This window comes from Candidatus Planktophila limnetica, from assembly GCF_002288365.1.
GTDB classification, from domain to species: domain Bacteria; phylum Actinomycetota; class Actinomycetes; order Nanopelagicales; family Nanopelagicaceae; genus Planktophila; species Planktophila limnetica.
The window spans coordinates 396,255-511,597 of record NZ_CP016782.1; the positions used below are offsets into that span (position 1 = coordinate 396,255).

115 protein-coding genes and 2 pseudogenes (2 of these 117 cut by a window edge) are annotated in these 115,343 nt (G+C 45.1%); 102 read left to right on the forward strand and 15 right to left on the reverse strand.

Annotated elements, in window-relative coordinates; translation table 11 throughout:
• The 13 genes from PHILAsVB114_RS02190 to proB form a co-directional block, all read left to right on the forward strand.
• Nucleotides 1-1,221: the 3' portion of a bifunctional folylpolyglutamate synthase/dihydrofolate synthase gene (locus tag PHILAsVB114_RS02190; RefSeq protein ID WP_095697765.1), read on the forward strand. Its footprint begins 126 nt before the window's first position; 1,221 of the gene's 1,347 nt are visible here — the last part of the coding sequence; its start codon lies beyond the left edge, outside the window; the stop codon is at nt 1,219-1,221.
• Nucleotides 1,222-1,230: 9 nt separating this feature from the next.
• Complete coding sequence (locus PHILAsVB114_RS02195; RefSeq protein ID WP_095697766.1) at nt 1,231-1,566, forward strand: DUF4233 domain-containing protein; 336 nt, start codon at nt 1,231-1,233, stop codon at nt 1,564-1,566.
• A gap of 12 nt (nt 1,567-1,578) precedes the next feature.
• Entirely contained in the window at nt 1,579-2,001 is a 423-nt protein-coding gene (ndk, locus tag PHILAsVB114_RS02200) for a nucleoside-diphosphate kinase (RefSeq protein ID WP_095697767.1), read from the forward strand.
• Complete coding sequence (locus tag PHILAsVB114_RS02205) at nt 2,002-3,033, forward strand: rod shape-determining protein (RefSeq protein ID WP_095697768.1); 1,032 nt, start codon at nt 2,002-2,004, stop codon at nt 3,031-3,033.
• A 12-nt stretch (nt 3,034-3,045) separates the two neighbouring features.
• The gene (mreC, locus tag PHILAsVB114_RS02210; RefSeq protein ID WP_095697769.1) at nt 3,046-3,972 is read left to right on the forward strand and encodes a rod shape-determining protein MreC; all 927 of its coding nucleotides are present in this window, start codon (nt 3,046-3,048) and stop codon (nt 3,970-3,972) included.
• Between the two features lie 7 nt (nt 3,973-3,979).
• A complete protein-coding gene (mreD, locus tag PHILAsVB114_RS02215; RefSeq protein WP_095697770.1) occupies nt 3,980-4,501 on the forward strand; it encodes a rod shape-determining protein MreD in 522 nt (173 codons plus the stop codon).
• Nucleotides 4,498-6,588 (forward strand): penicillin-binding protein 2, encoded by a 2,091-nt coding sequence (gene mrdA, locus PHILAsVB114_RS02220; protein ID WP_095697771.1) that lies wholly within the window; start codon nt 4,498-4,500, stop codon nt 6,586-6,588. Before mreD ends, mrdA begins: the two co-directional genes overlap by 4 nt.
• Nucleotides 6,585-7,742: a rod shape-determining protein RodA gene (gene rodA, locus PHILAsVB114_RS02225; RefSeq protein ID WP_095697772.1), complete on the forward strand. Its 1,158-nt coding sequence runs from the start codon at nt 6,585-6,587 to the stop codon at nt 7,740-7,742. The genes mrdA and rodA overlap by 4 nt, the downstream gene beginning before the upstream one ends.
• Before the next feature lie 213 nt (nt 7,743-7,955).
• Complete coding sequence (locus tag PHILAsVB114_RS02230; RefSeq protein ID WP_095697773.1) at nt 7,956-10,022, forward strand: Rne/Rng family ribonuclease; 2,067 nt, start codon at nt 7,956-7,958, stop codon at nt 10,020-10,022.
• A gap of 107 nt (nt 10,023-10,129) precedes the next feature.
• Nucleotides 10,130-10,438: a 50S ribosomal protein L21 gene (rplU, locus tag PHILAsVB114_RS02235; protein ID WP_095697774.1), complete on the forward strand. Its 309-nt coding sequence runs from the start codon at nt 10,130-10,132 to the stop codon at nt 10,436-10,438.
• 25 nt (nt 10,439-10,463) lie between these two features.
• On the forward strand, nt 10,464-10,718 hold the full coding sequence (gene rpmA / locus PHILAsVB114_RS02240) for a 50S ribosomal protein L27 (protein ID WP_095697775.1): 255 nt from the start codon (nt 10,464-10,466) through the stop codon (nt 10,716-10,718).
• A gap of 97 nt (nt 10,719-10,815) precedes the next feature.
• A complete protein-coding gene (gene obgE, locus PHILAsVB114_RS02245) occupies nt 10,816-12,303 on the forward strand; it encodes a GTPase ObgE (RefSeq protein WP_095697776.1) in 1,488 nt (495 codons plus the stop codon).
• Complete coding sequence (gene proB, locus PHILAsVB114_RS02250) at nt 12,300-13,415, forward strand: glutamate 5-kinase (protein ID WP_095697777.1); 1,116 nt, start codon at nt 12,300-12,302, stop codon at nt 13,413-13,415. The genes obgE and proB overlap by 4 nt, the downstream gene beginning before the upstream one ends.
• Here the strand turns inward: proB and PHILAsVB114_RS02255 are convergent.
• The gene (locus PHILAsVB114_RS02255; protein WP_095697778.1) at nt 13,401-14,570 is read right to left on the reverse strand and encodes a serine hydrolase domain-containing protein; all 1,170 of its coding nucleotides are present in this window, start codon (nt 14,568-14,570) and stop codon (nt 13,401-13,403) included. The genes proB and PHILAsVB114_RS02255 overlap by 15 nt on opposite strands.
• Nucleotides 14,571-14,603: 33 nt before the next feature.
• Here PHILAsVB114_RS02255 and PHILAsVB114_RS02260 point away from each other — a divergent pair, with 33 nt between their 5' ends.
• The 4 genes from PHILAsVB114_RS02260 to gatB are packed head-to-tail and all read left to right on the forward strand — an operon-like array spanning nt 14,604 to nt 19,192.
• Nucleotides 14,604-15,872 (forward strand): glutamate-5-semialdehyde dehydrogenase, encoded by a 1,269-nt coding sequence (locus tag PHILAsVB114_RS02260; protein WP_095697779.1) that lies wholly within the window; start codon nt 14,604-14,606, stop codon nt 15,870-15,872.
• Nucleotides 15,873-15,897: 25 nt separating this feature from the next.
• Entirely contained in the window at nt 15,898-16,197 is a 300-nt protein-coding gene (gene gatC / locus PHILAsVB114_RS02265; RefSeq protein ID WP_095697780.1) for an Asp-tRNA(Asn)/Glu-tRNA(Gln) amidotransferase subunit GatC, read from the forward strand.
• Nucleotides 16,194-17,690, forward strand: coding sequence for an Asp-tRNA(Asn)/Glu-tRNA(Gln) amidotransferase subunit GatA (gene gatA / locus PHILAsVB114_RS02270; RefSeq protein WP_095697781.1), 1,497 nt, complete (start codon nt 16,194-16,196; stop codon nt 17,688-17,690). The genes gatC and gatA overlap by 4 nt, the downstream gene beginning before the upstream one ends.
• Nucleotides 17,639-19,192, forward strand: a complete 1,554-nt coding sequence (gatB, locus tag PHILAsVB114_RS02275) for an Asp-tRNA(Asn)/Glu-tRNA(Gln) amidotransferase subunit GatB (RefSeq protein WP_420021981.1) — start codon at nt 17,639-17,641, stop codon at nt 19,190-19,192. The genes gatA and gatB overlap by 52 nt, the downstream gene beginning before the upstream one ends.
• 3 nt (nt 19,193-19,195) lie before the next feature.
• On the opposite strand, the gene PHILAsVB114_RS02280 is transcribed toward gatB, so the two are convergent.
• Nucleotides 19,196-20,650, reverse strand: a complete 1,455-nt coding sequence (locus tag PHILAsVB114_RS02280) for an MFS transporter (protein WP_095697783.1) — start codon at nt 20,648-20,650, stop codon at nt 19,196-19,198.
• Nucleotides 20,651-20,705: 55 nt separating this feature from the next.
• Here PHILAsVB114_RS02280 and ilvD point away from each other — a divergent pair, with 55 nt between their 5' ends.
• The 15 genes and pseudogenes from ilvD to rlmN all read left to right on the forward strand — a co-directional run bounded on the left by ilvD (nt 20,706) and on the right by rlmN (nt 36,430).
• Nucleotides 20,706-22,379 (forward strand): dihydroxy-acid dehydratase, encoded by a 1,674-nt coding sequence (ilvD, locus tag PHILAsVB114_RS02285; RefSeq protein ID WP_095697784.1) that lies wholly within the window; start codon nt 20,706-20,708, stop codon nt 22,377-22,379.
• Between the two features lie 226 nt (nt 22,380-22,605).
• Nucleotides 22,606-24,333 (forward strand): acetolactate synthase large subunit, encoded by a 1,728-nt coding sequence (locus PHILAsVB114_RS02290; RefSeq protein WP_095698654.1) that lies wholly within the window; start codon nt 22,606-22,608, stop codon nt 24,331-24,333.
• Nucleotides 24,333-24,569: pseudogene (gene ilvN / locus PHILAsVB114_RS02295) on the forward strand (acetolactate synthase small subunit); the annotation flags it as partial. The gene PHILAsVB114_RS02290 and the pseudogene ilvN, both read left to right, overlap by 1 nt.
• 86 nt (nt 24,570-24,655) lie before the next feature.
• Nucleotides 24,656-25,681, forward strand: coding sequence for a ketol-acid reductoisomerase (ilvC, locus tag PHILAsVB114_RS02300; protein ID WP_204246856.1), 1,026 nt, complete (start codon nt 24,656-24,658; stop codon nt 25,679-25,681).
• Nucleotides 25,647-26,615 (forward strand): annotated as a pseudogene (locus tag PHILAsVB114_RS02305) (hydroxyacid dehydrogenase); the annotation flags it as partial. The gene ilvC and the pseudogene PHILAsVB114_RS02305, both read left to right, overlap by 35 nt.
• Nucleotides 26,616-26,630: 15 nt before the next feature.
• Nucleotides 26,631-27,668 (forward strand): 3-isopropylmalate dehydrogenase, encoded by a 1,038-nt coding sequence (locus tag PHILAsVB114_RS02310; RefSeq protein ID WP_095697787.1) that lies wholly within the window; start codon nt 26,631-26,633, stop codon nt 27,666-27,668.
• Nucleotides 27,669-27,672: 4 nt separating this feature from the next.
• Nucleotides 27,673-28,752 carry a branched-chain amino acid aminotransferase gene (locus PHILAsVB114_RS02315; RefSeq protein ID WP_095697788.1) on the forward strand — a complete coding sequence of 360 codons (1,080 nt, stop codon included), beginning with the start codon at nt 27,673-27,675 and terminating at the stop codon, nt 28,750-28,752.
• Complete coding sequence (gene cimA / locus PHILAsVB114_RS02320) at nt 28,752-30,341, forward strand: citramalate synthase (protein ID WP_095697789.1); 1,590 nt, start codon at nt 28,752-28,754, stop codon at nt 30,339-30,341. The genes PHILAsVB114_RS02315 and cimA overlap by 1 nt, the downstream gene beginning before the upstream one ends.
• A gap of 9 nt (nt 30,342-30,350) precedes the next feature.
• Nucleotides 30,351-31,268 carry a tyrosine recombinase XerC gene (locus PHILAsVB114_RS02325; RefSeq protein ID WP_095697790.1) on the forward strand — a complete coding sequence of 306 codons (918 nt, stop codon included), beginning with the start codon at nt 30,351-30,353 and terminating at the stop codon, nt 31,266-31,268.
• Between the two features lie 213 nt (nt 31,269-31,481).
• Entirely contained in the window at nt 31,482-32,282 is an 801-nt protein-coding gene (gene rpsB / locus PHILAsVB114_RS02330) for a 30S ribosomal protein S2 (RefSeq protein ID WP_095697791.1), read from the forward strand.
• Between the two features lie 3 nt (nt 32,283-32,285).
• Nucleotides 32,286-33,110, forward strand: a complete 825-nt coding sequence (gene tsf, locus PHILAsVB114_RS02335; protein ID WP_095697792.1) for a translation elongation factor Ts — start codon at nt 32,286-32,288, stop codon at nt 33,108-33,110.
• Nucleotides 33,111-33,150: 40 nt separating this feature from the next.
• A complete protein-coding gene (gene pyrH / locus PHILAsVB114_RS02340) occupies nt 33,151-33,873 on the forward strand; it encodes a UMP kinase (RefSeq protein ID WP_095697793.1) in 723 nt (240 codons plus the stop codon).
• A gap of 25 nt (nt 33,874-33,898) precedes the next feature.
• Nucleotides 33,899-34,462: a ribosome recycling factor gene (gene frr, locus PHILAsVB114_RS02345; RefSeq protein ID WP_095697794.1), complete on the forward strand. Its 564-nt coding sequence runs from the start codon at nt 33,899-33,901 to the stop codon at nt 34,460-34,462.
• A 16-nt stretch (nt 34,463-34,478) separates the two neighbouring features.
• Nucleotides 34,479-35,324, forward strand: a complete 846-nt coding sequence (locus PHILAsVB114_RS02350) for a phosphatidate cytidylyltransferase (protein ID WP_095697795.1) — start codon at nt 34,479-34,481, stop codon at nt 35,322-35,324.
• Nucleotides 35,321-36,430, forward strand: a complete 1,110-nt coding sequence (gene rlmN, locus PHILAsVB114_RS02355) for a dual-specificity RNA methyltransferase RlmN (protein ID WP_095697796.1) — start codon at nt 35,321-35,323, stop codon at nt 36,428-36,430. The genes PHILAsVB114_RS02350 and rlmN overlap by 4 nt, the downstream gene beginning before the upstream one ends.
• Here the strand turns inward: rlmN and PHILAsVB114_RS02360 are convergent.
• Nucleotides 36,422-37,741, reverse strand: a complete 1,320-nt coding sequence (locus PHILAsVB114_RS02360; protein ID WP_095697797.1) for an NAD(P)/FAD-dependent oxidoreductase — start codon at nt 37,739-37,741, stop codon at nt 36,422-36,424. The two genes, rlmN and PHILAsVB114_RS02360, sit on opposite strands and share 9 nt — an antisense overlap.
• A 66-nt stretch (nt 37,742-37,807) precedes the next feature.
• Between PHILAsVB114_RS02360 and PHILAsVB114_RS02365 the strand changes: the two genes are divergently transcribed.
• The 7 genes from PHILAsVB114_RS02365 to speB all read left to right on the forward strand — a co-directional run bounded on the left by PHILAsVB114_RS02365 (nt 37,808) and on the right by speB (nt 45,830).
• Entirely contained in the window at nt 37,808-39,235 is a 1,428-nt protein-coding gene (locus PHILAsVB114_RS02365) for a gamma-aminobutyraldehyde dehydrogenase (RefSeq protein WP_095697798.1), read from the forward strand.
• Nucleotides 39,236-39,273: 38 nt separating this feature from the next.
• Nucleotides 39,274-40,446, forward strand: coding sequence for an ABC transporter substrate-binding protein (locus tag PHILAsVB114_RS02370; RefSeq protein WP_095697799.1), 1,173 nt, complete (start codon nt 39,274-39,276; stop codon nt 40,444-40,446).
• Nucleotides 40,446-41,585 carry an ABC transporter ATP-binding protein gene (locus PHILAsVB114_RS02375; RefSeq protein ID WP_095697800.1) on the forward strand — a complete coding sequence of 380 codons (1,140 nt, stop codon included), beginning with the start codon at nt 40,446-40,448 and terminating at the stop codon, nt 41,583-41,585. Before PHILAsVB114_RS02370 ends, PHILAsVB114_RS02375 begins: the two co-directional genes overlap by 1 nt.
• On the forward strand, nt 41,585-42,478 hold the full coding sequence (locus tag PHILAsVB114_RS02380) for an ABC transporter permease (protein WP_095697801.1): 894 nt from the start codon (nt 41,585-41,587) through the stop codon (nt 42,476-42,478). Before PHILAsVB114_RS02375 ends, PHILAsVB114_RS02380 begins: the two co-directional genes overlap by 1 nt.
• Entirely contained in the window at nt 42,475-43,263 is a 789-nt protein-coding gene (locus tag PHILAsVB114_RS02385; RefSeq protein ID WP_095697802.1) for an ABC transporter permease, read from the forward strand. Before PHILAsVB114_RS02380 ends, PHILAsVB114_RS02385 begins: the two co-directional genes overlap by 4 nt.
• A 132-nt stretch (nt 43,264-43,395) precedes the next feature.
• A complete protein-coding gene (locus PHILAsVB114_RS02390) occupies nt 43,396-44,808 on the forward strand; it encodes an NAD(P)/FAD-dependent oxidoreductase (protein WP_095697803.1) in 1,413 nt (470 codons plus the stop codon).
• Nucleotides 44,809-44,831: 23 nt separating this feature from the next.
• On the forward strand, nt 44,832-45,830 hold the full coding sequence (gene speB / locus PHILAsVB114_RS02395) for an agmatinase (protein ID WP_095697804.1): 999 nt from the start codon (nt 44,832-44,834) through the stop codon (nt 45,828-45,830).
• Nucleotides 45,831-45,834: 4 nt separating this feature from the next.
• Here the strand turns inward: speB and gabT are convergent, their stop codons facing one another.
• The gene (gene gabT / locus PHILAsVB114_RS02400) at nt 45,835-47,202 is read right to left on the reverse strand and encodes a 4-aminobutyrate--2-oxoglutarate transaminase (RefSeq protein WP_095697805.1); all 1,368 of its coding nucleotides are present in this window, start codon (nt 47,200-47,202) and stop codon (nt 45,835-45,837) included.
• Nucleotides 47,203-47,238: 36 nt separating this feature from the next.
• Here gabT and dxr point away from each other — a divergent pair, with 36 nt between their 5' ends.
• The 17 genes from dxr to PHILAsVB114_RS02485 all read left to right on the forward strand — a co-directional run bounded on the left by dxr (nt 47,239) and on the right by PHILAsVB114_RS02485 (nt 65,222).
• The gene (dxr, locus tag PHILAsVB114_RS02405) at nt 47,239-48,387 is read left to right on the forward strand and encodes a 1-deoxy-D-xylulose-5-phosphate reductoisomerase (protein WP_095697806.1); all 1,149 of its coding nucleotides are present in this window, start codon (nt 47,239-47,241) and stop codon (nt 48,385-48,387) included.
• Entirely contained in the window at nt 48,384-49,571 is a 1,188-nt protein-coding gene (locus PHILAsVB114_RS02410; RefSeq protein ID WP_095697807.1) for a M50 family metallopeptidase, read from the forward strand. Before dxr ends, PHILAsVB114_RS02410 begins: the two co-directional genes overlap by 4 nt.
• A gap of 43 nt (nt 49,572-49,614) precedes the next feature.
• Nucleotides 49,615-50,766 carry a flavodoxin-dependent (E)-4-hydroxy-3-methylbut-2-enyl-diphosphate synthase gene (gene ispG, locus PHILAsVB114_RS02415; protein WP_095697808.1) on the forward strand — a complete coding sequence of 384 codons (1,152 nt, stop codon included), beginning with the start codon at nt 49,615-49,617 and terminating at the stop codon, nt 50,764-50,766.
• Nucleotides 50,767-50,806: 40 nt separating this feature from the next.
• Nucleotides 50,807-52,540, forward strand: a complete 1,734-nt coding sequence (locus tag PHILAsVB114_RS02420; protein ID WP_095697809.1) for a proline--tRNA ligase — start codon at nt 50,807-50,809, stop codon at nt 52,538-52,540.
• 3 nt (nt 52,541-52,543) lie between these two features.
• On the forward strand, nt 52,544-53,323 hold the full coding sequence (locus tag PHILAsVB114_RS02425; RefSeq protein WP_095697810.1) for a sulfite exporter TauE/SafE family protein: 780 nt from the start codon (nt 52,544-52,546) through the stop codon (nt 53,321-53,323).
• Nucleotides 53,324-53,377: 54 nt separating this feature from the next.
• Nucleotides 53,378-53,851 carry a ribosome maturation factor RimP gene (gene rimP / locus PHILAsVB114_RS02430; RefSeq protein ID WP_095697811.1) on the forward strand — a complete coding sequence of 158 codons (474 nt, stop codon included), beginning with the start codon at nt 53,378-53,380 and terminating at the stop codon, nt 53,849-53,851.
• Nucleotides 53,851-54,825, forward strand: coding sequence for a transcription termination factor NusA (nusA, locus tag PHILAsVB114_RS02435; RefSeq protein WP_095697812.1), 975 nt, complete (start codon nt 53,851-53,853; stop codon nt 54,823-54,825). Before rimP ends, nusA begins: the two co-directional genes overlap by 1 nt.
• Before the next feature lie 67 nt (nt 54,826-54,892).
• On the forward strand, nt 54,893-55,138 hold the full coding sequence (locus PHILAsVB114_RS07050; RefSeq protein WP_204246825.1) for a YlxR family protein: 246 nt from the start codon (nt 54,893-54,895) through the stop codon (nt 55,136-55,138).
• Nucleotides 55,139-55,229: 91 nt separating this feature from the next.
• Complete coding sequence (gene infB / locus PHILAsVB114_RS02445) at nt 55,230-57,908, forward strand: translation initiation factor IF-2 (RefSeq protein ID WP_095697814.1); 2,679 nt, start codon at nt 55,230-55,232, stop codon at nt 57,906-57,908.
• Nucleotides 57,909-57,911: 3 nt separating this feature from the next.
• Nucleotides 57,912-58,391 (forward strand): 30S ribosome-binding factor RbfA, encoded by a 480-nt coding sequence (rbfA, locus tag PHILAsVB114_RS02450; RefSeq protein ID WP_095697815.1) that lies wholly within the window; start codon nt 57,912-57,914, stop codon nt 58,389-58,391.
• Between the two features lie 5 nt (nt 58,392-58,396).
• On the forward strand, nt 58,397-59,287 hold the full coding sequence (truB, locus tag PHILAsVB114_RS02455) for a tRNA pseudouridine(55) synthase TruB (protein ID WP_095697816.1): 891 nt from the start codon (nt 58,397-58,399) through the stop codon (nt 59,285-59,287).
• 17 nt (nt 59,288-59,304) lie between these two features.
• Nucleotides 59,305-60,192, forward strand: a complete 888-nt coding sequence (locus PHILAsVB114_RS02460; protein ID WP_095697817.1) for a bifunctional riboflavin kinase/FAD synthetase — start codon at nt 59,305-59,307, stop codon at nt 60,190-60,192.
• A 116-nt stretch (nt 60,193-60,308) separates the two neighbouring features.
• Nucleotides 60,309-60,578 (forward strand): 30S ribosomal protein S15, encoded by a 270-nt coding sequence (rpsO, locus tag PHILAsVB114_RS02465; RefSeq protein WP_095697818.1) that lies wholly within the window; start codon nt 60,309-60,311, stop codon nt 60,576-60,578.
• A gap of 143 nt (nt 60,579-60,721) precedes the next feature.
• Nucleotides 60,722-62,920 carry a polyribonucleotide nucleotidyltransferase gene (locus tag PHILAsVB114_RS02470; protein ID WP_095697819.1) on the forward strand — a complete coding sequence of 733 codons (2,199 nt, stop codon included), beginning with the start codon at nt 60,722-60,724 and terminating at the stop codon, nt 62,918-62,920.
• Complete coding sequence (locus tag PHILAsVB114_RS02475) at nt 62,921-64,210, forward strand: M16 family metallopeptidase (RefSeq protein ID WP_095697820.1); 1,290 nt, start codon at nt 62,921-62,923, stop codon at nt 64,208-64,210.
• The gene (dapB, locus tag PHILAsVB114_RS02480; RefSeq protein ID WP_095697821.1) at nt 64,207-64,953 is read left to right on the forward strand and encodes a 4-hydroxy-tetrahydrodipicolinate reductase; all 747 of its coding nucleotides are present in this window, start codon (nt 64,207-64,209) and stop codon (nt 64,951-64,953) included. Before PHILAsVB114_RS02475 ends, dapB begins: the two co-directional genes overlap by 4 nt.
• A gap of 11 nt (nt 64,954-64,964) precedes the next feature.
• On the forward strand, nt 64,965-65,222 hold the full coding sequence (locus tag PHILAsVB114_RS02485) for a mycoredoxin (protein ID WP_095697822.1): 258 nt from the start codon (nt 64,965-64,967) through the stop codon (nt 65,220-65,222).
• Here the strand turns inward: PHILAsVB114_RS02485 and PHILAsVB114_RS02490 are convergent.
• The gene (locus PHILAsVB114_RS02490; protein ID WP_095697823.1) at nt 65,219-65,527 is read right to left on the reverse strand and encodes an AzlD domain-containing protein; all 309 of its coding nucleotides are present in this window, start codon (nt 65,525-65,527) and stop codon (nt 65,219-65,221) included. The two genes, PHILAsVB114_RS02485 and PHILAsVB114_RS02490, sit on opposite strands and share 4 nt — an antisense overlap.
• Complete coding sequence (locus PHILAsVB114_RS02495; RefSeq protein WP_095697824.1) at nt 65,527-66,201, reverse strand: AzlC family ABC transporter permease; 675 nt, start codon at nt 66,199-66,201, stop codon at nt 65,527-65,529. Before PHILAsVB114_RS02495 ends, PHILAsVB114_RS02490 begins: the two co-directional genes overlap by 1 nt.
• Nucleotides 66,202-66,254: 53 nt before the next feature.
• Between PHILAsVB114_RS02495 and thyX the strand changes: the two genes are divergently transcribed.
• From thyX to PHILAsVB114_RS02560, 13 genes are all read left to right on the forward strand, one after another.
• A complete protein-coding gene (thyX, locus tag PHILAsVB114_RS02500) occupies nt 66,255-66,977 on the forward strand; it encodes an FAD-dependent thymidylate synthase (protein ID WP_095697825.1) in 723 nt (240 codons plus the stop codon).
• A 20-nt stretch (nt 66,978-66,997) separates the two neighbouring features.
• Nucleotides 66,998-67,891: a 4-hydroxy-tetrahydrodipicolinate synthase gene (gene dapA, locus PHILAsVB114_RS02505; RefSeq protein ID WP_095697826.1), complete on the forward strand. Its 894-nt coding sequence runs from the start codon at nt 66,998-67,000 to the stop codon at nt 67,889-67,891.
• Entirely contained in the window at nt 67,888-69,570 is a 1,683-nt protein-coding gene (locus tag PHILAsVB114_RS02510; protein WP_095697827.1) for a ribonuclease J, read from the forward strand. Before dapA ends, PHILAsVB114_RS02510 begins: the two co-directional genes overlap by 4 nt.
• A gap of 69 nt (nt 69,571-69,639) precedes the next feature.
• Entirely contained in the window at nt 69,640-71,958 is a 2,319-nt protein-coding gene (locus tag PHILAsVB114_RS02515) for an FtsK/SpoIIIE family DNA translocase (RefSeq protein ID WP_095697828.1), read from the forward strand.
• Nucleotides 71,959-72,089: 131 nt separating this feature from the next.
• A complete protein-coding gene (locus tag PHILAsVB114_RS02520; protein WP_095697829.1) occupies nt 72,090-72,854 on the forward strand; it encodes a helix-turn-helix domain-containing protein in 765 nt (254 codons plus the stop codon).
• 30 nt (nt 72,855-72,884) lie between these two features.
• Nucleotides 72,885-74,267 carry a 30S ribosomal protein S12 methylthiotransferase RimO gene (gene rimO, locus PHILAsVB114_RS02525; protein ID WP_095697830.1) on the forward strand — a complete coding sequence of 461 codons (1,383 nt, stop codon included), beginning with the start codon at nt 72,885-72,887 and terminating at the stop codon, nt 74,265-74,267.
• Between the two features lie 26 nt (nt 74,268-74,293).
• Nucleotides 74,294-74,809 (forward strand): CDP-diacylglycerol--glycerol-3-phosphate 3-phosphatidyltransferase, encoded by a 516-nt coding sequence (gene pgsA, locus PHILAsVB114_RS02530; protein ID WP_204246827.1) that lies wholly within the window; start codon nt 74,294-74,296, stop codon nt 74,807-74,809.
• 15 nt (nt 74,810-74,824) lie between these two features.
• The gene (locus PHILAsVB114_RS02535) at nt 74,825-75,316 is read left to right on the forward strand and encodes a CinA family protein (protein WP_095697832.1); all 492 of its coding nucleotides are present in this window, start codon (nt 74,825-74,827) and stop codon (nt 75,314-75,316) included.
• A 15-nt stretch (nt 75,317-75,331) separates the two neighbouring features.
• Nucleotides 75,332-75,601 (forward strand): helix-turn-helix domain-containing protein, encoded by a 270-nt coding sequence (locus tag PHILAsVB114_RS02540; RefSeq protein WP_204246828.1) that lies wholly within the window; start codon nt 75,332-75,334, stop codon nt 75,599-75,601.
• Between the two features lie 32 nt (nt 75,602-75,633).
• Nucleotides 75,634-76,116 carry a TetR/AcrR family transcriptional regulator gene (locus tag PHILAsVB114_RS02545; RefSeq protein WP_157906141.1) on the forward strand — a complete coding sequence of 161 codons (483 nt, stop codon included), beginning with the start codon at nt 75,634-75,636 and terminating at the stop codon, nt 76,114-76,116.
• Nucleotides 76,103-76,300, forward strand: a complete 198-nt coding sequence (locus PHILAsVB114_RS02550) for a DUF3046 domain-containing protein (protein ID WP_095697835.1) — start codon at nt 76,103-76,105, stop codon at nt 76,298-76,300. Before PHILAsVB114_RS02545 ends, PHILAsVB114_RS02550 begins: the two co-directional genes overlap by 14 nt.
• Before the next feature lie 181 nt (nt 76,301-76,481).
• Nucleotides 76,482-77,570: a recombinase RecA gene (gene recA / locus PHILAsVB114_RS02555; RefSeq protein ID WP_095697836.1), complete on the forward strand. Its 1,089-nt coding sequence runs from the start codon at nt 76,482-76,484 to the stop codon at nt 77,568-77,570.
• 65 nt (nt 77,571-77,635) lie between these two features.
• The gene (locus tag PHILAsVB114_RS02560) at nt 77,636-78,073 is read left to right on the forward strand and encodes a regulatory protein RecX (RefSeq protein ID WP_420021987.1); all 438 of its coding nucleotides are present in this window, start codon (nt 77,636-77,638) and stop codon (nt 78,071-78,073) included.
• Here PHILAsVB114_RS02560 and PHILAsVB114_RS02565 read toward each other — a convergent pair.
• Nucleotides 78,070-78,789 (reverse strand): IclR family transcriptional regulator, encoded by a 720-nt coding sequence (locus tag PHILAsVB114_RS02565; protein WP_095697838.1) that lies wholly within the window; start codon nt 78,787-78,789, stop codon nt 78,070-78,072. The two genes, PHILAsVB114_RS02560 and PHILAsVB114_RS02565, sit on opposite strands and share 4 nt — an antisense overlap.
• Nucleotides 78,790-78,838: 49 nt before the next feature.
• Between PHILAsVB114_RS02565 and leuC the strand changes: the two genes are divergently transcribed.
• The 5 genes from leuC (at nt 78,839) to PHILAsVB114_RS02590 (ending at nt 83,429) form a co-directional block, all read left to right on the forward strand.
• Nucleotides 78,839-80,230: a 3-isopropylmalate dehydratase large subunit gene (leuC, locus tag PHILAsVB114_RS02570; protein WP_095697839.1), complete on the forward strand. Its 1,392-nt coding sequence runs from the start codon at nt 78,839-78,841 to the stop codon at nt 80,228-80,230.
• A 12-nt stretch (nt 80,231-80,242) separates the two neighbouring features.
• On the forward strand, nt 80,243-80,842 hold the full coding sequence (leuD, locus tag PHILAsVB114_RS02575; protein ID WP_095697840.1) for a 3-isopropylmalate dehydratase small subunit: 600 nt from the start codon (nt 80,243-80,245) through the stop codon (nt 80,840-80,842).
• 238 nt (nt 80,843-81,080) lie between these two features.
• Nucleotides 81,081-81,515, forward strand: a complete 435-nt coding sequence (locus PHILAsVB114_RS07025; RefSeq protein WP_095697841.1) for an HU family DNA-binding protein — start codon at nt 81,081-81,083, stop codon at nt 81,513-81,515.
• A gap of 70 nt (nt 81,516-81,585) precedes the next feature.
• Nucleotides 81,586-82,365 (forward strand): lysophospholipid acyltransferase family protein, encoded by a 780-nt coding sequence (locus PHILAsVB114_RS02585; protein ID WP_095697842.1) that lies wholly within the window; start codon nt 81,586-81,588, stop codon nt 82,363-82,365.
• Nucleotides 82,362-83,429: a D-alanine--D-alanine ligase family protein gene (locus PHILAsVB114_RS02590; protein WP_095697843.1), complete on the forward strand. Its 1,068-nt coding sequence runs from the start codon at nt 82,362-82,364 to the stop codon at nt 83,427-83,429. Before PHILAsVB114_RS02585 ends, PHILAsVB114_RS02590 begins: the two co-directional genes overlap by 4 nt.
• On the opposite strand, the gene PHILAsVB114_RS02595 is transcribed toward PHILAsVB114_RS02590, so the two are convergent.
• A complete protein-coding gene (locus PHILAsVB114_RS02595) occupies nt 83,426-83,659 on the reverse strand; it encodes an Lrp/AsnC family transcriptional regulator (protein ID WP_095697844.1) in 234 nt (77 codons plus the stop codon). The genes PHILAsVB114_RS02590 and PHILAsVB114_RS02595 overlap by 4 nt on opposite strands.
• A gap of 74 nt (nt 83,660-83,733) precedes the next feature.
• Here PHILAsVB114_RS02595 and thiL point away from each other — a divergent pair, with 74 nt between their 5' ends.
• The gene (thiL, locus tag PHILAsVB114_RS02600) at nt 83,734-84,660 is read left to right on the forward strand and encodes a thiamine-phosphate kinase (RefSeq protein WP_095697845.1); all 927 of its coding nucleotides are present in this window, start codon (nt 83,734-83,736) and stop codon (nt 84,658-84,660) included.
• A gap of 8 nt (nt 84,661-84,668) precedes the next feature.
• Here the strand turns inward: thiL and rpmB are convergent, their stop codons facing one another.
• Nucleotides 84,669-84,854 carry a 50S ribosomal protein L28 gene (gene rpmB, locus PHILAsVB114_RS02605; protein ID WP_095697846.1) on the reverse strand — a complete coding sequence of 62 codons (186 nt, stop codon included), beginning with the start codon at nt 84,852-84,854 and terminating at the stop codon, nt 84,669-84,671.
• A gap of 115 nt (nt 84,855-84,969) precedes the next feature.
• On the opposite strand from rpmB, the gene recG reads away from it, so the two are divergent.
• From recG to PHILAsVB114_RS02695, 18 genes are all read left to right on the forward strand, one after another.
• On the forward strand, nt 84,970-87,141 hold the full coding sequence (gene recG, locus PHILAsVB114_RS02610) for an ATP-dependent DNA helicase RecG (RefSeq protein WP_095697847.1): 2,172 nt from the start codon (nt 84,970-84,972) through the stop codon (nt 87,139-87,141).
• Nucleotides 87,142-87,145: 4 nt separating this feature from the next.
• Nucleotides 87,146-87,721 carry a 16S rRNA (guanine(966)-N(2))-methyltransferase RsmD gene (rsmD, locus tag PHILAsVB114_RS02615; RefSeq protein ID WP_095697848.1) on the forward strand — a complete coding sequence of 192 codons (576 nt, stop codon included), beginning with the start codon at nt 87,146-87,148 and terminating at the stop codon, nt 87,719-87,721.
• 29 nt (nt 87,722-87,750) lie between these two features.
• Nucleotides 87,751-88,230, forward strand: coding sequence for a pantetheine-phosphate adenylyltransferase (gene coaD / locus PHILAsVB114_RS02620; protein ID WP_095697849.1), 480 nt, complete (start codon nt 87,751-87,753; stop codon nt 88,228-88,230).
• Nucleotides 88,231-88,233: 3 nt separating this feature from the next.
• On the forward strand, nt 88,234-88,716 hold the full coding sequence (locus PHILAsVB114_RS02625) for an ATP synthase subunit B family protein (RefSeq protein ID WP_095697850.1): 483 nt from the start codon (nt 88,234-88,236) through the stop codon (nt 88,714-88,716).
• A gap of 12 nt (nt 88,717-88,728) precedes the next feature.
• Entirely contained in the window at nt 88,729-89,319 is a 591-nt protein-coding gene (locus tag PHILAsVB114_RS02630; protein ID WP_095697851.1) for a YceD family protein, read from the forward strand.
• Between the two features lie 140 nt (nt 89,320-89,459).
• A complete protein-coding gene (rpmF, locus tag PHILAsVB114_RS02635) occupies nt 89,460-89,612 on the forward strand; it encodes a 50S ribosomal protein L32 (protein ID WP_420021988.1) in 153 nt (50 codons plus the stop codon).
• A 1-nt stretch (nt 89,613) separates the two neighbouring features.
• Nucleotides 89,614-90,306, forward strand: coding sequence for a ribonuclease III (gene rnc, locus PHILAsVB114_RS02640; protein ID WP_236850924.1), 693 nt, complete (start codon nt 89,614-89,616; stop codon nt 90,304-90,306).
• 57 nt (nt 90,307-90,363) lie between these two features.
• Nucleotides 90,364-93,900 carry a chromosome segregation protein SMC gene (gene smc / locus PHILAsVB114_RS02645; protein WP_204246829.1) on the forward strand — a complete coding sequence of 1,179 codons (3,537 nt, stop codon included), beginning with the start codon at nt 90,364-90,366 and terminating at the stop codon, nt 93,898-93,900.
• Between the two features lie 18 nt (nt 93,901-93,918).
• Nucleotides 93,919-94,752, forward strand: a complete 834-nt coding sequence (ftsY, locus tag PHILAsVB114_RS02650) for a signal recognition particle-docking protein FtsY (RefSeq protein ID WP_095697854.1) — start codon at nt 93,919-93,921, stop codon at nt 94,750-94,752.
• A gap of 156 nt (nt 94,753-94,908) precedes the next feature.
• Nucleotides 94,909-96,213 (forward strand): ammonium transporter, encoded by a 1,305-nt coding sequence (locus PHILAsVB114_RS02655; RefSeq protein WP_095697855.1) that lies wholly within the window; start codon nt 94,909-94,911, stop codon nt 96,211-96,213.
• A complete protein-coding gene (locus PHILAsVB114_RS02660) occupies nt 96,210-96,548 on the forward strand; it encodes a P-II family nitrogen regulator (protein ID WP_095697856.1) in 339 nt (112 codons plus the stop codon). Before PHILAsVB114_RS02655 ends, PHILAsVB114_RS02660 begins: the two co-directional genes overlap by 4 nt.
• Before the next feature lie 32 nt (nt 96,549-96,580).
• Entirely contained in the window at nt 96,581-98,011 is a 1,431-nt protein-coding gene (ffh, locus tag PHILAsVB114_RS02665) for a signal recognition particle protein (protein WP_095697857.1), read from the forward strand.
• A gap of 158 nt (nt 98,012-98,169) precedes the next feature.
• Entirely contained in the window at nt 98,170-98,748 is a 579-nt protein-coding gene (rpsP, locus tag PHILAsVB114_RS02670; RefSeq protein ID WP_095697858.1) for a 30S ribosomal protein S16, read from the forward strand.
• Between the two features lie 2 nt (nt 98,749-98,750).
• A complete protein-coding gene (locus PHILAsVB114_RS02675; protein WP_095697859.1) occupies nt 98,751-98,990 on the forward strand; it encodes an RNA-binding protein in 240 nt (79 codons plus the stop codon).
• Nucleotides 98,991-99,003: 13 nt separating this feature from the next.
• On the forward strand, nt 99,004-99,507 hold the full coding sequence (rimM, locus tag PHILAsVB114_RS02680; protein WP_095697860.1) for a ribosome maturation factor RimM: 504 nt from the start codon (nt 99,004-99,006) through the stop codon (nt 99,505-99,507).
• Nucleotides 99,504-100,187 carry a tRNA (guanosine(37)-N1)-methyltransferase TrmD gene (gene trmD / locus PHILAsVB114_RS02685; protein ID WP_095697861.1) on the forward strand — a complete coding sequence of 228 codons (684 nt, stop codon included), beginning with the start codon at nt 99,504-99,506 and terminating at the stop codon, nt 100,185-100,187. Before rimM ends, trmD begins: the two co-directional genes overlap by 4 nt.
• Nucleotides 100,188-100,225: 38 nt before the next feature.
• Nucleotides 100,226-101,194: an acyl-ACP desaturase gene (locus PHILAsVB114_RS02690; protein WP_095697862.1), complete on the forward strand. Its 969-nt coding sequence runs from the start codon at nt 100,226-100,228 to the stop codon at nt 101,192-101,194.
• Nucleotides 101,191-101,919, forward strand: coding sequence for a type 1 glutamine amidotransferase (locus PHILAsVB114_RS02695; protein ID WP_095697863.1), 729 nt, complete (start codon nt 101,191-101,193; stop codon nt 101,917-101,919). Before PHILAsVB114_RS02690 ends, PHILAsVB114_RS02695 begins: the two co-directional genes overlap by 4 nt.
• A gap of 9 nt (nt 101,920-101,928) precedes the next feature.
• Here the strand turns inward: PHILAsVB114_RS02695 and PHILAsVB114_RS02700 are convergent, their stop codons facing one another.
• From PHILAsVB114_RS02700 to PHILAsVB114_RS02715, 4 genes are all read right to left on the reverse strand, one after another.
• Nucleotides 101,929-102,702: a 3-oxoacyl-ACP reductase gene (locus PHILAsVB114_RS02700; RefSeq protein WP_095697864.1), complete on the reverse strand. Its 774-nt coding sequence runs from the start codon at nt 102,700-102,702 to the stop codon at nt 101,929-101,931.
• A gap of 26 nt (nt 102,703-102,728) precedes the next feature.
• Complete coding sequence (locus tag PHILAsVB114_RS02705) at nt 102,729-104,087, reverse strand: aldehyde dehydrogenase family protein (RefSeq protein ID WP_095697865.1); 1,359 nt, start codon at nt 104,085-104,087, stop codon at nt 102,729-102,731.
• A 3-nt stretch (nt 104,088-104,090) separates the two neighbouring features.
• Complete coding sequence (locus tag PHILAsVB114_RS02710; RefSeq protein WP_095697866.1) at nt 104,091-105,449, reverse strand: glutamine synthetase family protein; 1,359 nt, start codon at nt 105,447-105,449, stop codon at nt 104,091-104,093.
• A 79-nt stretch (nt 105,450-105,528) separates the two neighbouring features.
• Entirely contained in the window at nt 105,529-107,070 is a 1,542-nt protein-coding gene (locus PHILAsVB114_RS02715) for an amino acid permease (RefSeq protein ID WP_095697867.1), read from the reverse strand.
• Between the two features lie 132 nt (nt 107,071-107,202).
• On the opposite strand from PHILAsVB114_RS02715, the gene PHILAsVB114_RS02720 reads away from it, so the two are divergent.
• From PHILAsVB114_RS02720 to PHILAsVB114_RS02745, 6 genes are all read left to right on the forward strand, one after another.
• Complete coding sequence (locus tag PHILAsVB114_RS02720; protein ID WP_095697868.1) at nt 107,203-107,943, forward strand: class II glutamine amidotransferase; 741 nt, start codon at nt 107,203-107,205, stop codon at nt 107,941-107,943.
• Nucleotides 107,944-107,965: 22 nt separating this feature from the next.
• A complete protein-coding gene (gene miaB / locus PHILAsVB114_RS02725; protein WP_095697869.1) occupies nt 107,966-109,387 on the forward strand; it encodes a tRNA (N6-isopentenyl adenosine(37)-C2)-methylthiotransferase MiaB in 1,422 nt (473 codons plus the stop codon).
• Entirely contained in the window at nt 109,384-110,277 is an 894-nt protein-coding gene (miaA, locus tag PHILAsVB114_RS02730; protein ID WP_095697870.1) for a tRNA (adenosine(37)-N6)-dimethylallyltransferase MiaA, read from the forward strand. The genes miaB and miaA overlap by 4 nt, the downstream gene beginning before the upstream one ends.
• A 29-nt stretch (nt 110,278-110,306) precedes the next feature.
• Complete coding sequence (dapF, locus tag PHILAsVB114_RS02735; RefSeq protein WP_095697871.1) at nt 110,307-111,119, forward strand: diaminopimelate epimerase; 813 nt, start codon at nt 110,307-110,309, stop codon at nt 111,117-111,119.
• Nucleotides 111,116-112,588 (forward strand): GTPase HflX, encoded by a 1,473-nt coding sequence (hflX, locus tag PHILAsVB114_RS02740; protein ID WP_095697872.1) that lies wholly within the window; start codon nt 111,116-111,118, stop codon nt 112,586-112,588. The genes dapF and hflX overlap by 4 nt, the downstream gene beginning before the upstream one ends.
• Before the next feature lie 107 nt (nt 112,589-112,695).
• A complete protein-coding gene (locus PHILAsVB114_RS02745) occupies nt 112,696-112,992 on the forward strand; it encodes a DUF4193 domain-containing protein (RefSeq protein ID WP_095697873.1) in 297 nt (98 codons plus the stop codon).
• Here the strand turns inward: PHILAsVB114_RS02745 and PHILAsVB114_RS02750 are convergent.
• Nucleotides 112,989-113,417, reverse strand: a complete 429-nt coding sequence (locus tag PHILAsVB114_RS02750; protein WP_095697874.1) for a DUF3093 domain-containing protein — start codon at nt 113,415-113,417, stop codon at nt 112,989-112,991. The genes PHILAsVB114_RS02745 and PHILAsVB114_RS02750 overlap by 4 nt on opposite strands.
• A gap of 54 nt (nt 113,418-113,471) precedes the next feature.
• Between PHILAsVB114_RS02750 and PHILAsVB114_RS02755 the strand changes: the two genes are divergently transcribed.
• Genes PHILAsVB114_RS02755 through PHILAsVB114_RS02765 form a run of 3 tightly spaced genes read left to right on the forward strand, consistent with a single transcriptional unit; the run spans nt 113,472 to nt 115,113 of the window.
• The gene (locus PHILAsVB114_RS02755) at nt 113,472-114,056 is read left to right on the forward strand and encodes a PaaI family thioesterase (RefSeq protein WP_095697875.1); all 585 of its coding nucleotides are present in this window, start codon (nt 113,472-113,474) and stop codon (nt 114,054-114,056) included.
• On the forward strand, nt 114,053-114,493 hold the full coding sequence (dut, locus tag PHILAsVB114_RS02760) for a dUTP diphosphatase (RefSeq protein ID WP_095697876.1): 441 nt from the start codon (nt 114,053-114,055) through the stop codon (nt 114,491-114,493). Before PHILAsVB114_RS02755 ends, dut begins: the two co-directional genes overlap by 4 nt.
• Entirely contained in the window at nt 114,490-115,113 is a 624-nt protein-coding gene (locus PHILAsVB114_RS02765) for a DUF3159 domain-containing protein (RefSeq protein WP_095697877.1), read from the forward strand. The genes dut and PHILAsVB114_RS02765 overlap by 4 nt, the downstream gene beginning before the upstream one ends.
• Here the strand turns inward: PHILAsVB114_RS02765 and PHILAsVB114_RS02770 are convergent.
• A protein-coding gene (locus tag PHILAsVB114_RS02770) for a potassium channel family protein (protein WP_095697878.1) crosses the window boundary here: on the reverse strand, nt 115,110-115,343 show its 3' portion. The gene runs 426 nt beyond the window's last position; 234 of the gene's 660 nt are visible here — the last part of the coding sequence; its start codon lies off the right edge, out of view; its stop codon occupies nt 115,110-115,112. The genes PHILAsVB114_RS02765 and PHILAsVB114_RS02770 overlap by 4 nt on opposite strands.

Genomic DNA, 115,343 nt, shown 5'->3' on the forward strand with positions numbered 1-115,343 from the left:
CAACTCACATATCCAACGATTCATGTGGGCGGAACAAATGGAAAAACAACGACATCTCGCATGATTGATTCGCTCTTATTTGAAATGGGACTACGAACCGGGCGTTTTACTAGTCCACATCTCGAAAGTTATTTGGAGAGAATTTCTATTAACGGTGCACCTATTGATCCCAAGGCCGCGATTTTTGCCTACAACGATCTCTCTGCATATTTGGATTTAATGGATACAAAGTTTGAAAATCCAATCTCATTTTTTGAAGCCATCACTGCAATGGCTTTTGTGGCCTTTGCAGAACACCCAGTTGATATTGCAATTATTGAAGTGGGTATGGGCGGTCAATGGGATGCAACCAATGTGGTTGACGCCGATGTTTCAGTATTGATGCCTATTGGTTTAGATCATATGGAATATCTTGGAAATACTCTGGGCGAGATTGCGCAAACTAAAGCTGGAATAATTAAAGCTGGTGGTTTTATTGTGATGGCAGAACAAAAGCCAGAGGCTGCTAAAGAGTTATTGCGAAGAGCTGCTGAAGTTGAAGCAGATATTGCGCGAGAAGGAATCGAATACTCGCTGGACTCTCGCGCTATCGCTGTTGGCGGGCAAATGATTTCAATTAATGGCTTAAATGAAAAATATGATGAAATTTTCTTACCCCTTCATGGTCGCCACCAAGCAACGAACGCCGCATCAGCCTTAGTTGCTGTTGAAGCGTTCTTCGGCGAACAAGCACTTGATCCTGATGCTGTGAGAGCTGGTTTTGCTAATGTGAAATCTCCAGGGCGATGCGAAGTTATTCATCGGGACCCAACAATCATTTTAGATGCTGCACACAATCCCCATGGCGCGCAGGCGCTTTCACAAACACTCGCATCAGAATTTACCTTTGATGACACCATTGGAGTTGTTGGAATTTTTGGAGATAAAGATGCACAGGGAATCCTTCAATCCCTTGAGCCAGTTCTAAATTCAATAATCGTGACTTCAAGTTCATCGCCTCGAGCGATGCCCGTGAAAGAACTTGAATCCCTTGCCATCAAAATCTTCGGAGCAGACAGAGTCTTTAGTAACGATCATTTAGAGGGCGCCCTTAAGCGAGCTATTGATGATGCCAAACGTCCGCTCAGTGATGACAGTGTTGGAATCGTTGTGACCGGTTCTGTTGTCACCGTGGGCGAAGCTCGTTCGATTCTGCGTAGATTTTTTGCCAAAGAAGATTAGGATTTAACTATGCGCATGCTGGCTTCTTCAGTTCTGGTTATGGAATCTTTTGTGATGGGTTTTGCATTATTGCTCGCAATGAAAGATCACTCATCACCCGCGCTAATACTCGGTGGAGTAATTGCAATTCTGTGTTTACTTGCTCCAGGTTTATTGAAGAAAAAAGCGGGCTGGATTCTTGGTTGGATTTTGCAAGTAGCTCTACTTGCCTATGGCTTCGTGGTGACATCAATGTTTCTAGTGGGGGCTATTTTCTTGGGGTTATGGATTGCCGCTATTTTCGTGGGTAAAAAGGGCGAAGCAGCCCGCGCAGCCCTGCTGGCTGCAGGTCCTCCAAATGCCTAATAGACTGCGCGTGTGAGTTCCGAGAAAACCCTTATCCTGATCAAGCCAGATGGCGTGCGCCGTGGTCTTGTTGGAGAAGTTATTTCTAGAGTTGAAGAAAAAGGTTATTCAATTACTGCCCTTCGCATGTTACATGCAGATCGCGCACTACTTGAAAAACATTATGCAGAGCACAATGGAAAACCTTTTTACGAGCCGCTTCTAGAGTTCATGACTTCAGGTCCAATCGTTGCGATGATTGCCGAAGGAAATCGCGTGATCGAAGGATTTCGTTCACTTGCTGGTGCAACTGATCCAACAGTTGCCGCGCCAGGAACCATTCGTGGAGATCTTGCACGGGATCAAGGAACTAAAGTTGTACAGAACATTGTTCACGGATCTGATTCACCTGAATCAGCAGCTCGTGAAATAGCTATTTTCTTTGAAGGGAAATAAATGGGTAACAAAATGTCATTCATCGGCCGCGATATGGCCGTGGATCTAGGAACTGCTAACACGTTGGTATATGTGCGCGGTCGTGGCATTGTTCTCAACGAGCCAAGCGTTGTTGCCGTCAATCAAGACACTGGTGGAATTTTAGCCGTTGGTCTTGAAGCAAAGAAAATGATTGGCCGCACCCCTGGCAACATCGTTGCAATTCGTCCACTTAAAGATGGTGTGATTGCAGATTTTGATACAACAGAGCGCATGTTGCGTTACTTCATTCAAAAGGTTCACCGTCGTCGCTATTTAGCAAAGCCTCGTATTGTTGTGTGTGTTCCATCAGGTATTACAGGTGTTGAACAACGCGCAGTTAAAGATGCTGGATATGCAGCAGGTGCTCGCAAGGTTTACATCATTGAAGAGCCAATGGCTGCTGCAATCGGTGCGGGTCTTCCAATTCACGAACCAACAGGCAACATGGTCGTGGACATTGGTGGCGGCACTACAGAAGTAGCCGTTATCTCACTCGGTGGAATTGTTACATCTCTTTCCATTCGTGTGGGTGGTGATGAACTCGATCAATCAATTATTAACTGGGTAAAACGCGAATTCTCATTACTTCTCGGTGAGCGCACAGCAGAAGAAATTAAGATGGCAATCGGTTCTGCATACCCTCTTCCAGGTGAAAATGACGCTGAAATTCGCGGCCGCGACCTTGCAACTGGTCTTCCAAAGACGATTGTTGTATCTGCTGCCGAAATTCGTAAAGCGCTAGAAGAACCAGTAAATGCAATTATTAACGCTGTAAAGAGCACCCTAGATAAGTGCCCACCAGAGCTTGCAAGTGATCTTATGGATCGCGGAATTGTGCTCACTGGCGGCGGCGCACTTCTTAAGGGACTTGATGAACGACTACGCAAAGAAACTGGAATGCCAATTCACGTTGCAGAGCGTCCGCTCGATGCAGTCGTAGAAGGTTCCGGAAAATGTATTGAAGAGTTTGAAGCCCTTGAAAAGGTTTTGATCTCTGAGCCTCGACGATAGGTAATTAGCTCCATGCGTAATGGCGGCGAAGGACGCGCTCGCCTCCTACTCATCATACTTATCGTTACATCTTTATTTTTAATCACTCTAGATCTTCGTGGTGTAAAAGTATTAGATGGTGTGCGAAGCGGTACACAAAATGTATTGGCACCATTTCAAAAAGCAGGCTCAACAGCGATCTCACCTTTTCGCAATTTCATTGGCGATATAACTAATCTAGGGCGAACTAGCGATCAAATCGAAAAGCTAAAACAGAGTAATGCAAAATTGCGAGCACGCTTGGCGCAGCGCAAGAATGCAGATGCAGAACTTGCCCAACTCAAATCCGTTCTCGATCTTGCCGGCCAAGCTGGTTACAAGGTTGTTGCAGCCCGTGTCATTTCCCAAGGGTCGAGCACGAATTTTTCTCAAACGGTCACGATAGATATTGGTACTTCATCTGGGGTTCGCCAAAACATGACAGTGCTCTCAGGTGAAGGCTTGGTTGGCGTGGTTAAAGAGTCATATGCAAATTCAGCACTAGTTATGTTGGCTACAGATCCAGATTTCAAAGTGGGCGTGCGAATTGCAGGATCTCAGCAAATTGGAATTCTCTCAGGTGGCGGATCAAAACGTGCTTCCTTACAACTGCTAGATAATCAAAATGTTGTGAATGTAGGAGATGTTTTGTTAGCTCGTGGAAGCACTAACAATCGCCCATTTGTTCCCGGCATTCCTGTTGGTGTGATCAGTGCAGTAGATAGCAGCGCTGGTTCGATTGCACAGAGTGCAACAGTGATGCTTTATCCAAACTTTTCAGGACTCGGTGTTCTCAGTGTTGTATTAAGTGCGGGCAAGAATAACCCAGGCGATGCACTTGTACCGGCTGGACCACAGCCAACTCCTGTTCCAACTGTCACAATTTATGCAACACCGTCGCCCACCGCGAGTGCGAAGTAGTCTTTAAATGCTTTTGCGACAATTCTCTATTTCATCTTTAATTTTTGTACTTGTATTTATCATTCAAGAAGCCGTTATTAATCAACTTCGATTGCCAGCAGGGGGATTCTCACTTCTTCTCTTGATTGCGCTGACCTGGGCTGCATTAAGTAATCCAACAGCAGGAGCACTCACTGGATTCATTTCAGGAGTCTTGATGGATCTTTCACAAAGTTCAAGCGGACCTATGGGCCACTGGACTTTAATAATGATTCTGGCGTGTTACGCAGTTGCATTTTTAGGCTCTGGCAACGATAACGTTCGAGGAAATCCAATAACAAATATTTTCCTTGTTTCTTTCGCCTGCGTTATAACCCTGATTGCATTTGTCATCATTGGTTTATTACTTGGAATGTCAGCCGGTAGCTTTTCTAGAATTCTAATAACTATTTTCAGCAATGGAATTTGGGCGCTCTTGGCGACCCCACTTATTTTGCCAGTGATTACCAGATTACATGCTGTGGTGCTCGGAGATCAGGCACGCCTATGAATCAACGGGTTCGCTTAAGTTTGCTAGTTGTTCAGATATTTGTTTTGACCTTGATGGTTGCTTTGCTAGGAAGACTCTTTTATTTACAAGTGGCAGCTGCTCCTAAGTACAAGGATGCAGCGCTGAGCATTCAGAGCAGAGATGTAATAAATCCTGCGATACGTGGACTTATCGTTGATTCATCCGGTGTTCCACTGGCACTTAATCGCGTGGGCCTTGCAATCACAGTTGATCGCATCGCATTAGATAAGCAGAGTGATAAAGGCGCGATAGTCCTTGCCAGTGTTTCAAATCTACTTGGGTTGGCTTATGCCGATGTGTATCGTGCTACTCGTTTGTGTGGAGAGCTACCAAAGAATGACAAAGCAGGCTGTTGGACCGGATCTAGATACCAGCCAATTCCGATTACAAAAGAGGCTGATCCAGAGATTGCACTTCAAATTGTGGAAAGAACAAATCAATTTCCAGGAATAGGCGCAACTCCTGTAGCAATTCGAAATTATCCAAGCTATGCCGGTGTCAATGCTGCTCATGAATTAGGTTATATCGGACCAGTTACAGAGGCTGACTTATCAGGAATAAATGGTCGTACGTATTACCGCAGTGAAACGATTGGTAAGACTGGTCTTGAATATCAATACGATTCATTTTTGCGAGGAACACCAGGGATTCGAACCGTAATCGTAGATCGTAAAGAATCCATCACTCGCGAAAGTCAGAACACCGCGCCAATTGGTGGAAATCATTTAGTAACGAGTTTGGATGTTCGTTTACAAGCAAGTGTAGAAAGTGCCCTTTCAGATGCAGTAGGTCGCGCGCGGGCAAGTGGATATCCAGGTGATTCAGGTGCTGCAATTGTGATGGATGTTCGCAATGGACAAATTTTGGCCATGGCCTCATATCCAACGTATGACCCAAATGCTTGGGAAAAAGGTTTGTCAGTTAAAGATGCCAGAGCACTTTTTAGCGAGAAAAATAATGTGCCGGCTCTTTCTAGACCATTGCAGGGATTATTTGCACCAGCGTCAACGTTTAAATCAGTCTCAGTTGTTGCCGCAGCAAATGCTGGCTATAACCTCAATGCAATCTATAACTGTCCTTCAGAGACTCAAATTGGTAATCGTGCTTTCCAAAACTTTGATAGCAAAGCACTCGGACGTATCAGTTTGAAAAAAGGTATTGCAGTTTCTTGTGACACGCTGTGGTATCAAATTGCATATGACGAGTGGGTTCGAGATGGCGGGTTAAGGCCAAAATCTGATCCGAATGATTATTTCTTCAAAGCCGCTGAAGGATTTCAAGTCAACAAAAAAACTGGGATTGATATGCCCTCCGAACTTTCTGGTCGCCTAGCCAATCGTCAATGGCGTAATGCTTGGTATGCCGAAAATAAGGATTTCTACTGCAATTACAAGGATCGTGCCGCAAAGAATCAACTCACTCCATTTCTAATCGAATTAGCTCGCGAAAATTGCTTAGATGGTGACAAAATTCGAGCAGGAGATGCGGTTAACTTTTCTATTGGACAAGGTGACACAGTAATTACTCCACTGAAGTTAACGCAGATGTATGCCGCTATCGCAAATGGTGGAAAAATTCTGCGTCCAAGTGTCGCAAAGGCAGTTGTTTCAACTGATGGAAGAGTAATTAAAAAAATTAGTGCTAAACAACTCGGTACGTTACCTGCAACCCAGACAACTCTAAATTTCTTACAGGATGCACTTCGCGAAGCCGTTACGGCAGGAACTGCAACCGGAGCATTTGCAGGATTTCCTGTAGCAATCAGTGGGAAAACTGGCACAGCCCAAGTTTTTGGTAGAAACGCAAATGGAACATTAAAGGCAGACACATCATGGTTTGCATCTTATGGACCGACACAAAATCCACGTTATGCAGTTGTGATGATGGTGAGCCAAGGTGGTTTCGGTGCATCTGTCAGTGGTGTTGGAGTTCGCAAAATTTATGAAACGTTATTTGGTGTCACTGGATCAAAAGTAGATCCAGCAAAGGCTATATTTCCTGATGGGAAACCACCGATTAAGATTCCAAAGATTTCACCATCTACGAAAGTGAAGGAGTCTAAATGAGCTCACTTTCATCTCGCAGTATTTATCGACGAAGATCTCGTGGTTCGGTTGTGGCAGGTTTCGATCCAATACTTACAGCAGCAGTGGCAGCACTTTTAATCATCGGAACGCTATTGGTATATGCGGCAACACGTGATTGGTATGCAGCAAATAATTTAGATCCTGAGTATTACCTCAAGCGCCATGTTCTCAATATATTAATTGGGGTTTTGCTGGCATGGGGAACAACAATTATTGATTATCGATTATTGCGTGCCTACACACCAATTGTGTGGGGATTAGGTGTGCTGGGATTAATCATCGTGTTAATTCCCGGTCTTGGTGCTGAAGTAAATGGCGCAAAAGCGTGGATTGCTCTTCCTGGTGGATTTCAAATTCAACCTGCAGAGTTAGTAAAGATTTCCATCATTGTTGGAATGTCCATGATTTTGTCTGAACGCTCTCATGACAGTGATGTGCCCACAACCCAAGATGTTTTACAAGCGTTGGTTGTGGCTGGTCTTCCAGTGCTTTTGATTTTGTTTCAGCCTGACATGGGTACTGTTTTTATCATCAGTGCATCTGTTGTCACGATTATTGCAATTTCTGGTGCGCCATCTCGTTGGGTAGTTGCGCTACTTCTTATTGCGGTTCTGGGCGCCTTTGGGGCGACGAAAGCTGGAGTGATAAATTCATATCAGGTCAAGCGCTTGCAATCATTTGTAAATCCAACGGCTGACACCCAAGGAAGTGGCTATCAATTACGTCAGGCGCGCATCACCGTGGGTTCCGGTGGACTCCTAGGAACTGGTTTATTTAATGGGCCTCAAACAAATGGTCGCTTTGTTCCTGAACAGCAGACAGACTTTATTTTCACGGTAGCCGGTGAAGAACTCGGTTTTCTAGGAAGCGCCGGAATAGTACTTCTGTATTTGATTATTTTGATGAGAGCCTTTGCCATTGCACGAAGAGCGAGTGATCCCTATGGGCGACTTGTTGCAACCGGTGTCACGGCGTGGTTTGCATTTCAAATATTTGAAAATATAGGAATGACACTTGGATTAATGCCTATGACTGGTGTTCCTTTGCCATTTCTTTCATACGGTGGCTCAAGCATGTTTGCAACCCTGATCGGGTTTGGTTTATTGCAAAATGTGCATGCGCGTCATCGTTAATAGACATCTAATCACGCTCAATTTGCGCCTTACTTGGGATTAAACCCAACATCTGCCATACTTACATCACAGTTCAGCGCGGCTCGCGAGCACTTCGCGGTAAACGCCAAGCGCGAACTCACAGAAGATTTGCTTGACGAGTTAGTTCTTTTCGAAGTTCGAAACAATTCAAGCCAGAGCGCGTTTTATTAAACGCATAGAGGATTTGGTGCCATGGCTATTGAGCCAAAAACGCCGCGCAAACGTGCGGCTAAGAAAGCTAGTTCCAAGAAATCTGATGCAGTCGAAAACACTGACGCACCAGAGGCCAAGAGTGCAACGAAGAAAAAGTCTGCCTCCATTCCAGTTCCGATGTTTCAAGCTGCGCCGGTTGCGGAAAAAACTGCACGCCAGGTAAAGAAAGCGGCTCCTGAACCCGTCTCAGAAGAATCAGGTGATGATGATTCAGGTGCAGGTAGAAATCGCCGTCGCCGTCGTGGGGGACGTGGTCGCAGAAAAGGCGGCGCCGATACTGCAAATGCACAAAATGAGAGTTCAACAACACAAGAAGATCAAGATTCAGAAGAATCCACTACACATCGCCGTCGTCGCCGTCGTCGCGCCACAGGAGATGGTGTCGTTGCCGGTGAAACCGTTGAAGAAGATGGTGTAAAAACTGTTGTTAAGGTGCGAGAAGTTCGTGAGCGCACTCCACGAGTTGATGCTCGTCGTGGTCGTCGCGATCGCGCAGAACGTCCAGAACGACGTGAGTATCGCGAACCGTATCGTCGTCGCGGCACAGTCATCACAGATTCCGAATTTCTAGCACGTCGAGAAAATGTTGATCGCGAAATGGTTGTTCGCCAGATAGATGATCGTATTCAAATTGCAGTTATCGAAGACAAAGTCATGGTCGAGCACTATGTAAATAGAAATAGCAATGTTTCATACGTCGGAAACGTCTATCTCGGACGCGTGCAAAACGTCTTGCCTTCGATGGAAGCTGCCTTCGTAGATATTGGTAAGGGCAGAAATGCTGTGTTGTACGCGGGTGAAGTCAATTGGGATGCAGCAGGCATTTCTGAATCCGAACCACGCAAGATTGAAATGGTTTTAAAAACTGGTCAGCCAGTACTTGTTCAAGTAACCAAAGATCCAATCGGACAAAAGGGTGCTCGTCTTACTAGCCAAATTTCTCTTCCTGGTCGCTATGTTGTTTATGTTCCTGGCGGTGGAATGAGTGGAATTAGTCGCAGCCTTCCTGAACAAGAACGCACACGTCTGAAAGCAATTCTCAAAGACTTAATTCCTGAAGGCGCTGGCGTCATTGTTCGCACAGCAGCAGAGGGTGCTTCAGAAGAAGAGATTACAAATGACGTTGCTCGCTTAAAATCTCTGTGGGATGACATCTACCAAAAATCTGAGAATCCAAACTTCCACGCACCTACTGCTCTGTACTCAGAGCCAGATCTTGCTATTCGAGTTATTCGAGACATCTTTAATGAAGATTTCCGCAAGCTCATAGTTCAGGGATCTCAGGCGTATGAGGAGATCAATAATTACCTCGGATTTATTGCACCTGAATTGGTTTCTAAGCTAGAAAAATACACAGGAACCGGTGACTTGTTTGCCGAATATCGCGTGGAAGAACAACTAGCTAAGGCATTTGATCGCAAGGTGTATCTACCTTCAGGTGGTTCCCTCGTTATCGATCGAACCGAAGCGATGATTGTTATTGACGTGAACACCGGTAAATTTATCGGTAAGGGTGGAAACCTAGAAGAAACTGTTACGAAAAATAACATAGAAGCAGCAGAGGAAATCGCTCGCCAGCTTCGCCTTCGTGACTTAGGTGGAATTGTTGTCATCGACTTCATCGACATGATTCTTGAATCAAACCGTGAAGCAGTTCTACGTAGATTAGTTGAGTGCTTAGGTCGCGATAGAACCAAGCACCAGGTCGCAGAAGTAACATCACTTGGTCTCGTTCAGATGACTCGCAAGCGCGTTGGGCAAGGACTTATCGAAGCGTTTTCAACAACATGTGATTCTTGCTCTGGTCGAGGAATTCACATTCATACAGAACCTGTGAAGATGAAGGCTCCTATGCCACAAGTTAATTCACAATCTGCAATTCATGAAGATGTTGAAGAAGAAGGCGCAACCGGACATGAATTCATAGAAGTTCAAAATGATGATTCATCGAATGTGCCAGAAGTGAAGAAGGGCTTAAAAGTGGGTGGCCGTAAACGCCGTCGTGCTGTGAGTACTGGAGTAGTCACTCCTGGCTCAGGAGAATGAGCATAAATCCCGACTCAGTTTGACCCATGGGCACGGTTCTCCGTACCCTTAGCGTCTGCCGGAATTACACACTGTGTGAATCGGGCCTTACGAAGTGGAGTAGTTACGTGTACGCAATCGTGAAAGCTGGCGGACGCCAGGAGAAAGTCACTGTTGGAGAGACCATTGTTATCGATCACCTCGATAGCAAAAGTGGTGCATCAGTTTCATTTCCTGCTGTTCTAGTTGTCGATGGCGCAACTGTTACTTCAGATCCAAAGGCGCTCTCATCTGTCAAAGTAACTGGAGAAGTTATTGATGACATCAAGGGTCCAAAGATTGATATTTTGCGTTACAAGAACAAGACCGGTTACCGCCGTCGTCAAGGTTTTCGTACGCAACATACTCGCGTAAAAATTACGGCAATTAGTATCTAACCGAATCGTCTATAGGAGTTGAGCAATGGCAAGTAAAAAGGGTGTCTCCTCGACACGAAACGGTCGCGATTCAAATGCGCAGTACCTCGGTATTAAGCGCTTCGGTGGTCAGGTTGTTAACAGCGGCGAAATTCTTGTCCGCCAACGCGGAACGAAGTTTCACCCAGGTGCAAACGTGGGCCGTGGCAAAGATGACACACTCTTCGCTCTAGCAGCAGGAGCAGTTGAATTCGGTCGCGCTCGCGGTCGCAACGTAGTAAATGTGGTTCCAGTAGCGTAATTTTCGGTTCTTACGAAAGAGCGAGCCGCGTTCAAGTGCGGCTCGCTTTTTTATTTCACAAGGAAACAAACAACGAATAGCAGAGAGGTAAACGCAGATGGCAACTTTTGTTGATCGCGTGACTCTCTATGCCACAGCAGGAAAAGGTGGCGATGGATGCGTCTCTGTTAAACGTGAAAAATTCAAACCACTAGGTGGCCCAGATGGTGGCAATGGTGGACGCGGTGGAGATGTAATTTTAGTTGTAGATCCAAACGTCACAACACTGTTGGATTTTCACCATTCACCACATCGCAAAGCAACATCTGGTCATCAAGGTTACGGTGATCGCAAAGATGGAGTATTTGGTGAAGATTTAATTCTTGGTGTTCCAAATGGCACCGTTATCTATGACACTCAAGGAGTACTTCTTGCTGACCTTGTTGGCATTGGTACAACTTTTATTGCAGCCCAAGGTGGCCATGGTGGTTTAGGAAATTTAGCTCTTTCATCATCAAAGCGCCGCGCACCTGGTTTTGCTTTGCTCGGCGAACCAGGTGAAGAGCGCACGTTACAGCTCGAACTTAAATCTGTTGCAGACATTGCATTAGTTGGTTTTCCAAGTGCTGGAAAATCTTCGCTCATTGCATCAATCTCAGCTGCACGTCCAAAGATTGCTGATTATCCATTTACAACGCTCGTTCCAAATCTTGGCGTAGTCCAAGCAGGTGATACACGCTTTACTGTTGCAGATGTTCCAGGACTTATTCCTGGTGCGAGCCAAGGAAAAGGATTGGGCTTGGAATTTCTGCGTCACGTTGAACGATGCGTTGCACTAGTTCACGTATTGGATTGTGGAACTCTTGAAACTGATCGAAACCCAATTATTGATCTAGAAGTTATTGAAAATGAATTAGCAATTTATGGCGGGCTAGAAGATAGAACGCGCATTGTTGCCCTCAATAAAATTGATTTACCTGATGGCAAAGCTATGTCAGATATGGTTGCACAAACACTTCGCGATAAAGGTTATGACGTTTATCCAGTCTCGGCTGCTTCTCGCGAAGGACTTACAGAGCTGACCTATGCAATGGCTCGTCTGATTCAAAAAGCTCGACTCGAAGCTAAAACTGAGGAGCGCACAAGAATTATTCTGCGACCAACTCCAGTAGATGATTCAGGATTTACCGTTAAAGCTAATGCTGATGGTTCCTTTACTGTGCGCGGCAACAAAGTTCTTCGCTGGGTTCGCCAAACCAACTTTAAGAACGCCGAAGCTATTGGATATCTCGCAGATCGCCTTGCACAGTTAGGAGTTGAAAAAGAGTTATACAAGCAAGGCGCAGTAGCAGGAAGTGAAGTTCGAATTGGTTCGGGAGAAAACGAAGTTGTCTTTGATTGGGAACCAACGATTGAAGCAGGAGCTGAGCAATTGGCTGGACATTTGCATCGACGCGGAGAAGATTCACGCCTTGATTCAACCTGGAAACCAGAGCGCGAAATCAATGTGCTCAGCGATGATGAAATTGCGAGTCAATGGGAATACAACGTGAGTGACCCACATTCGCCTAAACTTGTCGAAGTGGACGAAGAGGGTGAGCAATGAGTCGCGATGCAGTAACAAAGGCTAAACGCGTTGTCATAAAAATTGGCTCTTCATCCCTTACAGGGGCTGCAGGTTCTGCTCTAGATGATTCATCTGTTGAAAAAATTGTTAGCGTCGTAGCGGATTTAAAATCTCGAGGCGCCGAAGTTCTAGTTGTTTCATCTGGTGCAATTGCTGCCGGTTTAGCACCCCTTGGATTAACAACTCGTCCAAAAGATCTTGCAACACAACAAGCGGCAGCATCAGTGGGGCAGGGCTTATTGATAGCAAGATACACAGAGCATTTAGCTCGCCATAAAATTACAGCTTCTCAAGTTCTTCTTACAACCGAAGACATTATTCGTCGCTCGCATTATCAGAATGCTCAAAGAACTCTAACGAAATTGATCTCACTCGGAGTTGTTCCAATCATTAATGAAAATGACTCAGTTGGAACACAGGAAATTCGCTTTGGCGATAATGATCGACTTGCAGCACTTGTGGCGCTACTCGTCAACGCTGATCTTCTTGTGTTGGTTTCAGATATTGATGCGCTCTATGACGCTCCGCCAACTCAAGCTGGAGCAAAAGCAATCCACGAAGTGATGAAAATCTCTGACATAGATTCATTAACTTTGGGGGGCGCAGGATCTGCCGGTGTTGGAAGTGGCGGAATGGTGACCAAAGTTGAAGCAGCCCGAATTTCAACGAGTGCTGGAATTGCAATGCTTCTGACATCTCTTAAGGAATCTGCTCAAACCCTGTCGGGAAGTTCACTTGGAACTCTATTTCATGCCCAAGCGAATAAATCTAATTCGCGTATGTTGTGGCTGGCTCATGCATCAACACCACGAGGTCGACTTATTCTCGATGCCGGAGCAGTGACTGCAATTTTAGAACGTGGAGTTTCTTTATTGCCTGCCGGAGTTACAGCAGTTCAGGGAGAGTTTATTTCTGGCGATGCAGTTGAATTGGCAAGTGCTGATGGCAAAGTTATTGCGCGAGGGCTAGTTGCATTCGATAGCGAAGAAATCCCTGCAATGTTAGGTCGATCAACAAAGGAACTTGCTCAAAGCCTTGGACCAGAATACGAACGCGAGCTTGTGCATCGCGATGATTTAGTTCTGCTCTGAAATTTCCTTTAATACTGCAGCAGTTAGCTCTTCGAAGTCGCCATTATCAGTTGGTTCATCACTAAGTTTAACAATGACAACTTGATAATTTGGATCTGTATAAACGTACTGACCATGTAAACCGAGCAACATTGTTGTGCCTGGGAATGGGTGCCAGACCTGTGCGCTATATCCCCAGTTGTGATCCAGTGTTGTCACCGGATTAGTAAGTCTTTTCATCCACATGGGCGAAATAATCTCTTTGTTATCTATTTTTATACCCGCTGGGTTAAGCAGCATCTGCCCAACGCGCGCATAATCTCTTGCCGCAGCATTGAAACAGCAGAAGGTTTTTTCTTGTCCACCAACGTGGTCGACATTCCAATACGCGTCATATTCTGCACCAATTGGTTTCCAGACATTTTCTGAGAAATAATCTGCGACCTTCATGCCCGTGAGCTTGTGAATAACTAATCCCAATAATTGAGTATCAACGCTTCGATACTCAGGGTGGGTCCCCGGTTCTTGTGCCATTTTGCGATTGTTTTTTAAGAACCAATTTAAATCAGTTGACGCATACATCTGCGCAATTGCTACACCCCAGCCCGATGGGCCAGTTGGATAGTTATCGCTGACGCCAATTCCACTTTGCATATCTAGCAAATGTTGAATTGTTACAGCATCAAAACTTGTGCCATTTTTAAACTCAGGCAAGATACTTACAAAAGTATCACTCTCTTTTAACTTACCTTGGGTGATAAGTTGTCCGATCATTATTGAAGTCATAGTTTTTGCTGCAGAATAAGAAGGAAGCCTAGATTCTTTGGATTTTCCGTTTAAGTATTTTTCGAAGGTTATTTCACCATTTCTGATAATGATGAAGGCATTTGTTTTTGTTTTAGATAAGAATTCATCAAATGAAATCTTTTCACCATCCCACGTGACAACAGTGGGATTTTCTGAATTTGCAACACTCCAAGCCATTGATGGATTAGCTTGTGATTTAATCCAATGCCCGGGCATTAAGTCAGGAGTTTTTGAGGCAGGAGCTAAGCCCAATTTGATTGCTGCTATCGGCTCTGGATATCTAATGGCTTTGGTTAAGCCAAAGAGCGCAAGATAGAAAACGACTAGACCGATGACGATGTTTCGCAGAACTCGAATTAATTTGGACACGGGCTAAGGGTAACTCCCGTTAGGCTTAGCACTATGGACGCCACCGCAATAGTTACAGAGTTAGCACTGAAAGCACGTGCTGCTTCGCGTTCGCTGTCGACTGCGACAGGTGAGCAGCGATCAAAGGCGCTCTTGGGCATTGCAGATGAAATTGATAAATCCTCAGATTTCATTCTTGCAGCTAATGCGCAAGATATGGCACGAGCCCAGTCAGAAAAGATGCATCCACAAACTCAGGATCGATTATTACTAACGGCTGAGCGCATTAAGGGAATTTCCTCTGGCGTGCGCCAAGTGGCAGAACTTGAAAATCCGTTGGGCAAAATTATTCGTGAAAAAGATCTACCAAATGGTTTACATCTCGAACAACGCACTGTTCCTTTTGGTGTTGTCGGGATGGTCTATGAAGCACGTCCCAACGTCAGTGTGGACGCTGCAGTAATTCTTCTCGCATCGGGCAATGCTGCACTCTTGCGTGGCTCATCTTCGGCAGCCGCTAGCAACGCTGCACTTTTGAAAGTAATGCGTGATGCTCTTGCCAAGACATCTATTTCCCCAGAAGTTATTCAATTAGTACCTTCAGATGATCGGGCAACTGTGAAAGCGTTACTACATGCACGCGGTCTTGTTGATTTAGTTATTCCGCGCGGTAGTGCTTCGTTGATCAGAATGGTTGTTGATGAAGCCACAGTTCCAACGATTGAAACTGGCGCCGGCGTGTGTCATGTCTATGTTGATGAATTCGCAGATCTTTCAATCGCGCTGCCAATTCTTATCAATTCAAAGACTCACAGACCAAGTGTGTGTAATGCCGCTGAGACTCTTTTAGTCCATAGCAAAGTCGCAGAAGAATTCATGCCTGTGGCATTGAAGGCTCTCAAAGATGCAGGCGTGATAATTCATTGTGATGAAACAACACTAGCTATCGCTAAGAAAAATAACGTAGAAGCAACTCTGGCCACTGATGAAAATTGGTGCACTGAATACGGAGTGCTCGAAATGAATGTGGGAGTTGTTGGTAGCGTTGATGAAGCAATCGATCACATCGCAAAATTTGGAACAAAACACACTGAAGCGATCGTGACGCAATCGCGTGAAGTTTCTGACAGATTTATTGCACATTCAGATTGTGCGGCTGTAATGGTAAATACATCCACGCGATTCACAGATGGTGAGCAGATGGGCTTCGGAGCAGAAATTGGTATCTCTAATCAAAAATTGCACGCCCGTGGCCCAATGGGCTTGGAAGCAATGACCACAACTACCTGGGTCGTAACCGGCACTGGGCAAATTCGCAGTTAAGCCTGCCTCTAATTAGACTGCACACATGAGTTCACTTTCCCGTGATGACGTAGCCAACTTAGCTCGTTTGGCTCGAATCGAGATGACGGATCAAGAACTCGAAAATCTCACAACAGAGTTTGGTGTAATTCTTAACGCCGTAGCGCGTGTACAAGAAGTTGCTACAACAGATGTGGCTGCGACATCTCATCCACTGCCGCTTAAAAACATATTTAGAAGCGATGTAGTAATTCCAAGCTTGACTCCAGAGGAAGCACTCTCTGGAGCGCCTGCAAGTGAAGAACAACGTTTCCGTGTTCCGCAAATTCTTGGTGAAGAAGCATGATTAAGAATTCAGCGGCAGAAATGTCTGCAGCGCTTTCAAGTGGGGCCACAACTTCTGTGGCTCTCACGCAAGCACACCTCGATCGTATTTCAGAAGTTGATGGCAAAGTCCATGCTTTTTTATATGTTGATACTCAAGGCGCACTTGAACAAGCAAAAAAAGTTGATGATGCGCGAGCTCGTGGTGAAAAGTTAGGCCCACTCGCAGGGGTTCCACTTGCACTTAAAGATGTTCTTGTACAAAAAGGTGTACCAACTACGTGTGGATCGAAAATTCTCGAAGGATGGCGCCCGCCCTATGACTCCACGGTTGTCACGAATTTAAAAAACGCTGGTGTTGTAATTCTCGGCAAAACTAATATGGATGAATTCGCAATGGGTTCTTCAACTGAAAATTCTGCATATGGCCCAACTCATAATCCTTGGGATCTCACTCGTATCCCTGGTGGTTCAGGCGGTGGATCTTCCGCAGCTCTTGCAGCATTTGAAGCACCTCTTGCAATCGGAACTGACACTGGTGGTTCAATTCGCCAACCTGCTGCAGTAACCGGAACAGTTGGAGTTAAACCAACATACGGTGGAGTTTCTCGCTACGGACTCGTTGCTTTTTCTTCTTCCCTTGACCAAGCAGGTCCATGTGCGCGAACAGTTTTAGATACTGCGTTATTGCACGAAGTAATTGCAGGCCATGATCCAAGAGATTCAACGAGTATTAATGCACCAGTTCCACAAGTCGTAGCCGCAGCGAAAAGCGGTGATGTGAAGGGAATGAAGATAGGTGTTGTTAAAGAACTCAATGGTGATGGCTATCAAGCTGGAGTTCGCCAACGCTTTGAAGAGTCACTTGAATTACTAGCACAAGCTGGCGCAGAAATTGTTGAAGTATCAGCACCAAATTTTGAATACGCATTAGCTGCTTATTACTTAATTGCTCCTTCAGAGTGTTCATCTAACTTGGCACGCTTTGATGCGATGCGTTATGGATTGCGTGTGGGCGATACTGATGGTGCATCTGCTGAATCAGTTATGAATATGACTCGCGAAGTGGGTTTTGGTCGCGAAGTCAAGCGCCGTATTTTGCTCGGAACGTATGCGCTTTCTTCAGGTTATTACGATGCCTATTACGGAAGCGCTCAGAAAGTGCGAACACTGATTACTCAAGATTTCAACAAGGCTTTTGAAAAGTGTGATGTGATGGTCTCGCCAACATGTCCAACAACTGCATTTAAAATTGGCGAGAAAGCAAATGATCCACTTGCGATGTATCTCAATGACATTGCAACTATTCCCGTAAACATGGCTGGTATCGGTGGCATGAGTGTGCCAAGTGGTGTTGCACCAGAAGATGGCTTGCCAGTTGGATTTCAAATCATGTCACCTGTGATGCAAGACCAAAGAATGTATTCAGTTGGCGCCGCCCTTGAAGCCGCACTTCTGAGCAAATGGGGAGCACCATTGCTTTCACAAGCTCCTGCATTAGGTGGTGTTGCATGAGCGCGTTGACTTATGAAGATGTCATCTCAAAGTACGAACCAGTATTAGGACTAGAAGTTCACGTTGAGTTAAATACCAACTCCAAAATGTTTTGTGGTTGCAGCACAATTTTCGGTGCCGAACCAAACACGCAAACCTGTCCCGTCTGTTTAGCAATGCCAGGGGCGCTTCCGGTTGTTAATGAGAAAGCAATCGAATCCACAATATTGATCGGCTTGGCCCTGAATTGCTCGATTGCTCCATTTAGTCGATTTGCTCGAAAGAATTATTTCTATCCAGATATGCCTAAGAATTTTCAGATTTCACAGTACGACGAACCGATTTGTGTCAACGGATATGTCGATGTTGAAATCGATACTGATGAAGGCCCACAGAGTTTTAGAATTGAAATCGAACGTGTGCACATGGAAGAAGACACAGGAAAATCACTGCACGTCGGTGGCGCAACTGGTCGAATTCATGGGGCTGATTACTCACTACTTGATTACAACCGCGCCGGTATTCCACTGGTTGAAATTGTTACCAAAATTGTTCCTGGAACAGGAAAATATGCACCAGAAGTTGCAAAGGCTTACGTTGCAGAACTACGCGATATTTTGCGCTCACTCGGTGTCAGCGATGTAAAAATGGAGCAGGGCTCACTTAGATGTGACGCTAACGTCTCACTTCGATTAATCGGTTCCGAAGTTCTAGGAACACGAAGTGAAACTAAAAACGTTAACTCATTGCGCTCTGTTGAACGCGCCATTCGCGGCGAAATGATTCGCCATGCAGAACGACTTAACAATGGTGAAAAGGTTGTCCAGGAAACGCGTCACTTCCAAGAAGACACTGGACTTACGCGTTCAGGTCGTTCAAAAGAACAGGCTGAGGATTATCGCTACTTCCCAGAACCAGATTTAGTACCAGTTGCACCCGATGCGCAGTGGATTGAAAAACTGCGTGCAGGATTGCCTGAGCGACCATCACTACGACGTAAACGTCTGCAAGAACAATGGTCTGTGCCAGATAAAGAGATGGCAGCAATGATTAATGCTGACGTTCTCAATATTGTGGAAGAAACTGTGCTTTTAGGTGCTGATCCAACAAAAGCGCGTTCATGGTGGCTCGGTGAAATTTCTCGCTTAGCAAATGAAAAAGAAGTGGCAATTACTGAATTAGCGATAACTGCCAAAGATGTTGCAGAAATTGTCTCTCTAGTTGCACAGGGTGAGCTGACAGATAAGTTAGCCAGACAAGTTGTTGAAGGAGTAATTGCTGGAGAAGGAAGTCCGGCACAAGTAATAAGTACTCGTGGAATCAAAGTTGTTAATGACGATGGCGCGCTCATGGCTGCGATTGAAAAAGTTTGCTCAGAACAATCCGAAACTGCCGAGAAGGTTCGCAATGGCCACTTGCCTGCAGCCGGTGCACTCATCGGTGCAGTCATGAAAGAGACAAAGGGCCAAGCAGATGCCGCTCGGGTTCGAGAGCTTCTACTTGGCCACCTTGGTCAAGCCTAGAAATTAGTGAGCGATAGCGCCTTCAGTTTCAACAACTGCTTCTTTTCCAATATTAATAAAGAAGAAAAGAACAACTGCGCCAACTAGCAGCAACACGGAGCTAACTGTAAATGCCACAGTAAAGCCATGTGTAATTCCAAATGCTGGAGTTCTATCTGGATTACTTGCCATATAAGAAGTAGCTGCCGTTGCAGCAACAGTGTTAAGAAGTGCGGTTCCGAGTGATCCGCCGACTTGCTGGCTTGTATTTAACAACGCACTTGCAACACCAGCATCACGATTGCCGACTCCGTGAAGAGAAGTTGTAGAAAGTGGAATAAACACAAGTGCCATACCGCTGGACATAATCAGAAGTGAAGGCAATACGTGAGTTACATATGAAGTTTCAGGTGTAATGCGAGTGAGCATTAGTAATCCAACTGATGCAGCAACTAATCCAGGAACCATCAGTGGCTTAGGTCCAACTTTTGGAAGTAATTGTGAGGCAATTCCTGCAAAGACAATGATGCCTGCTGTAAATGGCAAGAATGCAAAGCCTGAACGAAGTGGCGTATATCCAAGAACTGTTTGTAAATACAGACCTAGAAACAAGAACATTGAGAAAAGTCCTGCACCAACAACGAGTGAACCGAGGTATGAACCACCACGGTTGCGTTCAGTCACCACGCGCATTGGCATCAATGGATTTGCAACCTTTGTCTCGATCAAGACAAATGCAGCTAGGAGAACTACAGAGACACCTAGGAATGTAAGAGTCGTATTATCTGACCAACCCTTTGTGGCTGCTTCATTAAATCCATAGACGAGTGCGAATAATCCAGCAGATGCGGTAAAGACACCTGGCAAGTCATAGCTGTGATCACCCCCTGCTTTAGATTCATGCACATACTTAATTGCAAGTAGAGCTGCCGCAATTGCGATTGGAGTGTTGACTCCAAGACACCAACGCCATGAGAAGTATTCAGTTAACGCTCCACCCAGAATTAATCCGATTGCAGCACCGCCACCTGAAATTGCGCCATAGACGCCAAATGCGCGCGCACGCTCTTTTGGATCTGTAAATGTAACGCTGACAATTGAAAGTGCAGCAGGTGCCAGAAGCGCACCGAAGACACCTTGCAATGCACGCGATGCGAATAGCAGTTCTTGAGTAGATGCAATACCGCCCAATGCTGATGCAGCGGCAAAACCGAGGAGGCCGATCATGAATATTTTCTTGCGACCGACAAAGTCAGCGATGCGTCCGCCCAAAAGTAAGAGTGAACCAAATGCGAGGGTGTATGCCGTAATAACCCATTGTTGATTTGCATCGGAAATACCAAGTTCAGCCTTAGCACTTGGTATTGCAATATTTACGATTGAACTATCAAGAACAACCATGAGTTGAGCAACTGCTATGACGAGAAGTGTGCGCCAGCGATCTGGTGCCTGGCCTGCTGGATAGTTTGGGTTGGTCATGCAAAAGCTCCAATTCAGATTCAAATTATTGTTATTTAGAGGATAGAATCATCTCATGTCTGACATGAAGCCGCGTTCCGGAGTAGTTACCGACGGACTTGAGCGAGCACCTGCACGTGGAATGTTACGTGCTGTTGGTATGGGAGATGAAGATTGGGTCAAACCTCAAATAGGTATTGCATCATCGTGGAATGAAATTACTCCTTGCAATATGTCACTTGATCGTTTAGCAAAAGCTTCGAAAGAGGGAGTATTTGCAGCAGGTGGTTTTCCTATGCAGTTTGGAACTATTTCAGTTTCTGATGGAATATCAATGGGCCATGAAGGAATGCACTTCTCATTAGTATCTCGAGAAATAATTGCAGATTCCGTTGAAACGGTTATGCAAGCAGAACGATTTGATGGAATGGTTACCTTCGCCGGTTGCGACAAATCACTGCCTGGAATGATGATGGCAGCAGCGCGTTTAGATGTTGCCAGTGTTTTTGTTTATGCAGGTTCTACATTGCCTGGTCAGGTGGATGGTCAAGATGTCACGATCATTGATGCGTTTGAAGCTGTTGGTGCATGTGCGCGAGGATTGATTACACAAGAGCGAGTAGATCAAATTGAACGTGCAATTTGTCCAGGTGAAGGTGCCTGCGGAGGCATGTACACCGCGAACACAATGGCAGCAATCGGCGAAGCGCTAGGTCTGTCATTGCCTGGCTCTGCAGCTCCTCCTGCAGTTGATCGCCGTAGAGATGCATACGCCATCAAATCAGGTGAAGCAGTTGTAAATTTAATTCGTCTAGGTATTACTACTCGACAAATTCTGACCAAAAAAGCCTTTGAAAATGCGATCACTATTTTAATGGCACTTGGTGGATCAACTAATGCGGTACTTCATTTGTTGGCAATTGCAAACGAGGCTGAAGTCGATTTAACACTCGAAGATTTCAATCGTATTGGTGCGAAAGTTCCATTATTAGGTGACTTAAAGCCTTTTGGTAAATTTGTTATGACAGATCTTGATCGCGTAGGTGGAATTCCAGTTGTTCTAAAGATCTTGTTAGATGCCGGATATCTACATGGTGATACGTTGACGGTTACTGGAAAAACAATGGCTGAAAATCTAGCCGACATTAATCCACCATTTCCTGACGGCGTAGTTGTGCACCCTGCCAACAGCCCACTGTCTAAAGATGTTGGAATCACAATTCTTGGTGGTTCGCTAGCGCCAGAAGGAGCGGTCTGTAAAACCGCTGGAATTGGAATTGATTCCTTTGAAGGTCCTGCACGTGTTTTTAATCGTGAGCAAGCCGCAATGGATGCAGTAGAAGATGGAACAATTAAATCTGGCGATGTCATTGTTATTCGTTACGAAGGTCCTAAAGGTGGACCTGGAATGCGCGAAATGTTAATGGTTACTGGTGCAATAAAAGGTGCCGGTTTAGGTAAATCAGTTTTGCTATTAACTGATGGACGATTCTCTGGTGGTTCAACTGGTTTGTGTGTTGGTCACGTTGCACCAGAGGCTGTCGATGGTGGACCGATTGCATTTATCAAAGATGGCGATCGTATTAAAATTGACACGGTAAAGCGCACGTTGGATTTATTAGTTGATGGCGCCGAACTTGAAAAACGAAAAGTTGGTTGGAAGCCATTGCCACACAAATTCACCCGTGGCGTGTTAGCTAAGTACTGCAAAGTTGTCGGATCTGCCTCAAAAGGCGCCGTCTGCGGCTAACTTCGCTCAAATTCTGAGATGTTTCAATCTGGGGTTGACGCTTTGAGCCTATCTATTGGACAATAAAGCCATGTCAACAAAGCCAAGCCGCCTCGTGGTGGTGATTTAAAAGCGCGTGATCTAGCAAAACGATCGCGCGCTACCCTCAGTTGATCTGAGGGTTTTTTACTTTAACCAAGCATTAGAAAGGAGAAAAGCAAAAGTGAGTACACCTAATGGCACAGCAATGAATGGTGCAACAAGTTTGGTCAAATCACTTGAAGCCGCAGGAGTCGACGTAATGTTCGGTATTCCTGGTGGCGCGATTCTTCCTGCCTATGATCCAATTTTTGATTCAAAGATCAGACACATCCTTGTTCGCCACGAACAAGGAGCGGGCCACGCTGCAACTGGATATGCGCAAGTATCTGGTCGCGCTGGAGTGTGTATTGCAACCTCTGGTCCAGGGGCTACAAATTTAGTTACACCACTTGCAGATGCAGCAATGGATTCAGTTCCACTTGTTGCAATCACTGGTCAAGTTCCTAGCGCTGCAATCGGCACAGATGCATTTCAAGAAGCTGACATCCGTGGCATCACGATGCCTTTTACAAAGCACAATTATTTAATAACTGATCCTGCCGAAATCCCACGCGCAATTGCCGAAGCTTTTCACATTGCAACAACTGGACGTCCAGGGCCTGTGTTAGTCGATATTGCTAAAGATGCCCTGCAAAAACAGACAGTCTTTAATTGGCCGGCATCTGTTTCACTTAAGGGTTATCAACCAACCGTGCAAGCAAATGCACAATCCATATCTGATGCAGCAGCGCTGATTACGCAATCACATCGCCCAGTGTTTTACGTGGGCGGCGGAATCATGAAAGCGAACGCCTCTAAAGAATTACGCGAAATCGCAGAATTACTTGGTGCACCTGTTGTAACAACATTGATGGCACTTGGATCTTTTCCTCACAGTCATCCATTGCATATGGGTATGCCTGGAATGCATGGTTCAGTTGCCGCTGTTACGACGCTTCAAAAGTCAGATCTTCTTATTACTTTAGGTGCACGTTTCGATGATCGTGTAACCGGAAAGCTTTCTACTTTTGCAGTTAATGCAAAGGTTATTCACTGTGATATAGATCCCGCAGAAATTGGAAAGAATCGTTTTGCAGATGTTCCAGTAATCGGGGATTTAAAGCACACACTCATTGCACTTATTCCTGCTCTTAAAGCAGCGCTAGCTAAAGACCGCCCTGATTTATCTACATGGTTGCGCCAAGTAAATAACTTAAAGAGCACATACCCATTGGGTTATGACAAACCATCAGATGGTTCGGTTTCCCCTCAATACGTCATTGAACGTCTTGGAAAACTATCCGCACCCGACAGTATTTATGTTGCAGGTGTTGGCCAACATCAAATGTGGGCTGCGCAATTTGTTCCTTACGAACTTCCACGCACGTGGTTAAATTCTGGTGGACTTGGCACGATGGGTTATTCCGTTCCCGCTGCGATGGGTGCAAAAGTTGCAGCGCCAGATACAACTGTGTGGTCAATCGACGGTGATGGTTGCTTCCAGATGACAAACCAAGAATTAGTTACGTGCGCACTTAATAACATTCCAATCAAGGTTGCAATTATCAATAACGAAAGCCTTGGCATGGTTCGGCAGTGGCAAACCTTGTTCTATGAAGGCCGTTATTCAAATACAAACCTTGAATCAAAGCGCGTGCCAGATTTTCCTAAATTAGCCGATGCAATGGGTTGCATAGGTTTAAGTTGTGATCGCCCAGAAGATGTTGATAAGACAATTGAAAAAGCACTGTCAATTAATGATCAACCAGTAGTAGTTGATTTTAGAGTTCATCGTGATGCAATGGTGTGGCCAATGGTCGCAGCCGGAACTTCAAATGATGACATCATGATCGCGCGCGAAATGGCGCCTGACTGGGATTCACAGGAGCTCTAATGAGTAAACACACACTCGAAGTTCTCGTTGAAAACTCACCTGGCGTACTTGCACGTGTAGCTGGGCTGTTCTCGCGCCGTGCATACAACATTGATGCGCTAACAGTTGGTCCTACCAAAGATCCTGCAATATCAAAGATGCAAATTGATGTCGATGTTGAAGGCCATGCCCTTGAACAAGTTATTTCGCAATTAGACAAGTTGATCAATGTAATTTCGATCAAGGAAATCTTGCCTACTAATGTAAAGACAGCTCCAACCGATACTCAACCTGATTATCAAAACTAACACCAACAAAAATAAGGAGAAATACCGTGGCAACGATGTATCACGAAGAGGATGCCGATCTTTCAATTATCCAAGGACGCAAAGTTGCGATCATTGGCTACGGATCTCAGGGTCATGCTCACGCACTTAACCTGCGTGACAGTGGTGTTGATGTTCGCGTTGGTCTAAAAGATGGTTCACCATCGCGCGCAAAAGCAGAGGCTGAAGGTCTTAAGGTAACCAGCGTTGCCGAAGCAGTTAAAGAAGCAACGGTTATCATGATTTTGGCGCCAGATCATTTGCAGCGCCACATTTATACAGAATCGATTCTGCCAAACCTTAAAGATGGCGATGCACTGTTCTTTGGTCACGGTTTTAATATTCGCTTTGGTTACATCAAACCAAGCACATCAGTTGATGTTGCAATGGTTGCACCTAAGGGACCTGGTCACCTTGTCCGTCGTGAATATGAAGCTGGTCGTGGTGTTCCAGTGATTGTTGCCGTTGAACAAGATTCAACAGGTTCTGCATGGCCATTGACACTTTCATATGCCAAAGCAATTGGTGGATTACGCGCGGGCGGAATCCTTACAACATTTACTGAAGAGACTGAGACAGATCTATTCGGTGAGCAATCAGTTCTATGCGGTGGAGCTTCACAACTAGTTATGTATGGTTTTGAGACTCTTGTCGAAGCAGGCTACCAACCAGAAGTTGCCTACTTTGAATGTCTTCACGAACTTAAGTTAATTGTTGACTTGATGTACGAAGGTGGAATCGCAAAGCAGCGCTGGTCAGTTTCAGATACAGCTGAATTTGGTGATTATGTTTCTGGTCCACGTGTTATCGATCCACACGTTAAAGAGAACATGAAAGCTGTACTTGCTGACATCCAAAGTGGAGCCTTTGCTAAGCGCTTCATTGACGATCAAGAAAACGGTGCTAAAGAATTTACGACATTACGCGCAAAGGGTGAATCACATCCGATTGAATCTGTTGGTCGTGAACTTCGCAAGATGATGTCGTGGGTTAAGGCATCTAATAAAGATGATTACAAAGAGGGAACGGCAGCGCGTGGCTAAACCTGTCGTACTCATCGCTGAAGAACTAAGCCCAGCAACCCTTGAGGTACTTGGTTCAGATTTCGACATTCGTCATTGTGACGGAGCAAATCGAGACGAACTTCTCGCTGCACTGAAATCAGGCGTTGATGCTGTACTTATTCGCTCTGCAACCAAGATGGATGCAGAAGCAATAAGTGCTGCGACAGGATTAAGAGTAATTGCACGTGCAGGCGTTGGACTAGATAACGTTGATATTGATGCAGCAACTGCTGCAAAAGTTATGGTTATCAATGCGCCAACTTCTAACATTGTGAGCGCAGCTGAATTGGCAATTGCATTAATAATGGCTTCTGCACGAAATATTTCTGCAGCCCACGCATCACTTCGTGCAGGCAAATGGGCCCGCTCAAAATTTAGCGGAACCGAAATCTTTGAGAAAACACTGGGAATCGTTGGGTTTGGAAAGATTGGTCAGTTAGTCGCGCATCGCATGAAGGCCTTTGGCATGAATGTGATTGCCTATGATCCGTATTTAACTGCAGAAAAAGTTTCAGCACTTGGAGTCAAGCTCGTAGATTTAGATGAGCTGTTGAAGAATTCAGATTTCATCACTATCCATCTACCAAAAACTAAAGAGACCCTTAATTTAATCGGCGAAGATGCTTTGTCAAAGGTCAAACCAACTGTGCATATTGTTAATGCTGCACGTGGGGGAGTTCTAGATGAGGCCGCTCTATATAAAGCCATCACAGAAGGTCGTGTTGCTGGTGCAGGTATAGATGTTTATGCAACCGAGCCATGCACTGATTCACCTTTATTTTCACTTGATCAAGTTGTAGCAACGCCTCACCTCGGTGCTTCAACGGAGGAAGCTCAAGAGCGTGCTGGCATAGATGTTGCACACTCTGTTCGCAAAGCACTTGCTGGCGAATCAGTCCCAAATGCTGTGAATGCGTGAGGATAAATAATGTCTAAGAATTTTAATTTAGCAGTCATCGCTGGCGATGGCATCGGTCCAGAAGTTGTTGCAGAAGGAATTAAGGTTCTCGATGTTGTCGCAAAGAAATACGGCGCAACCTTTACTAAGACTTCTTATGATTTAGGTGCTGGGTATTGGCACAAAACTGGTGAAGTTTTGCCAGATGCAATCCTTAAAGATATTGCAAAGGCAGATGTGATTCTTCTTGGTGCTGTTGGAGACCCAACAGTTCCCAGCGGTGTATTAGAGCGCGGTTTACTCCTTAAATTGCGATTCGCATTCGATCACTACATCAACTTACGTCCAGCTCGTTTGATGCCAGGAGTAATCTCACCACTTGCCACAAAGCAGCCAATAGATTTTATTGTTGTTCGCGAAGGTACTGAAGGACCATACGTTGGTGCTGGTGGAGTACTTGCTGAAGGAACAGATGCTGAAATAGCAACGGAGGAGAGTTTAAATACTCGCCGCGGCGCCGAACGTGTAATTCGTGATGCATTTAATCGTGCGATGGCTCGTGAGCGCAAGAAACTTACATTGGTTCACAAAAACAATGTATTGACCCGCGCCGGTGGATTGTGGACTCGTACATTTAACGAAGTTGCAAAAGAGTTTCCGCAGGTGACAACGGATTATTTACATGTGGACGCTGCTTCAATGTTCTTTGTGACAAATCCAGAACGATTCGATGTCGTGGTTACAGATAATTTATTCGGAGATATTTTGACTGATATTGCCGCTGCAATTTGTGGTGGCATCGGCCTTGCAGCTTCAGGAAATATCAACCCAACAGGAAAATTTCCCTCAATGTTTGAACCCGTTCACGGATCGGCTCCAGATATTGCAGGAAAAAACATTGCAGACCCAACTGCAACTGTGATGTCAGTTGCCATGATGCTTGATCACTTAGGTTTAACTGATGCAGCGCGCGATGTCGAACGCGCAGTCGCAGCAGATTTAGTTTCACGTGGAGACAAAAAGCGCAGCACAAGTGAAGTTGGAGATGCGCTCGTCGCAGCGTTATAAAGCCATGAAAATTTCATTAAACCCACAAGCAAAGGATGCAGCCACTCGCGATGCACTCGTTGCCGAAGGTGGTTTTGGTAAGTACTACACAGACCACATGGTTGTGTGTGAATGGAATGAAAAAGATGGATGGTCTGAACCTGAATTAAAAGCATACGGTCCGATTTCACTTGATCCTGCAACAGCAGTTTTTCATTACGGACAAGAAATTTTCGAGGGCATGAAGGCATATCGCCAACCAGATGGTGGCATTGGTTTATTTCGCCCGGAGGCAAACGCACGGCGCTTTGCTAAGTCCGCCAATCGTTTAGCACTACCTGAAATGCCAGAAGAGTTGTTTATCCAAACAGTTGAGGCACTTGTTAAACAAGATGCCGGTTGGGTACCAAATAAAGTTGGCGAATCCCTTTATATTCGCCCATTCATGTTTGCCACCGAAGTTGGCTTAGGCGTTCGACCATCGAATAAAGCTTTGTATATGTTAATTGCAACGCCAGCAGGTGCTTATTTTGATCCATCAAAAGCTGTCAATGTTTGGATCTCAACTGAATATGTACGCGCGGCACAAGGTGGAACAGGTGAAGCCAAGTGCGGTGGAAATTATGCAGCTTCCCTTGTTGCGCAAAAGGCTGCAGCTAAAGAAGGTTGCGATCAAGTTGTGTGGATCGATGCGAAAGAACGTAAATGGGTTGAAGAGATGGGCGGAATGAATCTTTATTTTGTTAAAGGCTCTGGCGCCGATGCAACTGTTATTACTCCAAAGTTAACAGGAACTCTTTTGCCTGGAATCACGCGAGATTCCATTCTCTCTGTTGCCAAAGATCTTGGATACAAAACAGAAGAGGTCATGCTCAGTATTGATAATTGGCGAGATGGTGTTGCATCCGGTGAAATAACTGAAATCTTTGCGTGCGGAACTGCGGCAGTTGTGTCCCCGGTTGGAACTGCTAAGAGTGCAATGGGCACATGGGTAACAGGGGGCGGGCAACCTGGAAAAATTACGATGCAAATACGTAATCACCTTTTGGGCATACAACATGGTTCAATCAATGACACACATAAGTGGATGCGCAAGGTCATCTAATGCCGGTTAATGACTCCTTTCATATATATGACACCACTTTGCGCGATGGCGCGCAGCAAGAAGGTTTGAATTTATCAGTTCAAGATAAGTTGGCTATTGCGCGACACTTAGATGATCTGGGCGTTGGATTTATCGAAGGTGGATGGCCTGGTGCAAATCCAAAAGATACAGAGTTTTTTGAACGTGCAAAGAAAGAGTTAAAACTTAAGAATTCAATCTTTGTCGCATTTGGTGCAACACGACGCCCGAATGTAAAGGCTGTAGATGATGCATTATTGGGAGCACTGCGCGATAGCGGAGCACCGGCGGTAACTCTGGTTGCAAAGGCTTTTGATCGCCATGTGGATTTAGCTCTGAAAACTACTCTGGATGAAAACCTTGCGATGATTAAAGATTCTGTTACACATTTAAGAAGTGAAGGACAAAGAGTATTTCTTGATGCTGAGCACTTCTTCGATGGCTATCGGTCAAATCGCGCATACGCTCTTGAAGTAGTTCGAACAGCAGCAGAAGCTGGAGCAGATGTAATCGCATTGTGTGACACAAATGGCGGAATGCTTCCAGATGAACTCTCACAAGTTGTTCACGATGTTTTACAAGCAAGTAAGGCACGACTTGGAATCCACTGTCACAACGACACAGGGTGCGCAGTTGCAAACTCGATGGCTGCAATTGCGGCCGGAGTAACTCACGTACAGGGAACTTTAAATGGCTATGGCGAACGAACAGGTAATGCTGATCTTGTCACAATCATTGCAAATCTAGAATTAAAGAAAAAACAACTTGTGCTTCCTAAAGATGCGTTGCGTGAAGCCTTTAGAATTTCACATGCTGTCGCAGAAGTAACAAATGTTTCTTCTAGTGCGCGTCAGCCATATGTTGGTATCTCAGCTTTTGCACATAAAGCTGGACTACATGCCAGTGCAATCAAAGTTGACCCATCTCTCTATCAACATGAGGACCCTGAATCAGTTGGTAACGACATGCGAATGCTTGTCTCTGAAATGGCTGGACGTGCATCAATCGAATTGAAATCTGTAGAACTCGGTGTTGACCTTGGAGGAGATCGCGAACTCATCGGACGCGTCGTTGATCGCGTGAAAGATTTAGAGTCACACGGATTTACCTTCGAGGCAGCGGATGCATCCTTTGAGCTCTTACTACTTGAGGAAATTTCCGGAAAGCGTCCATCATTTTTTAACATTACCCACTGGGCAACAACGACTGAACGCACAACTAAGTCCGGCATTACAACAAAAGCAGAAGTAAGTGTTGTTGCAAATGGAAAAGAATTTACATGCAGTGGTTCAGGAAACGGACCTGTAAACGCAATTGATAATGCTCTGCGCACTGGACTTAAACAGTTCTATCCTGAACTAGAAGTACTAGAACTTACCGATTACAAGGTGCGTATTCTCGAAGGTCGTTTAGGAACAGGTGCGATCACCCGCGTACTCGTAGAAACGAGTGACGGCAAGGGTGAGTGGAACACCATTGGTGTTCACGAAAATATCATTGCCGCCTCAGCTATGGCACTTGAAGATGCTTTAACCTTCGGCCTTCTTCGACAAGGTCGCAAACCCGAGTAATCTTTACCCATGTCAACACCTACATTAAATGATGTACGTGTCGCTTTTGAAAATGATTTACATATAAAGCGAGATCTCTCACTTCACACCATTCGTGCATATGCTGGTGATTTAGAAAGCTTTTTTACTCATCTACAAGCACTGGGAATTACAGATCTTCAAGGAATTGATATTTCACATATTCGTTCGTGGTTAGCAAATATCTCAGTCAAAGGCGGCGCAAGAACCACACTTGCTCGGCGCGCAGTAACGATTCGATTATTTACTAAATGGGCACAAAAAAATGGTTATTTATCCAAAGATATTGGCGTAACACTTGCAACACCTAAGGGACACAGAGTGTTGCCCGATGTCTTAGGTGTCAACGATGCCAGAGACGTGATGGAGTCAATGGCGATGAGAGCAGGCGAAGAAGATTCTCCATTAGCCATTCGTGACAGTGCAATGCTAGAAATTTTGTATGCAAGTGGTGCTCGTGTTGCAGAGTTATGCGGTTTGGATTTCGAGGCAATTGATTATGACCGCCAGGCTATTCGTGTCATCGGTAAGGGAAATAAAGAACGCTCCATTCCAATTGGAATTCCAGCTATGAAAGCTTTAAAGAATTGGGTTGATAACGCACGCCCACAAATCGCATCCGATAAATCAGGTTCTGCGCTCTTTCTTGGTACGCGAGGCAAACGAATTGATCAACGCACAGTTCGCACAGTGGTTTACGAAGCTTTAAGTGCCATCGAAGGATTAGAAAAATTAGGGCCACACGCCCTGCGACATTCAGCTGCAACTCATCTGCTCGAAGGCGGGGCAGATTTGCGAACTGTGCAGGAAATTTTGGGACACGCATCTCTTGCAACAACGCAGATTTATACCCACGTATCCACCGAGCGTTTGCAAAAAGCGTATAAGCAGGCCCATCCCCGCGCATAACGCGTGGATTTTGCACTCCTGAACCTCAGGTAAGATTTCACCCGCACCAGAGCAATCTGGTGACATCTCAGCACTCATTCGACTTAGTCGAAAATCATTTCGGTCCAGTTCGCTGGTAGATGACGAGTGCGACGGGTTTAACAAATTGTTAAACCAATAACCGAGCGGGTTATTTTTGCTAAGCAGAAATAACCTATGAAGGAGCACGCCATCATGGCTGTTGTAACAATGCGAGAACTCCTCGACAGTGGAGTCCACTTTGGACATCAAACACGTCGCTGGAATCCAAAGATGAAGCGCTTTATTTTCACAGAGCGCAATGGCATCTACATCATCGATATCCAACAATCACTTGCACTTATTGATAATGCATACGAGTTTGTTAAAGATGTCGTTGCAAAGGGCGGACATGTTTTGTTCGTCGGAACAAAGAAAGCGGCACAAGAGCCAATCATCGCTCAAGCCGCACGAGTTGGAATGCCTACTGTTACTGAGCGTTGGCTCGGCGGTATGTTGACTAACTTCCCAACTGTGTACAAGCGCATTCAGCGCCTCAAGGAACTAGAAGCACTAGAAGCAACTAATGACATGTTGCTTACTAAGAAAGAACTTCTAGTACTCCGTCGTGAGCGCGAAAAGCTTCACAAGAACCTTGATGGAATCCGCAACATGACTAAGTTGCCAAGTGCAATTTGGGTTGTAGATACAAAGAAAGAGCACTTAGCTGTCGCTGAAGCAAAGAAGCTCGGCATTCCAGTTATTGCTATTTTGGATACAAATTGCGATCCAGACGAAGTTGATTTCAAGATTCCTGGTAACGATGACGCAATCCGTTCAATTGGTTTGCTCACTCGCGTAATTACAGATGCAATCGTTGCTGGCCTACAAGCTCGCTCAGCTGTTGTAAAAGAAGAGACAAAGACTGAGGCTCCAGTTGTTGCAGCCGATGAACCATTGGCAGACTGGGAAAAAGAAGCAACGCAAGCAGCACCATCAACTCCAGTGGAGGCTTAACACGTGGCTTATTCAGCAGAAGATGTAAAGAAACTGCGTGAAGCAACTGCAGCAGGAATGCTCGATTGCAAAAAGGCACTTGATGAAGCAAATGGTGACTACGACAAAGCTGTAGAAATCATTCGTGTCAAAGGTCTTAAGGGCGTTACAAAGCGTGAAGGCCGTCTGACATCAAATGGTTTAGTTGTTGCAAAAGTTTCAGGCGAAGTTGGAGTAATGCTCGAACTTAACTGCGAAACTGACTTCGTTGCAAAGGGTGAGCGCTTTATTGCACTCGGAGATGAATTAATTGATCACTTGTTGACATCTAAAACAGATAGTGTCGAAGCCTTCCTTGCATCTTCAATGGCAAGTGGCAAGAGTGTGCAATCTGTCATCGATGAGGGCAACGCAACACTTGGCGAAAAGATCGAAATTCGCAATGTTGCTGTTGTAAATGGTCCAGTTGGTTTGTACCTACACAAGACAAGCCCAGATCTTCCACCTCAGGTCGGAGTTTTGGTTTCACTCGCTAAAGAAGCAGCAGAAGTTGGAAAAGATGTTGCCCAGCACATTGCAGCATTTGCACCTAAATTCGTTCATCGCGAAGACGTTCCAGCAGATCTGATCGAAAACGAGCGTCGTATTGCAGAAGAGACCGCTCGCGAAGAAGGCAAGCCAGAAGCGTCACTTTCAAAAATCATTGAAGGTCGAGTCACTGGTTTCGTCAAGGAAGTTAGCTTGATCGAACAAGCATTCGCTAAGGATGCCAAGAAGACTGTGAAGCAGATCCTCGATGAAGCAGGAACCGCCGTCAAGGCATTCCACCGTTTCCGCGTAGGTCAGTAAACTATCTTCTATAACACACCAAGTTGTGAAAGGAGCACTCATGCCCGGTACCAGAGGTAAATACGGGCGAGTGCTCCTTAAACTTTCCGGAGAAGTTTTCGGTGGAGAAAAAGGCATCGGTGTTGATCCAGATGTTGTGCAAGATGTTGCAAAACAAATAGCAGATGTTGTGCGTTCTGGAGTTCAAATAAGTGTTGTCGTCGGCGGTGGAAATTATTTCCGCGGCGCAGAGTTACAACAGCGTGGAATGGATCGTGCGCGCGCTGACTACATGGGAATGCTCGGAACTGTCATGAACTGTTTAGCACTCCAAGATTTCTTAGAAAAAGAGGGCGTTGATACTCGCGTGCAAACTGCGATCACAATGGGACAAGTTGCAGAGCCATATATTCCACGCAGAGCAATTCGCCACCTTGAAAAAGGTCGAGTTGTAATTTTCGGTGCTGGCGCAGGAATGCCTTTCTTCACAACAGATACAGTCGCAGCACAGCGTGCACTGGAAGTTGGTTCAGAAGCTCTGCTTCTAGCTAAGAGCGGTGTTGACGGTGTTTACAACGCTGATCCGAAGAAGGATCCAAGTGCGAAGAAGTACGACACGATCTCATATGACGAAGTTTTGAGTAAATCTTTGGCTGTTGCTGATGCAGCAGCTTTTAGTTTATGCCGTGAGAACAAATTACCAATCGTGGTTTTTGACCTCATGACAAAAGGAAATATCGGTCGCGCAGTACGCGGTGAAACGATCGGAACCCTTGTCGCGTAAGCGATGAGGCTACTAAGGAGTCCTGATGTCAGACATAGCAACCGTACTTAAAGATGCGGAAACCAAGATGAACAAGGCTGTTGATGTCGCCAAAGAAGATTTTGGTGCAATTCGCACAGGCCGTGCACATCCATCACTTTTTAATAAAATTATGGTTGATTACTACGGTACCTACACATCTTTGTCACAGCTTGCATCAATCCAGGTTCCAGAAGCACGCATGGCGTTAATTTCACCTTTTGATAAAGGCGCAATGGCATCAATAGAAAAAGCAATACGTGAATCAGAACTTGGTGTAAATCCAGGCAGTGATGGCGTTGTCATCAGAGTTAATTTTCCACAACTCACAGAAGAGCGCCGCAAGGATTACATCAAAGTGGCCAGAACAAAGGCTGAAGATTCAAAGGTTTCAATGCGCAATATCCGCCGTGCTGCAAAAGAAGCCATAGAGAAATTAGAAAAAGATGGTCATATTGGTAAAGATGATTTGGCTCGCGGGGAAAAAGAATTAGAGAAAATTACTGGCGATCATGTCACTAAAATCGATGAACTGCTTAAGCATAAGGAGAGCGAACTTCTCGAAGTTTGAGAATCGCATATCCGACGTGTCTGATCTGCATTCAATTAATGAAGCGATAAACGCTAAGGCTGGGCGCAAACTCCTGCCTTCGATTTTTGTTGGCTTGTCTTTGGTAGGCCTTATTTGGTTGAGTTTGGCCTATGCACGTGTTTTGTTTGCCCTCTTAATTGCCATCGTTATTTCACTAGCAATTCGCGAGTTAGTTCGCGCATTTGGCGTAGCAAACATCGAGGTTTCATCGGTATCTCTTAATCTTGCAACAATTGGCTTGATATATGCAACATGGATAGATGGTGTCGAAGGATTGGTAGTAGGAACGGCAATCGCTTTTCCTATTCTGCTTATTCTGCGATTACGTAAAGGACCTCATGATTTTGTTCGCAGTGCAACGGCTACGGCCTTTGGATTAATTTATCTACCATTTCTAGCTGGTTTTTTAATTCTATTAGGCCATCCAAGTGACGGACTTGCACGCGTAATGACATTCGTAATTCTGGTTGGCTGCAATGACACATTCGGTTATCTAGTCGGCGTGCTCATAGGACGTCATCCACTTGTTCCAGCTATCAGTCCCAAAAAATCTTGGGAAGGCCTCATTGGTTCAATTATTTTCACACCAGTGGGTGGCGCGCTTTGTTTTCATTACATCCTTGAACTTCAATGGTGGATTGGCATCGTCGTAGGTTTAGTAATTGTTTTCACTGCAACTAGTGGAGATCTCATCGAAAGTGCAATGAAGAGAGACTTATCACTCAAGGACATGGGTTCGATTCTTCCAGGACATGGCGGAGTGTTAGATCGTTTAGATTCTGTTTTATTATCTGCACCTGCTCTGGTTTTAGCACTCGAACTTGTTAAGCGTTTCTCATGACCGAAATTAAGCTCGTTTTTGATGAGCCAGTGCAAAGAAAGAAAGCACCTAAGCATCTAGCTGATTACTCACCTGAGGATCGCCGCGAGATTGCAACCGGTTTAGGTTTACCTGCATTTAGAGCAAATCAAGTTGCTAATCATTACTTCACTCATCTATCAAGTGATCCAAGTGATTGGACTGATATTCCGGCAACAATGCATGATCAAATTCGTGAACATTTCATACCTCAGATGATCACACTTGTTCGCTCTGTTACCTGTGATAACGGTATGACACGCAAAGATCTGTGGAAATTACACGACGGAGTTTTAGTCGAAAGCGTGTTAATGCGTTATACCGATCGCACAACTGTTTGTATTTCATCTCAAGCCGGGTGCGGAATGAATTGTCCTTTCTGCGCAACTGGGCAGGCAGGACTTACTCGAAACTTAAGCGCGGCTGAAATTACAGAACAAATTGTCGCAGCCGCCCGTGCCTGCGCCAATGGCGAATTACCTGGTGGGCCAACTCGTTTATCAAACGTTGTCTTTATGGGCATGGGAGAACCCCTTGCCAATTACAACGCTGTAATGCGAACCGTTCGAAACATCACCACTCCAACTCCAGATGGACTTGGAATCAGTGCACGCTCAGTAACAGTGTCAACTGTTGGAGTTGTAAACGGAATTGAGAAATTAACTGAAGAGGGCATTTCAGTCACTTTAGCTGTTTCACTTCATACTCCAGATGATGAGTTACGAGATACGTTGGTTCCTATTAATTCGCGCTGGAAAGTCAAAGAAGTTCTTGCCGCAGCCGATGCATATGAGAAGAAAACTGGGCGCCGGTATTCAATTGAGTACGCAATGATTCGAGATATCAACGATCAATCATGGCGCGCGGATCTCTTAGGCAGACTTCTCAAAAATCGAAATGCACATGTTAATTTGATTCCACTTAACCCAACACCAGGTTCGAAATGGACTGCGTCCAGACCTCAGGATGAAAAAGAGTTTGTCAGAATCCTTGAAGGTTATGGCGTTGCAGTGACAGTTCGAGATACACGCGGACGCGAAATCGATGGTGCGTGCGGTCAATTGGCAGCAGCCGAAAAGCTAAAGTAGTTTTTCAATAAGTTTGCCGAGCAAACTTGGACGTCTCGTAATCTTTTCTTCAATGTCTGCAAGTTCTGAAAGTTTGATTCCTAAATTAACACCGAGCCATCGAAATGGTTCTGGTTCCCAATTCGCACTCTTCCATCCAACGTATGGCAAAGATGCGCGGACGCTATTTTTCCCGAGAATGAGATCGGCCATTGAATGTGCTGCAAGATAGGAAAGCGTGACGCCATCTCCAACATATCCGCCGAAGGCGCCAAAGCGGCCATCCCATTGCAAATATGGTGCCCAATCTCGCTTAACAGTTACGGCTCCACCCCATGCATGAGTGAATGAGTAATTCTTTAATTCAGGAAACCATTGGATCGCAGTTTCTCTGAGTTGCTTATGAATTTTTGCGTGCTGTTCTGACTTGTTACTTCGCGCAGACCCCCATTTATATGGCGCTCCACGTCCACCCATTGCAATTCGATTATCGGCTGTTCTTTGAGCATATGTAACAAGGTGTCGATTCTCATGAAAAGTTGGGCGATTATCCAAACCATATTTATTCCAAAACTCATCAGGCAGGGGCTCTGTTGCAATCATCAGGGAATAAATCGGAATTTGTTCTCTGTTTTTCTCGTGATAGGCCTCAATAGCACGAACTACAAATTTAGATTCGATTCTCTTACCTTTAACCTTAACAACTCCATCTGATGAGAGATCAGCAAAGGTATTTTCAAAGATATGTACTCCGCGTTGTGCTAAAGATTTTGCAAGTGCAACAACTAATTGAGTGGGATTAATGGTCGCACAATCTGGATTAAAGGATGCACCAACAGTGTCTGACATTTTGATTTTCAACAGAGTTTGATCTTTATCCAGGATGCTTTCACGGGGGAGTAAGCCCTTTTTTATGCGTTTGAATTGTGCGTTACTGCGTGCAACTGTCAGTGAGCCACTTTTTATAAATGCGATGCTCTCTTGGGATTGTGCGGCAAATTGACCGATTTCATCGATAGATTTTTCAAGTTCAGTATGTAAGTCCGCAATGCTTTGCGCACTGGCATGTTTTGCTAAAGCGCTGTCCTCAATGGGATACAAAGCAGAAGCCCATCCACCATTTCTACCACTGGCACCAGAACCAACTTGGTGCGCCTCAAGTATTGCAATTGATAAATCTGGTGAAGAATTAAGTAGGTGATGCGCCGTCCACATTCCGGAATAGCCACCACCAACTATTACGACATCCCACTGGCGTTCTAGCTCGCCGGGCGTGAAGGTTGGATGGGCAGCACTGCTCCACCAGAGGCTTGCTTCTGCCTGATTTCCCACGGCAACATCTTAGATGTCACAGGAAAATAACTACACTTTTTTGCCCCTAGGGCGTAATCTCGCTCCATGGAAAAATTGAATAACTTCATAAACGGCAAGAGCGTTGAATCAAAATCTGACAAGAGAACAGATTTAGTTAACCCGGCAACAGGACAGGTTTTCGCCACTGCGCCAAATTCAAATGCAGCAGATGTAGATATGGCGATGAAAGCCGCAGCCGATGCCTTTCCTATTTGGCGCGAATCCACACCATCAGAGCGTCAACGCGCACTGTTAAAAATTGCCGATGCCATTGAATCTCGTTCAGAAGAACTCGTAAAAATTGAGAGCCAAAATACTGGTAAGCCCATTGGAATTACTACATCTGAAGAAATGCCTCCGATGTTAGATCAGATTAGATTCTTTGCAGGTGCAGCGCGTAACCTTGAAGGAAAGTCTGCGGCTGAATATATGCGCGGAATGACTTCATTTATTCGTCGCGAACCAATTGGTGTGTGTGCTCAAGTAACACCGTGGAATTACCCAATGATGATGGCTGTTTGGAAATGGGCACCAGCAATTGCTGCAGGAAACACAGTTGTACTAAAGCCAAGTGATACAACTCCTGCATCTACTGTGTGGATGGCTCGATTAATGAGTGAATTCTTACCTGCAGGTGTTATCAATGTTATTTGTGGAGAACGTGAAACAGGAGCAGCCCTTGTTGATCACCCAACTCCTGCAATGGTTTCAATTACTGGTTCAGTGCGAGCAGGAATGGAAGTTGCTGGCGCTGCAGCAAAACAATTAAAGCGTGTGCACCTTGAATTAGGTGGAAAAGCACCTGTAGTTGTTTTCAATGATGCAGATTTACCAGCAGCTGCCGAGGCAATTGCATTGGCTGGTTACTTTAACTCTGGTCAAGATTGCACAGCTGCCACACGCGTGATTGTGCAAGAGGGCGTCTATGAAGAATTCGTAGCGCTGCTTGCAGATCAAGCAAAGAACAACATTGCAATCGGAATGCCTGATCAAGACGTTCTAGTTGGTCCTGTAAATAATGTGAATCAACTCAAGCGAGTTGTTGGGTTCTTAGAGCGCACGCCATCTCATGCACGCGTCATGGCGGGTGGATCTCAACTAGATCAACCTGGATTCTTCTTTGCCCCAACCGTTGTGGCAGATCTCAAGCAAGATGATGAGATGATTCAAAGCGAAATCTTTGGGCCAGTTATTACGGTTCAGAAGTTCAAAGATGAGGCCCAAGCGATCGCTATGGGAAATGGCGTTGATTACGGTTTGGCATCTAGTGTCTGGACCAAGGACCATGGCCGGGCAATGCGCATGTCCAAGGCGCTGGATTTCGGAGTTGTCTGGATCAATACGCACATTCCGATGGTCTCTGAAATGCCGCATGGAGGCTTCAAACGCTCAGGATATGGAAAAGATCTTTCCCAATATGGCTTCGAGGATTACACCCGAATCAAGCATGTTATGACTAATCTAGGCGCATAAGCACACACCCGAACTACTGCACAAAGGAGCACACCCGTATGGAATCAAAGCGTCGACTTTCACCAGAAGCACGTTCAATAATTAATTCACAAATGTCACGTCGTGCACTGATTGCAGGTGCTGGTGGATTGAGTGCTGCTGGGTTACTTACAGCATGTGGTGGGTCATCATCAGGTGGCAGCACAGAAGGTGCTGTGCGTTGGGCAAACTGGACACTGTATTTAGATTACGACTCAGAGGCACAGTCATATCCAACACTTGAGAAATTTATTGCCGAATCTGGAATTAGCGTTGATTACAAAGAAGATTACAACGATAACGATGAATTCTGGGGCAAAGTACAAGGCCAGCTAAAACTCGGTGAAGATATTGGGTATGACATCGTTGCACCAACTGACTGGATGGCTGGTCGTTGGATTCGCATGGGATACGCACAAGAATTAGATGCAGCAAATATTCCTAATAAGGTAAACATTCTAGATGCGCTCGCGAACGTTAACTTTGATCCAGGTCGTAAGTCATCTCTTACATGGCAATCAGGCTTTGGTGGTTTTGGTTGGAATAAAGAAAAAGTTCCTGGGGGAGTTAAAACTCTTGATCAACTATTTTCAAAAGCCAACAAGGGCAAAGTAGAAGTTCTCTCCGAACTTCGCGACACCATTGGAATTATTCTTCAGTACCAAGGCGTAGATCCATCACAGAACTTCACAGAAGATCAGTACATGAACGCCGTTGATTACTTAGCAAAGATGATTAAAGATGGATTTATTCGCCAAGTTAAGGGAAATGATTACAAGGAAGATTTGATCAGCGGCGATGCAATTGCCGTTATTGGTTGGTCTGGAGACCTCTTCCAACTTGCGTCAGAAAATGATGGCAAGTTTGAGTTTGCAATTCCAGAATCAGGCGGAATGTTGTGGAGTGATAACTTGCTTATTCCATCGACTTCTACCAATAAAGCTAATGCTGAAAAGGTCATTAATAATTACTACGACCCAGCAGTTGCGGCAGAAGTTGCCGCATACGTAAATTACATCTGTCCTGTAAAGGGTGCACAAGCGGAAATGGAAAAGATTGACCCAGCTCTTGCTGCAAGTCCATTCATCTTCCCAACCGCAGAAACTCTTCAACAAGTGAAGGTATTCCGCGGATTAACACCAGCGGAGGAAACTTCATTTACAACAGCATTCCAGGAAGCCGCCGGCAACTAATGGCCGATGCTTCATCATCAACTCGTGGTGATCTTCGAATTGTTAACGTTACAAAATCTTTCGGAGATTTCACCGCAGTTGATGATTTGACGCTGACCATTCCCGAAGGGTCTTTCTTTGCACTGCTCGGTCCATCAGGTTGTGGAAAAACTACAACACTTCGAATGGTCGCGGGTTTAGAAGAACCAACTCAGGGAAGCATTCATATTGGCAATACTGACATTACGCATTCACGTCCGTACCAACGTCCTGTCAATACTGTTTTTCAAAACTATGCCTTATTTCCACACCTTTCAATCTATGAAAACATCGCATTTGGTTTACGCCGCCGCGGTATCAAAGATGTCAAAGAGGCCGTAGACAAGGTTTTAAACCTTGTAGAGCTACCGCATTTAGCCCAACGCAAACCTGTGCAGTTATCTGGTGGCCAACAACAGCGCATTGCACTTGCTCGCGCAATTGTTAATCGACCTGCGTTATTACTTCTTGATGAACCACTGGGCGCACTCGACCTCAAATTACGTCGACAGATGCAGATCGAACTTAAGTGGATTCAAACTGAAGTGGGCATCACATTCGTGCACGTCACACATGATCAAGAAGAAGCTATGACTATGGCTGACACGATTGCCGTTATGAATGAAGGAAAAGTTGAGCAGATGGGAACACCTGCCGATCTCTACGATAATCCAAAGACTGCATTCGTTGCTAACTTCCTTGGTCAGTCAAATCTGATCGAAGGAAAAATCGATGGAAATGATGGCGATAACTTTGTAGTTGATCTCTTTGGCCAGAAGATCAAAATCAATAAGAATCGCAGCCATGCAAAAGACTCTTCGGTTCTTGCAGGAATTCGCCCTGAAAAGATTCGTATTCAACCTGCTGGTACAGCGATGTCGGGAAATGTTCTCACCGGTGGAGTAATTTCTGATGCTTCATACATTGGCGTGAGTACTCAGTACCAAGTTGAAATGCCATGGAAGCAAGAACTTATGGTTTTTGAGCAAAATGATGATGGCATTGCGCCACTTGAAAAAGGCGATGCAGTAACTCTTTCATGGGAACCAGTCTTTACTTTCGCTCTCGATGGTCGCGAAGATGCATTCGCTGGTTCTGAAGTGCATGCGGATGAAGAGTAATGGCCTTTTTGCACGCAGCGGGTTCTAAAGTAAGTTCCCTAAAAGAGAAGAGATCCTTACTTCCTTATCTACTGCTTGCACCAGGAATTATCTGGCTCTTTACATTCTTTGTTCTGCCAATTGCTAACCTCGCGCGAACATCTACACAAACTCCAGTTGCAAATGGTGAGACTGGTTCTTATGAGCAAACATTTAGATTTGCAAATTACATAGATGCATTTATTGATAACAAGGAACAATTCAGCCGTTCGTTCATCTATGCATTTTTAGCTACAGTTTTAGCTTTAGCCATTGCCTATCCATTGGCATATGGCATTGCATTTAAATCTGGGAAATATAAGAATTTATTGCTTGTTCTAGTCGTTGCTCCATTTTTCACATCATTTTTGCTCCGTACAATTGCCTGGAAGCAAATTCTTGGAGAAGAAGGCCCTGTCATCGCAGTACTTCGCGGTATACACATCATCGGTGAAAATACATCGCTGACGGCAAGTGCTTTTGCGGTTGTAACGGGAATGACCTACAACTTTTTACCATTCATGACCTTGCCCTTGTATGCCAGCTTAGAGCGAATAGATCCGCGGACGATGGAAGCAGCGGGAGATCTATATGCCAATGCAATCACAACTTTTAGAAAAGTAACGTTGCCACTATCGATGCCTGGAGTAGTTGCTGGAACCCTTCTTACATTTATTCCTGCAGCAGGTGATTATGTCAACGCAGCAATTCTGGGAAATCCAAACACCAAGATGCTCGGCAACGTAATTGAATCTCGATTCTTTAAAATCGTGGATTATCCAACCGCTGCGGCGCTCTCATTTACATTGATGGCTGCAATTTTGATCTTGGTAACAATTTATATCCGCAAGGCCGGAACAGAGGAACTCGTATGAAAATTACTTGGTGGTTTCGAAAGAACCTCATACGCGTATACATGGTTCTGGGATTTACCTATCTTTTCATTCCGGTTGCATACACATTTGCCTTCTCATTTAACAATGGAGGTAAGAGCAATCTAGTTTGGAAAGGTTTCACTCTAGGAAATTGGCAAAATCCTTGTGGCGCTCCAGATGTGTGTGTAGCACTCGGCAACTCAATCCGTGTGGGACTAATCTCGACGGTGGCAGCAACGATGCTAGGAACATTAATTGCTTTTGCACTTGGTCGCCACCAATTCAAAGGTAGATCCACTACGAACACCCTAATTTTCTTACCAATGGCAACACCAGAAGTTGTACTCGGTGCATCCCTACTAGCAATGTTTTTAAATTTGGGTGTCAATCCAGGATTTTGGCCAGTAGTTATCGCCCACGTAATGTTCTGTATTTCTTTCGTAGTTGTGACGGTTAAAGCGCGCATCGCATCCCTTGACCCACGTCTTGAACAAGCGGCGATGGATCTTTATGCAAATGAGTTCCAAACTTTTAGAAAAGTTACCTTGCCACTAGTAGCACCAGGAATTGCCGGTGCGGCATTACTTGCATTTAGCCTTTCATTTGATGATTTTATTATTACCAACTTTAACTCTGGCACGTTAACAACTTTTCCTAAGTTTGTTTATGTTGCATCTGCACGAGGAATCCCTGCACAAGCCAACGTAATTGGTTCTGCAATGTTTTTCTTAGCTTTATTCATCGTAATAGCGGGTCAACTTGTCAGTCGGAGAAAAGCCCGCTAACCTATGAACAAGCCATAGCGAACTACAGATAGATATCTAAATATCTGCACTATGGGGTTAGGACTCCGGAGGACCCGGGCCAACTACGATTTGTGATTGAAGGGGTGATTCCGGTTAAGGCCGGATAGCGCGATGTCAGACATCGACCCTCATATTCTTAAACATCTCTCTGTAATGCAGCCAGAACTTTATTGGCTAGATGCTGATCCACTAGAACCAGAACCACATCCAACGTTAATTGGCGATGTGACAACGGATCTTTGCATTGTCGGAGCTGGTTACACAGGTCTTTGGACTGCGCTATTAGCAAAAGAGCGTAATCCAGAACGTGAAGTCATCATTGTTGAGCAACGCGAAACTGGATTCGGTGCATCTGGACGAAATGGCGGGTTCTGTAATTCATCCCTTACTCACGGATTTCTTAATGGGTATAGCCGTTTTAAAAATGACATGCAAGATCTTGAACGTATGGGGCGCGAAAACTTCAATGAAATTGAAGAGACTATTAAAAAATATGGAATTGATTGCGACTGGCAGCGCACAGGAGAACTTCGCATCGCTGTGAAGGATTGGCAATTAGATGGAATGAAAGAAGAAGCTGAGCTGCGCAATCAATATGGAGATCATGTTGAATTTTTAACACAAGCAGAAGTTCAAGCTCGCGTGAATTCACCAATTTATAAAGGTGGTTTGTGGGATGCCGATGGCACAGCCCTTGTTGATCCAGCTCGATTGGTATGGGGTTTGGAAAAAGTTTGCCTCAAACTCGGCGTTAAAATCTTCGAGAATAGCAAAGTAGAGTGGCTAGAACGCACGAGCGATGGAATTATCGTTCACACACCGTACGGAAGTGTTTATGCTGACAAAGTCGCACTTGCTACAAATATTTTTAAATCTCTCATAAAGCGTGCACGTAAATATGTTGTGCCGGTTTATGACTTTCAAGTTGTTACAGAACCACTAACGCCCGAACAGTGGAAGGCAATTGGCTGGGCAGGTAAAGAAGGCTTGTCAGAGGCTGGAAATCAATTCCATTATTACCGCGTAACTTCTGAGGGAGCAATCTTGTGGGGTGGCTATGACGCCATCTATCACTTCCGCGGTAAAGCTCGCCAAGAGTATGAAACTGATGCAGAGACGTATGCATATTTAGCTGCGGATTTCTTAGAAACTTTTCCACAACTTAAGGGTATTAAATTCACTCACGGTTGGGGCGGAGCAATTGATACATGCTCTCGCTTCTCACCATTTTGGGGACGCGCATATCGAAACCGTGTTGCATATGTTCTTGGATTTACCGGTCTTGGCGTTGCATCCACTCGATTTGGTGCGCAGGTGATGTTAGATCTAGTAGATGGCTTAGATACAGAGCGAACTCGCCTCAAGATGGTTCGCAGAAAGCCACTTCCATTTCCACCAGAACCTTTTAGATTTCTCTTCATTCGTCTGACTCAATGGTCGATTAATTACGCCGATGAGCATGACGGCAAGCGAAATCTCTGGCTTAAACTCTTAGATCGCCTTGGTTTAGGTTTCGATTCTTAATTAATTAGAAGTATTCTCTACCCATGGCAAACTTTGGAAATATGTATGGCCCTAAATTCACCTTCCTCGGTATTGGTGAATGCGATCTCGATGATCCAAAGACATATCAAGGAGCCGATGTAATAATTATTGGTGCACCAATTGATAGCGGAACATCGCATAGATCTGGCGCAAAGTTTGGTCCCCAAGCAATTCGCGGTGGAGATTACTTGCCACATGATGGTGAACGTCCACATATGGCACTTCGCACAGATGGACTTAAAGATTTAAAGGTTTTAGATGCTGGAGATTTATTGATGCCTGGTGGAGATTTAAAGAAATCTCTTGAAATGTTGGCAGTAGCAACCGAAAAAATTTCACGCGCCGGAATCATTCCTGTGATTCTCGGTGGAGACCACTCCATCGCCTCTGCCGATGTTGCAGGTATCGCAGCGCACCGCGGACTTGGGAAAATTTCGATGATTCACTTTGATGCACACGCCGATACTGGCGATTCACAATTTGGAGCACTTGAAGGACACGGAACACCGATGCGCCGCCTTATTGAATCTGGTGCGGTTCGTGGCGATAAATTCTTGCAATTAGGTTTACGTGGATATTGGCCAGGGGATCAAACCCTGAAGTGGATGCGCGATCAAGGTATGCGCAGCTATGAAATGACAGAAATTCATCACCGCGGGTTAAATGTTGTTTTAGATGAATCTTTTGCAACGCTGACCGATCAGTGCGATGGCGTTTTCTTATCTGTAGATATCGATGTAGTTGATCCAGGCATGGCGCCCGGAACAGGAACCCCAGAACCTGGTGGAATGACTAGTCGCGAATTACTCGAAGCGGTTCGTCGAATTTGTCTAGAGCTACCAGTAGTTGGAATTGATGTTGTTGAAGTTGCGCCAGCATTTGATAGCGCAGATATCACAGCAATACTTGCTAACCGTGTTGTTCTTGAAGCATTAAGTGCAATTGCAAAGCGCAAATCAGGTAAGCCTTACTCACCAACTCAGAACTTATTGGACCGCTAGTTAATTAGGCGCTGACAAGAGATTCATTGAGAACTGCGGTTATCGCTTCATCAAGAATAGATAAACCTTCTCGCAATAAATCTTCAGGAATAACTAGTGGTGGAATTAAACGAATTACGTTCGAATAAGTTCCAGCAGTCAGAATAAGCACACCCTTTTCTTGGCAGTACTTAACAATTTTTCCAAGGGCTGCAGTGTTTGGTTCTGTGCCACCAGGGATTACTAATTCGATTGCCTGCATTGCTCCACGACCACGGACTTCACCGATGATTGAATGCTTTGCTTTCATTTTATAGAGTTCATCGCTCATGATTGCGCCGATTTTCTTGGCACGATCTACGAGCTTGTCTTCTTCAATAGTTTTAATTGCTCCTAGCGCTGCGGCGCATGCAACAGGGGAGCCACCATATGTTCCACCTAATCCGCTTGCATGAATTGAATCCATGACATCTGCGCGACCAGTAACGGCGGCAAGTGGTAATCCACCCGCAATTCCCTTGGCGGTTGTAATTAAATCTGGCTCAAGATTTTCATCTTCTGAAGCAAACATCTGTCCTGTGCGGGCAAACCCTGTTTGAACTTCATCTGCAATAAATAGCGCACCATTATCTTTTGCGTATTTCGCTAATCCAGGCATGAAACCTTTAGGTGGAATGATAAATCCACCCTCGCCTTGGATTGGTTCGATAACGATTGCGGCAATGTTCTTTCCGCCAATTTCTTTATCCATTTTATGAATCACAACGTCGAGCGCATCTTTTTCACACGCTGCTGCTCCGCCTTCCCAGCGATATGGGTAAGCCATGGGCATGCGATAAATTTCTGGAGTAAATGGACCAAAACTATCTTTGTATGGCATATTTTTTGCAGTCATACCCATAGTCAAGTTTGTGCGACCGTGATAGCCATGTTCAAAGACAACAATTGCTTGACGCTTTGTGAATGAGCGAGCAATCTTGACTGCATTCTCCAGTGCTTCTGCGCCAGAGTTAAGAAGCACTGACTTCTTTGCAAATTTTCCAGGAGTTAAACGGTTAAGAGCTTCGCAGACTTCAATGTATCCAAGGTAAGGAGCAACCATAAAACAAGTGTGTGTGAATTCAGCTACCTGTCGTTGAACATTTTCAACAACGTGTGGTGCGCTATTTCCAACGTTAACAACAGCGATACCTGCACCAAGATCAATAATGTGGTTTCCGTCGACATCTACCAAGATTCCACCAGCTGCTCGTTCAATGACCGCTGGCATCGACATACCAAGTGATGCTGAAACTGCTGCGGCTCTACGAGCAATAATCTGCGTCGATTTTGGTCCTGGGATCGCAGTGATGACTTTACGTTTCTGTTCAACTGGCGCAATTGGTGTACTCATTTCCCCAGTCTACTTTGGCCGTGAGAAGATATCCACATGAGAGACCTGGTGATTCTTGGTTCAACAGGATCTATTGGTGTTCAGGCCCTAGAAATAGTCACTGCTAACCCAGGAAAATTCAGGGTTGTCGGCATCACTTCTGCAGGAAATAACCCACATGCTCTAATTGAACAAGCCAAGAAATTCGATGTCGGAGTCATCGGCACAATCCATAATGCGGAACTGATACGCGAAGCGCTGCCCGGCGTGAGCGTCATTGACGGTGCCGATGCAGCTGCACAGGTGGCATCTATTACATGCGATGTAGTTCTCAATGCAATAACTGGCTCGATCGGATTAGCAGCAACATTAAGTGCCTTAAAAGTTGGAAATCGTTTGGCACTTGCAAATAAAGAATCACTGGTGGCTGCAGGGGATTTAGTTATGTCACTTGCAAAAGAGAATCAGATCATTCCTGTGGATTCAGAACACAGTGCACTGTGGCAATGTCTCATGTCAGGTAAATCCACTGAAGTTTCTAAGTTAATTCTTACAGCATCAGGTGGACCATTTCGTGAGAGAAAAGACCTCTCTTCGGTAACAGTAGATCAAGCATTGGCGCACCCAACGTGGTCAATGGGTCCTGTCATTTCAGTGAATTCAGCAACACTGGTTAATAAAGCCCATGAAATTATTGAAGCTCACTATTTGTATAAAATGGATTATTCACGAGTAGAAGCGGTCATTCATCCAGAATCAGTAATTCATTCGATGGTGGAATTTATAGACGGTGCCACAATTGCTCAAGCAAGCCCACCAAATATGAAGGGCCCAATTGCTTATGCACTTAATTGGCCCAATCGCTTAAGTGCTGCAACGCCAGCAATGGATTGGAAGCAGAAGCATTCATGGAATTTTGAACCCGTGGATCACGAGAAGTTTCCAGCAATTGAGTTAGCCAAACGCTGCGGCGAACTCGGTGGAGGACTTCCTGCAATATTTAATGCTGCAAATGAAGTAGCAGTGCACGCTTTTCTAAAAGGCTCTATATCATTTACATCAATTATGGAGTGTGTAGAGCAAAGCGTTCAACGCCTTGGTGGATCATCCCCAAGTGCGATTCGGGATTTAAGTGATGTCAGCGCTATAGAGCAGGATGCGCAGAGCGTCGCCCGTGAAGTATTAGAACGAATGGTTTCCTCATGAAAATTATTGGAATTTTAGCTTTTGTTATTGCACTCCTGCTTTCGGTCATGATTCACGAATTTGGTCACTACATCACAGCCAAAAAATATGGCATGCGAGTCAGTGAATTCTTCCTCGGCTTTGGCAAAAGATTGTGGTCCTTCACTCGCGGTGAAACAGAGTTTGGAATTAAAGCTATTCCTGCTGGAGGTTACTGCCGCATTGAAGGCATGACTGCAACGGATGAGATGCCACCTGGTGAAGAATCCCGAGCGTTTTATAAAGCTAATTCAGGCCGCAAACTTATAGTTCTTGGTGCAGGTTCATTTCTGCACTTTGTATTGGGATTCATAATTTTGCTTGTTATTTTCGCAGCAATTGGAACTGCAAAACCAACTAACACGATTACACAAATTTCACCGTGCGTTCCTAAGGTCAATGCTGCATGTGCTAAAACAGATCCAAGATCGCCTGCGCAGATCGCTGGATTACAAGTGGGCGATGTCATCACTTCACTTAACAAAATACCTGTTACTAATTGGGCTAAAGATGTTGAAGTGATTCGATCTTCTGCTGGTAAAGAACTCCTCATTGAAATTGATCGAAACGGGCAAGTACAGACTTTTTCAATAATTCCTGCAACACGAGTTGTTGAAGGCAAGGAATATGGATTTCTTGGAATAGTAAATGGCTACGAGCTAGTCAAAGATGCACCCTTTACATCAATTAAAAATTCAGCACTTGTTTCATGGGAGTTTATGAGTAGCAGTGTGAAAGCAATTATTTCGTTGCCATCGAAAATTCCTGCACTGTGGGGTGCCACGGTATCTGGAAGCGAGCGAGATCCAAATGGGCTTGTTGGAATCGTTGGTGTTGCTCAAGTTTCCGGACAAGCAGTGAGCTCTGAAGGCTTAAGCACTGCAGAACGAATTCAAACATTTTTGTTGATCATTGCAAGCCTAAATTTCTTTGTGGGCGTATTTAACTTGCTTCCAATACTTCCACTAGATGGTGGACACATGGCAGTGGCAATAGCTGATGAAATTAGAGCGTTCTTTGCTCGCATTCGAGGAAGAGCTCGCCCAGAAGGAATTAACGTAAATAAGTTGGCACCAGTGACAATGGTTGTATTCATTGTGCTTGCAGCGTTGACAGTTCTGCTCTTGGCGGCAGACATAGTCAATCCTGTGCAACTGAATTTATAGCGCTCATGTCGCAACTTAAAAAGAATTAGGGCAGAATAAAGACATGGTTGATCTCGGAATTCCATCGGCACCACCACAGACCCTTACGCCGCGTCGAAAGACTAAGCAGTTAATGGTTGGCAAAGTTGGTGTTGGTAGTGATTCTCCGGTTTCAGTGCAATCTATGTGCACCACGTTAACTGCTGATGTCAATGCCACACTTCAACAAATCGCCGAACTCACAGCATCGGGATGTCAGATTGTTCGAGTCGCCGTTCCAAGTCAAGATGACGCAGATGCGTTAGCTCAGATTGCTAAAAAATCTCAAATTCCAGTTATTGCAGATATTCATTTTCAACCTAAATATATTTTTGCGGCAATTGATGCCGGGTGCGCAGCTGTTCGCGTTAACCCTGGCAATATCAAACAATTTGATGACAAAGTAAAAGAAGTTGCTAAGGCTGCCGGGGATGCAGGAATTCCGATTCGAATTGGTGTAAATGCAGGTTCCCTTGATCCTCGCTTAATTGCTAAATATGGAAAAGCTACTCCAGAAGCACTAGTTGAATCTGCACTATGGGAAGCAAGCCTCTTTGAAGAGCATGGATTCTCAGATATTAAAATTTCTGTCAAACATCATGATCCCGTGACAATGGTGAATGCATATCGTTTATTGGCATCAAAGTGTGATTATCCATTGCACTTAGGTGTTACAGAAGCTGGACCAATTTTTCAAGGAACAATTAAGTCAGCAACCGCATTTGGAATTTTGCTCGCTGAAGGAATTGGAGACACGATTCGCGTCTCTTTATCCGCGCCTCCAGTGGAAGAAGTCAAAGTTGGTATTTCAATTCTTGAATCTCTTAATTTGCGTCAGAGAAAACTAGAGATCGTTTCATGTCCATCATGTGGTCGCGCACAAGTTGATGTTTATACATTGGCTGAAAAAGTTCAAGCAGGATTGCAAGGTATGACAGTGCCACTACGAGTTGCTGTTATGGGTTGCGTTGTAAATGGTCCGGGTGAGGCTCGTGAAGCAGATCTTGGTGTTGCATCCGGAAATGGAAAAGGACAAATATTTGTTAAAGGCCAAGTAATTAAAACTGTTCCAGAAGCACAAATTGTTGAAACACTCATCGAAGAAGCAATGCGCTTAGCCGAAGAAATGGAAGCTGCGGGTGTCGCTTCGGGCGAACCATCCGTTGATGTTCACTAACCTCACACAACTCACGCCATCCCTCAGGTAGGCTCGCACCATGTTGCGAATGTCCTCACTCTTTTTGCGCACATTGCGCGATGATCCAGCCGATGCTGAAGTCGCAAGCCACAAACTCTTAGTTCGCGCCGGATACATCAGACGAATTGCAGCAGGTATTTACTCTTGGTTGCCACTCGGATACATAACTCTGCGAAACATTGAAAGAGTTGTCCGTGAAGAGATGGATGCTGCAGGATTTCAAGAAGTTCACTTTCCAGCGATGCTTCCAAAAGAGCCTTATGAAGAGACAAATCGTTGGAGTGAGTACGGACCAGAACTATTTAGACTTCAGGATCGCAAGGGCGCGGATTATTTATTAGGTCCAACCCATGAAGAGATGTTTACTCTGATGGTCAAAGGCGAATACTCCTCATATAAAGATTTGCCACTTTCGCTCTATCAAATTCAAACAAAATACCGTGATGAACCTCGTCCACGAAGCGGAATCATTCGAGGTCGCGAGTTCGTAATGAAAGATTCTTATTCTTTTGATATCGACGATGCTGGTTTGGATCTTTCTTATTCGAAACATCGTGAGGCATACGTAAAAACGTTTAAGCGCCTGGGTTTGAGCTACAACATTGTCAGTGCAATGGCGGGTGCAATGGGTGGATCTAAATCTGAAGAATTCCTAGCACCATGTCCAACGGGTGAAGATACATATGTACTCTGCGAAAAATGTGGTTATGCAGCAAATGTTGAAGCGATGAAAACGCTTATTGATGCACCCGCACATAAAGATTTCCCGGCACTTGAAGTATTAGATACTCCAAATACGCCAACGATTGATTCATTAGTTGAAGTCCTTAACTCACAATACGGTGGGGGATATACAGGCGCCGATACTCTAAAAAATGTTATGTTGATGGCAGATAACAAACCAATTGCTGTTTTGGTCCCCGGAGATCGTGAAGTTGATATCAAACGTCTACAAGCGAATTTAATCGGCGTATCTGAACTAAGAATTTTCGAAGAAGAAGATTTTGCAAAGCATCCTAAACTTGTTAAAGGTTACATCGGGCCACAAGATGCTAAAAGTTTTGGAATAACCCTCTATGCCGATCCACGTATTGCTCCAGGAACTGCATGGGTCACTGGTGCTAATAAGAAAAATTGCCATGCACGCAATGTTGTCAATGGTCGAGATTTCACACCTGATGCCTATGTTGAATCCGCTGAAGTTCGTGCCGGTGATTTATGTCCATCATGTAAAGAACCTGTAATTATTGATCGCGCAATTGAGATTGCACATATTTTTCAATTAGGTCGCAAGTATGCACAAGCATTGAATCTAACGGTTTTAGATCAAAACGGAAAAGCACAAGTAGTAACCATGGGTTCATATGGCATTGGTGTTTCGCGTGCGGTCGCCGCAGTTGCAGAACAAACACATGATGAAATCGGTCTTTCATGGCCTATTGAAGTTGCACCCGCAAAGGTACATATCGTTGCAACAGGAAAAGAAGACAAACCCTTTGATGTTGCAGAAAGTATTGGCGTGGAATTAGAAAAATTAGGTATTACAGTTTTGTTAGATGATCGCCGAGATCCAAGTGCTGGTGTTAAGTTTAAAGACGCCGAACTAATAGGTATTCCGATAATTATCGTTGTGGGCAAAGCACTTGAACAAGGCAACGTCGAGATTCGTGTGAGAAAGAGTGGAGAAAAATCCGAAAGTAGCGTTGCAGACGCTGTTAAAAATATCGCATCGATACTTTCAAAGCTTTCGTAATCCATGTTTGGTGATATTTCTCAAGCAACAATTTTCTTTCTTATTCTTGCCGCATTTAGTGCCGGATTAGTCGATGCCATTGCAGGTGGCGGTGGCCTCATTCAACTTCCCGCACTTTTAATTGGACTACCGCAAGTAAGCACTGTTGAAGTTCTGGGCACTAACAAAGTTGCATCAATTTTTGGCACGAGCGCATCTGCTCTGATGTATCGGCGTAGCGTAAAGACAGATGCAAAATTCTTGGCTTCAATGGCAATTCCTGCATTCATCGGATCGGTTTTAGGAGCGCTGAGCGCTTCGAAAATTCCAACGCAATCAATGCGGCCAATTGTTTTCATCTTGCTTGTAGCTGTTGCAATATATACATGGCGAAAACCAGATCTCGGTGCCATAGAGCTACTTCGCCATGACGCAAAGAAGCGTTTTTCAATTTCTGCATTGGCAGGAGTAGTTATTGGTTTCTATGATGGAATTTTTGGACCTGGCACAGGTTCGTTTTTAATGTTGACTTTGATTTATCTAGGATTCGCATTTTTAAGCGCATCTGCAATTGCCAAGGTGGTTAATGTTTCAACAAACCTAGGTGCAATTCTGGTTTTTGGGTTTCACGGAGCAATTATTTGGCAGGTGGCACTGGTGTTGGCTATAGCGAACATCGTTGGGGGATTGATGGGAGCGCGCTTGGCAATTAGTGGCGGTTCTACCTTAATTCGAAAGGTTTTTCTTCTTGTCACTCTTGCACTCATTGTGAAAGTGGGAATAGACACCGTAACGAATTGGTAAGTTTAGAATTATCAGGTTATTATTTACCTACAACTTAATAGAAAGAAGAACAAAATGTCTCTCAGTGAGAAAATAACTGAACTTGTACAACCAGCTGTTGAAAGTGCTGGCTTCTTTCTTGAGGATGTACATGTACTTTCACCCGGCAGCCACAGAATCATTACGTGTATCGTCGATGGACAGACTCCACTTAACTTAGATCAAGTAACCAGCGTTTCTCGAAATATTTCAGAGTTGTTAGACACTGCAGATTTTATGGGCGAAACTGCTTTTACCTTGGAAGTAACTTCACCAGGAGTTGATCGTCCACTCACTCTGCCTCGCCATTGGCAAAAAAATGTTAAACGCCTAGTTAAAGTTGTCAATCTAGATGGTTCAGTTGTTAGTGGAAGAATTTTAGCCGTAGAAGAATCTCATGTAATTTTAATCGAAGACATTAAGGGCAAATCAAAAGAACATACTGTTGCGTTTGCAGATGTTAAGCGAGCCACAGTGGAAATTGAATTTAATCGAAAAGGTGATCTCTGATGAATGTAGAGATTGCAGCCCTTACGGAATTAACTTCTGAGAAGAAAATTTCATTTGAGCAGCTAGTCACTGCAATTGAAATCGGTGTTCTTACGGCATATAACGAAAATCCAGATGCTAAACGTCAGGCACGGGTATCTCTTGATCGCGAAACTGGTGAGATTCAAATACTCGTGCCCACCTTTAATGAAATCGGAGAGAAAATCTCTGAAGATAGAGATGAACCAGAAGGATTCGCGCGAATAGTAACTTCGACTGCGCGCCAGGTTATCAAGATGAAAATGCGTGAAGTAAACGATGCCGACATTGTCGGAGAGTTCACAGCATCCGTCGGTGATGTCGTTTCTGGCATCGTGCAACAAGGCAGAGATCCAAAGATGATTCATGTGAATTTGGGTCGCGTTGAAGGAAAAATTCCACCCCAAGAACAAGTTCCTGGTGAGATTTATCAACATGGAGATCGCATCAAATGTTTTGTAGTTGAAGTTAAGCAAGGTTTAAAAGGACCAGAAATAATGCTTTCTAGATCCCACCCAGCACTTGTTAAACAATTATTCGCACTTGAAGTTCCTGAAATTACTGATCGAATTGTTGAAATTATGGCTGTGGCACGCGAAGCAGGTCATCGCACAAAAATTGCAGTGCGCACACATCGCGCTGGGGTAAGTCCTAAAGGTTCGCTCATTGGGCCTGTTGGTTCACGTGCACGTGCTGTTATGGATGAGTTACATGGAGAAAAAATTGACATCGTTGATTGGTCAGAAGATCCAGCTGTCTTCGTTGCGCATGCGTTAGCACCAGCAAAAGTTTCTCGAGTGGAAATTACGGATCTACTTTCACGAAGTGCAAAAGTGACAGTCCCGGATTACCAACTTTCGCTAGCAATTGGTAAAGATGGGCAGAACGCTCGCTTGGCCGCCAGACTTACAGGCTGGCGCATAGATATCCATCCGGATACGCCTGCAACTGAGTGAGAATTTCTACAAAGGAGCGCGCAAGCGGTACAGTAAGCCTGTTGAATTCGAGTGATTGGCAGAGGCAGTGAGTATCAATTCGATACGAACATGCATAACGTGCCGAAAGCAATCGAGTCCGACATCTCTTTTAAGAGTGGTTTGTATTGATGGGGCTCTTGTCCTGGATAACGAAAAATCACTTCCTGGAAGAGGCGCTTGGGTACATCAGAGTTGCTTAGCAACTGCGATATCTCGGGGCGCATTTAAATACGCACTAAAGCTAACGGAACAACCAAACGAATTGGATGCGAAAGATATGAAACTCAAATGAGCTCGTTCAGGTTATGAGGCTTTACAACTAAGGCTCGCATCCCCTAGATCAATATCTAGAAAAAGAGATTGCGGGCCAAGACAGGAGAACTGTGTCAAAGGTCCGCGTACATGAGTTGGCAAAACAACTCGGTATGGAGAGCAAGGTTGTTCTTGCAAAACTCCAAGAAATGGGCGAATTTGTTCGCTCAGCATCATCAACTGTAGAAGCACCCGTTGTACGACGTCTCATAGAGATGTATCCGGATGCAAAGCCAGTAGAAGAGAAAAAGCCAGTAAAGAAAGCAGCTGCAAAAAAGGCTGCAGCAAAAGCTCCCAAGGAAGTTAATCCCGAACTTGCAGCAGAGTTAGCCGCAGAACTCGGCGTTGATCTCGAAGCGCTTAAGGCTTCTCGCGCAGAATCAATTGCGCCTGCGCAAGTAAACACATCGACACCAAGTTCTGAAACACCAGCACCTGCTGATGCAACTAAGAAGTCAGCAACACCACGTCCTGGTAACAATCCATTTTCAACTGGTGGCGCAGTTCCACGCCCACCACGTCCTGGTAACAATCCATTTTCAACTGGTGGCGTAGTTCCGCGTCCGCCACAACGTCCAACTGGTGCACCAGGTGCACCGCGTTCAGGAATGTCAGGACCACGTCCTGGTTCTGTGCGTCCAGGTTTTGCAGCGCGACCATCTTCACCGCGTCCACCTTCAACAGGTAATTTCCCACCACGTACTGGTGCGCCATCTACTGGTGCAGCAAATTCAAGTCCTTATAAAACTACTGGCGGCGGTGCACCTGCTCCAGGTGGTCGTCCAGGTGGCGGACCAAATCGCGGTGGCGGTCGCGGCGGTGCCGGCGGTGCATTTGGAAAAAATCAAAGTAAGAGCAGCAAGCGCAAACCAAAGAGTAGAAAAGCGCTGCGCGATGAATTCGACAATATGCAAGCACCACAACTTGGTGGAGCAGTTATTCCTCACGGTGATGGTAAGACTCAGATTCGCATGCGTCGTGGCTCATCACTTGCAGACTTTGCAGAAAAAATTGGTGCAGATCCAGCAGCACTCGTTGCAGCACTATTTCACTTAGGAGAAATGGTTACCGCAACTCAATCAGTGGATGCTGATACGTTCGAAATTCTTGGTGCACAACTTGGATATCAGATTCAAATTGTTAGCCCAGAAGATGAAGATCGTGAGCTACTACAAGGTTTCGATATCGATCTCGGTGAAGAACTTGAAAGTCTTGATCAAGATCGACTAGTTGCTCGTCCACCAGTGGTAACTGTGATGGGTCACGTAGATCATGGTAAAACTCGTTTGCTAGATGCTGTTCGACAGACCGAAGTTGTTAAGAGTGAAGCTGGTGGAATTACGCAGCACATTGGCGCCTATCAGATTCACCATGATCACAACGGAACCAACCGTGCGATTACATTTATCGATACACCAGGTCACGAAGCGTTTACAGCGATGCGTGCTCGTGGCGCAAAAGTCACCGATATTGCTGTTCTTGTAGTCGCAGCCGATGACGGTGTTATGCCTCAGACGATTGAAGCCCTTAACCACGCACAAGCAGCAGATGTTCCAATCGTTGTAGCTGTTAACAAAGTTGATAAGGAAGGCGCAAATCCTGACAAGGTTCGCCAGCAATTAACTGAGTACAACTTGGTCGCAGAAGAGTACGGCGGAGACACAATTTTCGTAAACGTCTCTGCGAAATCAGGTTTGGGAATTGATGCACTCATCGATTCAATTCTTCTCACCGCTGATGCTGCAATTGATCTTCGCGCTATTGCAGATGATGAAGCACGTGGTGTGGCAATTGAAGCTCACCTCGATCGTGGACGTGGACCTGTTGCAACAGTGCTCGTACAACGTGGAACTCTAAAAGTTGGAGATGCAATCGTTGCTGGTGGATCATTTGGTCGTGTTCGAGCAATGCTCGATGAACACGGTGAAAATGTTCTCGAAGCCGGACCATCTCGCCCAGTACAGGTTCTCGGATTTACATCGGTACCAAGTGCTGGCGATACATTCTTAGTTGCAGATGAAGATAGAACTGCGCGACAGATTGCTGAAAAGCGTCAAGCAGCTGAACGTAATGCCCAGCTCGCAAAAGCACGCAAGAAGGTTTCACTCGAAGACTTCATGGAGCAATCAAAGATCACAACACTTAACCTTATTCTCAAGGGCGATGTGAGTGGATCTGTGGAAGCACTCGAAGATGCACTGCTACAACTAGATGTTGGCGCTGAAGTTGATCTTCGCGTTATTCACCGTGGAGTTGGCGCAATTACAAAGAGTGACATCACCCTTGCGTCAGCATCTACTGCAGTTGTGATTGGTTTTAACGTTAAGCCAGAACCACAAACTGCGGTATTCGCCGATCAAGAAGGCGTTGAAGTTCGCTTCTATTCTGTGATTTATCAAGCAATTGAAGAGATCGAATTATCACTTAAGGGCTTACTCAAGCCAGAATTTGAAGAAATTGTTCTGGGTAACGCAGAAGTTCGCGACATCTTTAAATCAAGCAAGGCTGGAAACATTGCTGGTTCCATGGTTCTAGATGGAATTATTCGCAGAAATGCAAAGGCTCGCTTGATGAGAAATGGTGATGTGATCACAGATAACCTGACAATCGATTCGCTCAAGCGCTTTAAAGATGATGCCACTGAAGTCCGTGAAGGATTTGAATGCGGTATTGGTGTTGGAACGCTCAAAGAAATGCTTGTGGGCGACACAATTCAGGTCTACGAAATGCGCGAGAAGAAGCGAGCATAAATCGTGGGCACATCGCATCGCAGTCAAAAAGTTGCCGACCGCATCAAAGTTGTTGTTGCAGGCCTGCTCGAGGGAAAAATTAAAGATCCTCGACTAGGTTTTGTAACGGTTACTGATGCGCGTGTGACTGGGGACTTACAACATGCATCGATTTTTTATACGGTCCTTGGCGATGACGAACAACGTGAATCCACTGCCGCAGCACTTGAAAGTGCTAAAGGAGTAATTCGATCATCCGTTGGTAAAGACTTAGGCGTTCGGGTAACACCATCAATCGAGTTTTTTCTAGATGGACTACCAGAGAGCGCACTTGCACTTGATTCTTTGTTGGCAAAAGTTCGTGAGCAAGATGCAGAAGTTTCTAAGCTGCGCAAAGAAGCAAATTATGCGGGCGAATCAGATGCGTATAAAGCACCAAAAATTATTGATAACAGCAATAAACCAGCCCCAGTTGATCGCATCACTAACTGGGATGACGTTTGAAAAATATGTCTACAACAGATGGGTTTGTAGTTGTAGATAAAGCTGGCGCAATGACAAGTCATGATGTTGTATCTGTTGGGCGACGCGTATTGGGTACACGTAAAGTTGGACACGCTGGGACATTGGATCCAATGGCAACTGGCATATTAATTCTTGGGTTTGGTCACGGAACTAGATTGCTTCAATACATCACCGATGGTGATAAGTCCTATAGAGCAACCATTTCACTCGGGGCCGCAACCGTAACTGATGATGTCGAAGGCGAAGTAATTTCTCGAGCTAGTGCTTCAGATTTATTGAAAGTCACTGATGAAGAAATCAAAAAGGTTCTATCCGAAATGCGGGGTGTCATTTCTCAACGTCCGAGTTCTGTCTCTGCAGTTAAAGTAGATGGAAAGCGTGCACATGAGCGAGTAAGAGCGGGTGAAGTATTTGAGTTGGCATCGCGCGAAGTAACTATTTCGCAATTAGATGTTACGCAAATTCGCCGCAGTGAAAAAGCTATTGAAATTGATATTGAAGTAACGTGCTCAGCCGGAACATTTATTAGAGCTATTGCTCGTGATTTAGGAAATGTACTAAACGTTGGGGGACATCTGACGGTTCTGCGCCGCACCAGAGTGGCATCCTTTGGCGAAGATGTAGCCACGCCATTTGAGGATTTTAAATCTGGCCAATTTAAGTCTTTGGGATTAGTTGAAGTTGCACGGAGAATTTTTCAGGTTCGTGAGATTGATTTAGTTGAGTCCCAAGAACTATCTTTTGGACGCAAAATTTCTGCTTCACCTAGTGCGCAGATTTATGCTGCTATCTCCGAGTCCAATGAATTAATTGCGTTGCTGGAAAATCGAGAAGATGGAGCAAAACCAATTGCAGTTTTCGCTCCTGCGAATTGAAGTGGCAGAATACGTATATGAGTAAGCGCGTAGTTGCAATTGGTGTCTTCGATGGAGTTCATCGTGGTCACCAAGAAATTCTCAATCGCGCCAAGGAAATCGCCGACGGTGGATCAGTAATTGCCCTGACATTTGATCCACATCCAGCGACAGTATTTGCACCAGAGCGTGCACCAAAACTTCTCGTAACTCTTTCAGATCGAGTTGTCTTACTGAAAATTCACAATGCAGATCAAGTAGCGGTCATCAAATTCGATACAAAATTTGCGCAGATGTCCCCGCAGGATTTTGTCGAGAACGTTCTTGTGAATCAATTACAAGCCAGCGATATTGTCGTGGGCGAGAATTTTACGTATGGGCACAAAGCCGAGGGAAATATTGATTCATTGCGAGCAAGTGGTAAATCTAAGAATTTTGACGTACACGTGCTGTCTATCTCTACAGATGAAAATCAAAATATTTCATCTTCACGAATTCGTACATTAGTCAAAGATGGTCACGTTGAATCTGCACGTGATTTACTCACCAGACCTCATCGCTTGGATGGAATTGTTATTCACGGCGAAGCGCGCGGACGTGAAATCGGATATCCAACTGCAAATTTAGGAAACATCGAAGGTCAATGTATTCCGGCTGATGGCGTATATGCAGGATGGCTTACTGTTGGAATAAATCGTTGGCCAGCAGCAATTTCAATTGGCACCAATCCAACATTTGATGGAGATCGCGCTAGAAGTGTTGAAGCGTATGCACTCGATCAAGTTGGTTTAGATTTATATGATCAAGGAGCAACCATTGAATTTGGTTGGAGATTAAGAGATACCCTCAAATTTGATGGACTTGATCCACTCCTTGAACAGATGGCAAAAGATTGCCAACGTGCGCGGGAATTGACTGAGGAATAGCCTCGATTTCCTCTATCCACAGCACCGCTGGTAACCTATGCCACGTCCAACGAGAAAAAGAGTTTCCGTGTGGCAAACCGGCAACCATCGTGGCCCAGTAAAAGGAGATGCAAGAAATGGCATTAACACCAGAAGTAAAGAAAGAAATCGTTGCTAAATACGGCAACTCCGCTACTGACACAGGAAGCCCTGAAGCTCAGATCGCGTTGTTATCAAAGCGTGTAGATGAAATTACTTTTCACCTTCAAACTAACCCACATGATCACCACAACCGTCGTGGTCTTTTGTTATTAGTTGGTCAGCGCCGACGCATTCTTCAGTACCTCTCAAAGACAGACATCAATCGCTACAGAGCGATTATTGAAAAACTCGGCATTCGCCGTTAATTAGACACAACTACTAGCCGCGTGGGCAATGGTCCTCGGTAGTGGTTTCCGGAAAAATTAGTGCATCAAAATTGCACGTCCGTGAACTTCGATCGAAGATTCATTGTGCTCGACTCGGCTGTAGTCGAGAATAGGAGCGACCCATGGAGGGTCAAGAGATTCAATCCGCCGTTGCAGTAATTGATAACGGCAAGTTCGGAAAACGAGAAATTCGTTTTGAAACAGGCCGCCTTGCAAAGCAAGCAGCCGGAGCAGCAGCAGTTTATTTAGATGATCAGACAATGATTTTCTCAGCAACTACTGCTTCTAAAACACCAAAGGATCAATTTGATTTCTTTCCTTTAACAGTAGATGTTGAAGAGAAGATGTATGCAGTTGGTCGCATTCCAGGATCATTTTTCCGTCGTGAAGGACGTCCATCAGAAGATGCGATTCTGACTTGCCGCTTAATTGATCGACCATTGCGTCCATCATTTGTTAAGGGTCTTCGCAATGAAGTTCAAATTGTTGTAACAGTAATGGCGCTAGATCCAGACCACATGTATGACGTGATCGCGATCAATGCTGCTTCAATGTCAACACAATTAGCAGGTCTTCCATTTTCTGGTCCAATTGGTGGCGTTCGCGTTGCACTTATTGAAGGTCAATGGATTGCATTCCCAAATCACTCACAACTTGATAAAGCTGTATTTGATATGGTCGTTGCAGGTCGTGTGACTAAAGATGATGTTGCAATCATGATGGTTGAAGCAGAAGCTACTTCACAGACAATTGACTTGATTAAAGGTGGCGCACCAACTCCTACGGAAGAAGTTGTTGCCCAAGGCCTTGATGCTGCAAAACCATTTATTAAGGTTCTTTGCGATGCACAATCAAAGCTTGCCAAGGTGGCTGCAAAGCCAACTGCTGAATTCCCAGTCTTCTTGGATTACCAAGACGATGTTTTTGCAGCTGTTGAAAAAGCCGCAAAGGATCAACTTGCAAAGGCAATGACAATTTCAGGCAAGCAAGAGCGCGAAACAAAGATTGATGAAATTAGTGCCTCCGTTAAAGAGTCAGTAAGTGCACAATTTGAAGGACGCGAAAAAGAAGTTCCTGCAGCATTTCGCTCTCTTACAAAGAAATTAGTACGTCAACGCGTATTGCGCGAAAAGATTCGTATCGATGGACGTGGATTGCGCGATATTCGCCCACTCTCTGCAGAAGTTGAAGTGATTCCTCGTGTTCACGGTTCAGCAATCTTTGAACGTGGTGAGACACAGATTCTTGGTATCACAACTCTTAACATGCTTAAGATGGAGCAACAGCTCGATACTCTCAATCCAGAAAATCACAAGCGTTATATGCACAACTACAACTTCCCACCATATTCAACTGGTGAAACAGGTCGTGTTGGAACACCTAAGCGCCGCGAAATCGGTCACGGTGCTCTTGCAGAGCGCGCATTGATTCCAGTTCTGCCAACTCGCGAAGAGTTCCCTTACGCAATTCGTCAGGTCTCTGAAGCACTTGGTTCAAATGGTTCAACTTCTATGGGTTCAGTTTGTGCATCAACTCTTGCACTATTTAATGCTGGAGTACCACTTCGTGCGCCAGTTGCAGGCATTGCAATGGGTCTGATTTCAGATGATGTTGATGGCAAAGTTGAATACGTTGCTTTAACAGACATCCTTGGTGCAGAAGATGCATTTGGCGATATGGACTTTAAAGTCGCCGGAACTAAGGACTTCGTTACAGCACTTCAATTAGATACCAAGCTTGATGGAATTCCAGCATCAGTTCTTGCTGGAGCACTTCTACAAGCAAAAGAAGCGCGTCTTGCAATTCTGGATGTAATGAATGAAGCGATTGACTCACCGGATGAGATGAGTCCATTTGCTCCACGAATTATTTCTGTGAAAATTCCAGTAGATCAGATTGGTGCAGTGATTGGTCCTAAGGGCAAGATCATTAACCAGATTCAAGATGAGACTGGCGCAGACATTTCAATTGAAGATGATGGAACTATTTATATCGGTGCAACCGATGGACCATCAGCTGAAGCTGCTCGCGCACAAATTAATGCGATTGCTAATCCAACAATGCCTGAGGTTGGCGAACGCTACCTCGGTACTGTTGTAAAGCTTGCAGCATTTGGTGCCTTCATTTCACTTATGCCAGGTAAAGATGGCTTGCTCCACGTATCTCAGATTCGCAAGATGCATGGTGGAAAGCGCATTGAAAACCTAGAAGAAGTTATGAAAGTTGGAGACAAGATTCAGGTTGAAATTGGTGAAATTGATCCAAAGGGAAAACTTTCGCTTGTTCCGGTCCTTGAAGAAGGCGCGGCTTCAGCCGAATAAATGTCAGTTCGTCGCACAGTATTGCCCAGCGGTCTGCGTATCGTTACTGAGGAAGTTTCTTCAGTTCGAAGTGCAGCCGTTGGCATCTGGGTAAATGTAGGTTCTCGTGATGAAGCACCAGCTACTGCTGGTGCTTCTCACTTTTTAGAACATCTTTTGTTTAAGGGAACACCGAGTAGAAATGCGCTAGAAATTTCATCAGCCATCGAATCTGTTGGTGGAGAAATGAATGCCTTTACCAGCAAGGAATACACCTGCTTCTATGCTCGAGTGATAGATACCGATCTGCCAATGGCTGTTGATGTTATTTCAGATTTAATTACATCATCTATTGTGACTGCAGAAGATGTAGACGCTGAAAGAAAAGTCGTTCTTGAAGAAATTGCCATGCGCGATGATGATCCCAGTGACTTAGTCCATGATTTATATGCTGAAACGTATTACGGCGATACAGCTTTGGGACGCCCAATTTTGGGAACTATCGATTCAATCAACAATATGTCTCGAAATACAGTTTTTAATTATTACAAGAAGCGTTATTTACCTCAAGACTTAGTAGTTGCTGTAGCTGGAAATATTAAACACAAGCGTGTAGTTGCAATGGTTGAAGAAGCACTTTCACGAGATAACTTCTTGGATGTGCAAGGAACACCTCAAATTCGTCCCAACACTGCTGTTAAACGTGGAAAACAAGGACGCGTCGGCATTATTTATCGAAAGAGCGAACAAGCACATATGTTTTACGGAATGGAAGGTGTCGCGCGCAACGATGATCGCCGCTTCACGATGGGAGTACTTTCTTCAGCGCTAGGTGGCGGAATGTCTTCTCGGTTGTTCCAAGAAATTCGCGAAAAGCGTGGCTTGGCTTACTCCGTTTATTCCTATGCCCAACAATTTGCTGGTTCAGGTCAGATTGGTTTTTACGCAGGATGTAATCCAAGTAAAGCCACTGAAGTAATAAACATTATTCAAGAGGTGCTTGCCGACGTTGCAACTAATGGAATGTCACATGAAGAGATTGAAAGAGCAAAGGGAGCCGTTCGAGGCTCATTAGTACTTAGCCAAGAGGACTCAGCCTCTCGCATGAGTCGAATCGGTAAGAGTGAGATTGTCTATGGCGACATCATGGGCTTTGATGAAATTCTTAAGGCAGTCGCACGCGTAACACCGGAAGATGTTCGTGTAATTGCCAGCGAATTTCTAACCAAAACGCCTACCCTTGGAGTTGTAGGTCCCTATAAGAGCGAAAGCCTCTTCGAAAAAGTTCTTGCGAAAGGAAGTACACGATGAGTGCAAATATCCGCGTTGGTGTACTTGGTGCTCGCGGACGTATGGGCGCTGAAGTGGTTAAGGCTGTAACAAATGCAAGTGATCTTGACCTCGTTGCACAACTAGATCTTGGTGACTCACTAGATCAATTAGTAACTAGTGGTGCACAGGTAGTCGTTGATTTCACGACACCAGATAGTGTGATGAAAAACCTAGAATTTTTAATTCAAAATGATATTCATGCAGTAGTTGGCACAACTGGTTTTGATTCAGCACGCATTGATTCCTTGAGCAAAGAATTGTCTAAGCATCCTAAGGTTGGCGTTCTCATCGCACCGAATTTTGCAATCGGTGCAGTTCTAATGATGGAATTTGCAGAAAAAGCTGCGCGTTACTTTGAATCCGCGGAAATAGTTGAAATGCACCATCCTGCAAAAGTGGATGCACCCAGTGGGACTGCCGCTCGCACAGCAGAATTAATGACACAGGCACGAAAAGATTCAAAAAAGGGAGCAATGCCTGATGCGACCAAGCAATCTTTAGAAGGTGCGCGTGGAAGCAAAGTTGGAGATATTCCGATTCACTCTATTCGTGCACAAGGTTTGGTTGCCCACCAAGAAGTTCTACTCGGCGGTGTTGGCGAAACTTTAACGATTAGACATGATTCACTTGATCGTGCTGGCTTTATGCCAGGAGTTTTACTCGGTGTTAGAAGCGTTATAAATCATCCAGGCCTAACTCATGGCCTAGATAAATTCATGTAAGGGAAAATTAAATGTCAAAAGAACAGATCACTATGTATGGTGCTGACTGGTGCGGAGATTGCCGTCGCTCAAAGAGATTACTCGCCGAATTAGGGGTGCAATACACACACATTGATGTTGAAGAAGATCTCACTGCGGCCGACAAAGTTCGCGAAATCAACGGCGGCGCTCAATCGATTCCTGTCATTGTTTTTTCAGATGGGACTCATCTAACAGAACCATCAGATATGGATTTAACAGCTAAATTGAAATCTCTTTCAATAATCTAAAGAAAGTTATAGACAGCCGCAGAACTAATCGCGGCGCTGAGAACAACAACTGGAAAAGGTGCTTTAAAAATCAGTGCAATAATTGCTGCGGCCAGTCCAACTAAGCGGTGATCAATAACAATGGCGCTTTTGATTGTCACGCTTTGAACCGCAACTAGTGCGCTTAGAAGCGCTATCGGAATCAGTAAGTTTATTCTCTTAATGAGCGGATGAGATAGAAACTTCTCAGGAACGCTATGACCGGAAAACTTAAGCGCATAAGCAATTACGCTAGTTCCAATCACACCAAGCCATAACGTATCCATTATTTGGCAATCCTTAATCCGGCGATTACTGCGATTACGGCAGTTCCAATAATTGGCAATCCAGCGGGCAAAAATGGTGTTGTGGCTATCGCAAATGCCGCAGCAATAAGTGCTAATAACTTATCTGATGAATTTTTTAGTCGTGGCCACACAAGGCCAAGAAATGCTGCCGGCACTGCAGCGTCTAATCCCCAAGCAGAAGGATCGCCCATTGCCTTTGCACCGAGTGCTCCAGCGAGTGTAAAAAGATTCCAGAAGATGAAAACTCCGAATCCAGTGAGCCAAAATCCTTCGCGCATTGCAGATTCGCCACGCGCTTCTTGAGAAAGGCTGACACCAGTGGATTCATCAATTGTTATCTGAGCTGCTATCACTCTTTTAAATCCGCGTACTTTAAGAATTGGAGCCATCAGCACTCCATATAAACCATTTCTAATTCCTAATAATGATGCGGTTGCAATGCCACTGAGTGCGCCGCCTCCGGCGCCAATTACTCCGATGACTGCAAATTGAGAGGCACCAGAGAAAGTAAGAAGTGAGAGTAAGCAACTTTGCAGAACGCTAAATCCATTGGCAACTGCTGCTGCACCAAATGCAACGCCATATGCGCCAACGGTGATGGAAACGCTGAGAGAATCGCGAAATGTGGGGGAAGCAACTCTAGACACACCCATATTCTGTCGTACAAATCCAACGGCGCAAAGCGCCCTCTAGATAAGGTCGCACCATGAGCGAGTCCGAGATAGTTTTTAGAAGCGATGTAACCGTAGAACTTGTAAAAGCAAGTGCTAGTGATGCTGATGTTATTTGGGCTGCTCGTGTATCTACTGCCGGTGAACAATCGATGGAAGAAATTGGCGAGGATCCAGCCCGCTCAGAGGGGCTCATAAATTATTTGGCTCGCGAACGTCATGGCTCACCTTTTGAACATACTTCAATGACTTTTTTTATCTCCGCACCTATTTTTGTATTCCGTGAATTCATGCGTCACAGAATTGCTTCATATAATGAAGAAAGTGGCAGATACCGCGAACTCAAGCCTGTTTTCTATGTTCCAAGTACTGATCGTAAATTGATTCAAGTGGGCAAAACAGGTTCCTATACTTTTGTTGATGGAACAACAGAGCAGTACGAAACTTCTGTTAAGGCCATGAAAGACGCGTACGTTGTTGCCTATGAGCAATATCAAAAAATGTTAGATGTCGGTATTGCCCGTGAAGTTGCTCGCGTAGTTCTTCCGGTAGGACTTTATTCTTCGATGTATGTGAGCATGAACTCACGCGCACTTATGAATTTCTTATCACTTCGTACTGCGCGTGAAGGTTCTCATTTTCCAAGTTACCCTCAACGCGAAATTGAGATGGTTGCTGAGAAGATGGAAGCTGAATTTGCTAAATTAATGCCGCTTACGCATAAGGCATTTGAGAAATCTGGACGCATTGCGCCCTAACTAGGCGATAGCCTTAGCCCATGACAACGCAAGCGCCATTCGGGCGGCTATCTACAGCGATGGTGACTCCTTTTAAAAAGGATTTATCTATTGATTGGGATGGCGTTGCAACCTTGGCGCAACACTTACTTTCTACTGGTCATGATGCAATTATCGTTAATGGCACCACAGGTGAAGCACCAACAACTAGTGATGATGAAAAAGATCAAATAGTTAAAGTTGTAAAAGATGCTGTTGCCGGAAAGGCAAAAGTTGTAGCGGGTGCCGGAAATAACGAGACGACGCATTCAGTTGAACAAGCGTTACGTGCACAAAAAGCTGGTGCAGACGGATTACTCGTCGTCACTCCGTATTACAACAAACCACCGCAAGCTGGAATCGAAGCTCACTTTCGCGCAATTGCAGATGCCACCGACTTGCCAGTGATGATGTATGACATTCCGGGACGCACTGGAATGCAGATAGAACCTGACACGATTGTTAAATTATCCGAACATCCACGCATCGTGGCTCTCAAGGATGCCAAAGGCGATGTGGCTTCGACATCGTGGGTAATTAAAAGATGCGGAATCCCTGTTTATTCAGGAGATGATATTTTGAATTTGCCACTGTTATCTGTTGGAGCAGTTGGTTTTGTTTCAGTGTGTGGACATACTGTTGGAAAAGATTTACGCGAAATGCTCGATTCATGGTTTGCCGGAAATACTGCTCGTGCACTTGAAATTCATCAAAAATTACTACCAGTCTTCACTGGAACATTCCGCACGCAAGGTGCGATTTTAACTAAAGCTGCTCTTAATTTGATGGGGCTACCTGGCGGATACACACGCTTACCTTTAGTAGATGCAACTGATGCACAAATTGCACAGTTGCGTGAAGACTTACGCGCAGGTGGCGTAACTCTTCGCTCATGACACATCCACATCCAGAGCTCGGAACTCCTCCTAAATTAGCGCCAGGTGCACTACGTATTGTCGCACTTGGTGGCTTGGCTGAAATCGGTCGAAACATGACCGTATTTGAATGCAATGGAAAACTATTAATTGTTGATTGCGGAGTGTTATTTCCTGAAGAGAATCAACCCGGAATTGATTTAATTCTTCCTGATTTTTCATATATCCGCGATCGACTATCTGATGTCTTGGCAATAGTTCTAACTCATGGACACGAAGATCACATTGGCGCAGTGCCTTACTTACTTCGCGAACGTGCAGATATTCCGCTTTATGGATCAGCGCTGACTCTTGCGCTAATTACTGCCAAACTAAAGGAACATAGAATCACGCCTTTAACACGTGAAGTTCGCGAAGGTGGCCAAGAAGACGTTGGACCATTTGATTTGGAATTTGTTGCCGTCAATCACTCAATTCCAGATGCGTTGGCAATCGTTATCAATACTCCTGCTGGTCGTGTTTTGCACACCGGTGATTTTAAGATGGATCAATTGCCGTTAGATGGACGCATCACTGATTTACGAACCTTTGCTCGTTTAGGTGAAGAAGGCGTTGACATGTTCCTGGTGGATTCAACGAACGCTGATGTTCCGGGATTCACAGCCTCTGAACGAGAAATTATGCCCGTCCTTGATCGCGTCTTTAGATCGACGAAGCGCAGAATAATTGTTGCATCATTTTCATCTCACGTTCACAGAATTCAGCAAGTAATCGACACCGCAGCTATTCATAATCGCAAAGTAGCTTTCATCGGACGTTCGATGGTTCGAAATATGGGAATAGCTAGCGATCTTGGGTATCTCAATATTCCTGGAGATATTCTATTTGATGCTAAGGAGCTTGATTCCTACGATGACAATGTTGTTTTAATCTGCACTGGATCACAAGGCGAACCAATGGCTGCGCTTTCTCGTATGGCCAATGGTGATCATCAAATTCGAGTTGGCGATGGCGACACAGTTATTTTGGCTTCATCGCTGATTCCTGGAAATGAAAATTCTGTCTTTCGTGTAATAAATGAGTTAACTCGATTTGGCGCCAAAGTTGTTCATAAGGCAAATGCGATGGTGCACGTTTCAGGACACGCTGCCGCAGGTGAATTGCTCTACTGCTACAACATCGTTAAGCCAAAATATGTAATGCCGGTTCATGGTGAATGGCGTCATTTGAAAGCAAATGCTGAGATTGCAATAAACGCAGGGGTTCCGCGCGAGAACACAATCGTGATTGAAAATGGTGTTGTTGTTGATTTAGTAGATCATGTTGCCCAAGTTGTGGGCGGCGTTCCATGTGGATTTGTTTTTGTTGACGGCCAGAGTATTGGCGACATCACAGAATCTTCGCTGAAGGATCGCAGAATTTTAGGTGAAGAAGGTTTCATTTCTGTCGTAGTAGTCATTGATGCACAGAGCGGAAAAATTGTTGCAGGTCCAGATATTCATGCTCGCGGATTTGCAGAGGATGCATCCTTATTTGATGAAGTAAAAATTGATATTGAAAAAGCACTAGCAGCAGCTGTTGTCGAAGGAATAAATGGAACTCATCAACTTTCACAAGTTGTGCGTCGAACAATTGGGGGATGGGTTGGCGCTAAGCACCGTCGACGTCCGATGATTATTCCGCTAGTAATTGAGGTCTAGAAGTTCTAAACGTTTACTAGTCGGCGCGCCTGCCATCTCGAGAATTGTTCTGCAATTACGATAAATAGTGTGGCTAAGAAAAAGAACTCTTCATCCAAGCGCTCCAAAGTAGGCAGCGCTCTAGGAAGAGGGCTACAAGGATTATGGCGGGGTATCGCTAAAGCACTAGGTGCCACAATTCGATTTATCGCTCGCGGTGCAAAAGATTTAGATCCAACCCATCAGCGAGATGGCGCAGCATTTGCATTACTCATTCTTGCGATAATTGCAGGAGCAGGTGCATGGTTTCACGCAGACAATGTAATTAGTCGGGCCGTCTATGCATTTATTTATGGAGGATTTGGTCGCATTGGATTTATTGCGCCATTGGTACTAATTTATTTTGCAATTAGATTATTTAGAGTTCCAGATGAAAAAGCAGCCACAGGTCGAATTATTGTTGGAACAATTACCTTACTTATTAGCGCAACTGGATTAGCACATTTGTTAAATGGTTCAGTGGGCACCGGTGCAACTGCAATTCAACATGGTGGTGGATGGATTGGTTATGGAGTTTCAACCCCACTGGTGGCATTAATGACTTCGATGCTGACATACCCCGTGTTGATTGTCCTGTTTATTTTTGGAGTTTTAGTGGTTACGGCTACTCCAGCCTCTGAAGTATTTTCTCGTATCTCTAGTGCATCGCGTTGGATGTGGGATCGCAAACCAACAAGGCGAGTCAGTGATGAAGAGTTTGAAATTTCTGAAACTCCACCATTTGAATCCCCTGTTGTGGCCCAGTGGAATGCACCAGTAGATGAAGATGACGAAGAGTTAGATGAAGAAGAATTTGACGAGGAATTTACCGTTGCTATGCCTAGGTCAACGACACAACAGATTCCAAAGGATGCCAGACCTGTTCAGCTCTTGTTATCCAGTGATTCGCATTATGAGTTGCCACCTGAAGATCTTTTGCGTACTGGACCTGCCGCAAAGGCCAAGAGCAAAGTTAATGAGAGTGTGGTCGCATCTCTTACTGAGGTGTTTAAGCAATTTGAAATTGATGCAGAGGTAACTGGTTTTATGCGCGGACCAACAGTTACTCGCTATGAAGTTGAGCTCGGAAACGCGGTTAAGGTCGAACGAATTACGGCCCTTGCTAAGAATATTTCATACGCCGTTGCAAGTAGTGACGTCCGAATTCTTTCGCCAATCCCAGGTAAATCAGCTGTTGGAATCGAAATTCCTAATGCAGACCGCGAGATTGTTGCATTGGGCGATGTGATGCGTTCTAGCGTTGCAGGTCAAGATCACCACCCAATGCTGGTTGCACTGGGCAAAGATGTTGAGGGAAATTTTGTGTGTGCAAACCTTGCCAAGATGCCGCACTTATTAGTTGCTGGTGCAACCGGCGCTGGTAAATCTTCAATGATTAATGCGATGATCACTTCGATTTTGATGCGTGCCACACCAGATGATGTTCGCCTTGTTCTTATCGATCCAAAGCGAGTTGAATTAACAGCATATGAAGGTATTCCACATTTAATTACTCCGATCATCACAAATCCCAAGAAGGCTGCCGATGCGCTTACATGGGTAGTTCGCGAGATGGATCTTCGATATGAAGATCTCTCAACTTTTGGCTTTAGACATATAGATGATTTCAATAAAGCAGTTCGAGCAGGAAAAGTTGTTCCTCCTGAAGGTAGCGATCGAATCGTTGAGCCATATCCCTACTTGCTAGTAATCATCGATGAGTTAGCAGATCTGATGATGATTGCAGCTCGCGAAGTAGAAGAGTCTGTAGTTCGAATTACACAGCTAGCTCGCTCTGCAGGTATCCACCTAGTCCTTGCAACACAACGTCCAAGTGTTGATGTTGTAACAGGGTTAATTAAAGCAAATGTGCCATCGCGACTCTCCTTTGCAACATCATCTCTTGCTGATAGTCGAGTGATTTTAGATAGCCCAGGGGCAGAAAAACTCGTAGGACAAGGTGACGCACTCTTTATTCCAATGGGTGCAAGTAGAGCGATAAGAATTCAAGGCGCATATGTATCAGAACGTGAAATTGAAGCAGTCACTACACACGTTAAAAAACAACTATCACCTCGCTATCGCGAAGATGTGACAGCGCCAGTTTCTTCTGCAAAATTAGTTGATAAAGATATTGGCGATGATTTAGATATTTTGTTACAAGCTGTAGAACTTGTTATCGGAACTCAATTTGGTTCGACATCAATGTTGCAAAGAAAACTAAGAATTGGTTTTGCAAAGGCTGGAAGATTGATGGATCTGATGGAGTCTCGTGGAATTGTTGGTCCTTCCGAAGGATCAAAAGCACGGACAGTGTTGGTCAAACCAGATGAACTCGATTCGGTGCTCTCAACCCTTCGCGATTACTAGTTGTTCATTTTTTGAGACGCGAGAAATTGGGGTGAGATGGACCCTAAAGTGCCATCGGGGCTATTACTCGTAACTTCACGGGGTTACCATTAGCGCAAGAGATTCACCACCTAAAATTTTATTGAGGTCACATGTCACTCGGTTCAGTCATACGTCAGGCTCGCATTGATGCGGGCTTGAGTATTGACGATCTTTCAGAGCGCACCAGCATTCGTGGTGGATTGTTAAAAGAAATCGAAAGTGATGACTTCACAAAATGTGGCGGCGAAACTTATGCCCGTGGTCACTTAAGAAACATTGCCCCTCAGATCAAGATGGATGCAACTTTGCTCCTTGAGTTATATGAGAGTGAACAATCCATGCAACCGCGCCGCATTCAAGAAATGCTTGCCGAAAATAATGTCATGACTAATCCAGTAGATAAGAAAACAATTTCTTGGAAAACTTTGGCTGGTATTTCTCTCTCAACGTTGGCACTTCTTGGCGCAGTCCAAATTATTATTTCAAATTCAAAGACAACCACAGTTGAAACAGTTGCGACAGAAACCGCTTCGCCAACTGTTTCGGCGTCTCAAACTCCAGAGGCACAACCAACGCAATCTGAAATAGCAACACCTGCGCCATCGCGTGATACTTATTCTTCGGGTAGCGGTGTCTCCGTCAGTGTTTTAGCACCTCGTGGAAAATCATGGTTATTTGTTTCGGACTCAAACGGCACAACTTTATATAGCGGTCAAATTCGAAATGGAGAAAAGCTAAATTTCAGTGCGACAACTCGCGTGAGTCTTAAGGTGGGCAACGCAGGAGCCGTAGATGTCATCGTCAATGGCAAGGCCGCAGAGCAAATTGGTAGCGATGGCGAAGTTGTTTCAGTTTCATATGGGGTTACTTCATAACTTCACGCAATAACCTGTAACATCACCCCAATGAGTCGCACAGTTGCAGTAGTCACCCTGGGCTGTGCTCGTAATGAAGTGGATTCCGAAGAGTTAGCTGGTCGTTTAGCAGCCGATGGATGGATCCTGGTTGACGATGTTGAAAAAGCCGAAGTGGCGCTAATCAATACATGTGGGTTTATTGAATCTGCAAAGAAAGACTCTGTCGATGCGCTTCTTGAAGCTAATTCACTCAAAGGCCATGGAGTAACGCGCGCTGTTGTAGCAGTTGGGTGCATGGCTGAGCGATATGGGCAAGAACTAGCCGAAGCACTCCCAGAGGCAGATGCAATTTTAGGATTTGATGATTACAAAGATATCTCTGCGCGATTGCAATCAATTGTTTCAGGAAATTCTCACACCCCGCATGTGCCTCGTGATCGCAGGTCATTACTTCCGATTGCACCGGTAGATAGAGCAGCGGTTCGAGACGAGCAGTACGCATCCAAAGTTGGAGCAGGTGGGACTCTCTTTCGTAAACGACTCGGAAATGCGCCGTGGGCACCTTTAAAGATTGCATCCGGTTGTGATCGTCGTTGTTCATTTTGCGCCATTCCTTATTTCCGAGGCTCTTTTGTTTCAAGACGCCCAGTTGAAATTCTTGAAGAGGCTACATGGCTCGCCAGTAACGGTGTTTCAGAGTTATTTCTTGTCAGCGAAAATACAACGTCATACGGTAAAGACTTAGGCGACCTACGTTTAATGGAAACCATACTTCCAGATATCGCGGCAATTTCTGGTGTTGAGCGGGTTCGGTTGTCATACCTGCAACCAGCAGAGATGCGCCCTTCCTTATTACAAGCCATGGTGGCCACCGATAAAGTTGCTCCATATTTTGATCTCTCTTTTCAACATACAAGTCCATCAGTGTTGCGAGCAATGCGACGATTTGGCGATAGTGAAAAATTCCTGCATCTGATTTCACAAATCAGGGCACTCGATCCGCAAGCAGGTATTCGCTCCAATTTCATTGTGGGTTTTCCAGGTGAAACACAAGAAGATTTTGATGGACTGGCAGAGTTCATAACACACGCACAGCTAGATGCAGTTGGAATCTTTGGCTACTCCGATGAGGACAACACGGAAGCACTGTCTCTCGGAGAAAAACTAGAGGCAGAAGTTATTTCACAGCGGGTGGAAACTCTTTCAACGTTGGCAGATGAAATGGTTTCAGAGCGCGCGCAGAAGAGGGTTGGCCAGAGCGTTCGAGTATTGATTGAAGATGCAGAGTTACAAGAAGGACGAGCCGCACATCAAGGTCCAGAAGTAGATGGGACAACGACTTTTGTTGGCACAGATTACAAAGTTGGAGAGTATGTTGATGGCGTTGTTATAGAAAGCATCGGAGCAGACCTGGTGGCCAGAGCGCAATGAACTTACCTGCCTTCTTAACTCCCAATGTGATTACGAGTTTGCGAATCGCTTTCTTACCCGTTGGCGCGTATGCACTCTTTAAAAATGGTGGCGACGATTCAACGTGGCAAATAATTTCGTGGTGGATATTTTTCATACTCGGACTTAGCGATATTTTGGATGGAAATCTGGCTCGCAGCAGAAACTCCATAACTGAATTTGGAAAATTCTTAGATCCAATAGCAGACAAAGCCATGATCGGAACCGCCATGGTCTCACTCTCCATTCTTGGACGAATGCCATGGTGGATCACTATTGTGATTATGGCCCGCGAAATTGGAATTACACTCTTTAGGTTGGCTGTCATTAAGCGCGGCGTCATTCCGGCAAATCGCGGCGGAAAAATTAAGGCCTTCTTCCAAGGCTTTGGAGTGGGCTTTTATGTCCTTCCGTTAAATGAGAGTTTGTACTGGTTTAGAGATAGCTTCATGGCTGTTGCTATTATTTTGACTCTTGCAACGGGATTGCAATACGTGCTCTCTGCATTTAAGACGAATAAATAGACTGAAGGGATTTTCATGACAAACGCATCTGAAATTACTTCAGCCATGAAAGATGTCATTGCGACTTTAAAGTCTCGAAATGAAACCCTGAGTACGGCAGAATCAATTACTGGTGGGGGATTGGGTTATGCAATAACAAGTGTTCCGGGATCATCAGATATTTATGTCGGTGGTTCAATCGCCTATCACAGCGAAGTTAAGCAATCCCATCTTGGGATAAGTGCAGAATTAATCTCAGCTAAGACTGTCTATAGCGAAGAAGTTGCATTTGCGATGGCAGAGGGAGCTCTTAAAACGTTTAAGACAACGTGGGCCATTGCAACAACAGGAGTAGCTGGGCCGGATGCCTCTGATGGAGTTATGGCCGGGACCGTATGGGTTGCTATCGCCGGGCCGATCACCCAGAGCATTCAATTGAGCCTAGATGGTGAGCGTGAAAATATACGAAGTGGGACTGTCGCAAGCGCGATTGGGACCTTTGCGCGTATCCTTAGGTCAAGAGATTAACTAGGTGCAAAGGAGTTGGCCATGTTATTACGCGTTGCAGTAGGCGCCACTCTTCGTGCTGCCCGCACAGAGCAATCTCGCACACTTCGTGATGTCGCTCGTGATGCACGAGTATCCCTTGGTTACCTCTCTGAGGTTGAGCGAGGACAGAAAGAAGCATCATCTGAGTTATTGGCAGCTATTTGTTCAGCACTAGGTTTGACACTTTCTACAGTTGTCAGCGATGTTTCCATGCACATTAAGTCAACAGAAGTTGCAACACTAAGCGTCGTAGACGCAGCATAACTTTGCCTCACTTATACGCACTTCAGGGAGCTGTGGCTTCGCGTTCTGAGGCTGCACTACTTACTGCGACGAAAGAAATTATCGCAACGCAAGGCATTAAAAATCTTGCCATGATCGATATTGCAGATTTATCTCAAGTTTCTAGAGCGACTCTCTACAACCATTTTCGCGATAAAGATGCTGTTTTATACTCACTTTTAAGCCGTGAAGTAATTTACCTCTTTAAGAATGCACCAAAAAATCCAGCAGAGTTACTTGAGTATTTTTCCTGCGCCATCAGCTCTGATGCGGCATTAGCCGGAATGCGCTCGCATGACCCAGCCATTCTTACAAAGATGCTTCTGCGAAGTGAAGACAAAATTTGGCATGCAATTGATGCATTCTTTGTAACTGCTCTGGGCTCTGAAGTAAAAGCTGCAATCGCAATCTCATGGCTGATCGGACAAGTTCTTCAACCTTTGACGCCGGAACAATCTCGAGCACAAGGCGCGCAATTAATACATGCGAATCTCTGATCTTCGAGAGCGCATCCTTTTAAGTTTTGGCCCACAATGGGCGCCCTCCTTTAGCGCAGACATTGCGATCTCTGAATTAGGTAGCAAGAGCGTTAATGAGGCGCTTGCAGCCGGCCACGAGCCCGATGAGATCTGGAGAGCCGTCTGTAAGGCTCATCCAGAGCAGACCGCCGCACATAGATAACGGCGTGTCGAAGGCTTAATCTGGCGTTCGAACAGGTGTTCGTATATCCTTAATCCTGTACAACCAGAGCGGTTCCATCCTCCGCCCACAGCCTTCCTCCAAAGCGCTTGGGCCGTCGGTGGGTCTCCGTACCTTCTGGACCGACACCAACGTCAATTGACGTTTCATCGAAAGGAAAGAAGTGGCTACTGAAAAAAGTAATGACAAAGCTACAGAAAAAGCACAATCAGATCGTTCCAAAGCCCTAGACACAGCCCTTGCCCAGATTGAACGTCAGTTTGGTAAGGGTTCGGTTATGAAGATGTCAGAGCGACAGAATCAAATTGTTGAAGTAATTCCAACTGGTTCTATCGGACTCGACATCGCACTTGGAATTGGCGGCCTACCACGTGGTCGCATCGTAGAAATCTACGGACCAGAGTCATCAGGTAAGACAACACTGACACTGCATGCAATTGCTAATGCTCAAAAAGCTGGCGGCATCTGTGCATTTATCGATGCAGAACATGCATTTGATTCTGAGTACGCAAAGAAACTCGGCGTAGATATTGATGCACTCCTAGTTTCACAACCAGATACTGGTGAGCAAGCACTTGAAATCATGGACATGCTCATTCGTTCTGGAGCCCTTGATTTAGTTGTCGTTGACTCAGTTGCAGCTCTTGTTCCACGTGCTGAAATTGAAGGCGAAATGGGAGATTCACATATGGGTCTTCAAGCTCGTTTGATGTCACAGGCACTTCGTAAAATTACTGGTGCACTTCATCAATCAAAGACCACTGCAATTTTCATTAACCAACTTCGCGACAAGATTGGTGTCTTCTTTGGCTCTCCAGAGACAACAACTGGTGGTAAAGCACTTAAGTTCTACGCATCCGTTCGCCTAGACATCCGTCGCATCGAAACACTCAAAGATGGCCAAGACGCAGTCGGAAACCGTACTCGCGTCAAGGTTGTTAAGAACAAGATGGCTCCACCATTTAAGCAAGCAGAGTTCGACATTATTTACGGCACTGGTATTTCACGCGAAGGCTCACTTATCGATCTTGGTGTTGATATCGGAATCGTTAAGAAATCTGGCGCTTGGTACACATACGAAGCAGATCAATTGGGTCAAGGTAAGGAAAACTCCCGTGCATTCCTTATTGATAATCCAGATCTTGCAAATGAGATCGAAACCAAGATTCGTGCCCACTTTGCAACACCTGTGGAAGTTGATCCAGCACTAGTAGCTGAAATCGATGAAGCAGCAGCAGAGGTTGATTTCTAATTAGCCTTGATTTCGTAAAGGTTGAAAGAGGCGAAGGCTCCGACCCTTACTCAGTAGCTCACACAATTGCGCTTAATGCACTTGTGACCAGAGCGAAGAGTAAGGGCGAGCTTCTCGCTCACCTTAAAAAGCGCGGCATAGAAGATGATGTTGCTCAAGCAACCATCTATAAATTAACCGAATCAGGTTTGCTCAATGATCAAGATTTTGCCCAGCAATGGACTGACTCTCGCACTCGTTCGAAGAAGTTATCTAAGCGAACCATTGCTGGCGAGTTGCGCCAGCGCGGTGTTGATCAAGAGAGCATTGATTTAGCACTAGAGAGCATTACTGATGAGAGTGAGTATCGAATGGCCTTTGAACTCGGCATGCGCAAACTCTCTACGATGTCGCGCCAAGAACCAGATGTGCAGATACGCCGCATCGAATCTCTTCTGGCACGTAAAGGTTTTGGATACTCAACTATTTCACGTGTGATGCGCGAGCTAGATTTACTTAATTAATTCTTTTTTGCAAGGTGCTCAGTTAATCGAGCAGCAGTTGCCACCACCGCTGCTGCGTGTACGCGTCCTGGTTGGCGCCCAAGGCGCTCTATAGGACCGCTAATACTCACGGCTGCAATAACTTTTCCATTTGGTCCACGCACTGGCGCAGATACAGATGTAACACCTGCTTCGCGTTCTCCAACTGATTGAGCCCACCCACGACGACGATCTGCAGCTAATTGCGCTGCAGTAAATCGTGCATTCGTTAGACCTCTATGAATTTTTTCTGAGTCTTCCCACGCCAATAAAATTTGTGCAGCAGATCCTGCTTGCATAGTCAGGGCTGAACCAACTGGAACGCTATCGCGCAATCCTGATAAACGTTCTGCAACTGCAACACAGATTCGCACATCACCTTGACGTCGATAGAGCTGTGCACTCTCTCCGGTGGCATCTCGAAGTGCTGCCAAAGCAGGTGCTGCAACTGCAATTAATCGATCTTCACCGGCGGCACTTGCTAATTCAGCAGAACGTTTACCTAAGATAAATCTTCCTGTTAAATCGCGCGAAACTAATCTGTGGTGCTCAAGGGCCACGGCTAATCGGTGGGCTGTTGGCCTAGCAATACCTGTTGCTGAAACAAGTTCAGCCAGAGAGTGCGGACCAGATTCAAGCGTGCCTAAAATGGCTACGGCTTTATCTAATACGCCGACTCCGCTATTATCTCTATCCACGATACGATATTAGCATCTCAATAAATGAGATGTCTACAAGGAGTGATGGATGTCCAAGACGTTAGCGCAAAAGATTTGGGACGAACATATAGTTCGTAGCGCCGCGGGCGAACCAGATCTTTTGTACATCGATCTTCACTTGATCCATGAAGTAACGAGTCCGCAGGCCTTTGATGGTCTGCGCTTAAGCAAGCGAAGCGTTCGCAGAGCAGATTTAACAATTGCAACTGAAGATCACAATGTTCCTACGCTTAATATCGATAAGCCAATTGCAGATCCAGTTTCTAAATTACAAGTCGATACCTTGCGCGCAAATTGCAAAGAGTTTGGCGTTCGTATTCACTCACTGGGAGATGCCGAACAAGGCATCGTCCACGTTGTTGGCCCACAATTAGGACTGACTCAACCAGGAATGACAATTGTGTGCGGAGATTCGCATACCTCAACTCATGGTGCTTTTGGCGCTCTCGCATTCGGAATTGGTACAAGCGAAGTCGAACACGTTTTAGCAACCCAGACTCTTCCATTGATCCGTCCTAAAACAATGGCTATCAATGTCGAAGGAACTCTCAAACCTGGTGTCACCTCTAAAGATATTATCTTGGCGATTATTGCAAAAATTGGCACAGGCGGCGGCCAAGGTTATGTTTTGGAATATCGCGGGTCTGCAATTCGCGCACTTTCGATGGAAGCACGTATGACAGTGTGCAACATGTCTATTGAAGCAGGAGCTCGAGCAGGTTTAATTGCGCCAGATGAAAAAACATTTGAATACATCAAGGGCAAGCCACACGCTCCAAGAGATTTTGATGCAGCCGTTAAGTACTGGATCACTCTGCAAAGCGATGCAGATGCGAAATTTGACGTTGAGATAAATCTTGATGCAAACGAACTAGAACCATTTGTTACGTGGGGCACTAACCCAGGACAAGGTTTACCGCTGAATTCTTCGGTTCCAAATCCTGCAGATATTACGGATGCCGAAGAGCGCGGAGCAGCCGAGCGAGCGCTGACCTACATGGGCCTTACAGCCGGCACACCACTGAAAAAAATAGCGATTGACACTGTTTTCTTAGGTTCTTGCACCAATGGACGAATTGAAGATCTTCGCTCTGCAGCAGAAATTCTCAAAGGAAAAAAGATTTCCACATCTCTTCGTATGCTCGTTGTTCCAGGCTCTGCGCGAGTTCGTTTACAAGCTGAATCTGAAGGCTTGGATAAGGTATTTATTGACGCCGGCGCTGAATGGCGAAATGCAGGGTGTTCAATGTGTTTAGGCATGAATCCTGATCAACTAGCAGTCGGTGAACGTAGTGCTTCAACATCTAATCGAAATTTCGAAGGCCGCCAAGGCAAAGGTGGACGCACGCACTTAGTAAGCCCGTTAGTTGCTGCAGCAACAGCGTTGCGTGGAACTCTTTCATCGCCAGCGGATTTGTAAGGGAAATACACCATGGAAAAATTCATTAAGCACACAGGAACCGGCGTCCCGCTTCGCCGAAGCAATGTAGATACAGACCAAATCATTCCGGCCGTCTATCTCAAGCGCGTTACCCGAAGCGGCTTTGAAGATGGTCTCTTTGCTGCGTGGCGAAATGATCCTGAATTCGTGCTCAACCAAGAAGCCTTTAAGAAGGGCACAGTCCTTGTCGCTGGCGCAGATTTCGGCACCGGCTCCTCACGTGAGCACGCTGTCTGGGCGCTACAAAATTACGGTTTCAAAGTCGTTATCTCTTCCAGATTCGCCGATATTTTCCGTGGCAACTCTCTTAAAGGCGGACTGCTGACCATAATCGTTTCTCAAGAAGATGTAGAAGCACTCTGGAGCGCCATTGAAAGCGCGCCAGATACAGCGATCACAGTGGATCTAGAAACCCGCACGGTTTCTTATAATTCAATAGTTTTAGAGTTTGCAATCGATGATTACACCCGCTGGCGTTTGATGGAGGGCTTAGATGACATCGGTTTAACCTTGAAACAAACTGATTCCATCGATACTTTCGAAAAAACTCGCGCCGATTACAAACCAAAAACTCTTCCAGCACTCAAATAAGATAATAAAAGAAGGGTTTTTACGCTTATTTTTAATACGGGTGAGTAGATTGATAAAAACTCTCAACTAAAACTTTAGAGATTTCTACGCATAAAAAGTGAATTTTTTTGAAGTTTTTTCCAAAATAAAATAATGCGACACGCCTAATGACATATTGGACTCACCCCTATCCGAGAGTTAAGTTTTACGTGCGTTAAGCGATTGCTTAACTTTTAAGCGTAAAACTAAGGGGATTTTGATGAATAAGGCCCAATTCATTGCCGCGTTGGCCCCACACTTCAACGACAGCAAGAAGGACGCAGCTCACGCTGTAGACGTTGTTTTTGACACAATCGTTCGTGCAATGTCACGTGGCGAAGATGTCATGATCAATGATTTCGGAAAGTTTAAGAAAGTAGATCGCAAGGCTCGCATGGGACGTAACCCGTTCACTGGCGAAACAATCAAGATCAAGGCTTCAAAGAAGGCACGCTTCCTACCTGCAAAGGGACTTAAGGAAGTTATTGCTGGCGATCGTAAACTTGGACCAGCTCCAAAGATCGAGCCAAAGGCAGTTGCTAAAGCTGCTCCAAAGAAGGCTGCTAAGAAGACAGCAAAGAAAGCAGCTCCAAAGAAGAAGGCTAAGAAGAGTGCAAAGCGCGTTGTTAAGAAGACCGCTAAGAAGCGTCGTTAATTAGCTTTAAATCAAAAGCGCGGGCTCACCATTTCGGTGCTCCCGCGCTTTTGCTATTAGATTAGCGCCTATGGATAGCGCGCAGATTATTTACGCCCCACCTACAGGCAAACCACTTGGAACAAATCCAACCTTTAATTTCTGCGCACGAGTAATGATCCCGCTGCTAAATGCCATCACCAAACGCACCTGGCAAGGCGCTGAAAACATTCCACAATCAGGTCCTGCAATTGTAATTAGCAATCACCTTTCTTATGCAGACGTACTTTTCTTTGCGCAATTCTTATTTCAAAATGGGCGAGCTCCACGTTTTATTGGCAAGAGATCAGTTTTTAATGTGCCCGTCATTGGACGTATTTTGTTAGCAGCAGGTCAGATTCCAGTGGATAGAGAATCAACTCACGCCAGTAAAGCACTCGATCACGCAGTTGCAGCCCTTAAGGCTGGCCACTTGATTGGAATTTATCCGGAAGGAACGTTGACGCGGGATGAAAATCTTTGGCCAATGATTGCAAAAACCGGAGCAGCACGCCTTGCCCTTATTACTAAATTACCGATAATCCCAGTAGCTGCCTGGGGAATTGGTGATGTGCTGGCGCCCTATAACAAAATTCCACGCATCTGGCCACGTTCAAAAATCACTCTGCGGGCCGGCAAGCCAATAGATATGTCGCTTTGGTATGGAAAAGAAGATGACCCAGCAGCACTTGCTGAAGCAACTCTTCACATCATGGGAGAATTAACCACGATGCTAGAAGAGATTCGCGGTGAGAAAAGACCCGCACACATATTTGATCCACACACATCGAATTTACCGCGCACGGGTAACTTTAAGAAAAAGCGCGCATGAAAAAAGTAATTGCAATTATTTTCGGTGGCCGCTCCAGCGAACATGAAATTTCCTGTGTTTCTGCCGGTGGAGTTTTAGCCGCCCTTGATAGAAGTAAATATGAACCAATACTGATCGGCATCACTCGAAGCGGTTCGTGGGTTCATGTTCAAGAAGATTTTCCTTTAGAAATTCGAGGGGGAGTATTACCTGAAGTTCCAACTGATGCCCCTCAAGTTGTTGCAGACATACATGGACTTAGTGTTGATAAAAAACCATTACATGTTGATGTTATTTTTCCACTATTGCATGGACCATACGGTGAAGATGGAACCATCCAAGGTTTCTGCGAAATGGCCAATATTGCCTATGTTGGAAGCGGTGTTCTTGCAAGCGCGGTTGCGATGGATAAATCATTTGCAAAGCCAATTTTTGCATCCCATGGGATGAGTGTTGTTCCAGGCTTTGTTGTGAAAAAGAGTGAGTGGAAATCACTGCGTGCTCAATTCGAAAAGAGCGCAGTATCATTGGAGTATCCACTCTTTGTAAAACCCGCTCGTGGCGGTTCAAGTCGTGGAACAACAAAAGTAAAGTCAGAAAAAGACTTCGCTGCAGCCATTGATGAAGCGCACACATTTGACTCCAAAGCCTTGGTTGAAAAGGCAATTCACGGCATTGAAGTTGAATGCGCTGTTCTTGAAATTAACGGGTCACCAGAGGCATCAATAGTGGGGTCCATTTCAATAGATCCAAAGTTTGAGTTCTACGATTTTGAAGCTAAATATTTAGATGGTGCTACAAAAATTGAGCTACCAGCCCTGATTCCTAGCGATGTTGCCGAAGAGATTAGAGCCAAAGCGATTCAAGCATTCAAAGCCTTGGGTTGTTCAGGATTAGCACGTGTGGATTTCTTCTATGCAACAACAGGTGAAGTATTTATCAATGAACTCAATACGATGCCAGGCTTTACGCAAACCTCAGTATTTCCAAAAATGTGGGCAGCAACCGGTAAGAACTATGAAAGTATTATTGAAGAGTTAATAAAAACAGCACAGCAAAGAACCAATGGTGTTTTAGAAAATTAGTATGTAACTGGGCAGGTCAATGTTCGTGTAATGCCAGGTACTGTCTGAACTTTTGACAAAATGACACGACCAAAATCTTCCATGCTTGGTGCTTCAGCTCGCATAATTACATCGTATGGACCTGTTACGCCTTCGGCCAATGTCACTCCAGGAATTGCCAAGACGGCAGCTGCAACACTGGAAGCTTTACCCACTTCAGTTTGAATCAAAATGTATGCCTGAACTGACATGCTCGACTCCTTTTGCTCTTGAGGGGACAACTTATCCCATCTGAACCCGATGCGGCAATGAGTATTCTTTAGGCATGAATTTCAATGAGGAGCAGGTAATTTCGGAGATCTCCTCAATCTTTTCGCATTCAAATAAAAGTAACCCAGAGGTAATAGTGGGAATTGGCGATGACGCAGCCGTTGTCACAACGGATCATCACTCAGTAATTACAACGGATATGGCTATTGAAGGCATTCACTTCAGGTGTGAATGGTCGAGTGCATACGAGATTGGTTGCAAAATAACAGTTGCAAATTTGGCGGATATTTATGCAATGGGAGCAGATCCGCGTTATCTCGTTGTTGCTTTAACTTTGACCGGCAACGAAGAACTTTCCTGGATTAAAGAACTTGCCCAAGGTATTGCAGACACAGCAGCCAAATCTGATTCAGTAGTTGTGGGTGGTGATTTATCGCGAGCCCAACAGATCATGATCTCGATGACTGCGGTCGGAACTTCGCGATTACACATCACTCGAAGCGGCGCCCAAGTAGGTGATTCGATCTATGTTTCCGCACTACCTGGTTTCTCTCGTGCAGGTTTTGAAATACTGTCAAAAAATCTTCCACACTCTCCTGCCTTTGTGCGAGCCCTATCTCAATTCAAATCCCCGGAACTCGACCCCGCACTGATGCGTACTTTTAAAAGTGCACATGCATTATGCGATGTGAGCGATTCTTTGCTAATTCAAGCAGAACAGATAAGTAAAGCTTCATCGGTTGCATTTGAAATTGATACTAAGAAGATTGAAAAAGGTGATGGATTCACTGACCTTGCAGCAGTTGCTCAAAGCATTGGTTGTGATGTGTGGGATTTAATCCTGGCAGGCGGTGAAGATCATGTTCTCTTGGCCACGGGTGTCAATCTTCCAGGGATTTGCATAGGAAGAGTTATTGAAGGAAGCGGCGTAAAAGTATTAGAAATGAAAAAAGCGCCAGATTCCTGGCGCCATTTCAATTAAAAATAAATTTAGCGAGTAACTTTTCCAGCCTTCAGACATGATGTGCAAACGTTCTGACGCTTAGGTGTTCCGCCGACAAGGGTACGAACGCGTTGAATATTTGGATTCCAGCGACGACGAGTCTTCACTTGTGAGTGAGAAACATTATTGCCAAAGCTTGGACCCTTTTTACAGACGTCACATGTTGCAGCCATTGCCGAACTCCCTTGTACCGATTTTCTTAGTGATTTACAGAGCGCAAGATTAGCGTGAGCCCATACCTAGACGCCAATCCACGCTCATTTGGGTTCAACAGTGGACAATGACGCCATGGCAACCCTTGAGAGCAAAGTGAGCAGTGTTCTGGGGGATCGCACGTCGAAAGTTCTGGATAGCACTTTTGGAATCAAATCTGTGGGCGATTTATTACGCCACTATCCAAGAAGGTATGCCGTTCGCGGAGAGTTAACAGATATTTCAACGTTACAAGAAGGCGATGAAGTAACAATTCTTGCCGAGGTTTTTAGTGCAACTAATCGTCCATTACACGGCCGAAAGGGAAGTATTTTTGAAGTAATAGTCACCGATGGCAAAGCCAAACTCTCCCTTACCTTCTTTAATCAAGCATGGAGAGAAAAAGATTTAAGAGTGGGCCGCCAAGGATTATTTGCCGGCAAAGTTGGAGTCTTTAAAGGCAAGCGCCAATTGGCTCATCCTGATTACGAATTGATTCCAGATGGAAATGATGTCGATAGCGCTGTGGATGAATTTGCAGGAAAATTCTTAGCTGTTTATCCAGCCGCAGGAAAAATGCCATCGTGGAAAATTGCTCAATGCATAGATCTAGCAATCCAAGGTTTAGATGAAGTTCCAGATTTCTTGCCCGATAAAATTCGCGAAAAACATGGATATCCGACGCTGCATCAAGCGCTCGTTCAGTTGCATAAGCCAGCTGACTTAGATCATGCAGAAATGGCCCGTGAGCGATTAACTTTTGATGAAGCCTTCTTACTTCAATTAGTTCTGGCCAAGCGAAAAGCGGCGCTGAAATCTTTAGATGCAATCGCTAGACCAGCTGTCGTTGGTGGACTACTACAAGCCTTCGATAAGACCTTGCCATTTGAATTAACTGCAGGGCAGAGAGAAGTTGCTGCAGAAATTGAATCTGATTTAAGTCAATCGCATCCAATGCACCGATTACTACAAGGTGAAGTGGGATCGGGTAAAACTGTTGTTGCGCTGCGCGCCATGCTCACTGTTATTGACAACGGGGGACAAGCAGCGTTGCTGGCCCCGACTGAAGTATTAGCGGCGCAACATCTGCGCACAATCACAAAGTTGTTAGGGAATTTAGCTCATGGTGGAATGTTGGGTGGAAGTGAAAAAGCCACACAGGTAACTCTTATTACAGGTTCTCAGAGTGCGGCTGCTCGAAAAGATGCGCTTGCATTGGCCGCAAGTGGCGCGGCCGGAATTGTGATTGGCACACACGCATTACTTGGAGAATCAATCGTATTTAATGATCTTGGATTAATCGTTGTCGATGAACAACATAGATTCGGCGTTGAGCAAAGAGATGCTCTTAAGAACAAAGCACACACACCCGCACACTTATTAGTCATGACTGCAACGCCAATTCCACGAACAGTTGCGATGACGGTCTTCGGCGATTTAGATGTGTCAACACTTCGTGAATTACCTTTAGGTCGCCAACCCATCACAACGCACGTTATTGCTGCTGTAGAAAAACCTGCTCACCTAGAGCGTGCTTGGCAGAGAATTGCAGAAGAAGTAGCCAAAGGTCACCAGGCATATGTCGTTGCGCCGCGTATTAATGCTACAAATAATGAAGATGCCGATATGGATTTTCTCTTCGGTACTGAAACGCAAAGTATCGCTAGCGTAGAAGAGCTAGGGCCAATGCTACATAGCGGACCTTTTTCAGGTTTACGTGTAGCCCCGTTACATGGTCGACTTTCAACGGATGTGAAAGATTCAACAATGTCTGCATTTTCTTCAGGTGAAATAGATGTGCTTGTTTCAACTACCGTTATTGAAGTGGGAGTAGACGTTGCAAACGCAACCGTAATGGTGATTATGGATGCAGATAGATTTGGAGTTTCTCAATTACATCAACTTCGCGGTCGAATTGGTCGTGGAACTTCTCCGGGCTTGTGCTTGTTAGTGACCAACGCAATGCCAGAGACACCGGCCAGAGTTCGACTAGATGCAGTGGCTGCAACTCTCGATGGATTTGAGTTATCTAAAATCGATCTTGAACAACGCAGAGAAGGAGATGTTCTAGGTGCCAATCAGTCAGGCACTCGTTCACATCTGCGCTTATTAAGGGTTTTACGTGATGAAGCACTTATTGAAAGTGCTCGCGAAAGTGCTGGAAAGCTCATTCAAGAAGATCCAGATCTATCAGGGTTTAAATCTCTCAATGATGAATTAAAGTTACTGGAAACAGATTCTGCGACAGATTTTATAGATAAGGGTTGATGCCATGAGAATAATCGCAGGCGTTGCAAAGGGGCGGTCCTTATCAAGTGTTGCTGGCGCAACTAGACCAACTTCTGATCGCGCGCGAGAGGCAATTTTTTCAACACTGACATCTGAGTTCGGTGATTTTCTAGGACTACACGTTTTAGATTTATTTTCAGGATCTGGTGCGATGGGATTGGAAGCTCTTTCTCGTGGGGCTTCTCTGGTGCATTGTGTAGAAAAGGATGACGCAGCAGCCAAGACAATTTCGACAAACAATGCTTTAGTACAAAAAGCCCAACCTGTTGGAGTTTTCCACCTATTTCACATATCAGCGCAAAAATTCGTTGATACACCTGCGCAAAATCAATACCACTTTGTATACATAGATCCGCCTTATGATTTTGCAGATGCAGAACTAGTTCAGGTCTTAGAGAAACTGCTAGAAAATAATTTCTATAAAGATGGTGCAGTCATCGCAGTTGAGCGGGCATCAAAGTCGCCACAACCTGTGTGGCCACTGGGATATGAGCCTTCTCGAACAAAGGTCTACGGACAAGCCAGTATTTATTACGCCAATTACGCTAAGAATGGATAAGCAAAGAAATCGTTGCTAGCGTTTGGCCCATGAGACGTGCAGTGTGTCCGGGATCTTTTGACCCAATTACCTATGGTCACTTAGACATTATCGAACGCGCCAGTCGCCATTTTGATGAGGTAATTGTTGCAGTCCTTGAAAACCGAACTAAATCAAGTTTATTTACTGTCGCAGAACGAATTTCAATGATTACTGAAGTCACTACGAAATACTCCAATGTAAGAATAGATTCCTGGAGTGGGCTGCTTGTTGATTATTGCAAATCAAATGATGTGCAATCCATTGTTAAAGGCTTACGCGCCGTTTCAGATTTTGATTATGAATTACAGATGGCGCAGGTAAATCTTCAAGGTTCGGGTGTTGAAACAATGTTTATGGCGACTTCTCCAGCTCACTCCTTTTTATCCTCCTCACTTGTGAAAGAATTGGCTCATTACGGTGGAGATGTTTCCTCTATGGTTCCATCGAGCATTAACGAAGCACTTAAACGTCGAGTAGCAGGGAAGTGATCCATGGATTCGATTGAGAAATTAACGACTGCCATTTCAATGGTTGAAGAAGCACGCGGCGTTCCATTATCGGCTTCCTGCGTTCTCCATCGTGGTGAAATTTTAGAAATTCTAGATGGAGCACGAGCCGCGCTTCCAAATGATTTAGAAGCAGCACGAAAAATTATGGCATCCCGCGACGCGCTCATTGAAGAAGGGCGCTTGAGTTCTGAAGCTTTGATTGCCAGTGCTCGCGAAGAAGTTTCTCGAATGATCGAACAGACCGCCATCGTTTCTGCTGCACGCGAAGAAGCTCAACATATTTTAGATGATGCGCATATGGAAGCAGATGCCGAGCGTGAAGAAGTAGAAAAATACATTGACTCTCGACTTGCAACACTTGAAGTAATTCTTAACAAAACATCAGATGCCGTGGCTCGTGGTCGTGAAAGACTTGCTGGCGCTGGCGATAAAGATGTTTTATCGCAACTCGCTAACGATAAGTAAAGTAGTAAAAGCATGACTCGCGAGCATTCACCTTTTCGTGTAAACACCCACGAACTACCTCGTCGTGCTGGTGAGATGAAAGAGTATTCAATCGATTTCGACCTGACAGAACCTTTTGGTGTGGAGTTAATTAGCGTTCCAGCCGGAGAAGTAATTGAAGTCGATCTCAAGCTCGAATCCGTAACTGAGGGTGTTCTAGCAACGGCAGATGTCTTTGCAACAGCAATGGGTGAATGCATCCGTTGCCTTGATCCCATTGCGATAGATATTGATAGAAGTTTTCAGGAGCTATTTCGTTACGAAGTTCATCATGAAAAAGGTTCAAAGGGATCAAAAAAGCGCCGCCCAAGTGATGATGTGATTGATGACTTAGATGTCGATGATGAGCTATTGATGCAAGGCGATTACATGGATCTAGAAATTCCACTGCGCGATGCCATTGTTTTAGCGCTACCGGTGAATCCACTCTGTTCAGAGCAGTGTTTAGGTTTATGCCAACAATGCGGGGAGAAGTGGGAACTGCTTCCAGAGGGACATGCCCATGAACAGATAGATCCGCGGTGGGCAGCCCTTGGTTCACTCGGTGACGGGCCAGAGAAGTAGCCTGATATTTGAGCCGATTTTAAGAATTCGTACTTTTAGGGGATACTTACGGACATATCCGCACTCCATGCGAGCGCGGTATCTCAGATGAGATTTAAGAAGAGATTAAGGACGCCACCGTGCCAGTACCAAAGCGAAAGATGTCTCGCTCAAAGACACGTTCACGTCGTAGTCAGTGGAAAACAACTGCAGCAGCTCTAGCGGCATGTCCACAATGCCAGCAACCAAAATTGCAACACACTGCATGTCCAACGTGCGGAACCTATAACCGCCGTCAGGTTATCGAGGTCTGATCTGTACGCTGATTTAACACAACGCCTCGGTGTTGACGTTGATCCAAATCTTTTAGCCTTAGCTTTTACTCATCGTTCATTTGCATATGAAAGCGGCGCAAAAGAAACCAATGAGCGCTTGGAATTTCTTGGCGACTCAGTTCTAGGTTTAGTAGTCACAGAAGAGTTATATAAACGTTTTCCAGATTTAGATGAGAGCAGATTATCCCCTCTTCGTTCCGGGGTTGTAAACATGCGAGCGCTGGCCGATATTGCCCGTGAACTCGATCTTGGTAAGTACATTCGCTTAGGTAAAGGCGAAGAAGTAACGGGCGGCCGAGATAAAAACTCATTACTTGCCGATGCCCTAGAAGCATTGATAGGCGCTATTTATCTTCATGCAGGTTTGGCTACAACTGCAACGGTCGTTCAAAAATTAATTGCAACGACTCTGACGCAGGCAATGCAGCGTGGTGCCGGTTTAGATGGCAAGACAGCACTGCAAGAACTCACAGCTCAACTTGGTAGCGGCGCTCCCGAATACATTGTTACCGAAACTGGACCTGATCATGACAAGAGTTTTAGCGCCGATGCCATGGTTGCAGGGGTCTGTATTTCCAGTGGCACCGGAAAGAGCAAGAGAGAAGCAGAGCAAGTTGCCGCCAGAAGTGCCTATGAAATATTGAAACCTCAAGTTATGGATGACACTAAGTAGAGGCGAAGCCGCCGTGTTACTTCGCTAATTAGCGCGCTCGCAAGGTAGGTTTACCGCGTGTATCTAAAGAGCATCACGCTCAAGGGCTTTAAGTCCTTTGCTTCAGCGACCACCCTGCGCCTAGAACCTGGCATCACGTGTGTGGTCGGCCCAAATGGTTCAGGCAAATCAAATGTTGTTGATGCCCTGACATGGGTAATGGGTGAGCAAGGTGCAAAATCTCTTCGCGGCGGAAAGATGGAAGATGTCATCTTCGCTGGCACAAGTGGACGCGCACCCCTAGGTCGCGCAGAAGTTTCAGTCACCATCGATAACGCAGATGGTGCACTCAATATTGATTATTCAGAAGTAACAATTTCGCGCATCCTCTTTAGAAATGGTCAGAGCGAGTACCAAATAAATGGTGAAGCTTCACGCTTGTTAGACATTCAAGAATTACTCAGTGACTCCGGTATTGGTCGAGAGATGCACGTCATCGTTGGCCAAGGTCAGCTAGATGCAATTTTGATGGCAAACCCTGATGAGCGTCGCGGATTCATTGAAGAAGCAGCCGGAGTTCTTAAGCACCGTAAGCGAAAAGAAAAAGCGCTTCGAAAACTAGATTCCATGCAAGCCAACCTTGCGCGTGTACAAGATCTGACTGTAGAACTGCGCAGACAATTACGCCCTCTGGGCAAACAAGCCGAAGTTGCTAAGAAAGCTGCAACGATTCAAGCAGATTTACGCGATGCAAAACTTCGCTTGCTTGCAGATGATTTCATCTCCATGACTAAGACACTCGATGCTGAAGTGGCAGATGAAACGGCGCTTCGCGAGAGACGATCAATCGTAGATTCAGAGTTAGACAGAGTACGTGCACGTGAAGAAGCACTCGATGCACAAGCAGCGGTAGATAGTCCACTTCTTATCGCAGCCCAAGAAACTTATTATCAGTTAAATTCTTTACGTGAGCGATTTAGAGGAACAGCATCTCTTGCACAAGAGCGTTCCCGATTCTTAGCCGAAGAGGCAGAAGAAGCTCGCACCCTTGGCCGCGATCCAGAAGCACTTGATCGCGAAGCACAAACATTACGATTAGAAGAGTCGCAATTGCGCACGGCAGTTCAGAATTCACATAGCGCCTTAGTTGCTGCAACAACTGCGCTAGCACAGGCTGAAAATTTGTTAAAGAGTGAAGAAGATAAAGTCGCCGCAGCGATGCGCGCAATAGCTGATTCGCGCGAAGGAACAGCTAGGCAAGAAGGTCACATTAAATCTCTGCGAGCTCGCTTAGATGCGATTGCCGAAGAAATTGCACGTTTAGAAAAATCACGAAATGACGCACAACATCGTGCAGATGAAGCATCCCGCGCCTATTCAAGTTTTGAGTTAGAAATTGCCAGTGCTGATTCCGGTGAGTTGGGATTAGATTCTCAATTCGAAAGTGCTAAAGCCAAATTAGATGCTGGCAAGAAATCGCTCTCTGATCTTGTAGATACTGAACGTGGTACCGAGCGCGAGAAAAATGCGATTGAAGCAAAGCTTGAGGCTCTGCGCATCACGTCGAAGAGCAACGACGGTGCATCAGCGCTGCTTTCTAATTCTCGCGGAGTAAAAATTCTTGGAAGCGTGAGCTCTCTGATTTCAATTGAAAAGGGTTATGAAAGCGCTGTTGCCGCAGCCCTGGGTTCACTTGCAGATGCGATTGTTGTCCAAGATTTGAACTCAGCGGTGAGTGCGCTAACAACAATGAGATCAGAAAATCTCGGCCAAGCAGATGTCTTAGTCTTTGATGAAAATTCACGGGCATCAGATTCAATACCTTCAGGATTAACTTCTCTTACTAATTATGTGCAATCTGGATCGATTGCCGCCCTTATTTCATCTTTGCTCAGCGCAACCGCTGTCGTAGACAGCGCACGGGATGCCTCTGAAGTGTTGCGAAATCACCCAAACATCCGTGTAGTAACCCGCGATGGCGACATCATCACTTCTACGCGCGCCCGCGGTGGTTCAAAATCTGCTTCATCTCTGATTGAAATTAGCGCACTCATTGCAGATCTCACAAGTAAATTAGAAGAAATTATTCACAAAACAGATCGAATTCGTTTTGAAATATCTACTGCAACAACTGAATTGGCATCTCGTCAAAGTGAGTTTGATCAGGCACTTGGAAAACTTAATGAATCAGATGCTCGAATTGCTGCCCTTACTGAACAATTAGCCGTTGCCGGTCAAAATGCAAAGTCTGCAGCAGCAGAGGTGGAAAGACTTGAAGTTTCTATTGCTGAAGCTACTGCAGCAAAATCTCGTGATGAAAATGAATTACACATTGCCTCTAATCAACTATCGATGCAAGGTGAAACTCCAGAGCCAGATCATGCTCAAGTAGAAGTTTTGCGTGCACATGTCTCTGGTGCTCGAAGCACAGAAGTAGAAGCACGTCTTGCAGTACGAACAAGTGAAGAAAGAGTTGACTCACTTGCAGCTCGTGCAAAGGCACTTGAAGAAGCGGCACAAGCAGAGCGCGATGCGTCAGAGCGAGCAATATCTAGACGAGGTGCACGTGCGCGCGGGGCAGTAATTTCACAATCTGTGGCCGAAGCAGCATATGAAGTTTTGATCCACATAGAACGCTCCATTGCAAAGGCTGCAACTGAGCGCGCTCGACTTGAAGAATCTCGTTCGCAACGTGAAGGTGAAACGTTAACCATTCGTGCTCGTGGTCGCGAATTAGCAACTGAGTTAGAGCAATTAACAACTAGTGTGCACCGAGATGAAATTGCTCGAGCCGAACAACGTATGCGTATTGAAGCCCTCGAACTCAAAGCAGTTGAAGAATTAGGTGTTGATACAACAACGTTGGTAAGTGAATACGGTCCACAAAATGATGTACCAACTTTTCTTGAAAATGAGGCCGGTGAAATCGTCACCACTGAGTTGATTCCGTATCGTCGTGACCAGCAAGAAAAACGCCTTGCAGCGACAGAGCGTTCACTTACTTTGCTTGGAAAGATTAACCCTCTGGCTCTTGAAGAGTACGACGCTCTTGAGGAACGTTTAAAATTCCTTGCAGAGCAATTAGAAGATCTTAAAAATACAAAGAAAGATCTCTTGGACATCATTAAAGAAGTTGATGATCGTGTTCAACTAATCTTTATGGAAGCATTCCAAGAAACTGCCAAGCACTTCGAAGATATCTTTGCTCGACTATTTCCTGGGGGAGATGGCCGTTTAATTCTTACTAACCCAGATGATTTGCTTTCAACGGGAGTCGATGTCGAAGCACGTCCACCAGGAACGCGCGTGAAGAGACTCTCATTGTTATCAGGTGGACAAAAATCTCTCGCCGCAGTTGCGATGCTTGTGGCGATCTTTAAAGCGCGCCCAAGTCCTTTCTACGTTCTAGATGAAGTTGAAGCAGCACTCGATGATGTAAACCTTGGACGTTTACTCGGCGTGCTTGAAGAGTTACGCGCAAGCTCACAGTTGATCATCATTACTCACCAAAAGAGAACAATGGAAATTGCTGATGCTTTGTATGGCGTCACCATGCGCGGAGATGGCGTGACTGAAGTTATATCTCAGCGTCTTCGCGAATCAGAGACTGCTTAGTTTCGAATTCTGTTTTTTATGGGTATTTTTTCTAAATTCTTATCAAAAATCAAAGTATCTGATCTACTCCACAAACCAGATCTAGATGAAGCAGAAAATGAACTTATCGCCACAGATTTAGGCGCAGACCTTGCTCGCAGAATTATTGAAGAGACAAGAAAAGTAAAGTCGCAAACACCGGAGGAAGCGCTGCAATCTGTTCTCTCATCTCACTTATCTAAAAAACCCCGGCAATTGCTGATACAACCTGGTTTAACCACAGTGATGGTTGTTGGAGTCAATGGAACAGGGAAAACAACGACGGTTGCAAAGCTTGCACAAAAATTCTCTCCCCAAGGATTAGTTGTTTTGGCAGCGGCAGATACTTTTCGCGCCGCAGCAGTTGAACAGTTGCAAACATGGGGCAAGCGAATTGGTCTTGAAGTAATCAGCGGCAAAGAAAATTCAGATCCAGCATCTGTGGCCTTTGATGCAATCGAAAAATCTCGGAATCTATCGGCATCATTTCTCTTTATTGATACTGCGGGCCGACTTCACAACAAGAGTGATCTAATGAATGAACTCGGCAAAATCAAACGCGTTATCGAAAAGGTGTCTCCTGTTTCAGAAGTGCTATTGGTAATCGATGCAACAACGGGTCAAAACGGATTGCAGCAAGCCAAAATCTTTGCAGAGGCGGTTAATGTCACCGGAATAGTTTTGACTAAATTAGATGGCAGCTCCCGTGGCGGTATTGCCCTTGCAATTGAGGATGGACTTGATATTCCAATCAAATTCGTGGGCAAGGGCGAATCGATTGATGATTTAACCGAATTTGACCCGATTGCATACATCAAGGGCCTGATTTCTTAACCTAGATGTAACACAAGGTCGCACATGGGCGAAAAATGTGATGTGTCTGAAACTTTCCATGCGACTGTGCGTAATGCACATGGGGCACTTTTGCCCCATCTCAAAGGTGAGAGCCCCACGAATATTTCGCAGTTACAACGTTGAAAGTAGATACCTATGGATGAAATGGTTATTAACTCTGGAGACACAGCATGGATGCTGGCGAGTACCGCACTGGTACTACTAATGACTCCAGGTCTGGCCTTCTTTTACGGAGGAATGGTACGAACAAAGAGCGTGCTAAATATGATGATGATGTCAATGATTTCAATTGGCGTTGTTAGCGTGCTCTGGGTTATTTATGGCTTTGAATTAGCCTTCGGATATGAAGCAAATTCACCGTGGTATGGATCAATTTCATTCTCTGGTTTAGGTGGAGTAGTCAATGACTTCACCAATAACGGTGGGCTCTATCCAATTCCAGTTCTTGTTTTTGCAGCCTTCCAATTAATGTTTGCAATCATTACTCCTGCGCTCATTTCTGGTGCAATTGCAGATCGCGCAAAGTTTACTTCTTGGGCAGTATTTGTTGCCATATGGTCAACTGTTGTGTATTTCCCAGTCGCGCACTGGGTTTTCGCTTTTGGAAACAAAGTTGGTGACACTGTCACTGGTGCTGGTTATTTAGCAGGTAAAGGTCTTCAAGATTTTGCCGGCGGCACTGCAGTTCATATCAATGCCGGCGCAGCAGGTTTAGCACTAGCGATTGTTCTTGGAAAGCGAGTGGGTTGGCGCAAGGAATCAATGCGTCCGCACTCACTTCCATTAGTGATGCTTGGTTCGGGTTTACTCTGGTTTGGATGGTTTGGATTTAACGCAGGTTCGGCACTGGCTGCAAATGCAATTGCTGCGCTGGCATTGATAAATACACAAGTGGCAACGGCTGCAGCACTTGCAGGCTGGTTGTTAGTTGAGAAAATTCGTCAAGGCCATCCCACTTCACTTGGTGCGGCATCTGGCGCAGTAGCTGGACTTGTTGCAATTACACCTGCATGTGCATTCGTTGCACCATGGGCCGCAGTTGTGATCGGTCTTATTGCTGGAATTCTCTGCTCGTTAGCATCTGGGTTGAAGTATCGATTCAATTTAGATGACTCACTAGATGTAGTCGGAGTGCACCTAGTAGCCGGAATTTGGGGATCACTTGCAATTGGTCTCTTCGGTGCAAGTTCTGTGAATAGTGTCGGTGTGGATGGACTCTTCTATGGCGGTGGCACAGAGTTACTAGCCAAGCAGACAATCGGTGTGGCACTTGTCGGGGTGTATTCATTCATCGCAACACTTATCATCGGTTATGCGATTGAAAAAACTATCGGCTTTAGAGTTAAGCGAGATGTTGAAGTTGCAGGTATTGACCTCAACGAACATGCTGAAACTGCCTATGAAATGACAAGCTCATCACGCGGAGGTTCAATTCTATGAAACTAATTACAGCAATCCTTAAGCCACATAAGTTAGAAGAAGTAAAAATCGCACTACAAAACCTTGGCGTTAAAGGCATGACTGTTTCAGAAGCGAGCGGTTTTGGTCGCCAAAAAGGCCACACTGAGGTGTATCGCGGTGCGGAATATACGGTTGATCTAATTCCAAAAATTAGGTTAGAGGTACTCGCCGATGACGCAGAAGTTCAGGCAATCATTGATCAGATTGTTAAAAGTGCCGCCACTGGAAATATCGGAGATGGAAAAGTTTGGGCTATTCCAATCGAACAAGTTGTGCGCGTTCGCACGGGCGAACAAGGATCTGAGGCCATCTAAGCGATTGTGCAGGGCTGAAGTAGGCTCTGCACATGTTTGATGCTCTCTCTGCTCGCTTTGCCAAAACATTTGGCGGACTTCGCGCGAAAGGAAAGATTTCTTCTTCAGATATTGAATCTGTCATAGAAGAGATCAAAAGCGCACTTCTTGAAGCAGATGTTGCTCAAGAAGTTATCGATCTATTTACCGATCGCATTCAAAGTCAATCTGCGGCGTTATTGCCAACACTTCAGGCTGGAAGTAATCAAGCGCAGGCGATATTTGACGTTGTTAACTCAGAATTAATTTCAATTCTGGGTTCTGAAGCAAGGCGCATTCGTTTTTCCAAGAATCCACCGACTGTCCTTATGTTGGCTGGATTACAAGGAGCAGGTAAAACAACGCTTGCGGCAAAGTTAGCTAAGTTTTATAAAGATCAAGGCAATACGCCACTACTAGTTGCTGCTGATCTACAAAGACCAAATGCGGTAACTCAGCTGCAAGTTTTAGGCCAGCAAATTGACGTGCCAGTGTTTGCACCAGAACAAGGAAATGGATCTGGTAACGCCGTCCAAGTTGCACGTGATGGAGTCGCATTCGCGCAATCAAAACTTTATAACATGGTAATCGTTGACACAGCAGGTCGACTGGGTGTTGACGATGAACTGATGGATGAAGCTATTGCGATAAGAAATCAGATTAAACCTGATGAAATTCTCTTCGTTATTGACGCGATGATTGGTCAAAGTGCTATTAATACAGCGCGTGCTTTCGAACAAGGTGTTGGCTTTGATGGGTTAGTTTTAACAAAACTAGATGGCGATGCACGTGGTGGTGCAGCCCTTTCTATTACAGAAATTATCAAGCGCCCGATCATGTTTGTTTCAACGGGTGAAAAAATCAGTGATTTCGATCTTTTCTATCCAGATCGCATGGCTTCTCGAATACTTGGATTAGGCGATGTTGCCACGTTAGCTGAACAGGCAAAGAAAGCACTGAACCCTGAAACGAGTGCAAAGCTTGAGGAAAAGTTTGCACGAGGTGATGACTTCACATTAGAAGATTTCTTGGAACAGCTTGAAGCGATGGCAAAGATGGGATCCATGGGCAAGCTTCTTTCAATGCTGCCAGGTGCTGCTTCAATGAAAAAACAGATTGAAAACTTTGATGAAAGTGAAATCACTCGAACAAAGGCAATCGTGCAATCGATGACTCCGCACGAAAGGCGTGACATTAAAGTTCTCAACGGGACCAGACGTTCACGAATTGCTCGTGGCAGTGGTCGCGCAGTTTCAGAAGTTAATTCACTGGTTGAAAGATTTAGCGCAGCACAAAAGGCTATGAAACAGATGCGTAGCGGAAATGTTCCGGCCGGAATGCCGGCGGCAATGGGCGATATGAGGAGTGCGAAACCAGCAGTTGCACACAAGAAGAAGTCGAAGTCCGGTAACCCCGCCAAAAGGGCTGCAGAAGAGCGCGAGTAGGCCTTAATTTCGCTTCCTGCGTATCTGATGGCAAGATTAGCCCCCTGTGACGGGGCCCTCTACCCCCGAAACATCCAAGTCCATCGCTTGGCCAAAATGATTGCGCACCCCGCTGCGATCGAGTTGGCACGGCATACATTTACAGGAGCACAAGTTACTTGGCTACAAAAATTCGCTTAATGCGCATGGGAAAAATTCGCACACCCTATTTCCGTATTGTTGTTACAGATTCACGTAAAGCTCGCAATGGTTTATCCATTGAAGAGATTGGCCGTTACGCACCTGGTCAAGAGCCATCACTGATCGAAGTTAATTCTGAACGTGCTCTTTACTGGCTAGGTACTGGCGCACTTCCAACAGAAGCCGTAGAGGCAATTTTAAAAGTTACTGGTGATTGGCAAAAGCACAAGGGTCTTCCTGGAACAGAAGGAACTCTTAGAGTTGCAGCACCAAAGCCACACAAGAGCGTTGCTTACGAAGCAGCTGTGAAGCAAGCAATGGATGAGCCAAAAGAAGGCGCAACAACTTTAAAGAAGAAAGCACAAGAAAAGTTGGCTGCAAAAGCTAATCCAGTTGTTGTAGAAGAAGCACCAGTTGCAGAAGCACCAGTTGAGGTTGTAGCAGAAGAAACTCCAGTTGCAGAAGCACCAGCAGAAGCAGTTGTTGAAGAGAGCCCAGCACCAGAAGTTGTTGCAGAAGTTACTCCAGAGGCAACTCCAGAAGCGGCTGCTGAATAACAATGATGGATGAAGCACTCGAACATCTTGTAAAAGGGATCGTCGATAATCCTGAAGATGTTGTTGTTAAAGAAAAAACACATCGTCGCGGAACCACACTTGAAGTACGAGTAAATCCTGAAGACATTGGCAAAGTTATTGGTCGAAATGGCCGTACAGCTAAAGCTCTTCGCACTGTTGTCAGCGCAATAGCTGGTCGTACAGTGCGCGTCGATCTCATCGAGACCGACGAGGCTCGTTAACAACTTTTCGACGATGCGTTTACTCGTGGGCCGTATTGGTCGCGCTCACGGAATTCTTGGTGAAGCGACAATCGAAGTTCGAACTGACGATCCAGATGTTCGCTTTGCCGTTGGCGCAACTGTCAATACAGATAAGCATGGCGATCTGACAATAGTTTCCGGTCGTGTTCATAATGGAATTTTGCTCTTAGGTTTTAAGGGCATTACAACACGCAATCAAGTTGAAGAACTACGAAATGAAATGCTGTACTCCGATGTCGATATCGATGCATCAACGGGGGATGACGATGAGTATCACGTTCTACAACTCATCGGCTGTATTGCATATCTCGAATCAGGTGAAAAATACGGAGAAATTTCTGACGTAATTAATTTACCGGGTCAAGATTTGTTAGCAGTTCAAACCGGCCAAGGTGAATCTCTTATTCCATTTGTGCACCAATTAGTGCCAGAAGTAGATGTTAAAAACAAACGAATAGTAGTTATTCCGCCTACGATTTCAGGGGAGATAAAATGAGATTAGATGTTGTAACAATATTTCCAGAATACCTATCTCCACTGAAGTTATCTTTACTTGGCAAGGCTCAGGAAGAAGGATTACTTGAGATAAATATCCATGATTTACGTGCGCACGCAACGGATAATCATCACAGCGTTGATGACACTCCTTATGGCGGCGGCGCCGGCATGGTTATGAAAGCTGAAGTATGGGGATCAGCCCTTGATCCATTGTTGGTTAACGATGTGGATCTAATTATTTTGACACCAGGTGGAAAGCGTTTCAACCAACGAATGGCAGAACAATTCTCTCAGTGCTCGCAATTAGTTTTTGCGTGTGGCCGATATGAGGGCATTGATGATCGCATTCGCCAGTATTACTCCCAGAATAAATTTGCAGACAAGGGTGTTCGCGTTCACGAAGTTTCTATTGGCGATTATGTTTTGGGTGGGGGAGAAGTAGCGGCAATGGTGATGATTGAAGCCATCACCCGCTTGCTTCCAGGAGTTCTGGGCAATCCTGAATCAATTATTGAAGAGTCACATATGCACGAAGGATTTGCAGAACATCCTGCATTTACCAAACCACAAACGTGGCGAGATATCGCAGTACCTGAGATTTTGCTCAGTGGAAACCACGCACAAATTGCAGCATGGCGCGCACAATCTGCAAAAGATAGAGCCGAAAAGAATTTCTAACTCGCGCGTAACGCTTTTCGTGCCGTAGGCTTTATTCCATGTCCGAAGAGTCTGCAAGTATCCAATCCCGACTTATTCGTGACCTCGAACCAATCGTTGCCGTAGAACTTGAGCGACATCTAGCGATTCAAAAAAATTGGTACCCACACGAATATGTCCCTTGGAGTGAAGGTCGCGATTTTGCGGGTCCACTCAATGGTGATGCGTGGGAGGCAAAAGATTCTCGGTTGAGCTCAGTTGCTCAAGATTCACTTATTCTAAATTTATTAACTGAAGATAACCTGCCGAGTTATCACACCGAAATCACTCTCTCAATGGGCAGAGATGGCGCATGGGGCAACTGGATAGAACGCTGGACTGCCGAAGAAGGTCGTCACGCAATTGTGATTCGCGATTATTTGATGGCAACACGTGGTGTTGATCCTTATGAGTTAGAGGATTTACGAATGGCCCACATGTCACTGGGTTATCAGACACCTTATGAAAATGACATGCTGCACACAATCGCCTACGTTTCCTTTCAAGAATTAGCGACCCGAATTTCTCACCGTAATACCGGAAAAATTTCTGAGGATCCAATTGCAGAAGGCATGATGCAGCGAATTGCATTGGATGAAAATCTCCACATGATTTTTTACCGTAATACTCTCAAAGCAGCACTTGATCTAGAACCTAATGCAGCGATGCGAGCAATTGCAGATGTTGTAACAAATTTTGATATGCCCGGTGCCAACATGCCTGGGTTCGGTCGCAAAGCTGTTCAGATTGCTCTTGCTGGAATTTATGACATGCAGCAACATTTGGAAGAAGTAATTGCCCCTGTGCTTCGTGCGTGGGAAGTCTTTGAAAGAAATGATCTATCTGGTGACGGCCTGGTAGCCCGCGATGAACTCAATGCATTTTTGACAAAAACCACGGAAGAATCAAATCGTTTTAATGAAAAACGTGAACATCACTTTGAGCGACTCATTGCTCGTGGACAAGAGCCAATTCGCATTCAAAAATGAGTAAACGAGTAATATTTATCGAACACGACCACGTCAGTGAAGGTGGTCCAATTTGGCACCAATTCAAAGTTCGTGGATTTGAAATAACTAGATTTGTTATTGTTGATAAAGAACATCAAAAGAGTCCAAATGTTTCGGTGCAGTGGCCGGACTTACTTTCTTTCGATGTTGTCGTTGTCATGGGCGCGCCGTATGCCGCCTATGGAGATGACGTCGTTGGTAATTGGCTAATGCCAGAATTAGAAAAAATGAAAGAAGTGCACAACGCAGGGATTCCAGTACTCGGAATTTGTTTTGGTGGACAACTCATGTCACGCGTTCTAGGTGGCACAGTTTCACGATCCCCTCACGCCGAACTTGGTTGGTATGACATCCAAAGCAAAGATGTGGCACTCATTCCAAATGGTCCATGGTTTCAATATCACTGGGATCGCTTCACGCTACCGCCAGATGCAACCTTGATTGCAGATAATGAATTATGCCCTCAAGCCTTTTCATTTGGGCGTACGTTAGGTCTGCAATTTCATCCAGAGATTGATGCACATGTTCTGGATTTATGGCTGGAAATGGAAGGTGGCTGCGCCGAGGTTGAATCCGAAGGCGTTGACGTTAAAGAACTACGCGCACAAACAAAAGAAATTGAAGAGCAAAGCAATCAGCGCGGTTACGATTTAGTCGATCAATTTCTTGATCGCATCGCAACCGCGCCGATTAAGCGGATCTAAATACTTAATTTACATATCAAGCGGAGTTACATACGCTCCAGAAATACCACCATCTACCAAGAAGTTAGATGCTGTAATAAATGATGAGTCATCACTGGCTAGAAATGCCACGGCAGCAGCAATTTCTGTGTCATCGGCAAAACGTCCCATTGGAATATGAACTAAGCGACGAGCAGCGCGCTCTTTATCTTTAGCAAAGAGTTCCTGAAGAAGTGGTGTGTTAACTGGCCCTGGAGATAGCGCATTCACGCGAATACCTTCACGAGCAAATTGGACACCAAGTTCGCGTGACATGGCTAGAACGCCACCTTTTGATGCTGTGTATGCAATCTGAGAAGTTGCAGCGCCCATAGTTGCAACAAATGATGCGGTGTTAATGATCGAACCCTTTCCAGCTTTTTGCATGTAGGGAATTACGTATTTGCAGCAGTGGAAAACACTCGTTGTGTTAACGCGCAGGACTCGTTCCCATGCATCAAGGCCAGTAGTTAAAATCGAGTCATCATCAGGTGGTGAAATTCCGGCGTTGTTAAATGCAATATCAATACGACCATAGGTATCAAAAGCCACCTTGTACATATTTTCAACATCTGTAGCACTTGTTACATCTGCCTTGACGAAGATTCCGCCAGTTGCTTTTGCAGCAGCTTCGCCAGATTCAGCGTTCATATCCACTGCGACAACCTTTGCGCCTTCACTTGCTAAGCGCTTTGCTGTTGCTAGACCGATTCCGCTGCCAGCTCCGGTGATTACTGCTACGCGTCCTTCAAGGCGTTGAGCCATTTTTCTTCCTTTTCTGTAAGTGTGCTTTAGTCGTTAGAAATAAAGACGTTCTTTACTTCGGTAAATGAATCAAGTGCATCTGGTCCAAGTTCGCGACCTAATCCTGATTGCTTAAATCCACCAAATGGAGTCCAGAAACGAACTGAGGAATTGGAGTTAACAGAGAGCGCGCCAGTTTCGATTCCGCGAGATACGCGAAGTGCGCGACCGACATCGCGTGTCCAGATGGATCCAGATAGCCCGTATTCGCTGTCATTTGCCATTGCAATGGCTTCTGCTTCATCTTCAAATGTCATAACAGAAACCACTGGTCCGAAAATTTCTTCTCTCCATGAACGAGACTGTGTATTTTTTGGCAAGAGAACTGTTGGCGCCATCCAATACCCAGGACCACTTGGAGCCGAACCCTTAAATGCAATTGGTTCATCAAGGAAAGATTCAACAACATCGAATTGTTTCTTAGAAATAAGTGGACCCATGTCAGCGGTGGCAAGATTGGGATCTTCGACGCGGAATTTCTTGACTGCTACTTCGAAGTGCTCCATAAATGTATCGAATGCAGATTTTTGAACAAGAATGCGAGAGCGAGCACAGCAATCTTGGCCGGCATTATCAAAGACTGCACTAGGTGCACCAGCTGCTGCTTTAGCAATATCTGCATCTGCAAAGATGATATTTGATGACTTGCCACCTAGTTCAAGGGTTAATCGCTTCACCTGTTCGGCGCAGCCGACCATGATTTGTTTTCCAACTGTTGTAGATCCAGTGAAAACAACTTTTCTTACAAGCGGATGGGTTACAAATCTGTTTCCGACAATGCTTCCTTTGCCTGGAAGAACATTGAATACACCCTCTGGAATTCCGGCTTTAAGTGCGAGTTCGCCTAAGCGAATTGCAGAAAGTGGTGTGTATTCAGCAGGTTTTAATACAACTGTGTTTCCAGCAGCTAACGCCGGAGCAAAACCCCAACCAGCAATTGGCATTGGAAAATTCCAAGGAACGATAATTCCAACAACTCCGAGTGGTTCTTTAAATGTGACGTCTATGCCACCAGGAACTGGTATCTGTCGACCAAATAAACGCTCAGGAGCCGCGGCGTAATACATAAGTGTGTTGGCAACATTGTCTGCTTCCCACAGTGCATTTCCGCGAGTGTGACCAGAGTTTGTAATTTCAATTTGAGCAAGCTCTTCACGGCGATCTGTAACTATTTGTGAAAAAGCACGGAGTAAACGCGCACGCTCTCCGGGTGCAACGTTTTTCCAACTCTCAAATGCATTAGCTGCTTTTGCAATAACAGCATCAGTTTCTTCTAAACCTAGAAGTTGGACTGTTTCTACGATGCTTTCATTTGCTGGGTTTATTACGTCATACGTAGATGGCACTTATTAAAACCTTTCGAAGTTTCGGAATAATTCCCAGTCGGTAACAGCTTTTGCATATGCAGAGATTTCAACGCGAGCCATATTTGCATAGTGGGCTTGGACTTCATCGCCGAAAGTTTCTTTCACCCATGCGCTCTTTTCCCACAGATCGAGGGCTTCGTTCATGGTTGAAGGTACACGGGCAGAGTCTGAAACATATGCATTACCTGTAAATGCAGGTTCTAGTTTCATCTTCTTATTAATTCCATCTAGCCCAGCCGCAATAATTCCTGCAACAGCTAGATAAGGATTGACATCGCCTCCAGGAATGCGGTTTTCAAGGCGCAAACCTGCACCGTGGCCTACAAGTCGGAAAGCACATGTGCGGTTATCGCGTCCCCAGCGAATTGCTGTTGGAGCAAAGGATCCCGGCACATAACGCTTATATGAGTTGATATTTGGTGCAAAGAGAAGTGATAGCTCGCGCATGTGTGTGAGTTGGCCGGCAATAAATTGGCGACCAAGTTCTGACATGCCATGTTCTTTATCTGAATCATCTGTCATGACTAATTCGCCATTTAATCCACGGAAAGATAAGTGAATGTGTGAAGAATTACCTTCGCGCTCATTTGGCTTTGCCATAAATGTCAGCGCATATCCCGCTTCGGCTGCGATTTCTTTTGCGCCATTTTTATATATAACGTGTTGATCGCAATTTGAAAGCGCATCAGAGTATTTAAATGCGATTTCATGCTGACCGAGATTACATTCACCTTTTACGGATTCAACAGTCATTCCTGCTGCTGACATGCCAAGTCGTATTTCACGAAGTAGCGGTTCAATGCGAGAGCCACCCAAGATTGAGTAATCAACGTTGTATTGGTTAACAGGAGTCAGATCACGGTATGCCTTATCCCATGCTTCTTCGTAGGTATCTTTGTAAACAACGAATTCGAGTTCGGTTCCACACATTGCCTGCATGCCAGCTTTTTCCAGATTAGCAATTTGCTTGCGCAGAATCTGGCGGGGAGATGCAACAACAGGGGTGTGATCGAGCCACTGAACATCGGCTAGAACAAGGGCTGCGCCTTCTTGCCAAGGAATTAAACGAAGGGTGTTGAAATCTGGTGCGAGTTCAAAGTCGCTATAACCGCGTTCCCAGGATGACATTTCATAACCTTGCACGGTATTCATATCAACATCGACTGCTAGAAGATAGTTGCAACCTTCTGTGCCATGTTTTAGAACCTCATTGAGAAAGTGATCTCCGTGAATTCTCTTACCTGTAAGCCGGCCTTGCATATCTGTCATTGCAACGACGACTGTGTCGATGGCACCTGATTGGATTGCAGCGGTTAATTCTTCAATTGATAGTGAACTCATAGCGGTGAGTATTCCACTTTTAGACAAAAATAAAAACTCCCCCTCATCACTTGGACGAGGGGGAGTTCTTATTTGTAATTTAGATAGTGCTCTTTGGTCCTGTGAACCACTTCTTGACTGATAGATGCCACCAGATCCAAAGTAGAAGCATCGATCCGCCGACTAGCACAGGGGCATAGTTGACGAATTTGATGTCAAAGGAATCACTAGTTGGCCATCCCATTGGAGTGGTAGGCATAATGAAGTAGATGCAAATAATTACAATTTCTGCAATTGCAATAGGAGCCATCCACTTGTACTTGTTACCAAGTGTCCATGATCCTGGCTTGAATTTATCGCCCATACGGTAACGCTGATAAATTGGAACCAAGAATGCTAAGTACAAACCGATAACAGTAATTGAAGTTACTGCATAGAAAGCGGTAGGTACAACAATTGGTGCATCTGCTGAACCGATGTTTACTTCAACCAATGCTGGCAAAGTAATTGCAAGTGCAACAGTCGAACAAGCCAAAACAGCATTCTTTGGAACCTTGTTCTTATCTACCTTTGACCACAACTTGGATCCAGGTACCGCTCCGTCGCGACTAAATGCAAACATCATGCGTGAAGCACTTGTGAGTGCAGATGTACCGCAGAAGAGTTGTCCGACGCTTGCGATGAGAAGAACTACGCCCGCCCACTTAGCACTGAGTGCTTGAGCAAAGATAACAGCTACGCCGCCACCGCCTGCGGTTACTGCTTCTGCATCTTGTACTGCGTAAAGGAATGCAAGGAGCAAGATCCATCCACCGATAGCGGAGTAGAAAATTGCTTGCCACAATCCACGAGCAGCTGAGTGTTCAGCACCCTTAGTTTCTTCAGACATGTGAGCACAAGCATCAAAGCCTGTGATTGTGTACTGAGTTAAAAGGAAGCCAAGTGGAAGCACATAGAACCAGAAAGCAGTTCCGCTTGTTTCGCCGCCAGCTAATCCAGCAGAGTTATTGACTCGCATTGAGAACATGTCATAAACGCTCATGTGATTTTCTGGAAGAATAACTAGAACACCAATAATGAAAGCAGCGCCAAATACGTGCCACCATACTGAGATATTGTTCAAAGTTGCCATCAAGTGTCCGCTGCCGATATTGAGAGCAGCCATGATTACAAGAATCACAATGAACATAATGAATACGCGCTGCAATGAATATCCTTCTGCCCAACTTGGACTTAGTGAAGAGAAAGAAAGATCAAAGAACGTTGCGCAACCGTATGCAACCGATGCGGTACATCCAAACAGACCAAGCAGATTTAACCAGCCTGTGTAAAAACCAACCTTAGCTCCACCCATTTTCGATGCCCACCAGTAAATACCACCGGATGTCGGATAAGCAGAAACGAGTTCTGACATACAAAAACCAATAATGAGAATAAACAATGAAATAAGTGGCCAACCAAGTGAGATAGCAACTGGACCACCGTTATTCCAAGCCTGGCCAAAGGTTGTAAAGCAACCGGCGAGAATTGAAATAATTGAAAACGAAATTGCGAAGTTCGAGAATCCACTCCATGAACGCTCAAGCTCTTGCTTGTATCCAAGTTCAGCTAAGCGTTTTTCATCATTCTGTAAGTTTGACAAGTCTTACGCCTCCTAATGCTTATACATATCCAAACCGGGCGGCTTGAATATGATGATGCTGGTTCGATGAGGGGCATCGAGGTACTCTTTCTACCTCATAGTGTGACCTGAGCGACAGGGGTTTGACGATAAATGTGCCGCCTTTTAGGTTACGTGTCGCACGAGAAGCAGACCTTTAACTCAACAGTAGGGTCGGATTTCTCCGAGTTTGTGACCCTTTCTTCAGTGCATTGCGATGGCTGGGGAGTGGCAACTATTGATCACAATCAAAGCGTTGCACAGATGATTCGCCAACCAGAGGCTGCCAATAAGAGTAAAGACTTTTCCACCGCCATTGAGAAATCTGTTTCAGATGGAGCGTTGCTTCACCTTCGTTGGGCCACTGCTGGTTTACCGGTGAGTGAGAACAACACTCATCCATTTATTTATAAGGATATTTCCTTTATTCACAACGGAGCAACGTATCCACCAGCGGCTCTTGAGCCATTGATTTCACCAGAGTTAATTCCTCATATTCAAGGCGATACGGATAGTGAAAGATATTTTTATTTTGTTATCACAAAGATTAAAGAGTTGGGATTTATCGAAGGGTGCAAAGCCGCAGCCAATTACATCCGAGCCAATGTTGATTATTCAAGCATTAACGCAATGATCATGAATGAAAAACAATGGGTTGTTATTTGTGAGCACCACCCAGATCGCGCCCCTGATTGGGCACCTGATGATTATTATGAATTGAAATACAAATCTGATAAACAGGGCGTTTTGGTTGCATCAACTGGTTGGAATCAACCTGGATGGACCGTGCTTGCCAACCATCACATGCTCGTCATAGACCGAGATAGCTTTGCAGTTGAGGTTATACCCCTGTAAGGGGTGCCCGTAGTATTGGCCTATGGAGCGCACCTATTCCGTTGAAACCTACGGATGTCAAATGAATGTTCACGACTCCGAACGCATCGCAGGGCTATTAGATGAAGCCGGATACATCCCAGTTAAAACTGGTGAGCAGGCTGATCTGGTTGTTTTTAATACGTGTGCGGTTCGAGAAAATGCGGATAACAAGTTATATGGCAACCTAAGTTTCTTAGCTCCAATTAAAAAGCTAAACCCTGGAATGCAGATAGCAGTGGGCGGTTGTCTGGCGCAGAAAGATCAATCAATAATCCTTAAAAAAGCACCATATGTTGATGTTGTCTTTGGAACACACAATGTTGGATCGCTACCGGCACTACTTGAACGCGCAAGGATTGAAGAAGAAGCCCAAATCGAAATTAAAGAATCCCTCGAACATTTCCCATCGACACTTCCTGCCCGACGATTATCAGCATTTTCAGCGTGGGTTTCAGTATCTGTTGGATGCAATAACACCTGCACTTTTTGCATTGTTCCAACGCTTCGCGGAATCGAAAAAGATCGTAGCGAAGATGACATTTTGCGTGAGATTCACGCACTCGTAGATCAAGGCGTTATTGAAATTACCTTGCTAGGTCAAAACGTAAATGCATACGGAGTTGATTTTGGTGACAGGCAAGCATTTGCAAAACTTCTTCGCAAGTGTGGGGATATCGATGGTCTAGAACGGGTGCGTTTTATGTCTCCGCATCCACGAGATTTCACAGACGATGTCATTGAGGCAATGGCGCAAACCCGCAATGTCATGCCACATCTACATATGCCATTGCAATCTGGTTCAAATCAAATCTTGCAGAGCATGCGCCGCTCATATCGAACAGATCGATACCTAAATATTTTAAATAATGTCAGAACTGCAATCCCGCAGGCATCTATTACAACCGACATCATTGTTGGCTTTCCTGGTGAAAGTGAATCTGATTTTCAGGCTACTTTAGATTTATGCACAGAGGCACAATTTGCTGCCGCCTACACATATCAATATTCGATTCGCCCAGGTACACCGGCAGCAACAATGCCAAATCAAGTTTCATCTGAAGTTGTCGGGCAGCGATACACGCGTTTACATGAGCATCAGCAAAAGATTTCACTTGGTGTTAATAAACGCGCAATTGGCCGCGAGATGCGAGTTTTGGTTGGCGAATATGAAGGTCGACGAGATGGCAGAGAATCGCGCATGACGGGTAAGAGTGAAGATTTTCGTTTAGTTCACTTCGCCGATTCAAGCAGCGCTCGTGCCGGCGACTTTGTTGATGTTCGAATCACTGATGCATCTGCTCATTACTTAATTGCAGATGAAATACGCACTATTGCAACACGTGGCGGAGATGCGCACGAACTAAGAAATAGGGAAGTTACTTCAACAGGTGTCTCACTTGGCATTCCTACAGTGCGTGCATGAAATTAGTTGTAATTGCAGGTGCAACTGCGACGGGTAAAAGCTCTTTAAGTGTGGAGTTAGCACAGGCCATTGATGCCGAAATAATCAATGCTGATTCAATGCAGGTATATCGCGGAATGGATATCGGTACCGCCAAGATAACCCTTGAAGAGCGCCAAGGCATTCCTCACCACATGCTGGATGTTTTAGATGTCAATCAAGATTCCACTGTTGCCTGGTATCAATCTGGTGCTCGTGAAGTCATCGATGAGATTCATTCTCGTGGCAAAAGCGTTGTCATGGTTGGTGGGACGGGTCTTTACATTAAGGCTGTAATCGATGAACTTAACTTTCCAGATACAGACCCAATGGTCAGACACACGTTAAACAAGGAGGCTGAAGATTTAGGAATCGATGCAATGTTTGCGCGATTAGAAAAACTTGATCCAGCCGCAGCGATTGCAATTGACCGTGCGAATTTACGAAGAATTATCAGAGCCCTAGAAGTTATAGAGATCACTGGCAAGGCATTTACTGCCAATTTGCCCAGAGAAGAGAGCATTCGATATCCAGATGCTCGGCAATTTGGTTTGGTTATGGATCGCGAGTTGTTATCGGAAAGAATTGATCAGCGCGTAAATACAATGTTTGAAAATGGTTTTGTTGAAGAAGTGCAAAAGTTAATGTCAAGCGGATTGTTAGAAGGCAGAACAGCGCAAAGAGCTTTGGGGTATTCCCAAATAGTTAGCCATCTAAAGGGTGAAACATCACTTGATGCTGCCATAGAAGAAACCAAACGAGCCACCCGACAATACGCTCGCCGGCAGGAAACCTGGTTCTCACGTGATGCGCGTATTAAGTGGATTTCAACTAGACAACCACGCCTAGAAACTATTTTGGAATCCCTGTAGGCAGTAAGAACTACTAAACTAACTTCCACATGAATACTTCACAGCCTGTTCCTGCAACTTATGGGCACGGCACTCACAATGACTTTGTACTTATTTTTGATCCAGATGATCTGCGTTCGGTAACAACGGCCCAAACTCAAGCAATTTGTAATCGAGAAACAGGAATTGGTGCTGATGGTTTGATTCGAATACTAAAGCGCGATGGCAAATGGTTTATGGATTACAGAAATTCAGATGGATCGTTGGCTGAAATGTGCGGCAATGGAATACGCGTGATGGCTAAATATTTGGTTGTTCACGGTCATCAAGGTGAGGGCATTTTTGCAATAAACACGCGTGATGGATTAAAGCATCTTCGTGTTCCAGCCGATGGTGATATTTCGGTCAATATGGGCAAAGTAAGTGATGAATCCGAAGAAGTCACTGCCTCACATAATGGCCACATTTGGAATGGTTACAACATTAATGTCGGCAATCCACATGCAGTTGTATTTGTAGAAAGTTTAGAAGAGGTTGGCGAACTCAGAGATGCTCCGATTGTTCGTCCCAAGGAGAGTTACCCAGAAGGCGTTAATATTGAGTTTGTAGAGTTTATGAGCGAGACTGAATTAAAGATGAGGGTCTTTGAACGCGGAAGTGGCGAAACACAATCATGCGGAACTGGAACATGCGCCGTGGCACTTGCAGCAACGCTAAAGAAAGAGAAGAACTTGCCCGCACATTGGGTCATTTATCCACCGGGTGGACGTTTAGAGGTAGATATTGATGGACATTCCAATGCAACGCTTATTGGTCCTGCCGAATTGGTTAAAGAAGTAGATCTGGCGAATTTTTTCCAATGAGTGATAAAGGTCGCCATGAAGACCGTAGTGAAGATTCATTTGAAGCTTTATTGCGCGAAAGTGCGCGAGTTACGGCAGATTACGATGCCGACCAAGATGATTTAGAAGCAACTTCTCAATCCGAAATAGCAGATCGCGCGGCACTACGACGAGTCAAAGGATTCTCAACAGAGTTACAAGATATTTCCGACGCCGAATATCGCCAGCTTCAATTAGAGCGCGTTATTTTAGTTGGCGTATGGACTGAAGGCACAGCCGAAATGGCAGAGAATTCACTCGATGAACTAAGAGCATTGGCACAAACTGCTGGCTCTGAGGTTCTAGATGGATTTATCCAGCGACGCGATAAACCAGATCCTGCAACGTATATCGGTTCAGGAAAAGTTGAAGAACTACGCAACGTTGTACTTTCAAGTGGCGCCGACACAGTTATTTGCGACGGCGAATTATCACCTTCTCAATTGCAGCAACTTGAGGGAAAACTAAAAGTTAAAGTTGTAGACCGAACCGCATTAATTCTGGATATTTTCGCTCAACATGCCAAGAGTAAAGAAGGAAAGGCTCAAGTTGAGTTAGCTCAAATTTCTTATTTGCTTCCACGTTTGCGTGGTTGGGGTGACTCTCTTTCTCGCCAAGTAGGCGGTCGCGCAGCTGGTGGTGCGGGTATTGGTGGACGCGGACCTGGTGAAACAAAAATAGAAACTGATCGCCGTCGCATTCGAGACAAAATGGCAAAGCTTCGCCGTGAAATAGCGGAGATGAAAGTGTCGCGGGACACAAAGCGACAAGAGCGAAAGAGAAATAATGTTGCATCAGTTGCCATTGCCGGTTACACAAATGCTGGCAAGTCTTCATTATTAAATAAGTTAACTGGCGCGGGAGTCTTAGTTCAAAACGCCCTCTTTGCAACTTTGGATCCAACTGTTCGTAAGACTCATACAGCCGATGGGCGGATTTATACACTGACTGACACTGTTGGTTTTGTGCGGCACCTACCGCATCAGTTGGTAGATGCATTTAAATCAACGCTAGAAGAAGTATCTGGTGCAGATGTGATTGTCCATGTTGTCGATGGTTCACACGCTGATCCATTTGAACAAATTCGAGCAGTTCGCACAGTAATCAATGAAATTGGGGCCCAGGAAGTTCCGGAAATTATCGCTATCAACAAAGCCGATGTTGCAGACCAAGAAGTTCTCATGGAAATTTTGCGCAAAGAACCAAACAGTTATGCAATATCGGTCAAAACAGGGTTTGGAATAGATGCTCTTATCCATGCGATTGAAAAAACTTTACCTAGGCCAAAAATTGAAGTTGATGTCATAGTTCCGTATAACCGAGGTGATCTCATTAGCGCCATTCATGAACATGGTGAAATCTTGAGCGAAGAGTATGTCGCCGAAGGAACTGCGATTCACGCCCGCGTTGATGGAGGGCTAGCACGCCAAATACAAGCTATGCAGGAATAAATAGTGCTCTTGGCGTGTTGTAACAGGCAGTAACCCCAAAAATAGGCGATTATGCGCCCGTTCAGTAATTACTTCAGAAACTAGTGCAGTGAAGGTAGGTGAGAGCAGTGGCAACGGATTACGACACCCCCAGAAAAACGGATGAAGAACTCCACGAAGAGTCGTTAGAAGAGTTAAAAGCCCAGCGAGTAGATGCTCAATCCGGCCAGATCGATGTTGATGAAGCAGAGGCTGCTGAAACCTTAGAGCTTCCTGGTGCTGATTTATCTGGTGAAGAATTAACAGTACGTGTAGTGCCAAAACAAGTTGATGAATTTACATGTTCACGTTGCTTCTTGGTTCACCACATTACTCAACTTTCTAAAGGTGAAGGCGCTAAAGCAATTTGTAAAGAGTGTTCTTAACGCAGCGCAGCTGCTAACTCTGATCCCCGCCGTGTAGAAATAATCCAATGCGGTGTTTCGTCTCGAATATCTTTGACTCGCACAATCACTCCGCGGGAACTCCAAAATCTAATGGCTAAGTAGTCAGCCGGATCGGCATCGCGCCCACGCACCAAACGCATTGCATCAGATTCTAAGACTCGTGTGTCACCTAAGTACTTAAGTTCAATGTGAGCTTTATTTACTCGCAACTCTTGATCATCTACTTCAATGACCATGCGCCATCGAACATAGATATAAACCAGTGCGATAGTGAGAATAATCTGGCACCAGAGAGCAGGATTGTTTCCAATGGCTGCCCAAATTGAGATGCTCAATGATGTAAACAAGAAGTAAATGAAGGCTAAGAGCCAGACTGGGGGAGCAATCACTTCGCGAAATCGCACGGGTGTCACGCTACATCATTAATTATTGACTCGCTAACGCAGTAAACTACATGGATGAGCCGAGTTGCCAGTACTACGCCACCACCTGGAGCGACAATTCCAGTTCGCCACCCTGAAGCGCCGCCAACTGGTTCAAAAATTCCTTCTCACTTTGCACATTGTTTTGGTTGCGGTGAGAAACATCCAACTGGTTTACACCTTGTCGCACATGTTGGAAATGCAATGGATATAACGGCTGAGTTTGTAGTTTCACAAGATCATCAAGGCGCACCAGGGCTTGCACACGGTGGCTTACTTTCACTCGCATTTGATGAGGCGCTTGGAAAACTTATGTGGTTACTTCGCGCACCGGCAGTAACTGCCCGACTTGAAACAGATTTCCTGAAACCTGTGCCAATGGGTTCAAAGTTATTTATTACAGCGCAAATCACTGGCCAAGTGAGCCGTAAAGTTTATTGTTCAGCCATTGGGCGTTTAAATTCGCCAGAGGGTGACATCGCAATCAAAGCGGCAGCCTTATATGTCATTGTTCCAATGTCGCACTTTCTGCAAAATGCTCCTGCGGATTATTTGGAAGCTATTTCAAAAACTCCAGAAGTTCTGGCATTTGTTGATCCGAACTTTGAGATAAATCCATGAGTGTAAAAGTTCTAATCAAGCGCCTGGATCCAGGCGTGCCGTTGCCTATTTATGCAAAGGGTGGCGATGCTGGAGCAGACATTGTCTCTGCAGTTGATATCACTTTGGCCCCCGGCGAACGCGCGTTAGTACCAACTGGAATTTCAATTGCGCTTCCTGATGGATATGTTGCACTCGTGCATCCACGTTCGGGATTAGCAATTAAGCATGGAGTCACAATGGTCAATGCTCCAGGAACCGTTGATGCAGGATATAGAGGCGAACTAAAACTAATTTTGATCAATCATGATCGAAGTGAGTCAGTCTCTTTTAAACGCGGTGATCGAGTCGCGCAATTAGTTATTCAACAAGTTGAGCGAGCAGAATTTATTGAAGTACAAGAACTCCCTGGCTCAGGTCGAGGTACTGATGGATTCGGATCAACGGGGCGCGTATGAGTATTGAAAATAATGATCGAGACAAAGTAGTTAACGCCCTCGGTGGTAAAAAAGGTCTCATTGATTCAGGTCTACCATCTGTCCTTTTTCTCATTGTTTTTAACATCGCAGATAATTTACGCACAGCTCTTTATGCGGCCGTCATCACATCAGCGCTTCTTACGATTCTTCGATTGATTAAGAAAGACACAATCCAGCATGTGATTTCTGGCTTCATTGGTGTTGCTTTTTGTGCATACCTTGCCAATCGCACTGGAAATGCCACTGATTTTTTCTTACCTAAATTTCTTACCAACCTCGTATACGGAACGGTGTATTTGATTGGAAACGTTGCTGGGTGGCCAATTCTTGGTTTAGTTCTAGGACCAATCCTGGGCGAAAACCTACTGTGGCGAAAAAACCCAGAGCGCAAAAAAGCTTATATTCGCGCCGGATGGTTATGGGTTGCAATGTTTTATTTACGTTTACTTGTTCAAGTTCCAATTTATCTCAGTGGTCCAGAAAATCTGAATTTATTGGGAAGTGTTAACTTGGCAATGGGTTATCCGCTTTTTGCCGCCGCTGCGTGGGGTTCGTGGTTGATTATTAAGAAAGTTCCGAGCGTAAAACCAGAGGATTAGCTCTGAATGAAGCACGCTTTAATTTGAGACTCAGCTGCAGCTGATGCAACGAATAGTAATTCATCGCCAGCGGCAAAAACATCGTGAGCAGAACACGCAATAACTTGGCCATCTCGCACGATCGCAGCAAGGGATGCGTTATCTGGTAACTCAATTTCTTCTACAGTTTTTCCAATGCAAGAAGATGTATCAGGAAGAGTGAGTTCAACTAAATTTGCTTGACCTTTTCT

What these genes read in the sequence shown, in the direction of transcription:
- miaB (WP_095697869.1), top strand. Translation starts at nt 107,966, where the DNA reads ATGGAGCGCACCTATTCCGTTGAAACCTACGGATGTCAAATGAATGTT.
- PHILAsVB114_RS07025 (WP_095697841.1), top strand. Translation starts at nt 81,081, where the DNA reads ATGAATAAGGCCCAATTCATTGCCGCGTTGGCCCCACACTTCAACGAC.
- PHILAsVB114_RS02625 (WP_095697850.1), top strand. Translation starts at nt 88,234, where the DNA reads ATGGATTCGATTGAGAAATTAACGACTGCCATTTCAATGGTTGAAGAA.
- rimM (WP_095697860.1), top strand. Translation starts at nt 99,004, where the DNA reads ATGCGTTTACTCGTGGGCCGTATTGGTCGCGCTCACGGAATTCTTGGT.
- hflX (WP_095697872.1), top strand. Translation starts at nt 111,116, where the DNA reads ATGAGTGATAAAGGTCGCCATGAAGACCGTAGTGAAGATTCATTTGAA.
- PHILAsVB114_RS02550 (WP_095697835.1), top strand. Translation starts at nt 76,103, where the DNA reads ATGCGAATCTCTGATCTTCGAGAGCGCATCCTTTTAAGTTTTGGCCCA.
- PHILAsVB114_RS02390 (WP_095697803.1), top strand. Translation starts at nt 43,396, where the DNA reads ATGTCAGACATCGACCCTCATATTCTTAAACATCTCTCTGTAATGCAG.
- gabT (WP_095697805.1), bottom strand. Translation starts at nt 47,202, where the DNA reads ATGAGTACACCAATTGCGCCAGTTGAACAGAAACGTAAAGTCATCACT.
- leuC (WP_095697839.1), top strand. Translation starts at nt 78,839, where the DNA reads ATGTCCAAGACGTTAGCGCAAAAGATTTGGGACGAACATATAGTTCGT.
- dut (WP_095697876.1), top strand. Translation starts at nt 114,053, where the DNA reads ATGAGTGTAAAAGTTCTAATCAAGCGCCTGGATCCAGGCGTGCCGTTG.
- PHILAsVB114_RS02590 (WP_095697843.1), top strand. Translation starts at nt 82,362, where the DNA reads ATGAAAAAAGTAATTGCAATTATTTTCGGTGGCCGCTCCAGCGAACAT.
- PHILAsVB114_RS02370 (WP_095697799.1), top strand. Translation starts at nt 39,274, where the DNA reads ATGGAATCAAAGCGTCGACTTTCACCAGAAGCACGTTCAATAATTAAT.
- rimO (WP_095697830.1), top strand. Translation starts at nt 72,885, where the DNA reads ATGAGTCGCACAGTTGCAGTAGTCACCCTGGGCTGTGCTCGTAATGAA.
- rlmN (WP_095697796.1), top strand. Translation starts at nt 35,321, where the DNA reads ATGACCGAAATTAAGCTCGTTTTTGATGAGCCAGTGCAAAGAAAGAAA.
- PHILAsVB114_RS02585 (WP_095697842.1), top strand. Translation starts at nt 81,586, where the DNA reads ATGGATAGCGCGCAGATTATTTACGCCCCACCTACAGGCAAACCACTT.
- mreC (WP_095697769.1), top strand. Translation starts at nt 3,046, where the DNA reads ATGCGTAATGGCGGCGAAGGACGCGCTCGCCTCCTACTCATCATACTT.
- PHILAsVB114_RS02495 (WP_095697824.1), bottom strand. Translation starts at nt 66,201, where the DNA reads ATGGGTGTGTCTAGAGTTGCTTCCCCCACATTTCGCGATTCTCTCAGC.
- PHILAsVB114_RS02460 (WP_095697817.1), top strand. Translation starts at nt 59,305, where the DNA reads ATGAGTAAGCGCGTAGTTGCAATTGGTGTCTTCGATGGAGTTCATCGT.
- PHILAsVB114_RS02325 (WP_095697790.1), top strand. Translation starts at nt 30,351, where the DNA reads ATGTCAACACCTACATTAAATGATGTACGTGTCGCTTTTGAAAATGAT.
- mreD (WP_095697770.1), top strand. Translation starts at nt 3,980, where the DNA reads ATGCTTTTGCGACAATTCTCTATTTCATCTTTAATTTTTGTACTTGTA.
- PHILAsVB114_RS02315 (WP_095697788.1), top strand. Translation starts at nt 27,673, where the DNA reads ATGAAAATTTCATTAAACCCACAAGCAAAGGATGCAGCCACTCGCGAT.
- truB (WP_095697816.1), top strand. Translation starts at nt 58,397, where the DNA reads ATGTCTACAACAGATGGGTTTGTAGTTGTAGATAAAGCTGGCGCAATG.
- PHILAsVB114_RS02720 (WP_095697868.1), top strand. Translation starts at nt 107,203, where the DNA reads ATGTGCCGCCTTTTAGGTTACGTGTCGCACGAGAAGCAGACCTTTAAC.
- proB (WP_095697777.1), top strand. Translation starts at nt 12,300, where the DNA reads ATGAGTCGCGATGCAGTAACAAAGGCTAAACGCGTTGTCATAAAAATT.
- PHILAsVB114_RS02510 (WP_095697827.1), top strand. Translation starts at nt 67,888, where the DNA reads ATGACACATCCACATCCAGAGCTCGGAACTCCTCCTAAATTAGCGCCA.
- coaD (WP_095697849.1), top strand. Translation starts at nt 87,751, where the DNA reads ATGAGACGTGCAGTGTGTCCGGGATCTTTTGACCCAATTACCTATGGT.
- speB (WP_095697804.1), top strand. Translation starts at nt 44,832, where the DNA reads ATGGCAAACTTTGGAAATATGTATGGCCCTAAATTCACCTTCCTCGGT.
- mrdA (WP_095697771.1), top strand. Translation starts at nt 4,498, where the DNA reads ATGAATCAACGGGTTCGCTTAAGTTTGCTAGTTGTTCAGATATTTGTT.
- rpmB (WP_095697846.1), bottom strand. Translation starts at nt 84,854, where the DNA reads ATGGCTGCAACATGTGACGTCTGTAAAAAGGGTCCAAGCTTTGGCAAT.
- PHILAsVB114_RS02535 (WP_095697832.1), top strand. Translation starts at nt 74,825, where the DNA reads ATGACAAACGCATCTGAAATTACTTCAGCCATGAAAGATGTCATTGCG.
- miaA (WP_095697870.1), top strand. Translation starts at nt 109,384, where the DNA reads ATGAAATTAGTTGTAATTGCAGGTGCAACTGCGACGGGTAAAAGCTCT.
- PHILAsVB114_RS02420 (WP_095697809.1), top strand. Translation starts at nt 50,807, where the DNA reads ATGTTGCGAATGTCCTCACTCTTTTTGCGCACATTGCGCGATGATCCA.
- ilvD (WP_095697784.1), top strand. Translation starts at nt 20,706, where the DNA reads ATGTCTGACATGAAGCCGCGTTCCGGAGTAGTTACCGACGGACTTGAG.
- gatC (WP_095697780.1), top strand. Translation starts at nt 15,898, where the DNA reads ATGAGTTCACTTTCCCGTGATGACGTAGCCAACTTAGCTCGTTTGGCT.
- pyrH (WP_095697793.1), top strand. Translation starts at nt 33,151, where the DNA reads ATGCCCGGTACCAGAGGTAAATACGGGCGAGTGCTCCTTAAACTTTCC.
- dapA (WP_095697826.1), top strand. Translation starts at nt 66,998, where the DNA reads ATGACAACGCAAGCGCCATTCGGGCGGCTATCTACAGCGATGGTGACT.
- PHILAsVB114_RS02385 (WP_095697802.1), top strand. Translation starts at nt 42,475, where the DNA reads ATGAAAATTACTTGGTGGTTTCGAAAGAACCTCATACGCGTATACATG.
- ispG (WP_095697808.1), top strand. Translation starts at nt 49,615, where the DNA reads ATGGTTGATCTCGGAATTCCATCGGCACCACCACAGACCCTTACGCCG.
- PHILAsVB114_RS02205 (WP_095697768.1), top strand. Translation starts at nt 2,002, where the DNA reads ATGGGTAACAAAATGTCATTCATCGGCCGCGATATGGCCGTGGATCTA.
- cimA (WP_095697789.1), top strand. Translation starts at nt 28,752, where the DNA reads ATGCCGGTTAATGACTCCTTTCATATATATGACACCACTTTGCGCGAT.
- PHILAsVB114_RS02195 (WP_095697766.1), top strand. Translation starts at nt 1,231, where the DNA reads ATGCGCATGCTGGCTTCTTCAGTTCTGGTTATGGAATCTTTTGTGATG.
- PHILAsVB114_RS02485 (WP_095697822.1), top strand. Translation starts at nt 64,965, where the DNA reads ATGTCAAAAGAACAGATCACTATGTATGGTGCTGACTGGTGCGGAGAT.
- PHILAsVB114_RS02410 (WP_095697807.1), top strand. Translation starts at nt 48,384, where the DNA reads ATGAAAATTATTGGAATTTTAGCTTTTGTTATTGCACTCCTGCTTTCG.
- PHILAsVB114_RS02280 (WP_095697783.1), bottom strand. Translation starts at nt 20,650, where the DNA reads ATGACCAACCCAAACTATCCAGCAGGCCAGGCACCAGATCGCTGGCGC.
- thiL (WP_095697845.1), top strand. Translation starts at nt 83,734, where the DNA reads ATGAATTTCAATGAGGAGCAGGTAATTTCGGAGATCTCCTCAATCTTT.
- trmD (WP_095697861.1), top strand. Translation starts at nt 99,504, where the DNA reads ATGAGATTAGATGTTGTAACAATATTTCCAGAATACCTATCTCCACTG.
- PHILAsVB114_RS02755 (WP_095697875.1), top strand. Translation starts at nt 113,472, where the DNA reads ATGAGCCGAGTTGCCAGTACTACGCCACCACCTGGAGCGACAATTCCA.
- dxr (WP_095697806.1), top strand. Translation starts at nt 47,239, where the DNA reads ATGAGAGACCTGGTGATTCTTGGTTCAACAGGATCTATTGGTGTTCAG.
- rpmF (WP_420021988.1), top strand. Translation starts at nt 89,460, where the DNA reads ATGTCTCGCTCAAAGACACGTTCACGTCGTAGTCAGTGGAAAACAACT.
- PHILAsVB114_RS02690 (WP_095697862.1), top strand. Translation starts at nt 100,226, where the DNA reads ATGTCCGAAGAGTCTGCAAGTATCCAATCCCGACTTATTCGTGACCTC.
- PHILAsVB114_RS02470 (WP_095697819.1), top strand. Translation starts at nt 60,722, where the DNA reads ATGGAGGGTCAAGAGATTCAATCCGCCGTTGCAGTAATTGATAACGGC.
- PHILAsVB114_RS02490 (WP_095697823.1), bottom strand. Translation starts at nt 65,527, where the DNA reads ATGGATACGTTATGGCTTGGTGTGATTGGAACTAGCGTAATTGCTTAT.
- PHILAsVB114_RS02520 (WP_095697829.1), top strand. Translation starts at nt 72,090, where the DNA reads ATGTCACTCGGTTCAGTCATACGTCAGGCTCGCATTGATGCGGGCTTG.
- PHILAsVB114_RS02475 (WP_095697820.1), top strand. Translation starts at nt 62,921, where the DNA reads ATGTCAGTTCGTCGCACAGTATTGCCCAGCGGTCTGCGTATCGTTACT.
- PHILAsVB114_RS02700 (WP_095697864.1), bottom strand. Translation starts at nt 102,702, where the DNA reads ATGGCTCAACGCCTTGAAGGACGCGTAGCAGTAATCACCGGAGCTGGC.
- recG (WP_095697847.1), top strand. Translation starts at nt 84,970, where the DNA reads ATGGCAACCCTTGAGAGCAAAGTGAGCAGTGTTCTGGGGGATCGCACG.
- thyX (WP_095697825.1), top strand. Translation starts at nt 66,255, where the DNA reads ATGAGCGAGTCCGAGATAGTTTTTAGAAGCGATGTAACCGTAGAACTT.
- obgE (WP_095697776.1), top strand. Translation starts at nt 10,816, where the DNA reads ATGGCAACTTTTGTTGATCGCGTGACTCTCTATGCCACAGCAGGAAAA.
- ilvC (WP_204246856.1), top strand. Translation starts at nt 24,656, where the DNA reads ATGTATCACGAAGAGGATGCCGATCTTTCAATTATCCAAGGACGCAAA.
- PHILAsVB114_RS02375 (WP_095697800.1), top strand. Translation starts at nt 40,446, where the DNA reads ATGGCCGATGCTTCATCATCAACTCGTGGTGATCTTCGAATTGTTAAC.
- rpsO (WP_095697818.1), top strand. Translation starts at nt 60,309, where the DNA reads ATGGCATTAACACCAGAAGTAAAGAAAGAAATCGTTGCTAAATACGGC.
- dapF (WP_095697871.1), top strand. Translation starts at nt 110,307, where the DNA reads ATGAATACTTCACAGCCTGTTCCTGCAACTTATGGGCACGGCACTCAC.
- PHILAsVB114_RS02630 (WP_095697851.1), top strand. Translation starts at nt 88,729, where the DNA reads ATGACTCGCGAGCATTCACCTTTTCGTGTAAACACCCACGAACTACCT.
- PHILAsVB114_RS02290 (WP_095698654.1), top strand. Translation starts at nt 22,606, where the DNA reads ATGAATGGTGCAACAAGTTTGGTCAAATCACTTGAAGCCGCAGGAGTC.
- dapB (WP_095697821.1), top strand. Translation starts at nt 64,207, where the DNA reads ATGAGTGCAAATATCCGCGTTGGTGTACTTGGTGCTCGCGGACGTATG.
- nusA (WP_095697812.1), top strand. Translation starts at nt 53,851, where the DNA reads ATGAATGTAGAGATTGCAGCCCTTACGGAATTAACTTCTGAGAAGAAA.
- gatB (WP_420021981.1), top strand. Translation starts at nt 17,639, where the DNA reads ATGGGGAGCACCATTGCTTTCACAAGCTCCTGCATTAGGTGGTGTTGC.
- PHILAsVB114_RS02595 (WP_095697844.1), bottom strand. Translation starts at nt 83,659, where the DNA reads ATGTCAGTTCAGGCATACATTTTGATTCAAACTGAAGTGGGTAAAGCT.
- ftsY (WP_095697854.1), top strand. Translation starts at nt 93,919, where the DNA reads ATGGGTATTTTTTCTAAATTCTTATCAAAAATCAAAGTATCTGATCTA.
- rodA (WP_095697772.1), top strand. Translation starts at nt 6,585, where the DNA reads ATGAGCTCACTTTCATCTCGCAGTATTTATCGACGAAGATCTCGTGGT.
- PHILAsVB114_RS02425 (WP_095697810.1), top strand. Translation starts at nt 52,544, where the DNA reads ATGTTTGGTGATATTTCTCAAGCAACAATTTTCTTTCTTATTCTTGCC.
- rpmA (WP_095697775.1), top strand. Translation starts at nt 10,464, where the DNA reads ATGGCAAGTAAAAAGGGTGTCTCCTCGACACGAAACGGTCGCGATTCA.
- PHILAsVB114_RS02675 (WP_095697859.1), top strand. Translation starts at nt 98,751, where the DNA reads ATGATGGATGAAGCACTCGAACATCTTGTAAAAGGGATCGTCGATAAT.
- PHILAsVB114_RS02310 (WP_095697787.1), top strand. Translation starts at nt 26,631, where the DNA reads ATGTCTAAGAATTTTAATTTAGCAGTCATCGCTGGCGATGGCATCGGT.
- PHILAsVB114_RS02660 (WP_095697856.1), top strand. Translation starts at nt 96,210, where the DNA reads ATGAAACTAATTACAGCAATCCTTAAGCCACATAAGTTAGAAGAAGTA.
- rimP (WP_095697811.1), top strand. Translation starts at nt 53,378, where the DNA reads ATGTCTCTCAGTGAGAAAATAACTGAACTTGTACAACCAGCTGTTGAA.
- ffh (WP_095697857.1), top strand. Translation starts at nt 96,581, where the DNA reads ATGTTTGATGCTCTCTCTGCTCGCTTTGCCAAAACATTTGGCGGACTT.
- PHILAsVB114_RS02695 (WP_095697863.1), top strand. Translation starts at nt 101,191, where the DNA reads ATGAGTAAACGAGTAATATTTATCGAACACGACCACGTCAGTGAAGGT.
- rsmD (WP_095697848.1), top strand. Translation starts at nt 87,146, where the DNA reads ATGAGAATAATCGCAGGCGTTGCAAAGGGGCGGTCCTTATCAAGTGTT.
- PHILAsVB114_RS02230 (WP_095697773.1), top strand. Translation starts at nt 7,956, where the DNA reads ATGGCTATTGAGCCAAAAACGCCGCGCAAACGTGCGGCTAAGAAAGCT.
- PHILAsVB114_RS02380 (WP_095697801.1), top strand. Translation starts at nt 41,585, where the DNA reads ATGGCCTTTTTGCACGCAGCGGGTTCTAAAGTAAGTTCCCTAAAAGAG.
- PHILAsVB114_RS02655 (WP_095697855.1), top strand. Translation starts at nt 94,909, where the DNA reads ATGGATGAAATGGTTATTAACTCTGGAGACACAGCATGGATGCTGGCG.
- leuD (WP_095697840.1), top strand. Translation starts at nt 80,243, where the DNA reads ATGGAAAAATTCATTAAGCACACAGGAACCGGCGTCCCGCTTCGCCGA.
- frr (WP_095697794.1), top strand. Translation starts at nt 33,899, where the DNA reads ATGTCAGACATAGCAACCGTACTTAAAGATGCGGAAACCAAGATGAAC.
- gatA (WP_095697781.1), top strand. Translation starts at nt 16,194, where the DNA reads ATGATTAAGAATTCAGCGGCAGAAATGTCTGCAGCGCTTTCAAGTGGG.
- PHILAsVB114_RS02260 (WP_095697779.1), top strand. Translation starts at nt 14,604, where the DNA reads ATGGACGCCACCGCAATAGTTACAGAGTTAGCACTGAAAGCACGTGCT.
- PHILAsVB114_RS02765 (WP_095697877.1), top strand. Translation starts at nt 114,490, where the DNA reads ATGAGTATTGAAAATAATGATCGAGACAAAGTAGTTAACGCCCTCGGT.
- rpsB (WP_095697791.1), top strand. Translation starts at nt 31,482, where the DNA reads ATGGCTGTTGTAACAATGCGAGAACTCCTCGACAGTGGAGTCCACTTT.
- PHILAsVB114_RS02710 (WP_095697866.1), bottom strand. Translation starts at nt 105,449, where the DNA reads ATGAGTTCACTATCAATTGAAGAATTAACCGCTGCAATCCAATCAGGT.
- PHILAsVB114_RS02365 (WP_095697798.1), top strand. Translation starts at nt 37,808, where the DNA reads ATGGAAAAATTGAATAACTTCATAAACGGCAAGAGCGTTGAATCAAAA.